Source organism: Prevotella dentasini JCM 15908 (assembly GCF_000614065.1).
In the GTDB taxonomy this organism is placed as follows: domain Bacteria; phylum Bacteroidota; class Bacteroidia; order Bacteroidales; family Bacteroidaceae; genus Prevotella; species Prevotella dentasini.
Genome location: NZ_BAKG01000005.1, coordinates 1 through 115,343, shown reverse-complemented (window position 1 = coordinate 115,343; position 115,343 = coordinate 1). Strand labels below are relative to the sequence as shown.

76 protein-coding genes and 16 pseudogenes (1 of these 92 running past the window's edge) are annotated in these 115,343 nt (G+C 51.4%); 46 read left to right on the top strand and 46 right to left on the bottom strand.

Going from position 1 to position 115,343, the window contains the following annotated elements; translation table 11 throughout:
- Window positions 1-216, top strand: partial view of a nitroreductase family protein gene (locus JCM15908_RS03950; RefSeq protein WP_025002347.1) — the end only. 300 nt of this gene lie to the left of the window's left edge; the window shows 216 of its 516 coding nt (coding positions 301-516); the start codon falls outside the window, past its left edge; its stop codon occupies window positions 214-216.
- Between the two features lie 228 nt (window positions 217-444).
- On the opposite strand, the gene JCM15908_RS03945 is transcribed toward JCM15908_RS03950, so the two are convergent.
- Both JCM15908_RS03945 and pepT read right to left on the bottom strand, forming a co-directional pair.
- Window positions 445-2,712, bottom strand: a complete 2,268-nt coding sequence (locus JCM15908_RS03945) for a cation:proton antiporter (RefSeq protein ID WP_025002346.1) — start codon at window positions 2,710-2,712, stop codon at window positions 445-447.
- A gap of 200 nt (window positions 2,713-2,912) precedes the next feature.
- A pseudogene (pepT, locus tag JCM15908_RS12195) lies at window positions 2,913-4,135 on the bottom strand (peptidase T).
- Between the two features lie 1,378 nt (window positions 4,136-5,513).
- Between pepT and JCM15908_RS12190 the strand changes: the two are divergent.
- The 3 genes and pseudogenes from JCM15908_RS12190 (at window position 5,514) to JCM15908_RS03920 (ending at window position 8,602) form a co-directional block, all read left to right on the top strand.
- Window positions 5,514-6,586 (top strand): annotated as a pseudogene (locus JCM15908_RS12190) (agmatine deiminase family protein).
- Window positions 6,587-6,660: 74 nt separating this feature from the next.
- Window positions 6,661-7,543 (top strand): annotated as a pseudogene (locus JCM15908_RS12185) (carbon-nitrogen hydrolase).
- Window positions 7,544-8,044: 501 nt separating this feature from the next.
- Window positions 8,045-8,602, top strand: a complete 558-nt coding sequence (locus JCM15908_RS03920; protein WP_025002343.1) for a sugar O-acetyltransferase — start codon at window positions 8,045-8,047, stop codon at window positions 8,600-8,602.
- 24 nt (window positions 8,603-8,626) lie between these two features.
- Here JCM15908_RS03920 and JCM15908_RS15040 read toward each other — a convergent pair whose 3' ends face one another.
- The 5 genes and pseudogenes from JCM15908_RS15040 to JCM15908_RS15570 form a co-directional block, all read right to left on the bottom strand.
- Entirely contained in the window at window positions 8,627-9,403 is a 777-nt protein-coding gene (locus tag JCM15908_RS15040; protein ID WP_234396372.1) for a hypothetical protein, read from the bottom strand.
- The gene (locus tag JCM15908_RS14035) at window positions 9,369-10,952 is read right to left on the bottom strand and encodes a patatin-like phospholipase family protein (RefSeq protein ID WP_084607813.1); all 1,584 of its coding nucleotides are present in this window, start codon (window positions 10,950-10,952) and stop codon (window positions 9,369-9,371) included. Before JCM15908_RS14035 ends, JCM15908_RS15040 begins: the two co-directional genes overlap by 35 nt.
- A 1,054-nt stretch (window positions 10,953-12,006) precedes the next feature.
- A complete protein-coding gene (locus tag JCM15908_RS15035) occupies window positions 12,007-13,188 on the bottom strand; it encodes a hypothetical protein (RefSeq protein WP_234396370.1) in 1,182 nt (393 codons plus the stop codon).
- Entirely contained in the window at window positions 13,079-15,052 is a 1,974-nt protein-coding gene (locus JCM15908_RS15030) for a hypothetical protein (RefSeq protein ID WP_234396369.1), read from the bottom strand. Before JCM15908_RS15030 ends, JCM15908_RS15035 begins: the two co-directional genes overlap by 110 nt.
- 332 nt (window positions 15,053-15,384) lie before the next feature.
- Window positions 15,385-17,637, bottom strand: a pseudogene (locus JCM15908_RS15570) (outer membrane beta-barrel protein).
- A gap of 555 nt (window positions 17,638-18,192) precedes the next feature.
- On the opposite strand from JCM15908_RS15570, the gene JCM15908_RS03890 reads away from it, so the two are divergent.
- From JCM15908_RS03890 to JCM15908_RS03880, 3 genes are all read left to right on the top strand, one after another.
- Window positions 18,193-18,816 carry a TetR/AcrR family transcriptional regulator gene (locus JCM15908_RS03890; protein ID WP_025002340.1) on the top strand — a complete coding sequence of 208 codons (624 nt, stop codon included), beginning with the start codon at window positions 18,193-18,195 and terminating at the stop codon, window positions 18,814-18,816.
- A gap of 227 nt (window positions 18,817-19,043) precedes the next feature.
- Complete coding sequence (locus tag JCM15908_RS03885; protein ID WP_025002339.1) at window positions 19,044-20,507, top strand: leucine-rich repeat domain-containing protein; 1,464 nt, start codon at window positions 19,044-19,046, stop codon at window positions 20,505-20,507.
- 80 nt (window positions 20,508-20,587) lie between these two features.
- Window positions 20,588-22,021 carry a leucine-rich repeat domain-containing protein gene (locus JCM15908_RS03880; RefSeq protein WP_025002338.1) on the top strand — a complete coding sequence of 478 codons (1,434 nt, stop codon included), beginning with the start codon at window positions 20,588-20,590 and terminating at the stop codon, window positions 22,019-22,021.
- Between the two features lie 6 nt (window positions 22,022-22,027).
- On the opposite strand, the gene mfd is transcribed toward JCM15908_RS03880, so the two are convergent.
- Window positions 22,028-25,051, bottom strand: coding sequence for a transcription-repair coupling factor (mfd, locus tag JCM15908_RS12165; RefSeq protein WP_373277407.1), 3,024 nt, complete (start codon window positions 25,049-25,051; stop codon window positions 22,028-22,030).
- 203 nt (window positions 25,052-25,254) lie between these two features.
- On the bottom strand, window positions 25,255-25,647 hold the full coding sequence (locus JCM15908_RS15565; protein WP_373277406.1) for a hypothetical protein: 393 nt from the start codon (window positions 25,645-25,647) through the stop codon (window positions 25,255-25,257).
- Between the two features lie 787 nt (window positions 25,648-26,434).
- On the opposite strand from JCM15908_RS15565, the gene JCM15908_RS15020 reads away from it, so the two are divergent.
- From JCM15908_RS15020 to mnmA, 12 genes and pseudogenes are all read left to right on the top strand, one after another.
- Window positions 26,435-27,355, top strand: coding sequence for an immune inhibitor A domain-containing protein (locus tag JCM15908_RS15020; protein WP_234396368.1), 921 nt, complete (start codon window positions 26,435-26,437; stop codon window positions 27,353-27,355).
- The gene (locus tag JCM15908_RS15015) at window positions 27,280-28,167 is read left to right on the top strand and encodes a M6 family metalloprotease domain-containing protein (protein WP_306303704.1); all 888 of its coding nucleotides are present in this window, start codon (window positions 27,280-27,282) and stop codon (window positions 28,165-28,167) included. The genes JCM15908_RS15020 and JCM15908_RS15015 overlap by 76 nt, the downstream gene beginning before the upstream one ends.
- Entirely contained in the window at window positions 28,116-29,225 is a 1,110-nt protein-coding gene (locus tag JCM15908_RS15010) for a leucine-rich repeat protein (protein ID WP_036892718.1), read from the top strand. Before JCM15908_RS15015 ends, JCM15908_RS15010 begins: the two co-directional genes overlap by 52 nt.
- A gap of 230 nt (window positions 29,226-29,455) precedes the next feature.
- Window positions 29,456-29,892, top strand: a pseudogene (locus tag JCM15908_RS12150) (PaaI family thioesterase).
- Complete coding sequence (locus JCM15908_RS03860; RefSeq protein ID WP_025002337.1) at window positions 29,892-30,932, top strand: isochorismate synthase; 1,041 nt, start codon at window positions 29,892-29,894, stop codon at window positions 30,930-30,932. The pseudogene JCM15908_RS12150 and the gene JCM15908_RS03860 overlap by 1 nt, the downstream one beginning before the upstream one ends.
- Before the next feature lie 90 nt (window positions 30,933-31,022).
- Window positions 31,023-32,696 carry a 2-succinyl-5-enolpyruvyl-6-hydroxy-3-cyclohexene-1-carboxylic-acid synthase gene (menD, locus tag JCM15908_RS03855; RefSeq protein WP_025002336.1) on the top strand — a complete coding sequence of 558 codons (1,674 nt, stop codon included), beginning with the start codon at window positions 31,023-31,025 and terminating at the stop codon, window positions 32,694-32,696.
- Between the two features lie 86 nt (window positions 32,697-32,782).
- Window positions 32,783-33,610: a 1,4-dihydroxy-2-naphthoyl-CoA synthase gene (gene menB / locus JCM15908_RS03850; protein WP_025002335.1), complete on the top strand. Its 828-nt coding sequence runs from the start codon at window positions 32,783-32,785 to the stop codon at window positions 33,608-33,610.
- 100 nt (window positions 33,611-33,710) lie between these two features.
- A pseudogene (gene menC, locus JCM15908_RS12145) lies at window positions 33,711-34,768 on the top strand (o-succinylbenzoate synthase).
- A 49-nt stretch (window positions 34,769-34,817) separates the two neighbouring features.
- Window positions 34,818-35,819 carry an AMP-binding protein gene (locus JCM15908_RS03840; RefSeq protein ID WP_025002334.1) on the top strand — a complete coding sequence of 334 codons (1,002 nt, stop codon included), beginning with the start codon at window positions 34,818-34,820 and terminating at the stop codon, window positions 35,817-35,819.
- A 1,135-nt stretch (window positions 35,820-36,954) separates the two neighbouring features.
- Window positions 36,955-37,923 carry a YitT family protein gene (locus JCM15908_RS03835; protein ID WP_025002333.1) on the top strand — a complete coding sequence of 323 codons (969 nt, stop codon included), beginning with the start codon at window positions 36,955-36,957 and terminating at the stop codon, window positions 37,921-37,923.
- A gap of 110 nt (window positions 37,924-38,033) precedes the next feature.
- Window positions 38,034-39,041: a porin gene (locus JCM15908_RS03830; protein WP_025002332.1), complete on the top strand. Its 1,008-nt coding sequence runs from the start codon at window positions 38,034-38,036 to the stop codon at window positions 39,039-39,041.
- 417 nt (window positions 39,042-39,458) lie between these two features.
- A pseudogene (gene mnmA, locus JCM15908_RS12140) lies at window positions 39,459-40,539 on the top strand (tRNA 2-thiouridine(34) synthase MnmA).
- A gap of 64 nt (window positions 40,540-40,603) precedes the next feature.
- Here mnmA and JCM15908_RS03820 read toward each other — a convergent pair.
- From JCM15908_RS03820 to JCM15908_RS03810, 3 genes and pseudogenes are all read right to left on the bottom strand, one after another.
- Window positions 40,604-40,933 (bottom strand): heavy-metal-associated domain-containing protein, encoded by a 330-nt coding sequence (locus JCM15908_RS03820; RefSeq protein ID WP_025002331.1) that lies wholly within the window; start codon window positions 40,931-40,933, stop codon window positions 40,604-40,606.
- Between the two features lie 135 nt (window positions 40,934-41,068).
- Window positions 41,069-43,130: pseudogene (locus tag JCM15908_RS12135) on the bottom strand (TonB-dependent receptor plug domain-containing protein).
- A 288-nt stretch (window positions 43,131-43,418) separates the two neighbouring features.
- On the bottom strand, window positions 43,419-43,802 hold the full coding sequence (locus JCM15908_RS03810; RefSeq protein ID WP_025002330.1) for a hypothetical protein: 384 nt from the start codon (window positions 43,800-43,802) through the stop codon (window positions 43,419-43,421).
- A gap of 1,332 nt (window positions 43,803-45,134) precedes the next feature.
- Between JCM15908_RS03810 and JCM15908_RS15455 the strand changes: the two genes are divergently transcribed.
- The 5 genes from JCM15908_RS15455 to JCM15908_RS03790 all read left to right on the top strand — a co-directional run bounded on the left by JCM15908_RS15455 (window position 45,135) and on the right by JCM15908_RS03790 (window position 48,132).
- Window positions 45,135-45,587, top strand: coding sequence for a glycoside hydrolase family 25 protein (locus tag JCM15908_RS15455; RefSeq protein ID WP_306303703.1), 453 nt, complete (start codon window positions 45,135-45,137; stop codon window positions 45,585-45,587).
- Window positions 45,588-45,824: 237 nt separating this feature from the next.
- Window positions 45,825-46,328 carry a GFO_1088 family ECF-type sigma factor gene (locus tag JCM15908_RS03800; RefSeq protein ID WP_025002329.1) on the top strand — a complete coding sequence of 168 codons (504 nt, stop codon included), beginning with the start codon at window positions 45,825-45,827 and terminating at the stop codon, window positions 46,326-46,328.
- Complete coding sequence (locus tag JCM15908_RS15710; RefSeq protein ID WP_506256109.1) at window positions 46,325-46,597, top strand: PG0215 family putative anti-sigma factor; 273 nt, start codon at window positions 46,325-46,327, stop codon at window positions 46,595-46,597. Before JCM15908_RS03800 ends, JCM15908_RS15710 begins: the two co-directional genes overlap by 4 nt.
- Window positions 46,598-47,122: 525 nt before the next feature.
- Window positions 47,123-47,551 (top strand): hypothetical protein, encoded by a 429-nt coding sequence (locus tag JCM15908_RS14785; RefSeq protein ID WP_159101297.1) that lies wholly within the window; start codon window positions 47,123-47,125, stop codon window positions 47,549-47,551.
- Window positions 47,461-48,132 (top strand): hypothetical protein, encoded by a 672-nt coding sequence (locus tag JCM15908_RS03790; protein ID WP_025002327.1) that lies wholly within the window; start codon window positions 47,461-47,463, stop codon window positions 48,130-48,132. The genes JCM15908_RS14785 and JCM15908_RS03790 overlap by 91 nt, the downstream gene beginning before the upstream one ends.
- Window positions 48,133-48,549: 417 nt before the next feature.
- On the opposite strand, the gene JCM15908_RS03785 is transcribed toward JCM15908_RS03790, so the two are convergent.
- Window positions 48,550-48,957, bottom strand: a complete 408-nt coding sequence (locus tag JCM15908_RS03785; protein ID WP_025002326.1) for an Hsp20/alpha crystallin family protein — start codon at window positions 48,955-48,957, stop codon at window positions 48,550-48,552.
- Window positions 48,958-49,185: 228 nt separating this feature from the next.
- Window positions 49,186-49,536 (bottom strand): DUF488 domain-containing protein, encoded by a 351-nt coding sequence (locus JCM15908_RS03780; protein WP_025002325.1) that lies wholly within the window; start codon window positions 49,534-49,536, stop codon window positions 49,186-49,188.
- Window positions 49,537-49,803: 267 nt separating this feature from the next.
- Between JCM15908_RS03780 and JCM15908_RS03775 the strand changes: the two genes are divergently transcribed.
- On the top strand, window positions 49,804-50,475 hold the full coding sequence (locus JCM15908_RS03775) for a Crp/Fnr family transcriptional regulator (protein ID WP_025002324.1): 672 nt from the start codon (window positions 49,804-49,806) through the stop codon (window positions 50,473-50,475).
- Window positions 50,476-50,601: 126 nt separating this feature from the next.
- Here JCM15908_RS03775 and JCM15908_RS03770 read toward each other — a convergent pair whose 3' ends face one another.
- The 5 genes from JCM15908_RS03770 to nusB are packed head-to-tail and all read right to left on the bottom strand — an operon-like array spanning window position 50,602 to window position 54,123.
- Entirely contained in the window at window positions 50,602-51,069 is a 468-nt protein-coding gene (locus JCM15908_RS03770) for a DUF5606 family protein (RefSeq protein ID WP_025002323.1), read from the bottom strand.
- Window positions 51,070-51,101: 32 nt separating this feature from the next.
- A complete protein-coding gene (coaE, locus tag JCM15908_RS03765; RefSeq protein ID WP_025002322.1) occupies window positions 51,102-51,671 on the bottom strand; it encodes a dephospho-CoA kinase in 570 nt (189 codons plus the stop codon).
- On the bottom strand, window positions 51,668-52,678 hold the full coding sequence (locus tag JCM15908_RS03760; RefSeq protein ID WP_025002321.1) for a CdaR family protein: 1,011 nt from the start codon (window positions 52,676-52,678) through the stop codon (window positions 51,668-51,670). The genes coaE and JCM15908_RS03760 overlap by 4 nt, the downstream gene beginning before the upstream one ends.
- 27 nt (window positions 52,679-52,705) lie before the next feature.
- Window positions 52,706-53,035: a preprotein translocase subunit YajC gene (yajC, locus tag JCM15908_RS03755; RefSeq protein WP_025002320.1), complete on the bottom strand. Its 330-nt coding sequence runs from the start codon at window positions 53,033-53,035 to the stop codon at window positions 52,706-52,708.
- Window positions 53,035-54,123, bottom strand: a complete 1,089-nt coding sequence (gene nusB, locus JCM15908_RS03750; RefSeq protein ID WP_025002319.1) for a transcription antitermination factor NusB — start codon at window positions 54,121-54,123, stop codon at window positions 53,035-53,037. The genes yajC and nusB overlap by 1 nt, the downstream gene beginning before the upstream one ends.
- A gap of 257 nt (window positions 54,124-54,380) precedes the next feature.
- On the opposite strand from nusB, the gene JCM15908_RS03740 reads away from it, so the two are divergent.
- The 4 genes and pseudogenes from JCM15908_RS03740 to purN all read left to right on the top strand — a co-directional run bounded on the left by JCM15908_RS03740 (window position 54,381) and on the right by purN (window position 56,823).
- Entirely contained in the window at window positions 54,381-54,977 is a 597-nt protein-coding gene (locus tag JCM15908_RS03740; RefSeq protein ID WP_025002318.1) for a 50S ribosomal protein L25/general stress protein Ctc, read from the top strand.
- Window positions 54,978-55,015: 38 nt separating this feature from the next.
- Window positions 55,016-55,587, top strand: a pseudogene (pth, locus tag JCM15908_RS12125) (aminoacyl-tRNA hydrolase).
- 2 nt (window positions 55,588-55,589) lie between these two features.
- Window positions 55,590-56,033 carry an RNA-binding S4 domain-containing protein gene (locus tag JCM15908_RS03730; RefSeq protein WP_025002317.1) on the top strand — a complete coding sequence of 148 codons (444 nt, stop codon included), beginning with the start codon at window positions 55,590-55,592 and terminating at the stop codon, window positions 56,031-56,033.
- Between the two features lie 220 nt (window positions 56,034-56,253).
- A complete protein-coding gene (gene purN / locus JCM15908_RS03725; RefSeq protein WP_025002316.1) occupies window positions 56,254-56,823 on the top strand; it encodes a phosphoribosylglycinamide formyltransferase in 570 nt (189 codons plus the stop codon).
- A gap of 179 nt (window positions 56,824-57,002) precedes the next feature.
- Here purN and JCM15908_RS03720 read toward each other — a convergent pair whose 3' ends face one another.
- Window positions 57,003-59,975: a TonB-dependent receptor gene (locus JCM15908_RS03720; protein WP_025002315.1), complete on the bottom strand. Its 2,973-nt coding sequence runs from the start codon at window positions 59,973-59,975 to the stop codon at window positions 57,003-57,005.
- 503 nt (window positions 59,976-60,478) lie between these two features.
- Window positions 60,479-61,384 (bottom strand): helix-turn-helix domain-containing protein, encoded by a 906-nt coding sequence (locus JCM15908_RS03715; RefSeq protein WP_025002314.1) that lies wholly within the window; start codon window positions 61,382-61,384, stop codon window positions 60,479-60,481.
- A gap of 166 nt (window positions 61,385-61,550) precedes the next feature.
- Between JCM15908_RS03715 and JCM15908_RS12120 the strand changes: the two genes are divergently transcribed.
- The 5 genes and pseudogenes from JCM15908_RS12120 (at window position 61,551) to JCM15908_RS03690 (ending at window position 65,759) form a co-directional block, all read left to right on the top strand.
- Window positions 61,551-62,270, top strand: coding sequence for a flavodoxin (locus tag JCM15908_RS12120; protein WP_025002313.1), 720 nt, complete (start codon window positions 61,551-61,553; stop codon window positions 62,268-62,270).
- 5 nt (window positions 62,271-62,275) lie between these two features.
- Window positions 62,276-63,344, top strand: a pseudogene (locus tag JCM15908_RS12115) (alpha/beta hydrolase).
- A gap of 160 nt (window positions 63,345-63,504) precedes the next feature.
- Window positions 63,505-64,041: a cyclophilin-like fold protein gene (locus JCM15908_RS14780; protein ID WP_199897203.1), complete on the top strand. Its 537-nt coding sequence runs from the start codon at window positions 63,505-63,507 to the stop codon at window positions 64,039-64,041.
- A gap of 66 nt (window positions 64,042-64,107) precedes the next feature.
- Window positions 64,108-65,196: a carboxymuconolactone decarboxylase family protein gene (locus tag JCM15908_RS03695; RefSeq protein ID WP_036892714.1), complete on the top strand. Its 1,089-nt coding sequence runs from the start codon at window positions 64,108-64,110 to the stop codon at window positions 65,194-65,196.
- A gap of 92 nt (window positions 65,197-65,288) precedes the next feature.
- On the top strand, window positions 65,289-65,759 hold the full coding sequence (locus JCM15908_RS03690) for a flavodoxin (protein ID WP_051530754.1): 471 nt from the start codon (window positions 65,289-65,291) through the stop codon (window positions 65,757-65,759).
- A 184-nt stretch (window positions 65,760-65,943) separates the two neighbouring features.
- Here JCM15908_RS03690 and JCM15908_RS03685 read toward each other — a convergent pair whose 3' ends face one another.
- Window positions 65,944-66,315, bottom strand: coding sequence for a DMT family protein (locus JCM15908_RS03685; protein ID WP_025002309.1), 372 nt, complete (start codon window positions 66,313-66,315; stop codon window positions 65,944-65,946).
- 481 nt (window positions 66,316-66,796) lie between these two features.
- On the opposite strand from JCM15908_RS03685, the gene aroB reads away from it, so the two are divergent.
- Window positions 66,797-67,843: a 3-dehydroquinate synthase gene (gene aroB / locus JCM15908_RS03680; protein WP_025002308.1), complete on the top strand. Its 1,047-nt coding sequence runs from the start codon at window positions 66,797-66,799 to the stop codon at window positions 67,841-67,843.
- Window positions 67,844-67,976: 133 nt separating this feature from the next.
- Here the strand turns inward: aroB and JCM15908_RS03675 are convergent, their stop codons facing one another.
- The 15 genes and pseudogenes from JCM15908_RS03675 to JCM15908_RS03600 form a co-directional block, all read right to left on the bottom strand.
- A complete protein-coding gene (locus tag JCM15908_RS03675; protein WP_025002307.1) occupies window positions 67,977-68,402 on the bottom strand; it encodes a DoxX family protein in 426 nt (141 codons plus the stop codon).
- A gap of 174 nt (window positions 68,403-68,576) precedes the next feature.
- Window positions 68,577-69,980, bottom strand: coding sequence for a C1 family peptidase (locus JCM15908_RS03670; protein ID WP_025002306.1), 1,404 nt, complete (start codon window positions 69,978-69,980; stop codon window positions 68,577-68,579).
- A gap of 60 nt (window positions 69,981-70,040) precedes the next feature.
- Window positions 70,041-70,757 (bottom strand): inorganic diphosphatase, encoded by a 717-nt coding sequence (locus JCM15908_RS03665; RefSeq protein WP_025002305.1) that lies wholly within the window; start codon window positions 70,755-70,757, stop codon window positions 70,041-70,043.
- Between the two features lie 265 nt (window positions 70,758-71,022).
- Window positions 71,023-72,380 (bottom strand): annotated as a pseudogene (locus JCM15908_RS12105) (glucose-6-phosphate isomerase).
- A gap of 4 nt (window positions 72,381-72,384) precedes the next feature.
- Window positions 72,385-73,380 (bottom strand): NAD(P)H-dependent glycerol-3-phosphate dehydrogenase, encoded by a 996-nt coding sequence (locus JCM15908_RS03655; RefSeq protein ID WP_025002304.1) that lies wholly within the window; start codon window positions 73,378-73,380, stop codon window positions 72,385-72,387.
- A gap of 148 nt (window positions 73,381-73,528) precedes the next feature.
- Window positions 73,529-75,265 carry a lysine--tRNA ligase gene (gene lysS / locus JCM15908_RS03650; protein WP_025002303.1) on the bottom strand — a complete coding sequence of 579 codons (1,737 nt, stop codon included), beginning with the start codon at window positions 75,263-75,265 and terminating at the stop codon, window positions 73,529-73,531.
- Window positions 75,266-75,597: 332 nt separating this feature from the next.
- The gene (locus JCM15908_RS03645) at window positions 75,598-76,938 is read right to left on the bottom strand and encodes a putative porin (protein ID WP_025002302.1); all 1,341 of its coding nucleotides are present in this window, start codon (window positions 76,936-76,938) and stop codon (window positions 75,598-75,600) included.
- Window positions 76,939-76,980: 42 nt separating this feature from the next.
- A pseudogene (locus JCM15908_RS12100) lies at window positions 76,981-78,689 on the bottom strand (glycerophosphodiester phosphodiesterase family protein).
- A gap of 169 nt (window positions 78,690-78,858) precedes the next feature.
- A pseudogene (gene pgtP, locus JCM15908_RS12095) lies at window positions 78,859-80,249 on the bottom strand (phosphoglycerate transporter protein PgtP).
- 1,026 nt (window positions 80,250-81,275) lie between these two features.
- Window positions 81,276-83,006, bottom strand: a complete 1,731-nt coding sequence (locus tag JCM15908_RS03625) for a hypothetical protein (RefSeq protein WP_148295504.1) — start codon at window positions 83,004-83,006, stop codon at window positions 81,276-81,278.
- A gap of 156 nt (window positions 83,007-83,162) precedes the next feature.
- Window positions 83,163-83,285 (bottom strand): hypothetical protein, encoded by a 123-nt coding sequence (locus JCM15908_RS15360; protein ID WP_262498838.1) that lies wholly within the window; start codon window positions 83,283-83,285, stop codon window positions 83,163-83,165.
- 877 nt (window positions 83,286-84,162) lie between these two features.
- Window positions 84,163-86,040 (bottom strand): DUF349 domain-containing protein, encoded by a 1,878-nt coding sequence (locus tag JCM15908_RS03615; RefSeq protein ID WP_025002299.1) that lies wholly within the window; start codon window positions 86,038-86,040, stop codon window positions 84,163-84,165.
- Window positions 86,041-86,204: 164 nt separating this feature from the next.
- Window positions 86,205-87,131 carry a magnesium transporter CorA family protein gene (locus tag JCM15908_RS03610; protein ID WP_025002298.1) on the bottom strand — a complete coding sequence of 309 codons (927 nt, stop codon included), beginning with the start codon at window positions 87,129-87,131 and terminating at the stop codon, window positions 86,205-86,207.
- A 395-nt stretch (window positions 87,132-87,526) separates the two neighbouring features.
- Window positions 87,527-88,981 (bottom strand): aminoacyl-histidine dipeptidase, encoded by a 1,455-nt coding sequence (locus JCM15908_RS03605; protein WP_025002297.1) that lies wholly within the window; start codon window positions 88,979-88,981, stop codon window positions 87,527-87,529.
- A 12-nt stretch (window positions 88,982-88,993) separates the two neighbouring features.
- A complete protein-coding gene (locus JCM15908_RS03600) occupies window positions 88,994-90,055 on the bottom strand; it encodes a lysylphosphatidylglycerol synthase transmembrane domain-containing protein (RefSeq protein WP_025002296.1) in 1,062 nt (353 codons plus the stop codon).
- A gap of 77 nt (window positions 90,056-90,132) precedes the next feature.
- Here JCM15908_RS03600 and rsmA point away from each other — a divergent pair, with 77 nt between their 5' ends.
- The 4 genes from rsmA to rsgA all read left to right on the top strand — a co-directional run bounded on the left by rsmA (window position 90,133) and on the right by rsgA (window position 93,326).
- On the top strand, window positions 90,133-90,951 hold the full coding sequence (gene rsmA / locus JCM15908_RS03595; protein WP_025002295.1) for a 16S rRNA (adenine(1518)-N(6)/adenine(1519)-N(6))-dimethyltransferase RsmA: 819 nt from the start codon (window positions 90,133-90,135) through the stop codon (window positions 90,949-90,951).
- Window positions 90,948-91,427 (top strand): free L-methionine (R)-S-oxide reductase MsrC, encoded by a 480-nt coding sequence (gene msrC / locus JCM15908_RS03590; protein WP_025002294.1) that lies wholly within the window; start codon window positions 90,948-90,950, stop codon window positions 91,425-91,427. The genes rsmA and msrC overlap by 4 nt, the downstream gene beginning before the upstream one ends.
- Window positions 91,428-91,669: 242 nt before the next feature.
- Window positions 91,670-92,230, top strand: coding sequence for a ribosome recycling factor (gene frr, locus JCM15908_RS03585; protein WP_025002293.1), 561 nt, complete (start codon window positions 91,670-91,672; stop codon window positions 92,228-92,230).
- Between the two features lie 151 nt (window positions 92,231-92,381).
- The gene (gene rsgA, locus JCM15908_RS03580; protein ID WP_025002292.1) at window positions 92,382-93,326 is read left to right on the top strand and encodes a ribosome small subunit-dependent GTPase A; all 945 of its coding nucleotides are present in this window, start codon (window positions 92,382-92,384) and stop codon (window positions 93,324-93,326) included.
- A 253-nt stretch (window positions 93,327-93,579) separates the two neighbouring features.
- On the opposite strand, the gene JCM15908_RS03575 is transcribed toward rsgA, so the two are convergent.
- From JCM15908_RS03575 to JCM15908_RS03550, 6 genes are all read right to left on the bottom strand, one after another.
- Window positions 93,580-94,245 (bottom strand): DUF4276 family protein, encoded by a 666-nt coding sequence (locus JCM15908_RS03575; protein WP_025002291.1) that lies wholly within the window; start codon window positions 94,243-94,245, stop codon window positions 93,580-93,582.
- Window positions 94,242-95,303 (bottom strand): AAA family ATPase, encoded by a 1,062-nt coding sequence (locus JCM15908_RS03570; protein ID WP_025002290.1) that lies wholly within the window; start codon window positions 95,301-95,303, stop codon window positions 94,242-94,244. Before JCM15908_RS03570 ends, JCM15908_RS03575 begins: the two co-directional genes overlap by 4 nt.
- A gap of 205 nt (window positions 95,304-95,508) precedes the next feature.
- A complete protein-coding gene (locus JCM15908_RS03565; protein WP_025002289.1) occupies window positions 95,509-97,242 on the bottom strand; it encodes an acyl-CoA dehydrogenase family protein in 1,734 nt (577 codons plus the stop codon).
- Between the two features lie 160 nt (window positions 97,243-97,402).
- Window positions 97,403-98,425: an electron transfer flavoprotein subunit alpha/FixB family protein gene (locus JCM15908_RS03560; RefSeq protein ID WP_025002288.1), complete on the bottom strand. Its 1,023-nt coding sequence runs from the start codon at window positions 98,423-98,425 to the stop codon at window positions 97,403-97,405.
- Window positions 98,426-98,622: 197 nt separating this feature from the next.
- A complete protein-coding gene (locus tag JCM15908_RS03555) occupies window positions 98,623-99,492 on the bottom strand; it encodes an electron transfer flavoprotein subunit beta/FixA family protein (protein WP_025002287.1) in 870 nt (289 codons plus the stop codon).
- 501 nt (window positions 99,493-99,993) lie between these two features.
- Window positions 99,994-101,043, bottom strand: a complete 1,050-nt coding sequence (locus JCM15908_RS03550; RefSeq protein WP_025002286.1) for an OmpA family protein — start codon at window positions 101,041-101,043, stop codon at window positions 99,994-99,996.
- A 640-nt stretch (window positions 101,044-101,683) separates the two neighbouring features.
- On the opposite strand from JCM15908_RS03550, the pseudogene dnaG reads away from it, so the two are divergent.
- The 3 genes and pseudogenes from dnaG (at window position 101,684) to cls (ending at window position 106,852) form a co-directional block, all read left to right on the top strand.
- Window positions 101,684-103,611 (top strand): annotated as a pseudogene (gene dnaG / locus JCM15908_RS12090) (DNA primase).
- A complete protein-coding gene (locus JCM15908_RS03535) occupies window positions 103,608-105,272 on the top strand; it encodes a hypothetical protein (RefSeq protein WP_025002285.1) in 1,665 nt (554 codons plus the stop codon). The pseudogene dnaG and the gene JCM15908_RS03535 overlap by 4 nt, the downstream one beginning before the upstream one ends.
- 158 nt (window positions 105,273-105,430) lie before the next feature.
- Complete coding sequence (gene cls, locus JCM15908_RS03530) at window positions 105,431-106,852, top strand: cardiolipin synthase (protein WP_025002284.1); 1,422 nt, start codon at window positions 105,431-105,433, stop codon at window positions 106,850-106,852.
- A 141-nt stretch (window positions 106,853-106,993) separates the two neighbouring features.
- Here the strand turns inward: cls and JCM15908_RS12085 are convergent.
- From JCM15908_RS12085 to nadB, 3 genes and pseudogenes are all read right to left on the bottom strand, one after another.
- Window positions 106,994-107,523: pseudogene (locus tag JCM15908_RS12085) on the bottom strand (RsmD family RNA methyltransferase).
- Window positions 107,524-107,541: 18 nt separating this feature from the next.
- Window positions 107,542-108,357 (bottom strand): DUF3822 family protein, encoded by an 816-nt coding sequence (locus tag JCM15908_RS03520; protein WP_025002283.1) that lies wholly within the window; start codon window positions 108,355-108,357, stop codon window positions 107,542-107,544.
- Between the two features lie 465 nt (window positions 108,358-108,822).
- Window positions 108,823-110,421, bottom strand: coding sequence for an L-aspartate oxidase (nadB, locus tag JCM15908_RS03510; RefSeq protein WP_025002281.1), 1,599 nt, complete (start codon window positions 110,419-110,421; stop codon window positions 108,823-108,825).
- Between the two features lie 225 nt (window positions 110,422-110,646).
- Between nadB and JCM15908_RS03505 the strand changes: the two genes are divergently transcribed.
- The 4 genes and pseudogenes from JCM15908_RS03505 (at window position 110,647) to JCM15908_RS12075 (ending at window position 115,004) form a co-directional block, all read left to right on the top strand.
- Entirely contained in the window at window positions 110,647-111,051 is a 405-nt protein-coding gene (locus JCM15908_RS03505) for a hypothetical protein (protein ID WP_025002280.1), read from the top strand.
- Between the two features lie 25 nt (window positions 111,052-111,076).
- Window positions 111,077-112,374: pseudogene (dacB, locus tag JCM15908_RS12080) on the top strand (D-alanyl-D-alanine carboxypeptidase/D-alanyl-D-alanine endopeptidase).
- A gap of 99 nt (window positions 112,375-112,473) precedes the next feature.
- The gene (locus JCM15908_RS03495; RefSeq protein WP_025002279.1) at window positions 112,474-113,640 is read left to right on the top strand and encodes a mechanosensitive ion channel family protein; all 1,167 of its coding nucleotides are present in this window, start codon (window positions 112,474-112,476) and stop codon (window positions 113,638-113,640) included.
- A 221-nt stretch (window positions 113,641-113,861) separates the two neighbouring features.
- Complete coding sequence (locus JCM15908_RS12075) at window positions 113,862-115,004, top strand: metallophosphoesterase (protein ID WP_234396366.1); 1,143 nt, start codon at window positions 113,862-113,864, stop codon at window positions 115,002-115,004.
- Window positions 115,005-115,343: the final 339 nt, after the last annotated feature.

The following is a 115,343-nucleotide window of genomic DNA, read 5'->3' as shown; positions in this document are numbered from 1 at the left end:
GGCAATCTGCTGAACGCCGCCCATGCCGTGGGACTGGGCAGCTGCTGGATTAACCGTGCGCGGGAAACCTTCGAGCGCGAGGACGGCAAGAAGATGCTTGCCGAATGGGGAGTCGGCGGCGACTACGAGGGCATTGGCTTCTGTATCCTCGGCTATGCACAGCGCGAGGGAAAGACGGCACCGCGCAAGGACGGGCGCGTGTTCTACGTCGGATAGGACAAGCCGCAGAACGACTGCAGGGAAACAGGCAAGCACATTGTCCTGTTTCCCTGTTGTCGTACCATGACGGCATGCCACCGACAATCTGCCTACAGCCGTAGCACTTTACGGAATACCGGCAGAACATCACCGAGGACAGAAGAAAGGAAGTATGAAAAAGACGGCATAGAACGATAAGGGCACGACGCCAACGGCCCGGAGCCGTCGGCATTGCCGTCTCCCGGTCTAATGGAGGGCAAGAATCCTGTCCAAGTCGGTCTGCTCTCCCACTACCCACAGCACGTCGCCTGCCTCGAGACAACGCGACGGGGTGATGAGGGTAAGGTTCTGCTGCCCCTCGTCCACACCTACAACCATGCAGTTGTACTTATCGCGGATGCCGCTCTCCTTCAACGTCTTGCCTATAAAGGGACTCCGGGCGGTGAGTACAATCTGCCGGAGCTTCATCTCGCGCTTCTCTATCTCCGTGTCTTCCTCCTGCAATTCGTCGCGGACGGCAGCCGAGAAGACCGAAAGCTGTTCGTCGTTTCCGATAACCTGTATCTTGTCGCCCGGAAACAAAATGGTGCTGCCGTTGGGGATGTTCATTCGGAGCGCGCCACGGAGGATGCTGCTCACATGGACACCGAAACGGTTGCGCAGCTGCAGCTGACGGAGCGTCTGGCCTGCCCACAACGAACTTTCGGGCACGTCGAAACAGCCGATGTGGATGTCCCTGTCGAGCAGATGTCCGGCAAAGAGCGGTTTCTTCCTGCCGCTTACCTGCGCCTGAATATCGCGCCCCCGCAGGTTCTGAACGAAGAGACGCTCAAGCGTGATGCTCCGTTTCTTCAGGCTGCGCGAAAGAATCATCAGCACAAGTACGCCTACCGCAATGGCGATGATAAGTGCATTTTTGAACCGGGTGAGGTAGTTGCAGACATAAAAGATAAAACCTATCGCCACGAGGACACGGGCAAGAACCGTGAAAACAAGCGGAAGGCGATTCAGCCGGCGCACGGTCCAGAGATACTTGAACTCCTCCGAGTGGTTCTTCTTCATCACTATGGAGCGCAGGAAAGGCGAGATAATAAGGATGGTAAGCAATCCGCACACAGCATTTCCCATCCAATGGGAACCTGTCAGCTCAACGGAAATCCTGCGGAAAAGCGGCAATGCCAGCGAGAACATAAGGGCTATGACTGCCGTAGAAAGGATACTGTATATCAAGGTATTCAGCATCATGGCCTTAATGAGCGACTTCCACTGGTTGTCCGAAGCCGTATTGTCGGGTGCACCCGTCTGAATGTGGCTGAGACGGCGCACCCACCGCTTCGGCAAACGGTTGAGGAGGATATTGTAGCATGGCTCTGCAGCCCGTATCATATAGGGTGTCAGGAAAGTCGTTATCACCGACACGGCCACCACGACGGGGTAGAGAAACTCGCCGATAACCCCCAACGACAGGCCGAGCGAGGCGATAATGAAAGCGAACTCGCCTACCTGAGCCATCGAAAAGCCGCAGCGCATGGCGTTCTTAAGCGACTGTCCGCCCAGAAGGTAGCCCAATGTGCCGAAGAAAGCCTGCCCTACGAGGATGGTAAGGACGAGAATGAGGATGGGAACAGCGTAGCCGACAAGGATGTTCGGGTCGACCAACATACCCACAGAGACAAAGAAAACTGCCCCGAAAAGGTTCTTGACAGGTTCGACAAGCCGTATAATCTTGTCAGCCTCAATCGTTTCAGCAAGAATACTGCCCATGACGAACGAGCCAAAGGCAGCACTGAAACCTACCTCCGTGGAGATTACAGCCATCAGGCAACAGAAACCGAGGGCGACAATGAGCAGTGTCTCGCTGTTGAGAATCTTCCTTACTGAACGCAAAAAGAGCGGTATGGCAAAGAGACCGATAACGAACCACAGCACGAGGAAGAACCCTATCTTCAGCAGGCTTCCCACAATCTGTCCGCCGTCAGGGCTTGAACCGCTCGCAATGGCACTCAGCATGACCATCATCACAATGGCGAGGATGTCCTCAAGTATCAGAACGCTCATCACGGTAGAGGCAAATCCCTGCTGGGAAAGGCTCATATCGTTGAACGCCTTATAGATAATGGTGGTCGAACTCATTGCCAGCATGCCTCCAAGGAAGATGCAGTCCATCTGTTTCCACCCGAATCCGTGCCCGACAACGACACCCAAGCCCATCATACAAAAGATAATGGTACTGGCAGCAATAATCGGCGATGCCCCCATCTTGAGGATTTTCTTGATGGAGAAGTCGAGTCCCAACGAGAAAAGCAGGAAGATGACGCCAATGTCGGCCCACGTCTGTATGTCGGATTTGTCTACTACGCTCATCAGATAGGGCATGTGGGGCGACACGAGGAAGCCTGCCACGATGTAGCCCAGTACCAATGGTTGCCGCAGCTTCTTGAACAGCAGCGTTACGAAGCCTGCCACGACAAGTATGAGAGCAAGGTCTTGGACGAGGGGAGGAAGTTCGGACATACTTATTAAAGGAGTTAGAGTAGTTAGGAAAGTTACGGAAATAAAGGGAATTAAAGAAGCCGGCGCATGGAAAAAACCAAGGAAGCCGAGAAAAGAAAACACATTAAGGAGCGAAAAGGAGTTAAGACAACTATCCGGCTCCTTGCTGCAGGGCTATTGTCCTAACTCCTTTTTAGTTCTAAACTTCCTTAGCTTCTCACTCAATCGTTAAACTCCGCCGTCAGCTGACAAATGTTTATGATGACCTGCATGGCCTTTTCCATCACCTGAATGGACACAAACTCATACGGGCCGTGGAAGTTGACACCACCGGCAAAGATGTTCGGACAGGGCAGACCCTTGAAAGAGAGCTGCGCGCCGTCCGTACCGCCGCGGATAGGCTGTACCTTCGGGGCAATGGCACACTGCTGCATGGCCTTCAGCACAAGCTCTATGACGTGCATGTTCGGGTCTATCTTCTCCTTCATGTTGTAGTACTGGTCGTTCATCTTCAGTTCTACGGTACCCTCGCCATACTTCTCGTTCATCTGGCTGACGCAGTTCTGCATGAACCGCTTGCGGTCTTCGAAGCGGTCGCGGTCGTGGTCGCGGATGATATAGCTCAGCTTGGCCTCCTCGCAGCGGCTGTCTATCCCGAGCAGATGGTAGAAGCCTGATATCCTTCGGTAGCTTCGGGAATCTCGGTATCGGGAATCATGGCATTGAACTCACATGCCAGACGGCTTGCGTTGACCATCTTGCCCTTTGCGTAGCCCGTATGGACGCTGACGCCATGAATGAACACCTTTGCCCCTGCGGCATTGAAGTTCTCGTATTCCAGTTCGCCGAGGTCGCCGCCGTCAATGGTGTAGCCCCAGTCGCAGCCAAACTTCTCTACGTCGAAGTGGTGGGCACCCATTCCAATCTCCTCATCGGGATTGAAACCTACGCGTATATCGCCGTGCTCTATTTCGGGATGGTCGCGCAGATAGCACATAGCCTGCACTATTTCGGCAATGCCTGCCTTGTCGTCTGCGCCCAACAGGGTCGTACCGTCGGTAACGATGAGGTCTTCGCCCTTATGCTCCAGCAGTTCGGGGAACATCGCCGGAGACGATACCATATTGGGATTGAGCTGTATGTCTCCCCCGTCATAGTTCCTTACAATGCGTGCCTTGATGTTAGCTCCGCTCGCATCAAGTGCCGTATCGTAATGAGAAATGAATCCGATAGTAGGAATTTTCTTCTTTGAATTGGACGGCAGAGTGGCGTAAATGTAGCCCATCTCGTCCATTTCTACATCTTTCAGCTCCTCGCGCTCGAGTTCTTCCTTCAGGTATTTTGCGAAGATGAGCTGCTTGGGGGTACTTGGCACAGTCTGCGAATCTTCAGCCGACTGTGTGTCAAACTTAGTATAGTTAATAAATCTCTCTGCTATTTCCATATTGCTATTGGAATTTAGATATTTGTTTTTGGTTTTCTGTCATGCCGCTGATGGTTGTCCCGGCGGGGCAAGCCGCCGCCAGAACCGCCACACATGTACTATCAATGGCAAAGATACGATTATTCTCCGAAATAAACACAGGTTTCCCTACAATATTTAACAAACAAACAGGATTACCGCTCCTGCCACAGACACAATACTGCCTGCCGTCTGCCGCTGCACAGGCAACTATGGATGCCACCCCCGGGCACACACTCTCATACCGCTGCATAGGAACCGGGTCTGTCTGCCCATGCCTGTCCGGCCGGCCGTCCTACCCAGCCCGTACTCCTGAAGTGTAAATCTTTTTCATCAACTCCGACACCGCCTACAGGCCAAAGTGCCACCTTCACCCTGCCAACAAGCCACTTTGAGCATGCGAAAGCGGCTTTTCCAGACACTGAAAGCGGCACTTTAGCAACATCAAAGCAACTATTTCAAAACATAAAGCATAACTACCTGAATAACAGCAATATAGTTTCCTCACACTGATTATAAGGCAACAGGCTGCCCATCCGCCTACAGGCAATGGTCTTGTAAACTTATTTCATCATAATAAAATCCTCCTCCTGCAACCTCAGGACAATCTAACGAAAATCGGACCAAAGCCCAGAAGCTATGGTCCGATACCTTTTTTATTCTCTCTAAATTCTATACTTTTCCTGTCTGAATGTCGCCCGAAGCACCGTTGCTTGCTTCCGGACGGCTGTCCCGGACTATGCCGGACAATTCATGCGACCTTCATTATACATCCGAAGAACATTGACCAGATAGCGGAGGATGTTCTTGGTTGTCTCCTTTCTTGTCATTCTCGTCTTCATAATAGTGTTCCTTTCTTGTTCTTTTGTTATACAATCTTCTTACCTAAACTCGTGTGTCCTATTGAGACTGGTGCCCTGACTATCCGACCCTGCCTTTATTGAGCCTTATTCCTACCCTGCTGAACGGGGCGTGCCCTTGTCGCGACGGCTTGTTATCCTGAAAATTTCCTCTTCGTTTTACGCTTGCAAAGTTAGCATCTTTTCCTATTCGCCACAAAATTCAATCACCGATATAAGCCGAAAATCCGCCTATTTTTGACTCCCATCAAGCATTTTGACCTGCGTCAACACTCCGGATTGACACAAGTCAAGCCTTCCCTGACGCCTGTACGTCCCCCGGATTGACCTGCATCAAGCCCCACGGAACCTGCTGCCACCCTATTCTGGAGTCTTCTCTGTAAAAAGACCACCGTTCATTGCCAATAACAATCTTTTTTCATAACTTTGCAGACACACCGGCCATCCGCCTCCGAAAACCGGCGAATGGACGGCTATCATCTTATTATACGGAAAAGAAAGTGAACAGAAACAATCCATACACATTCAGAATGTCTGCCGAATGGGAGGAGCAGAGTGGCGTAATGATAATATGGCCACACGAGGAGACCGACTGGAAACCCTATCTGGAAGAGATTACCGAGACCTACCTGCAGATGGCAGACGCCATTACGCGATACGAGAAGCTCCTGATTGCAGCAAGAAATCCCGGGCATGTACGGTCGCTGATGGCACGGCGGCTCGACGCCGGCCAGATGGACAGGATACGGATTTACGCCTGCGACAACAACGACACTTGGCACGGGACGTCGCGCCCGTTGCCGTCGTGGCGGAAAACGATGCGGCAGGCGTCTTCGCCCCAATCCACCTGATGGACTTCTGCTTCAACGGCTGGGGCAAGAAGTTCGCTGCCGACAAGGACAATGCCGTCAACCGACAGCTCTACAGGGCAGGAGCCTTCAACGCTCCTTTGGAGAATCACAAGGACTTTGTGCTCGAAGGAGGGTCCATAGAGAGCGACGGGGCAAGGTCGCTCTTCACCACCACCGCCTGCCTGACGGCTCCCCACCGCAACCAACCCCTCGGAAAGGACGAACTGGAAAAGCGTCTGCTGCTGCTGTTCCCCCATCTCGAACGCGTCGTATGGATAGACCACGGCGAACTGCAGGGCGACGACACCGACGGACACATAGATACCATCATGCGGTGCGCGCCCAACGACACCTTATTATATATAAGCTGCGACGACCCTTCCGACCCACACTACGACGACCTGTGCGCCCTCGACAAGCAGGCACACGGCCTGCGCACCCTCGACGGGAAGCCCTACCGCTGCCTGAAGCTCCCAATCCCGTCGCCCATCTACGACGACGGCGACCGGCTTCCGGCTACCTATGCCAACTATCTCGTCATCAACGGGGCCGTCATCGTGCCGACCTACGGGCAACCCGGGCACGACCAACGCGCCATGGACACCATCGCGCAGGCCTTCCCCGACCGGGACATCATCGGAATAGACGCTACAACCGTCGTCAGGCAGCACGGCTCGCTCCACTGCCTGACCATGCAGCTGCCGAAAGGCTGTCTCGCCTGACCGACGAGACGACGGCACCGGCCCGCCGTCCACCCATTCATCCACACCCATCATCCAACAACCATCACCCAACAATGAAAGAACTGAAAATAGGATTCCTGCAACTGCACAATACGGCAGACGTTGCCAATAACATCAAGCGGCTCACCGAGGGCATCACCGACCTTGCACAGCGGGGCGCAGAACTCATCGTACTGCAAGAGCTTCACAACTCTCTCTACTTCTGTCAGGTAGAGGAGGTCGGCAACTTCGACCTTGCCGAACCCGTACCCGGGCCGTCTACCGACACTATGGGGCACTGGCACGCGAGCTGAAGGTTGTCATCGTCGCCTCGCTGTTTGAGCGTCGCGCTCCGGGACTCTACCATAACACGGCCGTCGTATTCGAGAAAGACGGCAGCATAGCCGGAAAGTACCGCAAGATGCACATTCCCGACGACCCGGCCTACTACGAGAAATTCTACTTTACGCCCGGCGACCTCGGCTTCCATCCCATCGACACGAGCGTGGGACGGCTCGGCGTGCTTGTCTGCTGGGACCAGTGGTATCCCGAGGCTGCCCGGCTGATGGCCCTGCAGGGGGCAGAAATTCTCATCTATCCTACTGCCATCGGTACGAGAGCAGCGACAGCAGCGACGAACAGCAGCGGCAGCGCGAAGCGTGGACGACCGTCATGCGCGGTCATGCCGTCGCCAACGGACTGCCGGTCGTGGCCGTCAACCGCATCGGACACGAGCCAGACCCGAGCGGCCAGACCAACGGCATACAGTTCTGGGGAAGCAGTTTCGTTGCCGGGCCGCAGGGCGAGCTGCTCTACCGCGCCTGCGACGACGACGAGGAAAGCACCATCGTCAGCATAGACCTGCACCACAGCGAACAGGTACGCCGATGGTGGCCGTTCCTGCGCGACCGCCGCATAGACAAGTACACCGACATCACACGCCGGTTTATAGACTAAGGACTTATGAAAGTACGCAAGGCAACAGCCGCTGACCTTGACACCGTTCTGCGGCTGATAGAAAACGGCAGGAAGAAGATGAAGGCTTCGGGCAACCTTCATCAGTGGACGGACGGACATCCCGGCCGTGAATGTATAGAGAACGACATCAGGAGGGGCAATTCCTACCTCCTGCTGCCGGAGACCGACGACCCGGCTCCCGTCGCCACCTTTGCCTTCATTCTCGGCAAAGAGCCTACCTACGCCCACATAGAGCAGGGCGACTGGCTCAATACCGAGCCATACGGAGTCGTTCACCGGGTGGCCTCGGCAGACGGAACACGCGGCGTCGTGGCAGAGATAACGCGGTTCTGCGCACGCCATACCGACAATATCCGCATCGACACACATGCCGACAACCTTCCCATGCAAAAGGCCCTGTCGCGTCTGGGCTATATTCTCTGCGGCGTCATCCATCTTGACGATGGCGCGCCGAGGCTCGCCTATCAGCTGATAACCAGTATGACGGAACGCGAGAAACAGGCTGCGGGACTGCCCTACTTAGCCTGCGACCCGGAGGTACTGGCCGACCTGAAGCCCTGCGAGGAAGAGTGCTTCCAGCTGAACAGGCTCTCTCCGCTGCTCACGGAAGAGCGCACGAAACGCCTGCGACGCCTGTTGGGCAAGACTGGAAGCAACTTCAAGATTATCGCACCCTTCTTCTGCGACTACGGATATAACATAGAGGTGGGCGAAGACTTCTTTGCCAACACCAACATGGTGATTCTCGACGAGGCAAAGGTAACGTTCGGAGACAACGTCTACATTGCTCCCAACTGCAGTTTCTACACTGCCGGCCATCCGCTGAATGTCGTCCAGCGCAACGCCGACATCGGCTACGCGCTGCCTATCCGCATAGGCAACAATGTGTGGATAGGCGGAAACGTGGTCGTGCTGCCCGGCGTAACGATAGGAGACAACACCACCATCGGTGCCGGCTCGGTCGTTACGCACGACATTCCCGGCAATGTGGTCGCAGCCGGAAACCCGTGCCGCGTCATCAGGGAGATAAAGCCCTGACGGCAGGCGGACGGGACGGCCATCTCAGAACTCGTAGCCGATGTTTACGAAGGCATAGGGCGAGTGTGTCCTCGACGAGTAGCCGATACTTGCACCGACCGGGCCGAGGAAGCTGACGTTATAATACCATGCCGCCTGCACACCAATCTTCGGGCCGTGATCCAGCAGATTGCTGAAGTCGTGGCCGTCCTCGTAGGTGGCGAACTTAAGCAGCAGATAGTTGTTTTGTGTTATCCGCTGCTGCAGGCGGAGCTGTACGGCTACGAACTTGTCGCTCACCGCCTCTATGAATCCTATTCCGGCAAAAGGCAGCTGCTGATTCTCAAAATAATGATTGAACCAGTCTCCTCCCACGAAATTGCGGAGGGCAGACGGGGTGAGATAGCCTGTGGCAGGAGCATCAGGCGAAGATGCTGCCTCCGCCTGCTCGCCGCGGTGTCCCATTATCAGCCTTCCGTACACCATGGGCTGGAAGGTCAGCCGCTTGTTCAGGGGGAAGTTCATCCGCCACGAAGCCCCTACGACAGAGAATCCTATATGTCCGTTATAGCTGACGTAGTTGCTCGTAACGTACCGGTACGAAGCATTGAAGCACGCGCCCGACGAGGGAAAGTACCATTTGTCCTCGGAGTTATAGTCGGTTTCGGCGTGATAGTCGAAGTAGTGGCGGTCGCTTGGCGGCGTGCTGCTGTATTCGGAATGTACCCCGACCAAGAGGGCGTTGTAGTTGTAGTAATCGAATCGCGTACCAATCTTGAAGTTGAAGTTACGCAGATTGAAGTCGAAGAGGTTGAGGTTCAGCGTGTGCTGATTGTAGGTAACGTTGGACTGGCGGCTCGCCCGTTCGTAGATGTTGATGTCGTTGTGGCGGAAAACATACGAGAACGACATACGGCCGAACGTCCACGGGGTCATGTTCAGGTCGCCGCGTGCCATGATGCGCTTTCCGAGGCGCAGCGTCAGCTCCGCGTTCATCGGCATCCGGCTGTGGAACTGGATGCCCCCGTTGGCCTGCAACGTAACTATCTCCTCGCTGTCGAACCGTACTCCGAGGTTTATCTGACTGCGCTTCTTCTCCTTGGCGACGATGCGGACGTCGTAAAGTCCGGCAGAGTCGGGTACGGGGAGGTAGTAGCTGTCGGCATCGGAATAGAAGAGGCTGACCCTCATCGCCGCCGCTATCTGCCCCACCTCGTCTGCCGTTATCGTCTTCTTGGACGGCAGGCGGAACTTTCTCTGCAAGAACCGCCGGTCTCCCGGCTCCACATTCTCGAAGACGAGCTTCCGCAGCCGCATCACCCCGGGCAGACCGGCGACCGGCGGGCTGCCGCACGACGGGAGAATAGTCGTCGGGCAGACCGAGCAGACGCTTCAGCGCCATCAGCTTGTCCCAGTGCTTCATCGCCTCCTGCTCGCCGCGCACCATGAGGGTGTCTATCGCCCTCGGAAAGAAGCTCGCCGCACTGTAGCCCTCGGTATTGCACTGTATCAGAATGTCCGTCGCGGCTATGTTCTCGTCGTATTTGTTCTTGCAGTTGACGTCTATTATCTGCCCCAGCACCGAAGCTCCGTTGCTCAGTTCGTCGGCCGTGCGTCCGCGGCCCGACAGGGTTACGCCTATCACGTAGTCGGCCCCCATCTGCCGGGCGACGTCGACGGGGAAGTTGTTCCGCAGTCCGCCGTCGACGAGCACCCTGTCGCCGACGCGCACCGGGGCGAAGGCGGCAGGGATGGACATCGACGACCTCATGGCCTGCGCGAGGATGCCGCTGTGCCAGACCACCTCCGAATTGTCCACAATGTCCGTCGCCACGCAGGCAAAGGGAATGGGCAGCCGGTTGAAATCCACGGAGTCGCGGTAGCCTGCCGTCAGCTTGTCGAAGAGGAGCGACAGATTCTTCCCCTGAATGATTCCGCCCGTCTCGGCAAGGGAATTGCCGCGGAACGACAGCTCGCGCGAGATGATGTAGGTATTCTGCTTCCTCCGGTCGTCGATGCTCTGATGGGTGAGGTCCGCCTTGTCCGACAGCAGCATCCCCCAGTCCTGCATCTGCACGATGGAGTCGAGCTGTCCGGCATCGTATCCGATGGCATAGAGTCCGCCTACGAGGCTGCCCATCGACGTGCCCGTAATCATGTCGATGGGTATTCCGGCCTTTTCCAAAACCTTCAGGACACCGATGTGCGCCACTCCCTTGGCTCCGCCGCCACAGAGGACGACGGCCACCTTCTTCCTCTCCGGCGTCTGCGCAGACAGGTTCAAAGAGTACGACGACAGAAAAAACAAGGCAACAAGCATCTGTTGCAGCAGCCCCCGTCCGGGACGCGTCCTAAATGTGCTTACTTTCATGTTAGTGGTGTATGGTAATGAGATGATTCGGGCAGCTTCCCCGTGCGCAGCCTTCCGCGCCGGCCTATCCGCCTCCTGCCTGCAAAGATATAAATAAAAAAGGAGAAAAGGACGGAAAAGCAAAGGGAATATCCCCGGAACGCCACGGGCCGCGGCCATCCGGCTGCCGCAATCCCTCAGCCCTGCAGCGCAATTCTGCCGCAGGAAGAGGAAAGAGGATGCCGCACATTCATACAAGACCATGCTGCCTTTATCCTGACCCGGCAATCGCTTTTCAGAAGAACAATGGTGTCTTTTTCAGAAGAATATTATATCCTTCAGAAAAAAGACATATACCTTTCATCAAAAAGCCATATACCTTTTTAGAGATTTATAATTATAGATTTGAAATTTGTAATTATAAGTTATAGAAATTGTAATTATAGATTTCAGAAAACATCCGTACTTTTTCGTAAAAACATAATTATAAATTTCAAATCTATAATTATAATTTCTATAAAAGCAAGGTACTTTTCAGAAAAAAGTATATAAGTTTCACCAAAAAGCTATATACCTTTTTGGAAATTTATAATTATAGATTTGAAATTTGTAATTACAAGTCATGGGAATTATAATTATAGATTTTCAGAAAATATCCGTACTTTTTCATAAAACTATAATTATAAATTTCAAATCTATAATTATAGTTTCTATAAAAACAAGGTACTTTTTCTGAAAAAAGTACCTTCGTTTCAGATAAAAAGTAGCTTCGTTTTTTTGAAAAGATATAATCTGCCGGACACTAACCTATCACGGCTTCTCCTGAAAACAGGCTTCCGGGCCTGCGGAACGGCACGATTCCGACGGACTCCCGCACAGCCGTCCCGGCCGGAAAGCCCCCCGAAAGAGGGTTTTACAGCCTGCCGGAATCAGACGAATATGCGGACAATCATACACTGCGCCCCCTGCCGGCGAAGCCTTACGGGGGCAGAAAAAAAAGAGATGACGCCAAGGCCCTGCCCGGCATCATCTCTTGTATCGTGGTTGGTCAGCCAGTGCACCGGCTGCCCTGCCGTCAGCGTCTGACGGCTATCTTCATGCTGTAGTTCTGATGGCCGCACTCTGCCGATACGATATAGATACCGGCAGGCAGGCCTGCAAGCGGAAGACGCCCTGCGGCACTCCGGGCCACCACGCGCCCGTCAGCGGAAAGGACGGTCAGCGTGCCCTTTTCCCTGAGGCTGACCGACGTGCCGTCCCAGTGCAGGAGAGAGCTGTCGAAGGCCGGTGCGGATATGCCGTCAGCCAGCTCCACGACGACTGCCTCCGAGGGTTCTGACTCCTTCCCGTCGGCATAGTAGGCTATGACATGGTAGGTAGCCTTGGGTAGCGGCTGCTTGTCGAGATAGCGCGTTCCCTCCTCGGGTATGCAGGCACCGTTGAGCTGCAGGCCGTCGCGGAAGACGTTGTAGCCGATGATGCCGGTCTGGTCCTGTCCCGTGGCGTCGTCGGGGCGGTCGGTGATGTTGGCCGTGATGTCCCAGCAGCATGCGGCCGTGTACGGGTCGCCGGCATAGAAGTCCCAGACGGTCTGCCACGTAGCACCGTTGTCCTCTGAGAAGAGGTCGCTCTTGCCCGGTACGCACGCCTTTGAAAGCTCATAGGTCAGCGGCATCTGCTCAGCGTCGTAGTCGTGTATCCTGATGCCGACGATGAGTTCCTTGCTGCTGTCGATAAGCACGGGCTGGCTCAGCCTCTGGGTAGTGTTCTCGTTGTAGCTCAGGTTCTCTATCTCCTGCTCGCGGATGAGCTTCCCGTCCTCGAAGATGACGACTGCGGCATGTACTTCCTCCCCGGTTATTTCCTCTTCTTCCTCGTCTTCGGCGAAGTTGATGTAGGTCGTTACCGACGTGAGGTACTTGCCGTGATACATGTCCAGCTCCTCCGCAGTGAACTTGTTTGCACCGATAAGCTCCTTGCCCTCGTTGCCCAAGGTGAGTCCCGCACCGGGCCTTTCGGCAAGATAGCTGAGCGGATAGCTCTTCCGGCAGTTCTTCCAAGCCAGTGCCACCTCATGGTTCTGCGTGGCCTTGGCCATGAATCCCTCCGGCGCGCCGGCTCCGCCGCCGGAGCCTACCGTGATGTTGTCAATGTAGAAATAGAACTTCGCCGCACCCTCGCCGTGCTTGTGGAGTCTGATTTGGAACAGATGCCCGGCCACGGCCTCGGTCAGGTCTACGGCCATGACGCCTTCCATCGGAGGCATCTGCCGATGGTCCAGTCCTTTGCCGACGTCCATGTCTCTCCCTGATCCAGCGAATACTCAAGGCTGAGCGTGTCTTGGAGAGGTCCTGAGGCTTGCCGTCGTCCGACATTTCCTGCAGCCCGAGGAAGATGAACGAGCACTTCACCTTGTCCAGCTTGGCAGCGTCGAACGGACGGCTGACCAAGCTCGCCGAGTACGGCTTGAGCGAAATGGCGCCGCTGACGGCACCGATGCTCCCTCCATATCCGAGATAGGGGCCTACCGCCCACTGCGAGTCGGCGTCCTCGCCGTAGTCCTTCTCCATTGTCCAGTAGTTGGCCGTCAGCGATGCCTGCTCGAAATCCTCGAAGAGCGGCAGCGAATAGTTCTCGGGAATCGCAATCACCGCCGGGGCGGAACGGGGCGAGAGCATCGGCTTGCCCTGTGCGTCCTGATAGATTCCCTCCACGGAGAAGTGGAGATAGCCGGCAGGCAGGTCCTTGCAGGCCAGCGACATCTCGTCGGTAACGGTGTTGAGCGTGGCAATCTTCTTGCCGTCCTGATATACGTTGTAGCCCGTCAGGCGCAGAGACTCGTAGGAAGTCTTGTCGGCCTTCCACGAGATAGCTGCCTGCCGGAATCCGGTAGACTTGCCCGTAACGCGGCCCGGCGTGGCAGGGATGAACACGTCTTTCCTGTTCACGTTCAGCATCCATGCCTTCGGTATCTCTCCCAAGATGGTCATGACGTCCTTGTTGCCTGCCACCACGTTGCCGTCGCCCGATACCGCGCAGGGGAAAGCCTGCGTCTTGTCCTCATAGCTGAGGGAGAACGGCATGCCCAGCGATGGATTGAAAAGCTGGAGATAGTAGGTGAAGTCGAAGATGCGGCCCGAAGAATACTGGTACCAATAGTTCTTGTAGAAGGTTTTTTCCTCGTTGCCGACGGAGTTGCACTTCTCTGCGCCGAACACGTCCCCGTCGTTCGTAATGGACGGCAGCTGCGACATGCCGCTGTCATCGAATGAAGGCAGCGGGCGGTAAGAGCCTTTCTGAATGTCGAAGATGCGGTAGCCGTAGTAGCTGCTGATGGAGAAGATGAAGAATCTGCCGTTGGGACTCATGTCTATCACGCGCATCTGCCCCGAATAGGCCAATATCGGAGCATCCTCCGCCGTACATGCTACCAGATGGCAGGTTCCGTCTATCCAATAGCAGGCTGTGGATTCCATTCCCTTGATGGCCAGTCCCACGATGGTGCGCCCGTCTGCCGACACGTTGATGGCCACGCCGTTGTCGTATCCTTCAGGCAGTGCCAGCCTGCTGAAAGTCCACTGGCCGCTTCCGTCCCTTGTCCACAGACAGGGATAGTTGTAGGCCGAGTGGGAACAGGTGCAATATCCCACGACCACCTTGCCGTCATTCGAGATAGAACGTGCGAAGGTTCCGTCCTCATGCTGCTTTATCTTGCCGAGGTCCAAGTCGCCGTACGGGAGTTTGAAGACTTTTCCCTTTTCAAACACAGCGGCAATGTTGGTGGGCGCGTCCACTCCTTCGAAGGTAACGACATGGTCCATGTCCTTGACAGAACCGCAGATGGTCCCTGCGTCGTTCACGTCCTTGAAATAACCAGCCTTGCTCCAGTCTTCCCCGGTGAAACTTGTCATCCATGTGAAAGATGCAGTTTCGGCATCATAGAGGAAACTTTCCGTCCCGACGCCCGATACGGCCGTGGAGGGATTGTAGCCCACAAGATACCGCCCATTGGGCGAAACAGCCATGGCATAGGAATAATCCGGCATGACTTCTACTTCGTCTGCTTTCATCGTACAGACGAAGAACAATGCTGCAAAGATTAATAATAATTTTTTCATCATAAATAAATTAAGTTTCTGCAGCACTAATCTTTCGTTTCATCAATAGTGGTGTGCCGATGGTGGAGGCACTCCCTGTGCCGTAAGTTTTGCTTTTATATCGTGCTGCAAATAAAAAACAAGCAAAATTGTACAACAGATGCGCCAAATGTACAAATTTAATCTTAACGAACCAAATCTTTTTAAGATATTTTTCGAGTTCAGCCGGTAAATAGCAAAAGAACCCGAAAAACTATTATGTAGTTGCAAGATAGAATGTAGAAAAATAAGAAAAGTCCCAACAAGCTACCAAATGGGTAAATTGTCAGAACTCCCCTTTTTCTCAGACCGTTATATTATAAACGGTTTATTTCTTCACTTGCTGCTGAATTTCCCTTATATTTCTTTTTATTATTAAAGACATAGCGTAGCATCAGGCTAATATTCCTGTTATCCTTAAATCTTTCCTTTTCAAAAAAATAATTACTGCCATAACGTGTTTCTATTTCTTTTATCCCCAAGACATTATTTACGTTCAGGCGCAAATAAAGTGAGTTTTTAAGGAAATGTTTGCCAATGCCAAAACTCAAAAGAAACTTTTCTTTTACATTATATTCTCGCAAATCGCCTGTTGTATTATAAGCCATGAAGACATAGGGCATAAAATCATTCTTTAAGTTGAAATAATTGTTGACTGAAACCTCAACGTATGGTTTTTGCCCATTCACCCTCATGCCATTCATATCGTGAATATCTAAAAATGTTTGCATGATACTCGCATAGCAGTAAGGCTCCCAAAAACCTATCGTGGCATTATAAGACACGTTGGCACCAAAGGCAGAATAATGTGGTTTATTAAATGGTTGCGACTTGACTATGAGTGGATTGCCTTGCAATACAAGGTTATTGCTCATTACATAATCTTTAATCCATTGGTAATTCATGCCGAAACGGAATCGTTTGTATTGCAGCGAATAAGATAAATCAGTCGTATATTGTGGCAATAACAGCGGATTGCCTGCCTCAATTTCATAACGATTAAAATATTCTTCACTATTTCTAAGTTCATAGTAAGACGGACGCCGCACTTTTGTAGATAGACTTATACCCATTTTTACTACGCTGACAGGGAATGTGCAAAAGACAAACGGCTAAAGGCGGTGATAGCTCCGGTCTTCAAGTATCGCATTTGCGAGTGGATTTTCATATAACATTTTAAATATTTCGTAGCGTAAACCTATTTGCGCGTTTAGCTTGTTGATGCTAAAATTGCACTCCGTAAAGACAGCATACTTGTTTTCTTTTGATGAAAGCAAAGAGCGATAAGTTTGATTCTCATTGTCGAAACCGTTATTATCTTTATTGTCTTTCACATAGCTGAAGTTTGTTCCAAAGATTAACGATAGTCTATCTTTTACTGCATAATTCAGCGTAAGTAACCCAGCATAAATGCTATGCGTCATCGAGTTATCAGTTCTCACTGTATGCAATGCTGTCAAACTGCCGCTTTCACCATTCATTCTGTTGCCAGAAGCCTTGCGGTGCAAATAGTCGCCGTTGAAGTTTAATTGCAGCTTCTTGCCTATTTTGGTTTCATAGTAAATATTTGCAAGCCATTGGTCGTAATTAGAACGTGAATGAATATCGGATGAAAGCCATTCAAACATCACGTTGTCTCTCATCATTTGGCTCATACTATAGCCTCCGTTTTGGCCAGTTTCTTTCGATAAAGAAAGCTGACCACCAAAAATACCGCCATTAGAAAAATACAAACTGGAACCAGCTGAGAGGTTAAAGTTATAATAATTAGATTTCCAATGTGGCATATTACTCTTGAAAAGCCATTCGCTTGTATCGGTTGAGAAACGTTCTAAGTTTGTTTGGTCAGCAGAATATCGCGACGAAGAATTGCTGAATGTAAGGAAAGAGTTGGCGATACTGGTGTTATATGTAAGCTGCACCTGCTCAGAATCTAAAACTCGTCTGCCCTGCGCGTTCATTACACTTGCCATTCCGCCCAACCCAATATCGGTATTTCGCTTTAAATTAATTTTTATGACAGCGTCTATATCAGCATCGTAGCCTGCTCCCGGATTGCTTATCACTTCGATTGTTGCAATATCTTTTGATTGCAAGCGACTTAATTCCGAGGCATCTGTAATACGTCGACGATTTACATAGACCGCAGTGTTAACCTTCGCAAAAACAGAATACTGACCATTACTTCCCGAAACCATTGGCAACTTGCCGAGTATGTCGTCAGCCATCCCAAAATCTTTCAGCAACGAATGTTGAATATCAACAATTACATCAGTACCACGCGACTTAAACATTTGACGATGTGCCACAACAGTCACTCCATTCATCTCTATACTATTGGGCAGCAAGACTATCTTCTCATTGTTTTCAAATGCTTTTATATATGTGATTTGGTAGCCGATATAAGATACTCGCAAGAATGTCTTGTCGGGAATAAAAATGTTTTCCAAACGGAATTTTCCTTGCTCATTAGTTGTTGTTCCACAAACAAAAGTGCTATCCGGCAAAACAAACATTACAACGTTGGCATACCCAATAGGTTTCCCTGTGTTATCAACAACCTGCCTGATATTTGTGCAGACAAATTTGAAGGGAATAAAAGAAAATAGAAAAACAATGAAAAGATGTTGCCACAGACATCTTTTATAGTAAAGCTTAAGCTCTTTCTTCGCAAAACTTTATATGTTCTTAAAGTAATTCTACTAAAGATTCTCATTGATAATCAAATTTTAGTTGAACGATACCTTGATTTAATACTTGCAGAACGGAGTGCCATATTCTCCTTTATTTAGTTTTCCATTTTTCCTGTCAGTCTGTCAACCTTTGCAATGTATTGATTTACAATAGCTGGAATGTTAAAATCGATGACAGGCTGACACCAACTTTCCGTTAACACTCTGTTGCTAACAGCTAGTTAGTGCCATTCTCCGTACAAAGGTAATCAAACTCTAAATAAAAAAGAAATACAAAGACAGATTTTGAGGCCGCAAACTGTCAGTTGATAGGAATAATACAGATTTCTTTGGAAAAGGTCGCAAAATATTTGGTATTATGCTTTTTAATTCTTAGCTTTGCAGACAAACAGAACAAGCGTTCCGTTTAATAGTAACAACCTAATAAACACAATGAATAATAAGACCAAAATAGAAAAACCCAGCAGAAAGGAAATCGTGTTGCAGGAGGCTTTCAAGCTGTTTCTTGCAAAAGGGTATTCCGCAGTTACATTTGCAGACTTGGTAGCAGCGACCAACGTTTCCCGTGGCGACATGTTCCACCATTTCAAGAATAAGGAGGACATCTTTATAAAGGTTGCAGACAGGTTCGTTTTTGAATTTTTGAAGGATAAGGAGGATTTCCGTTCGGATGAGTCCGAGACTCCATTGAAAGAATTTCTTGATAGTTGGCTGACGCGGGTAGAAATTCGCATGAGATCTTTCTTTCGTGAAACCGCCGGTAAGGTTACTGCCGCCAATTTCATGGGATTCATTCTTTATCTAAAAGACAATTATCCCTCATGGGACGAAAAGTTTGCGATATATATGAGACAGGAGAAGGAAGTATGGAAAAGACACATTGAGCAGGCCAAGAAATGCGGGGAAATTTCCCCTGAGGCTGACAGCGAGAAAGTATTTTCCGCCTTCTACAACTCTTATGTAGGATTATCATATAAAACCTCTTTATTAGGTGCTCTTTCCATTGCCGAATTGAGAGATTCTGTTGCTTTCATCTATAACTTAATAAAGAGATAGATTGTGGAAAAGGCAGTATCTGTTAATCAGGTGGCTCCGTATCTTTCCAACATGTCCGCAGGGAATGAGGAAATCAAGGATTATATAGGAAGAATCAGCAGTAACTGTTCAGCAGATGGTCAAATCGTTGACAACAAGAAGTTTAATAAGACATGATTATTTTGAGCAATTGGGAAACTCTTTTCCTGCTACCACTTTTTATTATAAAGTAAAACTTTGGAACGATGATGGGAAGAACTTTTCTTTTGTTTATGTTTTGGATTCTTGTTTCCACTTTTCCCCAAAAAGCGTGGGGGCAAGTCAGTTTCTATGATGCGAGGGTAAGCGAGTACGGACAGTTGGAGCAAGTGCTGGGCGACAAGTGGAACACGATAGACTCACTGGTGGTGCATGGTCCTGTCAACGAAGCCGATTTTACAACCATGTGGAAATGCAGTTTCGAGGGAAAACTCACCGTGCTGAACTTGGAATATGCACAAGTGAAGAACGGGAAGATACCTGAATATGCACTTTGGAAAAAAGACAAACAGATAATCGATGATCCGAGAGCGTATCAAGGGGTGGTCTATCTCCCTATTCGTCATCTTATTCTTCCTGATGGTATCCGGGAAATAGGTGATTATGCTTTTTCACGAATGAGGTTAGAACAGGTGAATCTACCCAAGAGTCTAAGGAAGCTGGGGCGTTCATGTTTTTCAAATTGCCATTGGTTGAGTACCGAGCCTTTGATTATCCCAGAAGGGATTACGGACATTCCCACCCAATGCTTTGGTAATTGTCAATGCTTTGGTAAGCTGGTTCTTCCCTCTACACTTAAAAGCATTGGCATATCTGCTTTCTACAACACAAGAGTGGTAGAAGTAAACTTTCCAGAGGGGTTAGAACAAATCAAACTTGCAGCTTTTTGTGGAAGCGACCTCATAGAAGCAATACTTCCTAACACAGTCAAAGAATTGGGGGAGAGCATTTTTTCTATGTGCCCAGCATTAAAGAAAATCCAGTTACCAGAGAATATTGATACGATACCTGCTTCTCTTGCGTCTTGGTGTCCTTTATTGGAGACTGTGAATATTCCAAAGAGCGTAACAATAATAGATGAGTATGCCTTTGAAGGTGATGTGATGCTCAATCCGATAAACTTGCCCAACGGATTAAAACGTATAGAAAGGGATGCTCTTTGGTATATTGCGGTTGATTCTATCGTATTCCCAAATTCACTTGAGTACTTGGGAGCAGGGAGTTGTGCGAATTGGGTAAATGTAAAAAAAATATATTCCCTCTCTCCTAATCCTCCTTGTTGTGATGCTGACGAAGAAGGAAAACATGAAACTTTCCACGGCTTCATCCTCAACGATATACCTGTCTATGTCCCCATCGGCTCGGGCGAGAAGTACCGTCAGGCTTTCGGCTGGAACTACTTCACCAATATCATCGAGACGGACAAGTTCCCATCCGGGATAGAAACACCTCAGGCGGATGATGCAGAAGAATATAAAATATATGGAAGAGAGGACATGCTTATCATTGAGGTGGCAAAAAGCCTTTCATCTCCTGTCCGCTATTCTGTTTATTCCATAGCCGGGGAGATGATAGATCATGGAAGCCTAACTTCCTCCCATTCTATCCAAATACCATCAAGAGGCATCTATATTGTCCGTGTCGGCAACACCCTGCACAAGATTCACCTGTAAGTCCTCACCAACTTGATGGGAAACCAACGATATATAAACTTCTTAAGCACAAGATACTAACAATTATATGTGAAATCATGATGAGAAAAATAACACTTCTATTACTGTCTCTTATATTCTTCTGTTCCCAAAAGACGTGGGGACAAGTCAGTTTCTATGATGCGAGGGTGAGCGAGTACGGGCAGCTGGAGCAAGTTCTTGGCGACAAATGGAACACCATAGATTCATTGGTCGTGCATGGACCTATCAATGCCACTGATTTCAAGACAATCGTTCGATGTGCAAAAGACGGTTCTATGCGGATTGTCAATTTGCAATATGCACAGGTTGAGAACAATAAAATTCCAGATTACGGTTTTGTTGATGGGGATTTGTACACTTCCGGGCACTTTTTGGATATTCGCCGCATTATTCTTCCCGATGATATTACGGAGTTCGGTTTTTGTGCATTTTTAGGATTGACATTGAGAACCATCAATATACCCTCTTCACTGAGAAAACTGGGAGAGAGCAGTTTTGAGGACAACAGATGGCTTCAAGTAAATCCTTTGATAATCCCAGAGGGGATTACGGAAATCCCAGTCCGATGTTTTCAATGGTGTGACAGCCTTAAAAAGATTGTTCTGCCGTCCACTCTCAAAACCATAGACATGCTCGCATTTTTCTATACCAGAGTAGAGGAGATGAATTTTCCCGAAGGCTTGGACAGTATCGGATTTTCTGCCATATATGGTACGCATCTTACTGAGATAGTAGTACCCAATACGGTAAAAAAGATAGGAAATGCGGCTTTTGCTGACAATAGGAGATTAAAGAAAGTTGTCTTGCCAGAAGGACTTACAGGGATTCCTCAAAGACTATGTTGTTTATGTCATAACTTAAACGAAATAGATATTCCTACATCTGTAACAAAAATAGGCAGGAATGCTTTTCAATTATGCTATAAACTTAAAACCGAACTTCCACAGAATTTGAGTTGGATAGGATGGGACTCTTTTGATTATTGCGCTCTTGATTCGATAGTTTTCCCCTCTACTGTGGAATATATTGAAGGTGGGGCTTTTAGAGATTTGCGTTATCTGCAAAAGATATACTCCCTTGCTCAAACACCTCCTATTTGCACAGAAGACCATGCGAATCCCGGTCTTGGACCATTCCACGGCTTTACCCCCAACGATATACCTGTCTATGTCCCCATCGGCTCGGGCGAGAAGTACCGTCAGGCTTTCGGCTGGAACTACTTCACCAATATCATTGAGACGGACAAGTTCCCATCCGGGATAGAAACACCTCAGGCGGATGATGTTGGGAAATACAAAGTATATGGAAAAGACGGCATGCTTGTCATTGAGGTGGCAGAAAGCCTTTCTTCTCCTGTCCCCTATTCTGTTTATGCCATAGACGGGACGACAATAGAACAAGGAAGCCTCATCTCTTCCTATTCCATCCAAATGCCGTCAAGAGGTATCTACGTTGTCCGTATCGGCAACACCATTCGTAAAATACGGGTATAAACCGGCTTACTCCCCTTTCTCAATCTCCCTCAATATCATTACGGCACTACCAACACTTTTCACTTCGCTGACCACCATCGAACGCTTGCCGTTCTTCTCCCTGATATTGCAGCGGCGAGGATGCCTGCCTATATAGCCGAGCAGCTTGTCGAAGGCACGGCTCTTGTAGTAGGCACTATTGGGATTGGAGACGAACTGCATCTGCATCTGCCCCTGCTTGAGCATTATCTTCTCGCAGCCGAGCCGCTTTCCGACACGCCGTAAGGCAACGACCTGCATCAGCTCCTCACCCTGCCGCGGTACGGGGCCGAAGCGGTCTTCGAGGCGCAGCTTGTAAGCATCGAGTTCCTCGTCGCGCTCTATGTTGTCCAGCTCACGGTAGAGGAGCATGCGCTCACTGCTTCCGGGTACGTAATTGTCGGGGAAATACATTTCCAAATCGCTCTCAATGGCGCAATCGTCCACGAAATCGTCGCCCGTCAGTTCCTTACCCCCGGCTATTTCATCGGCATAGAAATCCTGAAACTCGTCGTTTTTCAGCTCCGTTACCGCCTGCGAGAGGATTTTCTGATAGGTTTCATACCCCAAGTCTTCCATAAAACCACTCTGTTCCGCCCCGAGTAAATTGCCCGCACCACGAATGTCAAGGTCCTGCATGGCGAGGCTGAAACCACTTCCGAGGTCGGAGAAGGTTTCCAAGGCCTCCAGTCTCCGTCGCGCCTCGGGGTTGAGAGCTGCCAAAGGCGGAGCGAGGAGATAGCAGAACGCCTTCTTGTTCGACCGCCCCACACGTCCCCGCATCTGGTGCAAGTCCGACAGACCGAAGCGGTGGGCATCGTTGACGATGATGGTATTGGCATTGGAAATGTCTATGCCGTTCTCCACGATGGTCGTAGACAACAACACGTCGTAGTCGTAGTTCATGAATCCCATCACTATTTCCTCCAAGTCCTCGGGCTTCATCTGTCCGTGGCCGATGGCCACCCGGCAGTCGGGTACATATTTCCTTATCATATTTCCGATTTCCGTCAGGTTAGAGATACGGTCGTTGACAAAATAGACTTGTCCGTTGCGGCTCATCTCAAAGTTAATGGCATCGGTGATGACCTCGGGCGAAAAAGTATGTATCTCCGTCTGTATGGGATAGCGGTTGGGTGGCGGCGTGCGCATGATGCTCATGTCGCGCGCGCCCATCAGCGAAAACTGGAGCGTCCGGGGTATCGGAGTCGCCGACATGGTGAGCGTGTCGACGTTCGACTTCAGCTGCCGCAGCTTCTCCTTGGTAGAGACACCGAACTTCTGCTCCTCGTCAATGATAAGCAGGCCAAGGTCCTTCCACTTCACGCTCTTGCCTATCAGCTTGTGCGTACCTACGAGAATGTCTATTCTTCCCTCCTCCAAGTCTGTCAGAACCTGCCGCGTCTGCTTTGCCGAACGGGCACGCGAGAGATAGTCCACCCTGACGGGCATCCCCTTCAGACGCTTGGAAAAGGTCTTGAAATGCTGAAAGGCGAGTACCGTCGTGGGCACGAGCACTGCTACCTGCTTGCTGTCGGCAGCAGCCTTGAAGGCGGCCCGCACTGCCACCTCGGTCTTTCCGAAGCCCACGTCGCCACAGACGAGGCGGTCCATCGGACGCGCACTCTCCATGTCGCGCTTCAGTTCTTGCGTAGCCTTCAGCTGGTCGGGCGTATCCTCGTAGAGGAACGAAGCCTCCAGTTCGTGCTGCATGAACGAGTCGGGCGAGAAGGCGAAGCCCTTTTCATGCCTGCGCTTGGCATAGAGCTTGATGAGGTCGCGTGCTATGTCCTTGATGCGCTTCTTGGTTTTCTCCTTCAGCCGGTCCCACGCCCCGGAGCCGAGAACAGACAGCCGGGGCTGCTCGCCGCTGCCGGCACGGCGGTACTTGCTGATTTTATAGAGCGAATGGATAGAGACGTCCACAATGTCGTTGTGCTGATAGACCAGCCGTATCATCTCCTGATAGGAGTCTCCTGCCGGTACACGGACAAGTCCGGCAAACTTGCCGATGCCAAAGTCTACATGAACAAGGAAGTCGCCCGGCTCCATCTCCTGCAACTCCTTCATCGTCAGAGCCATCTTGCCCTGACGGGCCTTGTCCGACTTGAGGCTGTATTTGTGGAAACGGTCGAATATCTGGTGGTCGGTGAAGAAGCAGGCTTTCAGGTTATGGTCCACGAATCCCTCGTGAATGGTGCGGTTGACGGGAGTGAAGGCAACGGACAACGGACGATGAACAGCGGAAAAATCCTCCCCGCCGCGTCCTTCATTGTCCGTTGTCAGCCGGCCATTGTCAACCGTCCATTGTCCATTGTCAAAGATGTCTCTCAGCCGGGCGGTCTGTTTCTCGCTGTCGGCAAGGATATACAGCTTGTAGCCTTGTACGAGATAGTCGGCGAGAGTCTGCATGAGCAGGTCGAAATTCTTGTGGAAGAGGGGCTGCGCCACGGTATGGAAATGGATAGCGGCACGCCCTTCCGTCTTGCCTATCCCGGCAGCTTCGGGCGTGCGGCCTGCACCGAACTCTATCCGGCGAAAGCGGAGGGCATCATCGGTAAATTGCCTTTCGGACACCAGTTGCAGGTCGCGCTGCAGCCCGAGCCGAAGCTCCTGCTGCTCCACTTCGGTTTTCCCTTCGAGCTGCTCGGTCAGAGCCTGTTTCAAGAAACCCTCCTTATATATTCTCTCTATGGCATCATGGACAAACAGGAAATCCTTTGTCGCCAGCAGGGCGTCGTCGGGCAGGAACTGGAGGAAGGGGATTTTCTCTTCCGACACCGTTGCCAGCTCGGGTACAACCTCCACCCTCTCCCGTTTTTCGTGCGAGAGCTGCGTCTCCACCTCAAAGGTTCGGATGGTGTCTATCTCGTCGCCGAAGAAGTCTATGCGGAACGGCAGCTCGCTCGAAAAGGAATACACGTCGAGAATACTGCCACGGACAGCAAACTGCCCCGGCTCGTAGACATAGTCCATCTGCTTGAACCCGAAGGCTATGAGGGTCTTCTCCACGTCGGTGATGTCAATTTTCTGACCCGTCTGCAGGGAGAGCGTGCGCTCGTCGAGCCTCTTTTTAGACACGACGAGTTCCGAAAGGGCTGCCGGCTCGGTAACGATAAGCAGCGGCAGACGCGCCTTCCTCTTATGGGCGACAGACAACCGCGACAAGACTTCCGTCCGCAGAATCTCGTTTCCGGCATCGCGCTGGGCGTATTTCACCGCACGGCGGTAGGAAGAAGGAAGAACAGCACCTCTGCCGCCGCGTCCTCGCCGTCTGCTGAAGCGGCAAGGGTCTTCAGATCGTTATAGAAATAGCCTGCTTCATCGTTGTCGTTGAGCACGAAGAGGATGGTTCTGCCCCACCTCCCGGCTATCGAGGCGAAAAGCATCGGGGCAGACGACGCCACGAGTCCTTGCAGGAAAACCGTCTTCACCGACTTGTCTTCCAGCATTTTCAGCAACGCTCCTGCCTGCGGCAAGGCAGCGTAGATTTTTTGAATATCCTGTATGTTCATCGCATTGATTTGCGTTGAGAATGGCATAGAGCCTATTGCGAAGGACGGCAGAGGCTCATCGCCCCATTGCCCTGTGCGGTCTTGCCTCTGCAAAGGTACAACTTTTATGCGACACGGCAAGGCATCGGGAGCGGGAAACCCTCCTGTACCGATGAATCAAGGCGACGGCTCATGACCTGAACGAGTGGGGAAACAGGCTTCGATTTCATACATTCGCACCAGAGGCAGCCCTCCATCGTCGGTCAGGAGACCCGCAATTTCTGTAAAACTATTTCGTAATCGCTCATCCGCCACGGCTTCCCCATGCAACGAAAGCGGCACTTTCGCTGCACCGGGAAGCCTTTCCGGCATCGTCAGAACGGCTGTTTCGGAACACCGCAGGGGACGTTTCATCAATACATTCGTTAAATTTCTGATTGTCAACCCATTGAGACTAACGACCGGAAACCATAACACACGACGGTCATCTATCTTTTTTGTAAACATTTATAACTTCAAGACACATACCCAAAGCAGCTTATTGTGCCCCTCCCGTCCCCGTTCGTCCATAGCCCGATACCATCATCCGCCATCCTTCTACCAAAGCATCTTTGCATAGAAATATGCCTTCATGTCATTCTTTCCCAAAAGCTGCATGCCCCTTGGCCGATATTCCACCTCGCACAATTAGGAGAAATTTATCATTCTGCCCACCCGACCCATGCCACAGACATGGCAGAACCGCCTCTTACATGTTAAAAAACAATATTTACACCTCTATTATTTGAGTATTATAGCGAAAAATATTAAATTTGTGAGCTTCTTTTGGCAAAAACAAAAATAGATACAAATCAATAATTAAAAGCAAACATTCTAATGAAAAAAAGTTCTTACACTGGCGATGCTGTCTCTTGCCATATCGCTGCAAGTACAGGCCATCCGCCCCATCCCGAAGGCTTGGGAGTTCAAGCAGAGTGACGGGACAACCATGATGTGCTACAAGAACGGTGATGGGCACTTTGCCTTCTACACCTCTCTTGACGGGAAAATCTTAGTACTGAATCAGGCAGGCGACCTCTGCTACGCACAAATGGAAAACGGCCGGCTTGTTGCCTCAAAGTTCGTTGCCCACGAAGCCAACCTGCGCTCGGAGGCCGAAAAGGAATTCATCACCGCCAACGACATAGAGTCGCGCATTGACGAACTGGCCGCCATGGAGGCTCCCCAGCACAAGGCACGCAAGGCCATCATAGCCTCAACCGAAGACGGTCTGGGCAAATATGGCACGCCAAGCAAGGGCGCAGTGAAGAGCATCGGCGATCGGAAGATTCCCGTTATCATGGTGCAGTTCTCCGACCTGAAGTTCAAGGCTACCACGACGCAGGAGAAGATGAACCGCTTCTACAACGAGAAGGGCTATAAGGACGAGCAGCATTGTGTAGGCTCGGCACGCGACTACTTCATCTCGCAGAGCCGGGGAATGTTCCGGCCCGACTTTCACGTTGTAGGCATAGTTACGCTCGACAAGAGCTACAAGGCCTACGGAGCCAACGACTATTACGGAAACGACAAGGACGTAACGGGATTGGTTACCGATGCCATAAAGGCTGCCAAGGAACAGGGCGTGGACTTCGCCCAGTTCAAGGACGAAGAGGGTAACATCGAGCTGGTCAGCGTTCTCTATGCAGCCGCGGTGAGGCTACCGAGCGAAACGGTGCCGACTATGTATGGCCCTGCGAATACGACATCGACAGCGATATTGCAGGCTTCCACTTCAACTCCTTCTTTGTCGGCAACGAGCTGGGCAACGACGGTAGCCTGATGGGCATGGGCGTATTCTGCCACGAGTTCGGACACGCACTCGGCCTGCCCGACTTCTACTGCACGAATTACAACTATGGCAATGACGACGCTTTCAGCTACTGGTCCATCATGGATGCCGGTGCCTACGTCAACAACAGCCGTGCTCCTATCGGCTACACTGCCTACGAGCGTTCCTACATGGGCTGGCTCGACATCAAGGAGATAACTGAAGCACAGACGGTAACGCTGAATCCTGCCGACTCCGTCAACGGAACCTACGCGGTCATGGTACGCAAGCCAGGTACGAATAAAGAGTATTTCCTCTTCGAGAACCGCCAGCCGGGCACATGGTATCCCAACACCGACTCTGAAGGACACCATTTCGGAAGCGGCCTGATGATGACCCACGTTACCTACGATGCCAATGCGTGGAGCTCGAACAACCTCAACAACGTACAGACAAGGAAACGTGCATTGATTATTACTGCCAACAAGAAGAAACTGAGCTACACTGCTTCACAGGACAACCTCTATGGAAACGGCGTGGATGAGATTACCTCGCTGCCACTCTACAGCGGCGGAGGACTCACAACAGCCCCTATCTACAAGATAGAGAAGCACGACGACGCAACCATCACCTTCAACTTCATCTCAGAGGACGGCAAGTCAGTTCCTTACACCGTGGGAGACAAGGAGACCATCAACGGCATTACCTATCAGTACAACAACAAGCGCACATGGATAGTCATCCCGAAGGCAGAAGGAAAATATGAAGCGAAGTGGTCGTACCGGAGACATTCACCAAGGACGACGTTACCTATACCGTCGTAGGTGTTGCAGACGACGCCTTTGCCAACTGCGACAACCTGATCTCCGTGTCTCTCCCTGCCACCGTTACTGCCATTGCTGCCAACTCTTTCCGCGGAAGCAAGGCAATAGAGAAAATTCAGGTAGCAGGAGAGAACAACACCTATCAGTCGCTTGACGAGGCTCTCTATACCCGCAGCAACGACTACGGACAGAGTGGAGGCCCCATCTTGAGGAATATGGAAGAAAACTTCAACTTCAACAAAAACTCATGGGATCTTCCTACTTCACGCAACGGAAATGTCAACGGAGGGCATATCACTGCCCCCATCGAGATGGGAGAAGTTACTCTTACCACGACCGATGGGTCTACCATCACCCGTCTCTGGGATTCTGGTGCAAAGGTTTCATTCCGCTGCTACACCGGGGCAACGCTCACATTCAGTGTTCCTGAAGGCTCTACTATTACCAATGTCATCTTAGGCATGGGTGCTACCCCGAAACTGACAGCCGGTGAAGGCACTCTCAAAGAAAAGGAATGGACTGGAAACACCAACAGCATCAAGTTCACGGCAACAGGTGCCAACCTCATAGACTCTATCGTTGTCAAGTTCATCTCTTCCGGAGAGAACGAGGCTGCACTGCTCTATTATCCTGCTGCAAAGAAGGGTAGCTATACCCTGCCCGTCAAGGTTACGCGCATTGGCGATTATGCCTTCGAGGGAACATCGCTCAACGAGATTGTGCTCTCCGACTCCCTGAAGGCCCTCGGTGCAAACTCTATCAGCTCTTCCAGCCTGACCAGTCTTGTTGCCAAGACCAAGATTCCTGCCACCGCAACCTCCGACCCATTCACAGAGACCAATTCGGAGACTTGCAAACTGTTTGTTCCAGAAGGCAGCAAGGAGGCTTATGCAGCCGACCAGTACTGGAAGAAGTTCGTAAATGTAGCATTGGGAATCAGCGAACTGAAGACAGTCGAGACCGAAGACGACGTGTACTACGACTTGCAAGGCCGCAGGGTGGTTCGTCCTGTACACGGCATATACATCAAGAACGGCAAGAAGGTCGTACTTAAATAAAAGGTTTCGGAACCCGGTTCTGAACCAACCATAACCCAAGACTCCCCTTTCGGAATTATCCGAAAGGGGAGTTTTAGGCATAATAAAGAGGGGATAACCACACGAAAGACTTGGATTTGAGTTTGTTTTTTAGTATCTTTGCAAAGTGCTTCGCATAGGCCGGAGAGACACGCAGAGACTTCCTGCGGCTTGTCCATCGGGTAGCGGCACACCTATTTATATATAATATTATGGACATAGAAATACAGAAGCAACTTCTGGAGAATGAGGACGGACTGAGCCGGACGCTCGGCATGGAGTTCATTTCGACCCCGGAACCTGACACGCTGATGGCAAAGATGGCAGTAGACGACCGCAACAAGCAGCCGTTCGGCTTCTTGTCGGGCGGTGCATCGCTGGCATTGGCAGAAAATCTGGCCGGTGTCGGTTCGATGGCAGCCTGTCCCGGAAAAATGGCTTTGGGCATCAGCGTCAGCGGAGACCACGTTAAGGCTATGCCCTACGGAGGTACCGTTACGGCCTACGGGCGGTTGGTGCACAAGGGAAAGACATTGCACGTATGGCATATAGAGATAAAAACGACGAGGGCGAACTGATTTCAATGGTGCAGGTTACCAACTACGTGATTGAACCACAGAAGAGTCCTGTTCTGAAAATGGACGAATGATGAAGCCGTTTGCCGTCTATCGCTTTCCCGACGAGAAGAGCTACCACGTCGTTTCCCTGCCGGTTGCACCCCGCATCCTTGCTTCGATGGCTGAAATCAACGAAAGTGAAGGGTTCGTCATAGCTCCCTTTGCTCCTTCCGATGATAGTCCTATCCTGTTATTGGGCAGCAAAAAGGCAGAGGGGGGAGATTTTTCCATGAACGACGAAGAGGGTCTCAGCCTGTTGCCAGACGAGAGCGACACGACCGATTTCAAGTCCCGGGTTACCGAAGAGCGTGAGGCATATCGGCAGGACTTCCTCCGTTTCCAGCAGGAACTGGGAAACGGCATGTTCGGCAAACTCGTTCTGGCCCGCTCTTTCGTAGAGATGAAGACGGGACGGCTGTCGCCCCGGGAGATTTTCGTACGTGCCTGCCATTGCTATCCACACCAGTACATAGCCCTGTTCTATACTCCGCAGACGGGGATGTGGCTGATGGCAAGCCCTGAAATACTCTTGGAGGGCAGACAGGGACGGTACAGAACAATGGCGTTGGCAGGAACCATGCCATATAGAGAGGGAAGCCTTGACTGGTCGGAGAAGAACAGGGAGGAACAAAAGTGGGTGGCCGACTACGTAAGGGAACGCCTGCAGCCCATTGCCGACCGCATAGAAGAGCAAGGACCCTACACGGTACAGGCAGCCGGACTGGCACATTTGCGGACCGATTTCCGCTTCTGTCTCAACGACAACATCCATCTCGGACATTTCCTTGATACCTTCCACCCCACCCCTGCCGTCTGCGGCATGCCGAAAGAGGCTGCACGGAAATTTATCCTCGCCCATGAGCATACGCGGAGAAGATATTACAGCGGATTCACTGGCCCGGTTTCCAAAGATGGTTCCTGCCGGCTCTATGTTACATTGCGCTGTATGCAGATGGGCAGATGTTCGTACCGGCTATTTGCCGGTGGCGGACTACTGAAAGAAAGCACGGAAGATAACGAGTGGAAAGAGACAGAGGCCAAGCTCCAGACCATGAGGCGGCTATTATTGTAACATCGTTCCTGTCTGCCCGAAAGGCCCAATCAGCCTCATCATCTCTCCTTATTCTCATCATCAGACAACACCCATCAGACAACATCCACAATGTACAGCAATAAAGAAAACGTAAACATTCTCACGGCACTACTTCTGAAATTCAGAATCAGCAAGGCAGTAGTATGTCCCGGTTCCCGCAATTCTTCCATCGTACATAACCTCTGTGCCTGTCCCGGCATAGAGTGTTTCCCCGTTACCGACGAGCGTTCGGCAGGCTTTACTGCCCTCGGCATGATAGCCGCCGACGACGAACCGGTGGTTGTCTGTGTTACTTCAGGCTCGGCATTGCTCAATGTTGCCCCTGCCACTGCCGAAGCCTACTATCAGAATCGTCCGCTAATCATTGTCTCCGCAGACCGCCCGGAACAGTGGATAGGTCAGTCTGACGGGCAGACCATCTTGCAACAGGGAGCACTTTCCCCCAATGTGCGCAAGAGCGTCAGCCTTCCTGAACCCCACAACGACGAGGAACGATGGTATTGCAACCGCTTGGTCAACGAAGCACTGAACGCTGCCATCAGCGGAGGAGGAGGCCCCGTCCACATCAACGTGCCCATTTCAGAACCGCTGTTCGACTATTCCGTCCTGTCATTGCCCGACGAACGAAAAATAGAACTATTGGAATCCTTCATCGATGATATTGCCATGCAAGACGTGGCAACACAATTCTTCCAAGCTAAAAAGCCCATGTTGGTACTCGGACAGATGAAGCCGGAGATAGCAGGAGACGTACTGGGGCAACTGGATCAAATCAAAGGCAAGGCTGCTGTCTTGCAGGAGAAACTTGCCGACGACGATATCTGCCCGTCGCAACACATTGACGAGATTCTTTCTGTAGTAGAATCTGACGACCGCTACCGCCCGGACTACATCATATATATGGGAGGAAGCATTGTCAGCAAGCAGCTGAAGAACTTTCTGCGCGGCTGCAAGGACATCCCATCCGTACTCATAGACGAATGGGGAGAGGTTCACGATACATTCAAAAACATGACCTGCCTTTTCCATGGCTGCCCTGTCGATGCCTTGGACATTCTTTCCGAGGAAGCCAAAGAGGCGAAACCGTCAGCCTACAGCAAACTCTGGCAACACGCAATGGACAAGGCGGAGAAACACGCACGGGCTTTCCAACCTGCCTACTCGCAGCTTCTGGCCGTGAAAATGTTCCACCAAATGATGCGGAAAGACAATATGGACGGCGAACTGGTCTATGGCAACAGCACCGCCGTGCGCTTAGGAAACATCTATTCCGACCAGTACATCTACGTAAACCGTGGAGTCAACGGCATTGAAGGAACACTCTCGACAGCTGTCGGCTACTCCGTGGCAAGCCGGGAAACCGAAGATGTCTACTGCGTCATAGGAGACCTGAGCTTCTTCTACGACCAAAACGCCCTGTGGAACCAAAACCTTGACAGCAACCTATCCATCCTTTTGCTCAACAACGGAGGCGGCGGCATCTTCCGGCAATTGTCCGGTCTGGAGAAGAGTCCGTTCAGAAACAAGATGGTGGCAGCCGCTCACGAAACCTCTGCAAAGGGAATCTGCGAGGCGAACGACGTAGTCTACCTCTCCGCCCACGATGCCGAGGAACTGCAAAAAGGGCTGCACGAGATGTTCAACTCCGAAGAGGGACCAGTTCTCTTGGAGGTTTTCACCAACCCGGAGGAAGACGCACGCATACTGAAAGAATATTATCAGAGCTGCAAATCACAATTTTAATCAATGAGAAAATAGGCGTTCATAAGCACATGCAGTTGCTTATGAACGCCTATTATCGTTTAATAAATTCCCAAAAACAAAAGATTATGACCAATAGAGAATGGAAAACGATTGAGGGTTTCGACTTTCAGGAAATCCTCTTTGAAGAGTTTAACCATATCGCAAAGATTACCATCAACCGCCCACGTTACCGAAACGCCTTCACACCCCGTACCGTCTGGGAGATGTCGCAGGCGTTCAGCTATTGCCGCGAAGCCCTCGACATACGCGTGGTTCTTCTCACAGGTGCCGGTGACAAGGCTTTCTGCTCCGGCGGAGACATGCACGTGAAAGGGCGCGGAGGCTATGTCGGCGGCGACGGAGTGCCCCGCCTGAATGTCCTTGACGTACAGATGCAGATTCGGAGACTGCCGAAACCCGTCATCGCCATGGTCAACGGATATGCCATCGGAGGCGGACACGTGCTCCATGTCATGTGCGATCTCTCCATCGCCTCAGACAATGCCATCTTCGGGCAGACGGGGCCAAAGGTCGGTTCGTTCGATGCCGGCTTTGGAGCCTCCTATCTCGCCCGTATCGTAGGGCAGAAAAAAGCGCGCGAAATATGGTTTCTGTGCCGCCAGTATTCCGCTGCCGAGGCCGAACGGATGGGACTTGTCAACAAGGTTGTGCCGTTTGAACGGCTCGAAGATGAGTGCGTGGAATGGGCGGAAACCATGATGGAGCGTTCGCCCCTTGCGCTAAGAATGATGAAAGCCGGCTTTAATGCCGAACTAGACGGGCAGGCAGGTATTCAGGAACTGGCCGGAGATGCTACCCTGCTCTACTATACGATGGACGAAGCGCAGGAAGGCGGAAAGGCCTTCCTCGAAAAACGGAAGCCCGACTTCGACAAATATCCGCAGTTCCCATAAGATTTCAAAAGGCTGATAGGGCTTCAAGGCTCTATCAGTCTTGCTTGTCTCTGCCCACCACCCGGAAAAGAACAGAAAAACCAAACTTCCACCCAGCCCAATGAACAAGAATAATATAAAGCTCAGCATCACCTCCCGACTCCTCCACTTCAAGCAACCGGCTGGAACATCAAGGGGAGTCTACACGACGCGGAAGAGCTTCTACGTCAGCATTTCCGACCTGCTGCATCCCGAAAGGAAAGGCACCGGCGAGTGTGCCGCCCTGCCAGACCTCTCCTGCGACGCCCTGCCGGACGATGAATACGAACAACTGCTGAGACGTTTCTGCGACGACGTAGAGCTGACCGGGAAAATTGACCTTGAGGCAATGCGTCCCTATCCCTCCATGCTCTTCGGTCTGGAGACGGCAATGGCACAATACGAAGCCGGCGGAAGCTCAATCTCTTCGCTACCCCGTTCGGACGGGGCGAGGAGGGCATCACCATCAACGGACTGGTATGGATGGGAAGTTTCGAGGAAATGTACGACCGGCTGGAGGAGAAACTACAGTCAGGCTTCCGATGCGTGAAGCTGAAGATAGGGGCTATAGACTTCGACAAGGAGATGGAGCTGATACGGCACATCCGGCAGGCCTTCCCAAGCGGACAAGTCGAGCTGCGCGTAGATGCCAACGGAGGATTCTCACCCGACAATGCCATGGCGCGCTTGGAGGCATTGGCACAATACGACATCCACTCCATCGAACAGCCCATCCGCCAACGCCAGTGGGCAGCAATGGCCAACCTCTGCCGCCACACGCCCCTGCCGATAGCCTTGGACGAGGAACTCATCGGCACCAACGAGCGCGACCGCAAGGCAGAGCTTCTCGATACCGTCCGTCCGCAATTCATCATCCTCAAGCCAAGCCTCCACGGAGGCATGGCCGGGACACGGGAGTGGATAGCCTTGGCACGTGAGCGCGGCATCGGCTCGTGGATAACCTCCGCATTGGAGAGTAACATCGGGCTGAACGCCATAGCACAACTGGCCGCCGACATCTACGGCCCGCGCATCACGATGGCTCAAGGTCTGGGAACAGGGCAGCTCTTCACCGACAATGTGCCGATGCCCTTGGAGATACGGGGCGACCAGCTCTGGATGGCAACAGACCAGAAATAGAAATCCGGGCAACCAGTCCAAACCGAACATCATAATTTCCCGACAGAATATGACACTAAAAGAATTTCTTTCTGACTGGCACAACGCCTCTCCCCGGCTTCTGGTACATACCAGCGGCTCTACGGGAAAGCCCAAGCCGCTATGGGTGGAGAAACGGCGGATGCTGAACTCTGCCCGTATCACCTGCGACTTTCTCAACCTCAAGCCGGACGATACGGCCCTGCTCTGCATGCCCCTCGACTATATCGCAGGGAAAATGGTCGTTGTGCGGAGCATAGAACGGCAGCTGCAACTACTCCCCGTCCCTCCCTCGGGGCATCCGCTGTCCGACGACTCGCTCTCGGCACTGCCCAGCCGGCCCGACGAAATCAGCTTTGCAGCCATGGTTCCCCTACAGGTCTACAATTCGCTGCAAGTACCGCAAGAGCACGACCGGCTCAGAAACATCCGCCACCTCATCATTGGCGGTGGTGCCATAGACGACGCCTTGGCTGCCGCGCTCAAAGACTTCCCCCATGCGGTATGGAGCACTTACGGCATGACGGAGACCCTGTCGCACATTGCCCTACGACGTCTGAACGGCGGCGAGGCCAGTCTGTGGTACCGGCCTTTTGAAAGCGTCGGTGTCAGCCTTTCGCCCGACGGCTGTCTGACGATAGACGCACCCTTGGTATGCAACCATACGCTGACCACCAACGACCGTGCCGAAATAGTCAGAGACGCAGACGGCATCACCCGTTTCCGCATACTGGGACGGAAAGACAACGTGATAGACTCGGGCGGCATCAAGATTCAGGCAGAGGAAGTAGAAGCCATGCTGAAGCCGCACCTATCCCGTCCCTTCGCCATCACAAGCCGTCCCGACCCCAAATTTGGCGAGACGGTCGTATTGGTTACCGAAGACGAGAACATCAGCGAAACTGGCAGGCTCTGCCGGAATGTCCTGCCCAAATACTGGCAGCCGCAGGAAATCCTGCACACCGGCCATATTCCGATGACCGAAACCGGCAAAATAGCCCGAAGCCTGCTGCGGAAACAGATGTCTCAATAGACCTTCTAACTAAACAGATCATAAGCAGCCTACAATGCGCGACAACCGAACGGCACCACAATATCCTCCATATCAGCCGGTAACGTAAGCCGCCAAGCATACGAAAAATAATGACAAACAAAGCCTTCGCCCTCCTCCAACGGAAGGGGAAGGCTTTTTCTTCAACACATCCCTACAGCACTGACAATCAGACGATTAAAAGCCTGCAATCCCAACCAACCTTACCTGCATACCGAAAATACCATTCCGACGGTATCAAAACGGCACTTTCACCATGCGGACAAGCCCCTTTCGACCACCGAACCGGGCACTCTCATCATACGGACAAGAAAAAACACGACATTTCCGAACCTAAGAAGACAAGCCTGCAACGGCCTCGCCCTCCCACCCAAGCTCCTCCTTGCCGTCAAAGTTCCCCAATACATGGTAACCAAAACTCCCCCTCGAAATAGTCTGAACCACGGCGTATTAGTTTGCGGTTTATTCCATTTTTCAGACAACAAGTTATAGATTGATACTAAAATTACTTAATTTCCGTTTCCCGATAGCATTTCTTCTGCCCGACACCAAAGTCAGGAACACACTACCACTATAGGAAAGAGACCAAAGAAAAAGGCAACAGGCACACATTTATCAATAAGGACCGGCAATTTCACTGGCAGAAATCCGTCTCGCAGCCCTATCGGCAGCCCCTCCCGAGACAACGGCACTGACACTTCCGGCCAGCCTTCCCCGTTCCACTTTCTGCCAGTTACAAATTGTAAGTCTGCTACCACAATCTGTCCAAAGAGACAGCCCAAACGGGCAAATTACACCCTATAAAAAGGTAAAATAGAGGGTAATGGAATAAAAATCGTAATTTCTTTTGCAGCGTATAAAATCTTTTACTAACTTTGCCCCACTAAAAGCCCAATACAGAGAATACTCGCCCAAACAGCAGGACATCCGTCATGCACACAAACACAAATGAGGCGACACCGCTCTCCTGCCATTCAAGCTGCCGAAAAACCTCGGAAAAGCCCACGGGTGAACAGGTTCGGAAGGCTGCCGGCGAAAACATGCGGTGGCAACGGGCGGACAGGCATTAAATTAATAATCAATTTCAGAAATACAACAAACAAAAAATTGTAAAGCCATGAGTAATAGTCTCATCAACCGTGATCTGTTTACGGCAGAGCGTATGAAAAGCACGCTCGAAATGGTAATGCACCTTTTGACTACCAAGAAGTTCTGGGTGGAGTTGATAATCATGACCGTCGGAATGTTCGTCGCAGCCCTCGGTGTCTACTTCTTCCTCATCCCGAGTAAGCTGATAGTCGGTTCTATTACGGGTCTGTCGCTCGTTTTGGCAAAGCTGCTGCCATTCATCTCCGTCGGTACCATCATCTTCGTCATCAACGCTGTTTTGCTGGTGCTCTCGTTCCTGCTTATCGGCAATGAGTTCGGTGCCAAGACAGTTTACACTGCCCTTATTCTCGGCCCTATGATTGACTTCCTCGGCTCCTTGTTCCCGATGGAAGAATCTATCTTTGCCGTGCATGTGGCGGGACAAGTCATAGCCAACCCATGGTTCGACCTGCTATGTTTCGTCATCATCCTAAGTGCCTCGCAGAGTATTCTCTTCAGCATCAACGCCTCGACGGGCGGTCTTGACATCCTTGCCAAGATTATCAACAAGTACACCAGCATCAATCTCGGAACGGCAGTATCGGTTGCCGGATGGTTAATCTGCTGTACGGCATTTGCCATCAACGACGTAAACCTCGTTGTAATCGGTCTGATTGGAACATGGCTTAACGGTATGATACTGAGCCACTTTATGACAAGCCTCAGCCAAAAGACCCGGGTTGTCATCACCACACAGCACTACGAGAAAATACGCGACTTCGTCGTAGAAGAGCTGAAACGCGGCATCACCCTGACCGAAATGGTCGGCGGATACAGCCACGAGAAGGGTATGAGACTCGAAATCATACTGACACGCGACGAGTTCTCCAAACTGCTGAACTTCCTCAACAAGGAAGATTTGCATCCGTTCATCTCCATCGATACCGTCAGCGAGGTGTACGGAATATGGAACAAGAAAACAAAGAAATTCCTATAATAACATAAAGAAATTCTTATAACGAGGAGGTCTTCTCCACACTGGTATGTGGAGAAGGCCTTTCCGAATTAAAACAACCTTTGAAAACAAATCATACAAGACTACCATACATGAAGACTACATGCACCCTCCTGCTACTGCTTGCACTCGGATGGACTACTGCCAAGGCACAGGAAAAGCTGCCTGTCGACCTGAAAGTAGAGGCACGCGGCGACTATCAGCGGACAAGTATTGACGGAGAAGACATCAAGGACGAGTGCGGATTCAAGGGCAACATCGTCGACGTGGTACTGAAAGGCGAGCTGTCGCCCAAGTTCTCATACGCCTACCGACAGCGTCTGAACGGCATCAACAAAGACTACAAGTTCTTCGATGCCACAGACTGGCTCTTCCTCAAGTACAAAGCTACGGACCAGTTGGCCGTTTCGGCAGGAAAATACGTGGTACTCGTAGCAGGATGGGAACTTGACCCAGCCCCTATCGACTGCTATTACCTCTCAGAATTCTGCTATAACTTCGCCTGCTACCAGTGGGGAGTCAGTGCCGAATACCAGACCAAGAGCGGTAACGATGCCTTCACCCTACAGGCTTGCCAGAGTCCTTTCTCCAAGCAACATCCCGATACATACGCCTACAACCTGATGTGGCACGGCCGCCACGGCTTCTACGAGCCATTGTGGTCGGTCAACGCGATTGAATACGAAAAGGGAAAGTTCTTCAGCTACATATCCTTAGGCAACCGTTTCCACATCGGCGAAAAGGTACAGGTCGACTTCGACTTCATGAACCGCGCTGCCAAGGGACAGACCTTCTTCGGACGCGACTGCACTATATCGGGACAGATTTCCTATCGCCCCACACAGAAGTTCCATCTCTTCACGAAGATGAGCTACGACGTGAACAATACAGGGTCGGCTGCGGATAAGGCCGTTCAGGACGGTACTGAAATCACACGCGTAGGAGCCGGCTTTGAATACTTTCCGCTGAAAGACAACCGTGTGCGCATACACGGCAACTACAGTTATTCTTTCGGAAAGAACAGTAATCCGAACGGTGTCGTACAGGACAAGCTGTCGGCACTGAACGTCGGAGTTACGTGGCGAGTAAAGGTTCTCTAAGTTTTTACGAGTCTGAATGGACGGACAGCAAGTGGAGAAATCCTCTTTCTGTCCGTTCATTTGTTTCTCTCCCCTGCCCGCGACACGCTTACACACGGAATGAACAACCGACGACGCCACTTCTGCCAACCATTTCCTGCTGACCGGACGCTGCGGGGCAGACGTCTTTTCGCACAGAAACGGCAGGCGGCGGCAGACAGCACATTGTTTATTGTTCCCTTGCCCATTTCAAAATTCTATTATACCTTTGCAGCAAGATACTCACAGCAAATAGGCTTCAGGAGGCAGGAAAGGACATCGGGACGCCATCCGGCAATTATCCCCAAGCCCCATAGAGCACATAATGACAGCTCCGTCCGTCAGTGACCATACACCCGGCTATAGACGAAAGTGAACCAAAGAAAGAATGATAAGACAATGAACACCAACGAAATAAAAGACAAGCGAATAGCCGTTCTGCTTTCGGGCGGAGTAGACAGCTCGGTAGCAGTATATGAGTTTGACAGACTCGGACTGCATCCCGACTGTTTCTACATCAAGATTGGGCCGGAAGAAAAGGAAGACTGGGACTGCAACTCGGAGGAAGACCTCGAGATGGCAACATCGGTGCACGGAAATACGGTTGCAGACTGCAGGTTGTCGACTGCCACCAAGAGTATTGGAGTCAGGTTACGGGCTACACCATGGAGAAGGTAAAGGCAGGTTTTACCCCCAATCCTGACGTGATGTGCAACCGGCTTGTTAAGTTTGGTGCTTTCGATGCAAAGATGGGACACGACTACGACCTCATAGCCACGGGTCATTACGCCCAGACAGAGTGGATAGAGGGGCGGAAATGGCTCTGCACCAGCCCTGACCCAGTGAAGGATCAGACCGATTTCCTCGCTCAAATATACGACTGGCAGCTGAAGAAGGCCATCTTCCTATAGGGCACTATGAGAAGAATGAAGTACGGGAAATAGCCGAACGCGAGCACCTTATCAATGCACGGCGAAAGGATTCGCAGGGAATCTGCTTTCTCGGCAATATAGACTACAACGAGTATGTGCGACGCTATTTGGGCGAACAGGCAGGAGACGTGATAGAACTGGAGTCTGGAAAGAGAATCGGCACGCACAGGGGGCTGTGGTTTCATACCATCGGGCAGCGCAAGGGACTCGGTTTCGGTGGCGGTCCGTGGTTTGTCGTCAAGAAGGATGTGGCGCAGAACATCCTCTATGTCAGCCACGGCTACGACCCGGCAACTGCCTACAAGAAGGAGTTTCCGCTGCACGACTTTCATTTCCTCACCGAGGGAATCACCTCACTGCCTCAGCACGTAACCTTCAAGATACGGCACACGCCGGAATATCACCCTGCTACCATTGAGCCGCTTTCCGACGGCAGGTACATGGTCCATTCGGAGAAGAGCATACACGGCGTCGCCCCGGGGCAGTTCTGCGTCGTCTACGATGAGCGGCATCACCGCTGCTACGGGTCGGGAGAGATTGCGCTATAACCCCAATCTACAAAAATGCCGGTGCTTCCACATGGAAACACCGGCATTTGCATTGTTCTTTGAATTACATATTCGAACATTCCTCGCCCTCGTGAACGGGGACTTTGGCATCTTTAGTCGTCTTTTCCGCCTTATAGCCGAACTTCTCGAACGACTGACGGAGCTTTTCCTCGGTAGTCTTGTCCGCATCGTAGGTTACGTAAACTTTCTGCTCTTCGACATCGGTCTTTATTTCTTTCACGCCCTTTTCAAAGCGCAGGTTGCCTTTAATCTTGTTTTCGCAACTCTCGCAGTGCATCTGCGGTGTGGTTGTAAAGACTACGGTTTTGATGTCTTTGGCTGATACGGCAATGGCAGCCATTGCCAGCAGCATGGTCAGGATACTTTTCTTCATTGTTTGTTTTTGTTTGTTATTGTTGCTATGGAGGAGGAGTTGCAACGGTGTCGCAACCCACAGGACCATTGATTATTTGTTTTCCAGACAAACAACTGGTCAACCAGTCAACCCGTATGCTTGTCAACCCATCAGCTAAATCCGCTTCCCGAAATTCAGCCGAATACCAGCGTAGACCATGGCACCTTGCACCGGTCCGTAAACATGGTAGGTTCAAAAGTCTGCGACCAAGGGTCATGGTATCCCATGATAGGATTCTTCTGCTTATAGTTCGTCAGATTTTCGCCACCAAGGTAGACCGAGAAGTGGCGGAAGTAGCGCGTAACTTGTCCGCTCAGCTGACCGTAGGCACGATAGTGTCCTGCCCATGAGGGCGTACCGTCGGTAGAAACATACGGGGTCGGCATCCGGCCACTGCCATTGAGGGCAAAAGTGGCATCGAACTGCCAGAGACCGAGCGGTGTCTTATAGCTTGCGGTAAGCAGACCTTTGTACCGGCTCTGCAACGGCTTGGCGAGCAGGCGGCCGCCGAAAGTCTCTTTCACAAGATTATAGCGATAGGCAGCTGTCAGCTCAAAGCCGCGGAAGAAAGGATAGGAAGCGTCAATCTGAAACGTATGAGAATAGCTCTTTCCGTCAAGATTGCCGATGCGGAGCGTCAACGGGTCGGTATCATAGTCAACAACCGTCTGATTGACAAAGTGGGTATAGTAATACTCCGCGTTCAGCTTCAGTGCCTTATTCTGCAAAGGTATCAGGAAAGAAAGACTCGCACCGTAGTTCCATGCCTTCTCCTGCTTGAGTTCATCTATCACGAGCCGCCTGCCCGATGCCATCAGGAAGTTATTCTCAGCCAAAGCGTGCGGACTCCGATAACCCTTTCCGGCAGAAAGGCGGAGCGTAAGGAAGTCGGCAGGCATCCACTTCACATGAAACCGTGGTGTTACGAACGTACCATAGACACTGCTGCGGTCTATGCGCAGCCCTGTCATCGCCACAAAGCGGTGCCCAAGGCTATACGTATACTGCATGTAAGCTCCCGGTGTAGTCTCTCGCTCCACGTTTCCCAAGAGAGGATAGCGGTTGCCGTAACCTGTTGGGGCGGCAGTACCCTCGGCAAGCGTAAGATTCTGACGCAGATAATCGTGGCTCAGGCCCAGTCCGGCAGAAAGGTTATGCCCAGTGGCAAAGTTTGTTTCAAAAATCAACGAGGCATAGGCGTTCTTCTCGTGCACGTCGTAGTGCTTAAGACCATAGTCTGCCGACTGTTTGTGCATGGACAAATTGCCTATCAGAGCGATATTCGTACCACGCGACGGGTCAAGAATGAGGGCATGCTTCATGTATCCTTCATAGCGGTCAGTACCGATACGGATGCGGTAAGGAGCAGTTTCAGCAGCAAGATGATGCGAGCCGGCTACCTGTCCGCTCGTCCGTTCTTCGTTCAGGAAGCCGATACCGGCATGCAGCATGTAGTTACCTGACTTGTAGAACCATCGGTTTTGCAGATTGTACTGACGTACCTGAGGGTCGTCCTGAAACCCGTCGCCATTGCCATCGTGATGGCTCCAGCTGTTCTCGAAGTGGGTAAGAATCTCCGTACTGAAGTTCTTGCTGCCGCCAATGTGGATGTTTCCATCAGCGTTTATTTCCAACTTGCTCATCGAATTGCCATAGATGTTGAGAGCAGCACCCTGTTCATCGTCAGGCTTAAGGTACTCTACGTTTATCTGTCCCGTCATGGCTTCATAGCCGTTCTTTACCGACGAGTTCCCCTTGCTCACTTGCAGGCTCTTCATCCAGCTTCCCGGCACATAGCCAAGACCGTAAGGCAGGCTGCGCCACGGAAGTTCGGCAGATTCTCCGTGAGCATCTGCACGTATGTTCCACTCAGTCCGAGCAGCTTTATCTGCCGTGCTCCCGTAGTGGCATCAGAATAATTGACGTCTACGGACGGATTATTGACAAAGCTCTCTCCCAAGTTGCAGCAGGCCGCCTTGAAAAGTTCGCCGCGCAAAATATCCTGTCCATTGACAGCTCCGCCCATACGACGCACACCGACGCGCCGTGCAGTAACGGTTACATTGTTGAGTTCTTGGTCTCTAAGGGTTGCCATAGTGTCGACGGACACCTGCTGCGCAAGGGCAGACGAGGCAAAAAGCAGGGCAAAGCCTGCAAGAATTATCTTATCAGTCATTTGTTTTTATTTTGTGAATACGTTAATCGGGGATAACCATTCAGCTGTCCCAAACAGGCCGGCATGCACTTCACTCTCCCTTGCATGACCAGACAGATTCAGCGAACAGCCACCTACAAGAGACTTCCGCATGGTAACCGGCAGACGGCCGGAATATCCATGAAACCTGAACAAATCGAACAAAAGCAGCGAAGGCGACCCATTCACTGAACAGTTACAACAATCTGACCCGACAGGCCGGACAAAACCAGCCCATCAGGCAAAAGCAGCGATGACGCTATCACAAAATCAAATCTGAAGAACCGTGAGGCTTTGCAGGTACTGCCGCGGCGGACTATGCCAGCAATAGGGCATCAACCGTATCGGCGATGCTATAAAAAACAATATCGGTAAAGCCAGAAGAATCGTTACGAGAGGTGCAAGAAGTAAAAACAGCATAGGCTGAAAATCTTGCTGAACGGTCTGTGCCTGACTCACTTCGGAGAGCTTCAGCACCATCACCTTGAGGCAATCCTTGTCCGACTCCGTCCCACAGCCTTCGTCAGCTTTCGGCATCTTGCCAATGGCAACGTTTCCCGTATGTGCACACTGCATCAACACAACACCCGTTGCCGCCCAAACAATCATTACGGACAGCAACAACGACAGCAATATGTTGATGTATTTTCTCATCTTGAACGACAAAGTTACGATATTTATATTTACCTTTGCAAGGATTAAAGACTTTTTTGCATAAATGTTTCATCCACATATCAGCAAGCGGACAGGATACATCGCAGGAAGCATCGCCCTTGCCCTATTCGCCGCCTACGCCCTTTTCAGGCTCCTTCCCCCTTCTTCCCGGCAGATAGAAGAGGCTGCGGCACGCATTGAGCAGCAGTCATACTATCAGCTCGAAGTCAATGGCAGACCGGCAGTCTACTTTGCCAACCATGCAGGCTCCGTTTTCTCGGGAGGTGCAACCAACAAGGATTCCATCCGAACACGGCAGACCGACCTTGCGGGCTACTGGATTAACCGCTACCGCCTCGTCCCGTCAAGTTTCGGACGTATCGTGGCCCAATGGAAAAACCGCCCCTCCACCGTCGTCAACATGAACAACCGCCAGCTTCACCAGCTTGTACTCCGCGAGTTTATCCGCACCGACCATCAGCTCGCAGGCCTACAGACGCAGTACAACGAGCTCTCCTACTACCTCCGGGTGCACAGCATCCAAGACTACGGATACATCAAAATAGCCGACCGCCATGCCGCCATCAGCCACCAGATGGACTCGCTCCGAAAGATAATGCACGCCCTTCACGACATTCCCCACGATGCCCGGCTGCGCGTAAGACAGATGAACCGCTACACCGTCGTGCTGCACAAATCTGGCAAACGCATTGCCTGCAACCGTCTGGAAACCGACAGTCATGGTTTCATCCTCTTACAGACGGCCAGCAGAATTACCCCCCTCAATGTCCACACACGGCTCGTGCGCAGCGACGCAGAACAGTCCTTAATCAAGGCCAAGATTATAAAGCCCAAACCCGTCTTCCTTCCCAAGAACGCCATCATCGACTCCACGGGCTACTACACCGGCGAGACCCGGAACGGAAAACCTCACGGCTACGGGCAACACTACGGATACAACGGCAGCTACTACGACGGACACTGGGCCGACGGACAACGCGACGGCTTCGGATTCTTCATAGCCCCGTATGCCTATCTACAGGTGGGCGAATGGAGAAAAGGCGTCTACAAGGGCGAGAGGCTGACCTACAATGCCGACCGCATTTACGGCATCGACCTCTCGAAGCATCAGCACGAAATCAAGAAAAAAATCTATCCCATCCACTGGAACCGCCTGCGCATCACCGATTTGGGCAGCCAAAGCCCGAAGAAGACAAAGGGGCGGGTAGACTATCCCATCTCTTTCGCCTACATCAAGTCGACCGAAGGCTGCACGGTTCTGAACAGCTACTATTCCGACGACTACCGGGCCGCACGCGCCCACGCATCAGGGTGGGCACATACCACTTCTTTTCCACCACCTCGCCGGGAGCTGCGCAGGCAGCCTACTTCCTCAAATGCAGCCATTTCGGCAAGGGCGACCTGCCACCGGTACTCGACGTCGAGCCTTCCGACGCACAGATAGTCAAGATGGGCGGTGCGGAGGTCATGTTCCGCCACATACGCGACTGGCTGAAAGTAGTGCAGAAACACACCGGCAAGCGTCCCATCCTCTACATCAGTCAAATGTTCACCAAACAATACATGCCCCTTGCCCCCGATTTGGGCGACAACTACCCCGTCTGGATAGCCCGATATGGTGAGTACAAGCCCGACATGAAGCTCGTCTACTGGCAGCTCTGCCCCGACGGACGGGTCAGGGGAATACACGGTGAGGTGGACATCAACATATTCAACGGCTACAGAAACCAGTACGAAGAGTTTCTGAAGCGGCATTGTTTCTAACCTTCCGTCATCGCACAAAAGAGAGAAAAACGGGACAGAACAGCCCGAAGTGCCAACAACAACCCAAATATAAGTACCTGACTACAGGCCATACTTCGACAGAGCATGGGAACACAGCCCCTGCCCTGCAGAAGTACGGCTTTGCCTGCATAATGCTTTTCTTCTTAAATAACGTTAATACCGATTGAACATTTGCCCTCTTACTTGTCTTAATAGCGAAACAGTCCACCACCGAGCATGGAAGAAAACGAATTTGCCCAACTTGCCCCCGTCCTACGGCAGACCTCACTAAGCGTCTGCTTCAGGATGGGAGCGTCAGCCGAAGAGGCCGAAGACATCGCACAGGATGTGATGCTGCGGCTATGGCAGCTACGCGGCAGCCTCGGCAGATTCCACTCCCTGAAGGCCGTTACCGCCAGAATGGCCCACAACATGCTCCTGAACGCACACCGGCGGCAGCGCAGCATACCATTGGACAAAGCCATGCAGAAACAACAGACGGCCGCATACGGAAACCCCGAAAGCCTGCTCGAAGAGCGCGAAGACGAGCAATGGCTCGCAGAAAGGCTCGGCCGACTGCCGACAACGGAGCACGCCATACTCTACATGCGGCAGACGGAGCACCGCCCGATACAGGAGATAGCCCACATACTCGGCATCACCATCCCGTCGGTCAGCACCCTGCTCTCCAAGGCGCGACGACAACTACTGGAAGAAATAAAAAGGAGGAACCGAAAATGACAACCTACCCACGCAACACCATACAGACGCTGCTCGACCGATTCATGGACGGGCAGACAACACTCGACGAAGAACGCTTGCTGGCAGACTTTTTCAGTCTTCCGACGACATTCCCGAAGAATGGGAGGACTATCGCGAGATGTTCGCTTACTTCGACCGGGGCATGGACGACGCTGCCCCCCGGCCATCGGCACGCACAACCGCCGGCACGGGAACGAAAAGCCGGCGACGCTATTGGGCTGCGGCAGCCGTCGCCCTACTTGCCATAGGATTATCAGCTCTCCTGCTGCACGACAGCCTGATGGAGACTGCCGTCCTGTCCGACAATTCGATTCCCACCACCACAAAGCCGGAGACAAACGGACAGGACACCCCGGAGAACACACTGCGATGTGAAAGCAGTCAAGCGGCATGTCCGCCTCCATCCCCCGACAGCACGACAGCCATACGCACCACCCTTCCCACCGTCCATACCGAAACGAGGCAGCAGACAAGCCGAACGGCACCACCGTCCACGGCAGCCACCGCCCACGCCACGGCAAAGGCAGACAAGACACAGCCGGGCACGGCCTCCCCATCGGCCGACATACAGCCATCGCAGCCCACACGCCGCAAAACAGAGAATTCGACACTCCTGTTCATCGAACGCCAATACCGCGAAGCCGCCAGAGAGATAGCCATGGCACAGACCGAGACTGCCATATCCGCCATTCAGGCACACGGCTATCAGATAGTTTACTACGAAGACGGAAGCATCGGATACACAACACAGAATACAGAACTCACAAACATCATTGAACTATGAAAAAAAATTCAGCAACCGCACTGGCCTGCCTGATGATGGCAGCCATGCCGACGGCCTCCTCCGCACAGACCCAGCTGGAGAAAGCTTCAAGCAGTTTATCAAGGAAAACAAGGTCAGCACCAACGAAATCAAGGCGAAGCTGCCGGGAAAAGGAAGTTCGACAACTACCTGTCTACCTACACCTTCACCCTCAAAGGGAAGGACACGCAGCGCATACAGCCCATTCTGGATGCCTTCAGCAAAGACGAGAACGAGGCATACAACGTCATCCGCCAGACCGACGGCGACCACAAGGGCATTGCCAGCCTCACTCTCACCAACTATCCTATGGTCATCGTGGGCGAGAAATACGACAACAGCACCCTCATGTGCTTTGCCGACCCTGCCGACTCCACTTACCGATACGCCTACGCCATAGAATGGGACAACGACCACGGCTCTTCCGACAATTATGTGAAGGGACGTCTGACCACCTCCTACTCCGTGCGGCCGACCGGCAGACGGGAAACAAGGAACGAGACCTTCGGGCACTTCTCTTTCCCTTCCCTATACTTCGACAAGAAACACAGGGGAACCGTATACCAGAACATCGGGAAATTAGGCTCGCTGGAAGACATCAACAAGGCGAAGAAAGAGTTTGAGAAGAGCACCGGATGGCAGTTGGAACAGATAGACAGCCTTGTCAGGAACGGACAAACGCTCTACAACATCGACGGCCGCTTCGTCTCGCCCGACGAAATGTACGGCCCGACGTGGCTGTCGCAGTTCAACTCCATGCGGCGGCTGATAGAGAAACATCCCAACAACAACAGTACGTCGTACTACGTCTCCACCATCTACGACCTCTGCAAGCATGCCGGCCGGCTCGATGCCGACGAACGCAAACTCGTCGTAGACGAAATCAACCGCTTGTCGCAGCTCGTCAGCGACAGCTTCCTGAAGAAAATGCTCGCCCAATCGGCCGAGAACGTGAGGAAGGCAAAGGATGAAAAAGAATAGAACAGGAAGCAAGGGCGAGCCTCCTGCACCGCTCCGAAGAATGGACGAGAGGCGGAAGTGAACTCACGACAATGCCTTCCCGACGACGACCATAACATATTGTCTCCCAACACATTACAAACGACACAACGAAACGGGCACTTTCGCGATGCGAAAGTGCCCGTTTCATCGTGTCAAAGGGGCTTTGCGGCAAGGCCGGAACAGTTCTATGACCCTCCGCAACGGACGGCAGGCACTTCCCGCCTCTGTCTCCCGAATCTCCGAACGGCATCGTCCCTCCTGACAGAAGAAAAGAGAAAGTCCCCGGACATTCGCATATCCGAGGACTCAACAATTCTAACTATTACACTAAACTACATCATTAAAACGTCTATTACGTTGCTTTCGCTCTCTGACAGCTCCGTCAACGGACGGGGGTTATCCCACCTCAATCTGCCGGGCTATCTTCTGCACATTCTGCTGTACCTTCGGCAGCGAGACCGTCAGTACGCCATCGCTCATGCGTGCACCAATCTTCTCCTTGTCGACATCGTCCGGCAAGATGAGCGTCTGCTCATATTTGCTATACGAGAACTCGCGGCGGAGATAGTGTGCAGCCTGATCTTTGGTCTCCTCCTTCTTTTCCATCTTGATGGTCAGGTCGCCATCGTTGTCGATGTTTACCACAAAATCTTCCTTGCTAAGTCCCGGTGCAGCCAACTCTACGGTGTATTCGGTAGCCGTCTCCAGTACGTTGATGGCAGGAGCGGTTGCATTTGCCCGGGGCATATTGTTGTTATAGAAGAAGTCGTTGAACACTTCCGGTAACCAAGAATTTCTGTACATAGTCTTAATCTCCTATATTTAATTGGTTCTTAATGTTTACACCAAGAGTAGTGCAAGTTGCATACCAAGGGTAAAAATAAGACAATTTGACATCAACATCTGCCAATTTGACACTCCCGGGCATCCAACTCCACTTACGGCAAGGGTGCACAGACCCGCTGAGGAAAAGAGCCGGAGCACCTGCAAGGAGAGATGCACCCATAAGGTTGCACCCCACTTGCCAAAGGGTTATTCCGCAGTAGCAGACAGGAGACTATCCCGAAGCACCACTGCATTGTTGTGCTCCTCGTCGTGGGCAGCGTAGACGAGCGTAACCACTTCGTGCCGACAGACCTGCGCAAGAAAGTCCGGGTAAGCGGCATTGGCTGCCAGCTCCGCCCGATAGCGTTCGGCAAACTTCGGAAACCGCCCGGGAGCATGCCCGAACCATTTTCTCAATTCTCTACTCGGGGCGACCCGTTTCTCCCAGAGGTCTATCCTCGCCTTTTCCTTACCGAGTCCCCGTGGCCAGAGACGGTCAACGAGAACACGGAATCCGTCGCCGGCATCGGCCGGGGCGTAGGCTCTTTTTATCCTAATGGTCATCATCATTGTGCGCAATAGGCCTCCCTAATTGCCCCGAAACACAGAATGTGCAGACAGACAGGCGAAAACGGGCGGCAGCAGGAACAGCTGAAGGTAAGACGGACAGCCGCCCTCTCTGATTGTTCCGGTTTTCCTTGAATGTTTTTATTTTGGTGCAAAGCTACCCTTTTCTGCTCATTCGCAAGGCAACATTTGTGCCTTCGACGGCTTAAATATCGTTAATGCCTTGATTTGTACGAGATTTTCAGTACATTTGCATACATGGAAGAGAAGATTATCAGGGCCTTGGGAGCCTGTCCGCTATTTGCCGGAATGAGTTCGATGGAAATAGCCATGAGCCTCGGCAACACAAGATGCAAGGTTGTCAGTCTGCCTTCGCACGAGGTCTATGCCCTTGCCGGGATGCCCTGCCGATATGTCGACATCGTGGTGAAGGGTTCGCTGATTTGCCGCATGGCCTCCCTGTCGGGCAAACAGGTGGAGGTGAGCCGGCTGCGCGAGGGAAACATCGTTGCACCGGCATTTATCTTTGCCAAGGACACGAGCCTGCCCGTGAGCGTGGAGACCGACGGGGAGGTGGAGCTGCTGCGGATGATGCCGCCGGAACTGAAGACGCTGATAGACAACGATGAGCATCTGCGCATGAATTTTATCCGTACTCTGTCGGACATAGACGTCTTCCTGACGCATAAGATGAAGGTCTTGAGTCTCTTCACGGTCCGGGAGAAGGTGGCATACATGCTCATGAAGCTGGCAGGCGAACAGGGCAGCAACGAGATTCACCTGAAACGGTCGAGACAGGAGATAGCCGACTCGTTCGGCATACAGAAGTTCTCGCTGCTGCGCGTGCTTTCTGAGTTTGAGAAAGAGGGCGCACTGAAGATTGAGGGCAAGAAGATTACGATTGTAGACGGAAAGAAAATGAGACCATAGACAAAACAAACTCTCCCCAAGACTTGCAGGAAGTCTTGGGAGAGTAGTTTACCAAATAAACGGCACAGGCGAAAGAAGGGGATGGAATGTAACTGCTGCAACGCCTGCTGACCGCCTCTTACGGAACTATGCTTCCTCTTCGGCAGTGTCGGCAGCCTCTATTCTGTCGTCGATATTGTCGCCCTCGGTCGGCTTCAAAGCCTCCTCGAAGTTGGTTATGCCTGATGCGATGAGAATATTGTACCACTGAAGGAGCTTCTTAATGTCGCTGTTGTGGACGCGGTCGCGGTCGAAGTTGGGGAGAACTTCGCCAAAGTATTCCTGCAACTCATTGGCCGAAGCCTTGCGCCAGTTGATGGAAGCCGCCTTGTAGTCCTCTTTCTTGCCGACGTTCTCAAGTACCTGCCAGAGAGGTACGTCTTCCGTATCGGTAAACATTGCTATGTCGGCAAGACTGGTAACGCGGTCTGATGCAAAGGCAGGCTGACGCTTGTGTGTTTCGTCCAGTGCCTCTACGATGAGACTCATTTTAGCCCGGCTTACAAGTTTATACAGTCCGGGCTTGCCTGCAATAGAAAGAATTGTCTGTAACATGGTTTCTTGTTTGTTATTTTGTTTGTTCGTTATTATTTCCTGTTCTGTATTTCACTGAGAAGACGGGCTACCTGCCTGTCTACATCGCGTTGCCCGTCGTTTACAATCTCGTAGTCGCTCAGGGCGAGAACCTCGTCTTGAGGCAGTTGCTTGGCTATCCAGCCCATCGCCTGCTGACGGGTAATGTGGTCGCGCTCCATGATTCGGCTAATGCGCACCTCGATGGGGGCAGACACACATACCACCTTATCTATATATATACGACGGTGGAAGCCGCTGTCGAAGAGGATGGCAGTCTCTATCCAGTCAAGTCCGCTCTGCTCAAAGTCGCGTGCCACAGCAGGATGGACGATGCTGTTGACGGCCTGCACGTGGGCATCGCTGGCGAGAAGGAACTTTGCCAGAACGGCTTTTTGGAGTATTCCGTCCCGACAGACCGCCTCCCCGACCAGTTCCTTCAGCTGTTGCTGCAGCTCGGCCGACGAGCGCATCAGCCGCTTGGCAGCCGTATCGCAATCGTAGACTTCTATACCGTGTCTGTGAAGACATTGGCACACAAACGACTTGCCGCTGCCGATGCCTCCCGTAATGGCTATTTTCATTTCTGCTCTATCAGATAGTCGACGTGCTCGACGGATGGACGGGCGTTGCGGACTCCCAACGGAGTTCCCGTTACATAGAGGTGGCATTTCTCCGACTTGTGTTCTGCCACTTCGTTATAGTTGACTATCACCCGGAAGCCCGTGGGAAGAAGTTCCCGCGTCGTAATGTTTTTCGGCATGGATTTCATTCTTCTTGCCCCGACAACGAACTTCACACTGACCTTCCCGGGAAACGTTCTGAGAATCTTGTCTTTCGGTACGTTGATGGCCTCGATGGGGACTTCTACCTCTTCCTCGGTAAGGACGTCGGGAAACAATCTCATCTTCACCTGCCCCGGAGTACACTTGGCATTCCTGATTTTGCGCAGTTGGGCCGGCAGGTCCTTTACTTCAGAGAAATTACGGATGTCCTGCCGCACCGTGTAGGCCTGCTGTATGCTGTCCAAGACCTTCCTCGAGGCATAGACATCTACGCTGTCGGGCGTGAACTGAACGTGTGCCAGATAGTAGCCGTCTTCTGGAACGACCCTTCCCAACAGGCGTACCGGGACACGCTTGTGAAGTCCGTAGTTGAATTCAAAGGTCAGATTCTCCGACTTGACCGCCGTTACCTTAGAACTCTTGTAGGTTTGCTGATTAATCATCTTGAGCACCTCAGCAGAGGAAATCACTCCTGTCCCCTTGCCGTCGCTATATGCCTGAAAGTCGAAGAAGAGGGGATGGAACTGCTCGCGGAACATATACAGCCCGATAATGTAGCCCTTGTCGCGCACAACGAATCGCACCATGGAGTCCATCTCGCTGGTTACGACCACGTTCTTGGGTACGCCTGCCAGCCGGACATCCACGGTAAACTCTTTCTCGTAGGTATCGTCAAGGGCCATCGTGAGCCAGAAAAGTCCGCTCAAGCCGAGAAAGAACAAAAAAATCAGAAACTCCTTGTTGACAATCTGCGACAAGAAGTTCCTGAATAGACTGAAAACGTTCAGCGACTTGCCAACCATTATCCGTTTGCTCTCAAATCGTTTTCTGATTTATTTAGCCTGCGCCTGCTGCGAAGACTCTGCATCTGCAAAGACAGCACCCTTGTTGACGGTGATGACAACGCCACGGGCTATCTCCACTTCCACTTTGTTGGCAGCAAGGTCAATGCGCTTCACGGTACCATAAATGCCACCGCTGACTACAACGGAGCTACCCTCGGTCAGCGAGTTTTGGAAAGCGCGTATTTCTTTCTGCTTCTTCTGCTGTGGACGAATCATAAACAACCACATGATAGCGAAGACGGCAACCATCATCAGTATCATGGGCAATGGGCTTCCGCCCTGTGCTGCCTGTGCAGCGAGGAAAATTGATGTATTCATTATTCTTTATCTGTATTATCTTCTACTTTAAATTCGGTTCTTTCTATGTCTTGGCCATCATAGCCACGCATTGGCTGACGGTTGTAAGAACGGTTGTAAGGACGATTGCCATACCGTGGCGAACCTTGCATGACCTCCCTCGGACGACGCTGGCGAGGCTCTGGCATCTGCTTCATCATGGCTCCCGTCTCAATGAGATAGCGAGCAATGGTGTCGAGCATACCGTTGATGTATCCTCCACTACGCGGAGTGCTGTAAACCTTCGCAAGGTCTACATACTCGTTGATGGTTACCGTCGCAGGGATATTCGGGAAAGTAAGCATCTCTGCAATGGCTATCTGCATGATGACAACATCCATATAGGCGAGACGGGAGAAATCCCAGTTGCGGCTGGTCTCGCTCATATAACGCTGATAAGTGTCGGCATTGAGGATTGTGGCACGGAACAGCTTCACGGCAAATTCGCGGTCTTCCTCGTCCTTGTACTCGGGCAGCAGCTCCTGATTGCTCTTATTGGCAGGGTCGAAACGCTTAATGGTTTTGATGACAAACGTATCGACAATTTCCTTATCGTCGTTCCAATAGAGACTCTTCTCCTCCAACAATGCGTCAAGGTCTTCGTTCTCCTGAATGAGAGTACGGTAAATCTTGCGCCAGACCTCACGGTCTACGTCGTAGGAATCCTCCTCACTCTGCATGTATTCCTGATAGATAGTACTCTGCTCTATTTGGTCACAGAGCCTGCGCACCGTCTCGATGTCGTCTTCCCAACGCTGCTGCTGTGTGCTGATGTAGGAAACAAGCTGTTTGTTTTCCTCCAACTGCACGGCAAACTTGTTGTAGGCGAACCGCTGTGAGGGTTCTTCTGTGCCTTCACGCTTTGCACGCGTGGTCAGAACTTCTACGCGGTGGCGCTCCTCCTGCGTGATGGCAACGATAAGGGCCAAGAGATGGTTATACAGCCCGTATGCTTTTGAAAGACTATACAGCAGTTCCTTCTCTGCATTGTCCATGTTGCGGTTACCGTTCTGATAGTATGCGTAGGTTAACTGGACGATTTTAATTCGAATTAAATCTCTATTAATCATGCTCGTATAATGTGCTTCTTTGTAATTCTTTATTTTGCAAATGTAGGAAAATTCCATGAAACACGCAAGGGGGACGGGGCTTTTTCAGTTTTTTTTAGTTTATAACTTGGTCAATCGGTTGGAAATCCTTATCTTTGCACCGCTTTTTGCAAATTGGGAAAAGGATGGCAGCTGTACCGTCTGCTGCTTCTCTCTATATTCTCAGTGTGTGATGGCGAATTAAAGTTTATATTAATTTAGAGTAACACAAAAGAAAAATGAAAGAAATCAAAATTTCAGGACAGAAGCGCGAAGCCGTTGGTAAGAAAGCATCCAAGCTAATTCGCAAGGAGGGTTTGGTACCCTGTAACCTCTATGGCGAGGCACACAAGGACGGAAAGCCCGTTGCCATCTCCTTCACAGTACCCATGTCGGAGCTTCGCAAGCTCGTATACACTCCGCACATCTACGTTGTAGAGCTGGCTATTGACGGAGAAAGCCATACCGCAGTACTGAAAGAACTCCAGTTCCACCCAGTAACAGACGCACTGCTGCACGTAGATTTCTACGAGGTTAACGAGCAGAAGCCAATTGTCATGGGCGTTCCCGTTAAGCTCACAGGCCTTGCTCAGGGTGTACGCGACGGTGGCCGCATGAACATGTCTATCCGCAAGATTAACGTAAAGGCTGCCTACAAGCAGATTCCCGAGCAGCTTGATATTGACGTTACAGCCTTGCAGCTCGGCAAGAGCATCAAGGTGGGCGACCTGAACTTCGAGGGTCTCGAACTGGTAACTCCGAAAGAAGTTGTCGTTTGCTCTATCAAGGCAACACGTAACTCCATTGCCACAGCCGCAGCTGCTGCTGAAGAATAACGAGAGCCGATTCTTTCAGTATCTAATCTTAAAGAAAATTGGACAAGTATTTGATATGTGGACTGGGCAACCCCGGACGAGAGTACGAGGGAACCCGTCACAACACAGGATTTATGGTATTGGACGCTTTTGCAAAGCGTCCAATATTGTTTTTGAGGACAAGCGTTACGGATACATTGCCGAGACAAGCATCAAGGGCCGCAAGGTGATTCTCCTCAAGCCGACCACCTTCATGAACCTCTCGGGCAATGCCGTCCGCTACTGGCTCAACAGCGAGAAGATAGACGAAAGCCGCCTGCTTGTTGTCTCAGACGACGTTGCCCTGCCCCTCGGTGCCTTCCGCCTGAAAGGGAACGGGTCCAACGGAGGACACAACGGACTCGGCCACATCCAGCAACTCATCGGACAGAACTATGCCCGACTGCGAATGGGAGTAGGCAACGACTATCCCCGTGGCGGACAGGTTGACTGGGTACTCGGGCATTATTCCGAGGACGAGATGAGGACGCTGCAACCCTCGATAGACCTGTCCGTTGACATCATCCGCAGCTTTGTGCTTGCCGGAATAGACATCACGATGAACCAATACAACAAATTAGGCAAAAAGTAATCATGGCAGACGTAGCAAGAATAGACAAATGGCTTTGGGCGGCACGCATATTCAAGACACGCAGCATCGCCGCCGACGCCTGCAAAAACGGGCGCGTTACCATCAAGGGAGTGAACGTGAAGCCGTCGCATACCATCAAGGCAGGGGAAGTGGTCAGCGTGAAGAAGCCTCCCATCGTCTATTCGTTCGAGGTTCTCAAGACCATTGAGCAGCGCGTCGGGGCCAAACTTATCCCAGAAATATACAAGAACGTAACCGAAGCCAAGCAGTACGAGCTGTTGGAAATGAGCCGCATCAGCGGATTCATAGACCGTGCCCGGGGAACAGGCCGCCCCACCAAGAAAGACCGCCGCGCAATGGACGCCTTCGTTGACCCTGCCCTGCTCGGACTCAACGACGAGGCGGACGACGATTTCGACGACGATTTCATGTGGGAACAACACTAACAAATCTCTTTCAACGCTGAAAGTCCCGACGACAGCAAAAGCAGATGTCCAATCCTATCAAGCCCCATACCCGTGGGCACAGGCAGAGGACTTGCCGACGATGCCATACAACGCACTTGCCGACAGGACTAAAAGCACAGAACCCCTACACCCCTCCGTCCCTGTCTCCTGTCAGGAAAAGCGGTACGGACAAATCATCATTTCTTAAAATAAACAGAATATGAACGTTGCAATATTTGTATCAGGCAGTGGCAGCAACTGCGAGAACATCATCCGACACTTCGAGAATGACCCGAATGTCAACATATCCCTCGTGCTCAGCAACCGTGCCGACGCATACGCGCTGACGAGAGCGAAGAACCTCGAAGTAGAAACCGCCGTACTGCCCAAGGCCATATTCAACGAGCCTGTCATCCTGATGGGACTGCTGGAGAGCTATCACATCGACTTCATCGTCCTTGCAGGCTTTCTGCTGATGATTCCCGACTTCCTCGTCAAGGCCTACGAGGGCAGGATGATTAACCTCCACCCTGCTCTCCTGCCGAAATTCGGGGGCAAGGGTATGTTCGGGCATCACGTCCACGAGGCGGTGAAGGCTGCCGGAGAAACCGAGACGGGAATGACCGTACACTGGGTGAGCAACGTCTGCGACGGAGGAGAAATCATCGCGCAGTTCAAGACCGCCCTGTCGCCTGACGACACACCCGACGACATTGCCGAAAAGGAGCACCAACTGGAGATGCAACACTTTCCACAAGTTATAGAACAGGTACTGAAAGAGACCTTTTAACCTTTATCCAATCCACTGGCTTACACTATAAAGAAAGGAGCGAAAGGCCAGACTGCCCTCCGTCCCTATACCGGCTCGTCCCCAAAAACACGGATAAAGAACCCTTCACACCCCACAGCAGAGAACCATTATAAGACAACGGCTCCCCTGTCATCGCAAGATGGCAGGGGAGCTGTCGTTTAGTAACCCATCGGGCCACCGAATCCGCCTCCATGAGGTGGCCGACCTCCGCCCCACGGCCGGCCTCCACCCATCGGCGGACGCCTTCCGCCATGTCCTCCGGGACCGAATCCCGGGCCACCCGGATGGGCATCCTTTCCGCCGAAGAGGTTGAGCCGGTAGATAGCCCTCAGCATCACGTAGCTGTTGATGCTGTTATATTCCGTATCCGTCCGGCCCATGGCGTTGATGGCACGCGAGAGATTGCTCTGCTGATGCAGTATGTCATAGAACTGGAGCGAGAATGTCAGTGCATTGTTTCGGAGGAAACTCTGCGAGAGCTGGGCGTTCCATATCAGCTCGTTCGTATTGAGCGAGGCGTCGCTGTAGCCCCGTCGGCTCTGCTCGTTCAGGTCGGTCGAGAGGCTCATGTTCCACGGTAGCGAGAGCGATATGCTCGTTCCGTAGGAAAACTGCCACGTACTGAGATTGCCGGATGCCTGCAGGTTGTTCTTCGTATTCTCATAATTGACCGTCCCGTTCAGCTCCACCTCCAGCCAAGAGTTCCGATAGCTTGCGGAGAGACGCTCGCTCAGGTTCAGCGACTTCGTGATATTCTTTGCCAGCTGACTCGCTGCGGTCATCTGAAGATAGCTTGCATAACGGTTGAAACCTCCTGTCGTGAAAGTATTCACGTTCCATACGCCTGCCGAGTCGATGCTCGTATTGAACATGACCGCCGCATTGGCGTTCCAGTTGCCGTTCACGTTGACGGGCCGGACGGTTCTCGCGCCAGTCGCAGCGTCGTAGGTAACGCTGTTGCCAATGGCATTGCGCGTATTGGAGAAGTTGACGAAGGTCATTACCGACCGGGCATGATTGGCCCGGTACGTGTTGTAGAACAGCCGGAAACGATTCTCAAAGGCCGGCTTCAGTCCCGGATTTCCCACTGAAACGTTCTGTGGATCGGTATTGTCCACGATGTCGAGCAACTGGCTCATGGTAGGCTGTACGGCCGTACCGCGATAATAGATGCGGAGACGGGTCTGGTCGTCGAACTTATATCGGAAGTCGAATGTCGGACTCCAGTTCACCACGTTGCGCATAGTGTCGACATGAACGCCGAGATAGTCCTGCATGTAGGTCGTATGCTGCGGCTGGAACATCACGCCCACATTCATCCGCCACTTCTCATGGTTCAATCTCAGCATCACCTGTGCGTTGTGCGTGTAGGCGCGATACTCCGAATAGCGGCTTAGCCCAGTGGCACGATAGTCTTCCAACGGAGCGGAAAGGAGCGAAAGATAGCTGTCCCACGAGCGGTAGGCAGGCCGTACGGAGCCGAAGAAGTCCGTTCCGAGGCCGGAGAAGTCGTAGGTAGAGCGGTCGCTCTTAGAAAAATCATACTTGAACTGGTAGCTGAATTGCAGGTAAGTCTTCGGTGCTATAGGCTCGCTGTAGGTAGCCTCGGCAGCGTAACCGAGGCTTTTGGCCGGCATGAGGTTATAGCGGTAGGCCTGAAAGGTGGAGTCCATCCCGAGGCTGTTCCTGAGCAGGAAGTATTCCAAGTCTTGGGTGGAGAACGTTTTCGAGTCGCTGTCCTTGTAGCTGCCGTCGAGCCGCAGCGTCGCATTGCGTCCTGCCTTTCCCAGCTTGCGGTTCACCTGCAGCATACCGCCCAAGGAAGTGTTGTCGCCATAGCTGATGGTGGCGTTCTGCTGACGGTTCACGGCCAGTCCGAGCTGCTTCATCCTTTCGACAGATTCGCCATCCAACGGGTCGTCGGTGTATCCGTAGGGGTCCTCATTGAAGGCGGAGGAGGTGCTGACCGTCTGCCCGTCGCTCTTGCTTAGCTGTATGTTGGGGCGGAACATGATGTTCCACGCAGAATCGGGAGTCCATTCCAGCCGGAAGCGTCCGTCCCATGAGTTGCTCCGGGTGAACTGCTGCGAGAGACGGTTGGAGAACGATTCCTGCCGGGCAACGTAGTTCTCTGCCGACACGCGGCTGTTGAGGTCGCCATTGGCATGGTTCCACCGCACGCTTGCATCCCATTGCAGCGTCTTCCCATCATTGTAGTTCACGTTCAGCCCGACCATCTTCGCGGCGTTAAGCCCCTGTCTCACGCCCCTGAAGCCGCCGCGCCGCCCGCCGCCGAAGCCCATGTCGTTGGTATTGTTGGCAGAGGCAAAGCCCATCAGGCGGATTTTATCGTTGAAGTAGGCTGCCATTCCGCGCTCGGAGTAGCGGCTCTTGGTACCGATGCCCAAGTTGATGTTGGAGAACATGCCCTTGTTCATTCCCTTCTTGATGCCGAAGTCGAGCACGGTCGACTCTTCTCCGTCGTCAATGCCCGTAACGCGGGCGAGGTCGCTCTGCTGGTCGTATGCCTTCACCTTTTCTATAATAGAGGTAGGCAGATTCTTCAGGGCCGTCTTCGTGTCGCCCACCATGAACTCCTTTCCGTCTACGAGAATCTTCTTCACTTCCTTTCCGTTTATCTTTATGCTCCCGTCGTCGCCCACCTCGGCTCCCGGCAGCACCTTGACGAGGGCTTCAATCGTAGACCCCTCGGGTACGCGGTAGGCCGAGGCATTATACTGAAAGGTGTCTGCCTTCAGCACCACCTTGGGAGCACTGGCCGTTACGGTAATCTCCTTGAGTGCATGTGCATTGCTCTGAAAGGTCAGCTGTCCCAAGTCCACATCGCTGCCGTTGGTAATGGTGGCGTTCCGGCAGACGTTCCTGAAGCCTACGTAGGAGGCCTTGACAATATACCGCCCGTCTCCGGGTGCCGTTATTCTGAACGCTCCATTCTCGTCTGTCGTCGTGCCCGAGATGTAGGTGCTGTCCGGCTTGAGCAGCTGCACCACCGCGTAGGGCAGCGCGGCTTTTTCCGTTTCGTCGTAGAGAGAGCCTGAGATGGTTTTATTCTGTGCTGTTGCCAGCAGTGCCACAAGCAGTAGCAGCAGCGATAATCCTGTTCTTTTCATTCTTCTTTTTATGTTTGGGGGCGTCGCATCCCCATTTTAATTCTGTGAATTATAAGATGCCGTTTGCGTCGGTTCGTTTAACCGCCATCACGTTATTTCTGCCAAACGGTACATATCTTCAGCCATCAGACCAATTTTTCCAGTGTACGTACCGAACATACCGGAGACGCCTGCATGCCGGAAAGAACAGGCAGCGGCTCCATCTCCCGGCAGGGCGGTACCGGGCAGTCAGGACGGGCAAATCCACCCTGTGTAGCCGGCAAGCCGTTTCCGCGAAACGAAAATGCCCGTTTGACCATGCGAAAGTGGCACTTTGACATTGCCAAAGTGCCACTTTCACCATATAGCCATGTAAGTTCTTGATAATGAGAGCAGAACATTCTCCGTCTGCCATGCCTTCAGGCGTAGGCAGCCCTTGCGTCCGCAGGGCTGCTCTCCATCAGTCGGTAATCTGCCTTCCGGTTGTGCCAGCGGTGAAACATAGCCGCTTTTCGGAGCAGGCCTTATCCTTTTGCTGCTTTCAGCATTTCGATATACCGGGAAGGGGGCACGCCCACTTCTTTCTTAAAGATACGGGTAAGGTGCTGCGGATATTCAAAGCCCATGTCGTATGCTGTTTCGGCAATGGTCTTGCCCGATGCCAACAGCATCTTTGAACGCTCAACCATAAACCTGCGAATATACAGGATGGGACTTTCGCCCAACGATTTGCGGATGACGTCGCCAAAGTAGCTGGGCGACATGTATAATGCTTCGGCACAGTGCTTCACGCTGGGTATGCCGTGCTCGTACTGCTTTCCCTGCTCGTAGTACCGCAGCAATACGTTCTGAAAGCGGGCAAGAATGTTGGTTTTGTTCTCGGTAACGCTCTGAAACTGGCGGTCGTAGAAGCGATTGCAGAAGTCGGCAAGCAGCAAGATATAGTCTTGCACAATGCGGTCGGTATGGGGCAAGCCGGCCTTCAGCTCACGTCTTATAGCCTCCATGATGCGGTTCGTGATGGTTATTTCATCTTGGGTCAGCCTCAACGCCTCGTTGCTGTTATACGAAAAGAAATGATAGCGGGCGAGATTGCGCTCAAACTCGGTGTTGTAAACAAACTCCGGGTCGAACATCAATACCCATCCATGATATTGCGCCGTAGTGCCGTCGTCTTCCTTTCCGCCTATCTGCCCCGGAGCACAGGCCAGCAGGGAGTTTTCATCAGCCGCATATTTCCCCACGCCATAGGCAAGGTCGGCAGGGAAATTGCGCTGCACGAAGAATGCATACACATTATAACGGTTAAGGGAGTGGCGTATTTTGCCCACCTCGTCGTAGTGGATGACAGACGCATGGGCATGATAGGTGGGGGCGCCGATATGGTGGGCATAGTCGTTGGCATTGTTGATAGTAAGCATTTCTTTCATATTCAATCATCCTTTATCGGTTGTAAATTTACCATTTTTACTTGAAAAAACAATGCAACGGGACAAAAACAATAAATTTGGTAGGTTTAGCGATAATATGGCTACGTTCAGAAAGACAGATTACAGTAACTTTGCTACCGGCTTTAATCAATAAAATTAATGGTGTATGAAGAAATTTTTATTTTCCTTTCTCATGGCTATGACGACAGTGTCGTCCTTAGCACAAGACAGAATATTGGTGTTATATTACAGCTACACGAACAACGTACATCAGGTGGTGCAGCAAGTCCAGAGTCAGCTTGACATTCCTGATACAGACGTAGCACGTATTCAGCCAGCCGACAAGACGCAAAAATACGAGGCAAACAATTACGCAATAGGTACAGCACTGCTCAATGCCATCAAGGCCAACCCCAACGACACAGACTCCTATCCTGCTATTGATGCGCTTGATATAGATTTCTCAAAATATAAATACATCATCATAGGCACCCCGCTTTGGTGGAGTCAGATGGCAGCCATTACCCAGTCGTTCCTTTTCCGCAATGCCGCAAAAATGTCTGGCAAAGATGTCTATCTGATAGTTAGCAGCGCATCAAGCAGCATCGGCGGCGTAGAGGAAGATGCCAGACGGCTTCTTCCCAACAGCCGTATCGTCGCCCCGAGCCTCTGGATAAGGTCGTCGCAGATTGGTTCCGCCTCATCACGTGTCTCCGAGTGGATAAAAAGCACTGGAATTGATAAGATTACAGCAGGTATCAGCAATGCAACGACATCTGCAAAGAGCAACAGTTCGTTGTATAACCTTGCAGGACAGAAAGTGGATGCCTCCTACCAAGGAGTCATAATCCAAAACGGACACAAGATAATCAAAGACAGAAAATAGATAAAATGAAGAAATTAATTTTAGCAACATTACTAATAGGGACAGCTATGACAACCAATGCACAGAATACAAAGCAAACAACGATGCCCCAACCCGCAAAGCTGGAATTGACAAGCGAGTGGGACAAAGTGTTTCCACAGAGCAAGAAGGTAGACCATAAGAAGGTTACGTTCGTGAACCGGTACGGCATTACGCTTGCCGCCGATATGTACACACCGAGAAATGCCAATGGCAAGCTGGCGGCAATAGCTGTGAGCGGCCCCTTCGGAGCAGTGAAAGAGCAAAGTTCGGGACTATATGCACAAAGCTTGGCAGAACGGGGATTCCTTACCATTGCCTTTGACCCCTCATTTACCGGGGAGAGCTCGGGCGAGCCTCGCAACGTTGCCTCACCTGACATCAACACGGAGGACTTCTCGGCAGCTGTTGATTTCCTTTCAATACAGGACAATGTAGACACAGACAGAATAGGTATCCTCGGTATATGCGGCTGGGGCGGCATTGCCCTGAACGCGGCAGCAATGGACACACGCATCAAGCAACGGTAGCCTCGACCATGTACGACATGACGCGCGTTACGGCCAATGGCTATTTTGATGCAGACGACAACACGACGCGCGCCACAAACTGCTTGAGACACTGAACCGTCAGCGTACCAAAGATTACCGCCAAGGCTACTACGACCGTGCAGGCGGCTGCCTGAAGGAAACCGAACTGACTGATGCCACCCCACAATTCGTAAAAGACTATACGATGTATTACGAAACCAAACGGGGCTTCCATCCCCGCTCGCTCAACTCTGTCGGCGGTTGGAACGCTACATCGGCCCTCTCGTTTATCAACCTCCCGTTCATGCAGCGCATTGACGAAATACGGTCTGCGGTGCTCATCATTCACGGAGAAAAGGCACACAGCCTTTACTTTAGCAAGACCGCCTATAGCAGGCTCACGGGCAACAACAAGGACTTGCTCATTATCCCGGGTGCCAACCACACCGACTTATACGATGGCGGAGCCAACAATTACATACCATTTGATAAACTTGAGAAGTTTTATCATGACAACCTAAGATAACGAAATGTATCTTATTGCCGGCTAAGAGAAATTCACGTGCAACTGAAAGAGAACATCACGGCACGGGCCTTTGCCAACATCCTGCTGCTGACACTTGGTACATGGAGAAAGCCAAAGGCAATGCGAAAGCAACATACGGACAACAGCAAACATACAGAAAATGAGAATCAACATAAAAACAGCCCTGACGGCACTATTCATGAGCGGACTCGCAATATCAACCACCGGCTGCAGCAAAGACGGCAGCGACGAAACCGTGTCCCCGACGCCAATACAACCCCCGGTACCCAACGACGAAACAGACACTGGTACGGGCACTACGCCATCGGCCGAGGGGCGGAAAATCACCCTGAAAGCTGCCAACCATACACTCGGCATGACGCTGACAGACAATGCTGCCACCCGGCAACTGGTTGCTCTGTGCAGCAACGGAGACATAACGGTAGAGATGCACGAATACGGAGGATTTGAAATGGTTGGAAGCCTGCCCCAAGCACTTCCTGCAAGCGACACACAGACCACAACCACCGCAGGCGACGTCGTATTATACAACGGCAACCAACTGGTAATCTTCTTCGGTTCAAACTCATGGAGCTACACCCGTCTTGGCAAAATAGACAATGCAGGCAGCACCACCATAAGGAACTTCTTCGGCGGAGACACTGCCACCGTGGTTCTGAGCCTGCAAGGACAATAGATATTCGGGTGGCACAAAACAGCAGTCTATAATATTATCAGACAGCATTTATAGTATCAATAAAAGATGAAGAAGACATTAACATTTTTGTTTTTTATATCGGCAATGATTTCTACAATGGCACACAACACATTAACCAACCGCCAGTTGCATCTTGCAACCTTGGCAAGTCTGGAGGCTCAGGGCGACCTCGGCCGCCTTGAATCTGCAATAACCGCAGCATTAGACGGAGGAGTAACCATCAACGAAATGAAAGAAGTCTTCTCGCAACTTTATGCCTACACGGGATTCCCGCGCTCGCTCAATGCCTTGGGAGTATTGGGCAAAGTGATTGACAAGCGCAAGGCCGCAGGGAAAAACGACAGCGAGGGCAAGCCATGGCAGCACCCCAAGGAGTGGGACAACGCGCAGGCAGCCTATAAACTGGGCACAGAGAACCAAACAAAACTGAACGGAAAGCCGTTCAACTATGATTTTTGTCCGCAAAGCGATTACTATCTCAAAGCCCATCTCTTCGGAGACATTTTTGCAAGCAATCAGCTTTCAGCTGCCGACCGCGAGATTGTAACCGTTGCAGCATTGGCATCCGTAAAGGGGGTAGAGCCGCAACTGGCAGCCCACAGGGCCGGGGCCGTGAATATGGGAAACACACCGCAGCAGATAGACGAGCTGACGGCTTTTCTCTGCCAGAGCGGACTGTCGCAATACGACCATGCTGCCGATGCCAACGCGGGAGCGTGGCCGAAGGGTAATCCTAACACGGCGTACGCCAGATACTTCACCGGCAACAGCCATTTGGCTACCATCCAACCAAAAAACATACGTACCGGCGAGGAGACCATCCTGCCTTTGGCAAACGTAACCTTCGAACCGGGATGCCGCAACAACTGGCATATTCATCACGGTGCCCGACAAATTCTCATCTGCGTATCGGGCAAGGGATGGTATCAGGAATGGGGCAAACCTGCCATTCCCTTACAGGCCGGCGACGTAATTGACATTCCCGAGGGGATAAAGCATTGGCATGGTGCACAGAAAGACTGCTGGTTCCAGCACGTAGTAACCCACGTGGCAGTAGAAAACTCCCAACCGGGTTCTGAGCCTAACGAATGGCTGGAAGCCGTGAGCGACGAAGAATATGACAAACTAAGATAGAATGTATGAAAAGTGTAACCAACCTACTGCTGGCTATGAGTCTTTTTGCACTCACGGCATGTGCGCAGACCAATAAAAAGAATAGCGAAAGAATGAATAACAAGACATTGGTAGCCTATTTCAGTGCTACGGGTACTACACGACAGGAGGCCACGATACTTGCCAAGGCAATTCAGGCAGACCTCTACGAAATTAAACCAGAGGCAGAATATACGGATGCCGACTTGGACTGGCAGAACGACAAAAGCCGCTCATCCGCAGAGATGAAAGACAAGAACAGCCGGCCCGCCATGAAGAAAGACCTGAAAGATGCAGATAAATACGATATCGTCTTCATCGGATTTCCTATTTGGTGGTACACTGCCCCGACCATCATCAACACTTTCATGGATACTTACGACATGAGCGGAAAGACGGTCTACCTCTTTGCGACATCGGGCGGAAGTACTCCCGACAAGGCACTTGAGCAATTAAGGAAACAATACCCGAAAGTAAACTTCAAGACTGCCAAGCTTGTCAACGGAGCAAGCGAGGAGGAACTTAGGGAATGGGCAGCTCGCTGATGGAAAAATAAATATAAGATATAATATTAAGGAGATGGCATGCCAGTCGGCATGCCATCTCTTTTTTGACAGGGTTATCTTCTTTTTGCCCCCATGCAATCAAGGCATCATCCGACGGCCGGGAATCCCTGCACCCGGCATGGCATCGCTGACATGGGGCACAGCAGCACGGACGCAGGCCAACCTACTCCATAAAGGCAAAATACACGGCAAGGATGAGGCACAGAAAGGCAGCCAGATGGTTCCAATGGAGCGACTCGCCACTGAAGAAAACAACCGTAAAGGCCGTAAATACCATCAGCGAGATGACCTCCTGAATCACCTTCAGCTGCATCAGCGAGAAACTGCCTCCGTTGCCCTCGAACCCGATGCGGTTGGCCGGGACCTGACAAAAGTATTCGGCCAACGCAAGTACCCAGCTGAAGAGAACGACGACATAGAGCGGCGTATGGTCGGTAATGACCTTCATCTGCTGCAGTTTCAGATGCCCGTACCATGCAAAGGTCATGAATATATTCGAGACGACGAGTAGTCCGATGGTGTATAATCCATTCATCATAATGCTTCCTGCTTAGAGCGTTCCAACTAAATGTCCGCAAAAGTACATATTTTATGCCAAAGCGGCAAACACTTCGGTAAGGTTTCTGCACCGCATAGGGGATGCGGCTGCCGCTTCGGACATTCCGCCGCACAGCCCGCAGCGTTCCGGCAATAGCTTTTATCGGCACATCACATCCGTCTCACAATAGTGAGACGATTGTCTCATAATAGTGAGACGATTGTCTCATAACAGTGAGACGGTTGTCTCATAATAGTGAGACACTTATTGTTCCACCGCACAAAGCAGACAAAAAGCCCCTCTGCCGACGTTATCCCTTCCCCCTGCCTGACATCCGCCGGCACACAAAACGATGCACAGACGCGGAAGCAGATGTGCAGATTGGCAGGGGCGATAGTGAAAGAGTGTGAAATTATCCGATTGAAAAGAAGAAACTAAGAACAAAATTAGCTATATTTGTGAAAATATTACATAGAAGATGGAGCAGAGGATTATCATTTCAGATTATTTCAAGAGCGATTTGGCCTTGGCCATTGCCGAGTGCGAACACGACAGGACGTTTGTGCTCGTCGATGAAAACACGAGGGAAAGCTGCTGGCAACTGGCGAAAGGCCTTTTAAGCCTGAAAAACGCACAGCTCATTACCGTCGGTGCGTCCGACCTGTGCAAGAACCTCGACTCGCTTGCCCACGTGTGGACGGCACTGCAGGAGGGAGGAGCAACGCGCCACTCGCTGCTCATCAACCTCGGGGGGGGAATGGTAACCGACCTCGGAGGCTTCGCTGCCTCGACCTTCAAGCGCGGCATCAATTTCATCAACGTGCCGACGACGCTCCTCGCCATGGCAGACGCAAGCGTCGGCGGAAAGACGGGCATCAACTTCGGAGGACTGAAGAACGAGGTGGGCGTGTTCAGCGACCCACGATATGTCATCCTCGACACCAGCTGGCTGAAGACGCTCAACGACGAAAACATACGCAGCGGCTATGCCGAAATGCTCAAGCACGGACTGATTTCCGGCGAGGCGGCATGGGCGCAGCTACTCTCCTTCGACCTTGCTCAGCCCGACCTGCAGCAGCTCTCCCACCTGCTCAGGGACAACGTGGCGGTGAAGGAACGCATCGTAGCCCAAGACCCACACGAGAGGGGCATACGGAAAGCACTCAACCTCGGGCACACTTTCGGCCACGCCATCGAGTCGCTGTCCATGAGCCGGCAGCCCCTCCTCCACGGCTATGCCGTCGCCTACGGCCTGATAGCCGAGCTTTACCTGTCGGTGGTCAAGACAGGATTCCCCGTAGAGACAATGCGCCAAACCATCAGCTTCATCCGCCGGTACTACGGCACATTGCCCATCACCTGCAACGACTACGACGGGCTGATAGAACTGATGCGCCACGACAAGAAAAACACCGGCCGGGCCATCAACTGCACGCTGCTGGGCGGCATCGGCGACATACTCATCGACCAGACCATCGGCGAAGAGGAGATAAAGGAAGCCCTTGACTTCCTGCGTGAGGGATAGTCCGCTGTCTTCCAAAGACAGCCCATGAAAGCAAACTCAGACATAGATACCGTTCCAACCCACTATAATTAAAAGAAAACTCCCCCGGACGATACGTCTGAGGGAGTTTTCTGATTATTGACTTCTATATATTCTATCTGAAGAGCCTGCGGCCTATCAGTCCGTCCACTGAACAGCTGCCCGGGCCGGCCAGCCATGAGAGGACAAAGATAACGAGATAAAGGAACGCCAGCTCGCCATCGTGAATACTGCCGCCATGAACGGTGATGAAGGCCACTATCATTGTGAATATCATCGGGAGAAGTGCCAGACGGGTAAGGAATCCCAAGGCGAAGGCGATACCACAGGCCAGTTCGCCAAAGATACTCAGTGCAAGGGCTACGTCGCTGCCGAAGCCAATCGGGTCAGGGAAGTGGGGAGCCGTAGCACTGAAGTTCAGCAGTTTTTCCAAACCGTGGGAAGCGAAAAGCAATCCGAACACGACACGGGATAATAACAACAACACAGCAAACTTGGCTGACTCTTTCTCCGTTGGGAACAAGTATTTCAATACATTCATTTTTTTACCTTTCTTTTGTTTATTAATCTCCGATGCAAAGGTAAGAAGAAAGTCTGTAATAATTTCAAACAATCATGCAAACTTCCCCATAACGAAACAAAATACCCGCAATGCGGCAGAAAGTCTGCCATCATCGCGGGCTTAATCACCGTGGACTTCCGTCCGGCTGTTATATTAGTTATCCTCTTGGAACAAAGGATCTTCAGGCATGACCATAACAGGCTTCTGCTGCTCTGCCTTCAGTATCTCGGCAGGCACATACTTCTTGTCTACCACCATACGGAACATAAAGTCGTTGAACCAGCGGTCGGACATTATCAGACAGCCGTTCTGACCATAAGAGGCACCCCAAGTGTTCTCAACCTTCCACTTCAGAGGCTTTCCATTCTCGTCAAGGTCGACGGCTGTCAGCGTCATGGCGTGGGTAGAACCACTGTCGAACGTTGCGATGCGGTCGGCCTTGTTCATTGGGAAGTCAATCCCATAGAGCGTGCCATAGTCGTAGTTCTCCGTATCCAGATAGCCGCGCTTACGGTCAAGCTGCTTGCCTACATCGTAACTGGTATACATCTTCGTAGAATCTTTCAGAGAAGCAATGGCAATGCGAGCAATATCCTCCATGGGCAGATTGATGTACTTCCAGTTATGTCCGTCGTAGGTATGGCGGTCCAGTTCCACTTCGTAGGTCTTGTAGTATTCACGGCGTGGGTCGTTCATGGCCATGATAAACGTACCGTTGAGCGGTGCACCGACCGTCTCTCTGTAAAATTCCTGCGGAGTATAGGTCTTAGGCTTGCCCACCTGCTTTCCGTTCTTGTCCTTGAAAGCATAGCTGAACGACTTGACTGGCTCTCCCAAAGAGAGAGACAGAATATGGTAGATGCTGGTCAGCATCTCTGTCTTGCGCCCCTTCACAGCTGCCTTTGTCTTCTTTGCTGCAATCATCCGGCGAAGCTCCAAGCCATATTCGCGCAGCTTCGACGAGATAATGCGGGCCATACGCGAGGTGTTCTCAGCCGAATAAGTTTCGGGCATAGCTTCCATTGGCACAACTCCGTATTTTTCTGCCAAATCGGCAACACCGCAGAAAGTTCCGCCATCACCGATTGGATTCTTGAAGAAGAACTGCACCCGTGGGTCGTCCATGGGCTTGTCGGCACAGTCAATGACTCCCTGCAACATCAGGTTCGACTTCTCCAGCTGGTCGTAGAAAGACAGATAGACCTGAGAATACTCGACTCTCAATGTGTCTTTGTGCGCACGGGCAAACTTGGAGCGGAGCACGTTCAGCCCGGAGAAGAGCCAACAACGGCCCGAGCTTTTCTGGTCGTGGATGCTCTGCTTAGGTGTCTCAACACTGAAATAGGTATCTATCGGACCGGCGTTGCGGGTATTCTTCACCAAGTCGTCGATAGAATTTGAGGCGATGGCATTGGAGAGAGCACGGTCGGCAGCAGTCAGTCCGGCAGACTGAATTTGCTGCAACATCTGTCTGTCGATGCCACCATCTTTTGTTTGTGCCTGAAGAGTGAGCGCGCAGCTCAATAAGCCACAGGCAATCCAGATTGTCTGTTTCATAGATTCTTGTTTTTATTGTTTGTAATATGTAATTGTCTTTTTATCACGGCTTGTCTGACATCATGACGTTTTCATCCCATAATGCCTCATCAGAGCTTCCCAATCGTCGGCAAACGCCCTGATTGTGGGATAGAGGAGATGTGCTCCCTCACTGACCAATGTATTATCAGGAAGCGGACCGCTGTTGATGGCAACCGTGAAGCAGCCGGCACTTGCCCCGGCATGGACTCCGAGCGGAGCATTCTCTACAACGATGCCTTCATGGGGCTGAAAACAGCCTGCCTTCCGCAGTCCTGTCAGGTAAGGGTCGGGATGGGGCTTGCCACGCTTTACGTCGAAGGCGGTCGTTATCTGGTCTTCGGTAATGAACTCGCCAAAGTCGGAAGTGAGCCGCCTGATAAGCGGAAGCTGTGCGCTACCCGTTACGATGCCAATTTTCAATCCGTCTGCCTTTATTTTACGCATCAGGTCTTCAACGCCGTCGAAGATGGGAGCTTCGCCCATCTCGTGGAAATAGCGCGCCTTGACGTCATACATTCTCTGTGCTTCTGCTTCAGTCAGTTCTTTGCCCAATTGTTTTTTGGCATACATGCGGATGGTGTCTACCCCCCGTGCCCCTTCCGTGGCATAGGCGTCTTCGACAGTAAACTCTATTCCAAACTCTGCCATAGAACGCACCCAAGCCTTGGCATGGTTGCGCATGGAGTCGTAGAGGACACCGTCCATATCGAAGAGAACGACTTTCGGGTTAAAGGGATTTGGATAGTCTCGAAGCATAAAAAGGCCTTGGCTTAAACCTCCCCGGAAAAACAAACACGCGCCTGAAAGAACAGCTATTGCGAACAAATCTGCCGATGCTTTCCACACAACTTAGGCTTTCCTTAATACTATAACGCTTAAGAATCCTTATACTATTGCTTAGGCGATGCCTGTAGGATGATTCCGCGTAGACAGGCAAGGGAATGGTTGGGAAGTATATTTATTCTGAATATATAGCTATTAGCTTCACCCCTCCCCACTATAGGAAAAGGGGTGAGACTTTTTAGTTTTCCTTGTTCAGCCTCTCGGTTATGGCCTTGCTTTCGGACTCATAACCCGGCTTGTTGAGGAGAGCGAACATATTCTTCTTGTAAGCCTCAACACCCGGCTGGTTAAACGGATTGACCTCCTGAATGAGACCACTGATACCGCAGGCCTTCTCGAAGAAATAAATCAACTGACCAAGATAATACTCGTTGAGGGCCGGAACACTGATACGGATATTAGGAACACCGCCATCGACATGGGCCAGACGCGTACCCAACTCTGCCATCTTGTTCACTTCGTCAATACGCTTTCCTTCAAGGAAGTTCAGACCGTCGAGATTCTCATCGTCGTGTGGGAAAAGGAGTCTGCGGTTAGGCTCTTCCACCGAAATGACGGTCTCGAAGATAGAACGCTCGCCCTCCTGAATCCACTGTCCCATAGAGTGCAGGTCGGTAGTAAAGTCGCAGGCAGCCGGGAAGATACCTTTCAAGTCCTTTCCTTCGCTTTCTCCGTAGAGCTGCTTCCACCATTCGGCCATAAAATGGAGCTTCGGCTGGAAGTTTGCCACGATTTCTATTCGTTTGCCTGCCTGTGCGTAAAGAGCCTGACGGACGGCGGCATAGCGTGCGGCAATATTATTGGAGAAAGGAACGTCTTGCGAAGTCTGCTTCTCCATGTCGCGTGCACCCTCCACAAGCCTTACAATATCAAGACCGGCAACGGTAATGGGCAACAGACCTACGGGCGTGAGGACAGAGAAGCGGCCGCCCACATCGTCGGGAATGACGAAAGTTCTGTAGCCTTCCTTCGTAGCGGCTGCACGCGCAGCACCTTTCTCGCATCGGTGATGGCCACAATAACGTCTTTGGCAGCCTCCTTGCCCAACTGCGTTTCGCACTGCTTCTTCAGCAGACGGAAAGCAAGGGCGGTTTCTGTAGTCGTACCCGACTTGGATATATTGATGACACCAAACTTCTTGTCAGCCAGATATTCGGTCAGTTCGGACAGATAGTCCTCGCCGATGTTGTTGCCTGCAAAGAGGATGGTTGGATTTTTCTTATCGTTGACAAGCCAAGCGAAGCTGTTGCTCAACGCCTCAATAACGGCACGTGCACCAAGATAAGACCCTCCGATACCTGCAACGACCACCACCTCACACTTCTCGCGCAAGGTATTGGCCACCTCCTGAATCTCTGTGAGAAATTCCGACGTGGTGCCCGACGGCAGATGCAGCCATCCGAGGAAATCGCTGCCGGGGCAGGTAGCCTTTTCCAAGGCCTGCTGTGCAGCAGCAACCTGTGGGGCGTAAGCCTCAACTGTGCCCGGATTCAAGAACTGGGCAGCTTTCGTAATATCTAACTTTATACTTTCCATTTGCTTATCTAAATGAATCTGTTAATAGTTTTATTTCTATCTGTGGGTTAATGCCTTCGTAAAGAATATTGTACATCGCATCAAGAATAGGCATATTGACGTGCAGATGACGGTTGATTTCCTTCATGCACTTCGTACCGAAGTAGCCTTCGGCAATCATTTCCATTTCGAGCTGTGCTGCCTTTACGCTGTATCCTTTTCCAATCATTGCACCAAACGTGTTGTTCCGGCTGAATTTACTGTATCCTGTAACAAGCTGGTCGCCCAAGTAAACACTGTCTATCATTGACCGCTGTATGGGGTTGATAGTGGTCAGGGCGCGCTCCATCTCCTGCATGGCGTTCGACATTAATACGGCCTGAAAATTGTCTCCGTATTTCAGCCCCGAGCAGATGCCGGCAGCGATGGCGTAGACGTTCTTCAGAACCGATGCGTATTCTATTCCGATAACGTCGGGTGAAATCTTCGTCTTCACATAGTGAGAGGCCAACACTTCGGTAACGGCCTGCGCCTTCTCCTTGTCGGTGCAGCCGACCGTGAGGTAGGTGAGCCGCTCCATTGCCACTTCCTCTGCATGGGACGGGCCGCCAATGACGGCAAGATGGTCGTCGGGCACTCCCAACACCTTGTTGAAATATTCCGAGCAGACCAAGTTCTCGTCGGGAACAATGCCCTTGATGGCGGTTACAACGACCTTGTTGGTCATCCGCACCTTTATCTTCTTCAGCAGAGCTTTCAAATAGGGCGACGGGGTTACGAAGATGAGCGTGTCGTAGTCCTGTACCAAGCGGTTGATGTCTGACGAGAATGTGAGCTCGTCAAGATTGAAGCGAATACTCGTCAGGTAGGACGGATTGTGCCCGATACGCCGAAAATCCTCTATTCTGTCGTCGCGTCGGAAATACCATCCTATATGGTGGGTATGTTCCACCACTATCTTTGCGATAGCCGTTGCCCAGCTGCCACTTCCGATGATTGCTATTTTACCGATGTTGAACATTGCCTTGAAAGGTGAAAGAATGAAAGGATAAAGAGTGAAAGAACGAAAGGATAAAGAGTGAAAGAACGAAAGGATAAAAGGATGAAAAGTCTCTGAACTATTTCGTGCTTTCGTCGTCTTACTATTCTTCCTTTTACTTTTTGCCCTTTTACTTTTCCTGTGCTCCCTCAATCCACTTCTGAATCTCATCAAGCGACGGCTTCTCGTAGCCGAGCTTGTACTTCTTGTTGATTTCGCCGAGTTTCTGCTGCAAGCCCTGCGCCTTCTCGTCCCTGATGTTCTGAATGAGGTTGAAACCTGCCTTACGCAGCACATACACCCACTCTTCAGGCACACCGAGAGCCGACCATTCTGCCATGCTGCTTTGCGGTATCTTTGCCTCTGGCTTCATCTGCGGGAAAAGCATGACTTCCTGAATGAACTCCTTGCCCGTCATCAGCATGACGAGACGGTCGATGCCGATACCGATGCCCGACGTAGGTGGCATGCCGTACTGCAAGGCACGGAGGAAGTCCTGATCAATAATCATAGCTTCGTCATCGCCCTTGTCTACCAAGCTCATCTGGTCCTTGAAACGCTCTTCCTGATCTATCGGGTCGTTCAGCTCGGAATAGGCGTTTGCCAGTTCCTTGCCATTCACCATCAGCTCGAAACGCTCGGTCAGTCCCGGCTTGGAGCGGTGCATCTTCGTCAGCGGAGACATCTCTACAGGATAGTCGGTGATAAAGGTCGGCTGAATATATGTGCCCTCGCAGAACTCACCAAAGATTTCGTCAATGAGCTTGCCTTTTCCGAAGGTTTCGTCTATGGCTTCCATCTTCAGTTCGTCTACGGCAATGTGTCGGATTTCCTCCTCGCTCTTTCCTTCGAGGTCAAAGCCCGTCTTCTCCTTAATGGCATCAAGAATGGGCAGGCGGCGGAAGGGAGCTTTGAAGCTGATGGCATGGTCGCCCATCTGCACTTCGGTCGTACCGTTTACTGCCACGCAGATTTTCTCCAGAAGCCGTTCGGTAAAGCTCATCATCCAGTTGTAGTCCTTGTACTGCACATACAACTCCATACAGGTAAACTCCGGGTTGTGAAACTTGTCCATTCCCTCGTTGCGGAAGTTCTTCCCAATCTCGTAGACCCCCTCAAATCCGCCTACAATCAGACGCTTCAGGTAAAGCTCCGTGGCAATGCGCATGTACATATCGATGTTGAGCGCATTGAAGTGGCTGATGAACGGGCGCGCGCTCGCGCCTCCGGGGATGCTTTGCAATGTCGGTGTCTCCACTTCGGTATAGCCGGCCTCGTCGAAGAACTGACGCATCGTGCGCAGTATGGTGGCACGCTTGAGGAACGTGTCCTTTACGCCGTCGTTGACTATGAGGTCGACATACCTCTGACGGTAACGCTGCTCGGGGTCGTCAAACCTGTCATAGGCCACACCGTCCTTGTACTTCACGATGGGGAGCGGCTTGAGGCTCTTTGAGAGGAGGGTTATCTCCTTGGCATGAACAGAGATTTCACCCATCTGGGTCTTGAAGACAAAGCCCTTGATGCCGATGAAGTCGCCAATGTCGAGCAACTTCTTGAAAACGGTATTATACATTTCCTTATCTTCGCCCTGACAAATATCATCACGGGTAATGTAGACCTGTATTCTGCCCTTGCTATCCTGAATCTCTGCGAAAGAGGCCTTGCCCATGACACGGCGTCCCATCATTCGTCCGGCGATGACAACCTCGCGCTGCTCGTCTTCCCTGAACTGCTCCTTAATGTCAGTAGAGAAAGCATTGGTGGGAAACTCTGCTGCCGGGTACGGGTTGATTCCTATCTTACGCAATTCCTGCAGGCTTTGGCGGCGACCAATCTCCTGCTCCGATAATTCTAAAACATTCATATTATAATATTCGAATATATTCTATAGTTTGTGCAAATTTACTAAATTATTCGCAAAGTCCGTCTGTTTTTATCTTTTTTATAGATGAGCCCCGGGTAAACGATTGCCGGAACAGCATTGCGTCTCCGGGTGGCAGGCACACACCCAAATTCTGTCCAAGGACAATGCCCCGGAAGAGCCTCGACGGAGAAAACCTTGCACAAAGCGGAAAGACAACGCCATAAATCAGAAAATTGCCTTACAGGAGGAAGCGAAACCTCCTGTAAGGCAATATCAGAGAGACGGGGAAAGGAGATGCAGAGCAAATGTCTGCAATTCTCCCGTCCTGCGTCTTAGAATACGAACTGCAAGCGTGCCTGCACCTGATGGAAGTCCTTGTCGTAAGGCAGGAAATCCTTACTGAGGTGGTGGTAGGTATAGTCCAACATCACCTGTGCGAACTTGTTGAAGCTGTAGTTCAGGCCGAGCGTGTAGGAACGCACAGCACCGCCGCCGACACTGGTAGAGGAGTATGGCCAGTCTTCCATATATCCGTTAGGATAGTACTGGTTGCGGCCGGCAGAGAAATATTCGCCCTCCACCTTGTCGTTCAGGCCCGTGTAGTTGAAACGGCCCACTACTTCGAGCGAGCGTCCGCTCAGTCCGCGGAGCACACCCTCATTCTTGTCGTAGCTGTAGGGATTGCCGAAAATCATGTAGCCTGCCTCAATGTATCCGCCATGGAAGTTGTTGGAGCGGAGCGGATTGGCTGCCGTCCACGCGTCAAGCGTTCCCCACGTGTCAATATTGTTGTTGCTTGCGTCGAAAAGCGTCTTGGAATCGCGCTTCTTCGTAACGTGCTTGTACATGTATTCACCACGCGCAAAGAACTTCTCGTTGTGGTAGAGCACTTCCGCGCCAGCGTCGAGCACGTTCTCGGCCCATGGAAGGCTGCACGAAACAAACTGCTCGTCCTCGTCTACGAAGGTTTCCATCGTCTGTCCGAGGTTGAGGGTCTTCTTCAGTACGTTCTTCTCCCTAACGCCGCCACCCACGTGCTGATAACGGATGTTACCGCCGATGGCCAGAGTCTGGTGTTCGTCGGAGATAGGACGGTAGAGATAGCGGCCTGCAAGGACGATGCCGTTGAATCCGGCCTCCTCCTTATTATACTGGTTCTCGGTGAACACACCCTGATAAGCCATGAACTTGTCGTTGGTGTATTTGTAGGTCAGACCCAGCTCACGGCCTTCGCCCAGTGCGTTGGAAGCACCGGCACGCGAGATGAAGTGATAACTGCCGAGCGACGTGTTACGGGCCATCGAACCTGCCGGGTCATTGTAGTAACCACCCTTCACGGCGTGGCGTCCGCCCTTGCCGTCTTCCTTAGCATACTGGAGGAAAATATTCTTCTGGCTAAACTTGCCCCCACCGAAACCGAAGTCGGCATAGAAGTACCAATCCTGATAGGTCAGCGACGTGCGGATGCGTGCGTCGGTGATGGCTGCACCACTCTGCATAGGGGTGAAGTCGTTGTGATAGTAGGCAGCATCTGCCATGAAGCGTGCCCCTACGGTGAAGTGGAGGTCTTCCTTCTCGTTGTCGATGGTTACGGCCGGCTTGGAGTCGAAGTCCTGTGCGGTTGCCGACAATGCGCAAAGTGCCAAAACAGGCATCAATATATATTTTTTCATATCAGTTTCTTTAATTTGATTGTTTTGATGGTTTATACCTGATTAGTAGCCTAAGGCATCGAGTACGGCATCGGCGTTCGGAACGGTGGAAGGAGCCTGCGAGTTGTCGTAGGTCTGACCGGGACGGAACGGATTGGCCAGCTTGGCATTGCAGCGGAAGCCGTTCTCAATCATGTAGTGGAGGGAAATCTCCGAACGGTTGGTGAAGAAGCCGTCCATGTATACCGGGTGGGAGCTGCTCTCCTTGAAGGTAGTATAGGGAGTAGCGAGCACGTTCACGTTGAGCAGGTCGTCGAACTCAGTCGGGTTCTCGCCCCAGAAGTTGACGAAGTAGCCCATATACTTCTTCATCTGTGCGTCAGAATCGAAGGAGTAAGGATGGTTGAGCATGCCAGCCTTACGAATCATGTAAGCCTGCCACGGGTTGTTCATCTCAGGATAATTGTTGGGCGCACCGGAGATGGCAGGGCCGATAATGTGGGCACCATTGTCCTGTGCATACTTGATGAAGTCGGCATAGCCTGTCGGTGTGTCGTAGGCAATGTCAGTAGCGTAGGCCGGAGTGCTAATCCAGAGCAGGTAGCACATCGGAACCTGACCCTTGAAGACACCGTAGGCGCGGTGGAGAGCGTCGAACGAGAAGGTCTGGAGAATCACCTTGCCGTTGGTATTGCCCACGTTCACCTTGCCTGCCACGTAGAACGGGTTGTTAGCAGTCTCGGGCTTGGTGATGATGTTCCATCCCCACTCGTCGAGAATGTTGTAGACGCGTATTTCGATGTCCTTCGGGTTGAGCCACGACTCCTTGAACTCGGGATAAATGCCCGGACGGTTGCCATTGTCGGCCTCGTCATTCACGTATGCCGTCGAGCCATTCTTGTCGCCGAAGCTGTATTCAACGAAGTCCATATACTTGGCGGCCTTGCTCCCTACCACCGACGGGTCGTCGCACTTTACGGCTGCCTTGGCTGCCTTGTATATTTCAGCCAGCGTCATGTCCTTGTACTCGTCCTTAATCTTGTAGGTCAGCACACGGCGGCCCTCTGAGTCGCGGTTAAGCTTCTTGCCCATGGCGTAGTTAATCTGGTCTTGCAGTGCAGAGACATAGAGACCGTCGGAATACTGAATGGAGGGAACACCATTATTATATACAACCTTGCCATTGTGCTTGGCAGCAAACGAGGTGCGACCCTGCTCCGGAGTTCCGTCGTTGAACCACTTTCCGGCATCAAGCATCAACAGCTCTGCATAGTAGTAGGAAAGAGTGTAGTTGGAGCGGAAGTCCTGCTTGTCGCGGGCATACTGTGCATCGATGTCCTCCTCGCTGAAGTGCTGGCTGCCGTCAGCGTTGCGGAAGCTGCGGTAGAAATCCTTGCGGATGGTGGGCACCTCGTCAGAGAACACGTCCTCTATGTTGGTCGTGCGCTTCAGGTTCTCATCATGATTGGCAAGCACACGCCGTCCTTGGTAGCCTGAAGGTCGCTCTCCAAGTAGTCGGCACCCATGTTTCTTGCCCAACGCCATGCGGCCTCGGTTTCTTCCGGTGCCCAGTAGGTAGAACCGCGGTGTGCCACACAGGCATAGAGAGGCACATAGTCGCGTACTTTTGCCATCTCGTCAGAAATCTTCTGAACCTCGATGCGCTTCGCGTCGGTGTTCTCATTGGTAAACTCTTGTTCGTCGGAGCAAGAGGTCAGGACTGATACGGCAGCTACGCCCAAAAGCCCTAATCTGTAAAGACTCTTAATCATTGTTTTTGCTTTTAATTGTTATTTATGGTTTCTATTGTTTTTGGGGAGTTAAATCTGGGAGTTAGGAGAGTTAAATAAGTTAGGGAAATTAAAGGACAACACCTAAGGGCTGTATCCCTGCCTGCTCTCTCGCAATCAACTCGTCAACTTGCCAACCCGTCCCACTCGTCTACTTGTTCACCTGACTCTTCGCCAGATACTGCTCTTCCTTATAGGTAAGTCCCATGAAGAGAATTGACAACAGGCAGGCGATGACAAGAAGAATAAACGTCCAATTCCATCCCACGGTTTCTGCCACATAACCAATGACGATATTCGCCAACAGTGCCGTACCGAGCACATAGCCCATGAATCCCGTCAGACCTGCCGCCGTACCTGCCGCATTCTTCGGGGCAAGGTCGAGAGCCTGCACGCCGATAAGCATCACTGGGCCATAGATAAGGAAGCCGATGGCTATCAGGCAGCCGATAACGACGTTCACGTTGTCAAGATTCTGCCAGTAGACCACAATGGCCACAGCTACGAGGGCCATGAAGATAATCGTTGGCAGGGCGCGACGACCGTGGAAGACTTTGTCTGACAGCCATCCGCAGATAATCGTACCCGGTATGGCAGCCATCTCATAGGCGAAATAGGCCCAGCCGGCACTCTTTATGTCGATGCCTTTCTCGGTCAGGATGGTCGGTGCCCAGTCCAGACAGCCGTAGCGTACCATATACACAAAGGCATTGGCAAAGGCGATATACCAGAGGAACTTGTTGCTGAGCACTATCTTGAAAATCTCCTTCGTAGAGAGCACCTCCTCCGCCTTCGCGCTGTAGCTCTTCGATGCAGAGCCGCTCCACTTCTCAATAGACGGAAGACCGCACGACTGTGGCGTATCGCGTATCATGCTATACGCCATCAGGCTATCAGAATAGCCGCCGCGGCAGGAAAGGCATAGGTACCGATAAGGAAGTAACGTTGCTCGTCCGTACCGTAGAACCACGACCCAAACCACATCGCGCCATACACCGACATCGGCCCTACGAGTGCACCGCCGACATTGTGGGCGCAGTTCCAGAACGACATCCACGTGCCCCGCTCCTTGATGGAGAACCAGTGAGTCATCACACGTCCGCACGGAGGCCAGCCCATACCGTTGAACCATCCTACGAGGAAATTCAGCGCAGCCATCAGCAGAATTGCCAACGACTTATGCTCCGAGCCTATCCATTGTACAGGCACTATCATAAAGAGCATAGCGATGGCAGCCAGCACCAGTCCCAATGGCAGGAAAGTACGGGCGTTGCTGCGGTCGGAGATGCTCGCCATGATAAACTTGGAGAATCCGTACGCAATGGCATTCATCGAAAGGACAATGCCCAGTTCACCTTTTTCGAACCCGAAAGGTGCGAGCATGGGTATCGCCATCGAAAAGTTCTTGCGCACGATGTAAAAGCCGGCATATCCGATGAATATGCCCAAAAACACTTGCCAGCGCAGCTGTTTGTACCTGACGTCGGCTTCAGGGCCAGTCTGTTCAGCCTTGTAGGCTGGCGGAGTTAGTAATTTCCACATAATCTTTAGCTATTATATTGGTAAATGTATGCTTTGTAAGGTTCTTATAGAGCCGACACGACAGGAATACAGCTTCTTCACCGGGCACGTTCAAACCGTGCAGGCTGTCCTGCCACGATTGTCTTGTGCAGTGTCTATTACGCCGGCCGGCATATTTCATTATTATTACAAAAATATTTCATTACGAAAAATTTGCAGCCTTTTAGGTTTACATTAATAAGGCTTACGCTTTATAATGAAACAAAGGTACATTTATTTCATAAATATCATGTAATTCGTTAACAACTTTTATAACTTTCATTTCTCATCGCAAGCATTTCGCTCCGAGCCGCCACCGACTTTCGGAGAAGGTTTCCAGATACCGCTCCCTGCTCTACAAAAAGCACAACAAGAGCGACTGCTGTCTCCACAAAATGAAATACGGTATCACCGGCCACAGAGATTTACCGAAAGCAAACAGGAAGACAAACATCACAGACGACTTTACCATACGTCTGGTACAGGCGAATACGACGTCGCTGTACCCTGAGCCGATAAGAGCAGTTGTTACTATGATGGACTGATGAAGAGACTCTGATACTTTAAGCACACCCATCTCTGAGAACTCGTTACTCAGCCAAACAACTCTTTCAGTCTCAATCATAATATCACGGAATTAACTCTACTTGATGATATGTAAAAATTAATGCGATTTTATCGCACCAGCACTAGTCTATGACAATAATTATGCGGACGAGATGCCTCGCTACCCTATCCTCATCATTTGCGGTTTCATGGTCCTTTTCTCTCCTTCTTTGGGTGTGCGGTCTCATCTTGGAAGTGATGCTGGCGCGCCATCGGCAAATGATGGAGATGTTAGACAAAAAGGAAATCCATAGAAACAAAGTCAAAATTCACCCATCAGAATTAAGATAAGCCGGTTAATGTGAGAAAAGTCTTGTGATGAACCGGCTTAACAAAAGACGCCACGTTGACTCTCTTGTCAACGTGGCGTTTTTCATTGTTCATTCATTTCCATTTTCAAAATCAGCGACCTAAATACTTGGTTATCTTTTGTGAACCGTCCGAATAGGTGATGCGGCGGATGCTAATTCCCTTTGATGGATGAGACAGGCGTCTGCCCGCAAGGTCGTAATAAGTAACGGAAGCGATGGAATCGGAAGTGGTGGAGGTTATGCCGGATGATGTATTTTCACACCATACTATCTCTGATCGATGGATCTCATTGCCACCTTTGTAAACCATCTGAATGCCTACACGCCTACAGTTTTCCACATAGGCATAGCACATGCGCTTGTCTTCTTCGGCGAAGAAATAATCACCATCCGAGAAATCAACGGGCACGTCGGTAATCTCTTCTTCCAATCCCGAATAAGTTTCCTTGTCAAAGGTGTAGGGAACCTCGTCGGTATCGAAATACAAATTGTAATACAGGTGTTCGGAAAGGATTTGATGGCTATTGACATCTTCTTTCTTTACGGTGAAGGTGATGGGCAGTCCGTCGTCCTCGCTGTATTCTCCCAGCTCTATTTCAGAGGCGTTTGCCGGTGTGTATGGTTTATCGGCGAAGGGGTTGAACACGGGGTCGGCATAGGCGGCCCATGGATTTACCACCTCTGCGCCCTCGTTGATGAGCATGAGTCCTTTTTCCCGACAGGTCAGTTGACGGGAGGTTTCGTCATAGTCGAAAACCAATTTGTCCACTGATTCCACGGTCATTTTTTTTCCTCCGTCCTCAGTTTCTCTCCAGCCATAAGTGGCCGGTTTCATGAAAACATAGTTGTGCTCGCTCTCGTTCAGCCCGATGTACTGGGGCATGAACACCACTTTTCCGTTCTCTTTCGTTCCTTTTATCCACATGTCGGGAACGTCCTCGCTGTCGAATTCGAACGGATTCTTGAAATAGAAGTCGTCCCCATAAAAGGCAGCCTGCACAACCGCGTTTTCCATGGTGTTCTTGTAGCTGAGGTACGAAAGCGTATAGATGGATGTTTCCAAATCTTCCGGAAGTTCCGTTTCTTTTTCGTTGAAAGGCTGGATAACGATGTCGGTCGTGGAAAATCCCGTCCATTCGCCTTCAGCGTTGGTGAGGGCGATGAGCGTGAGCGGAAGTCCCGTTTCGGAATCGTAGCCGCCCGGTTCCTGAGCGAGCACACCGTCCTTGAACGAGAATTTCACATCCCCTACAAAAGTTCCGTCTTCTCTCATTTCGGGTACATATACGAATCCGTCTTCCGCCTCTTGCAGTGTGAGACGTGTGGCGTACAACGTGGTTTTGTTTCCTTCCGAATCATAATCGGTGTCTATGGCCTGCGGAGTGCGTAGGACGAACGAGCCGTCGCCCGCCGGTTCAAGTTTCAGATAAGAGAATGTGTAGCATTTTCCCAATGCATCGTAAATATAGAGGTTTCCGTCCGTACCTTTCAGGTAGTTGCCTACGGAGCAGGTTTGCGGAACATACTTCATTCCGTTCCAGTCGGGAATTGTGCAGAAGGCCGAGCGTTGCAGGCTTTCAACCTCCTCACCTTCAGGTTGGTTCCTGATGATTTCGTCGTAAACGATGGGAAGGGCTGTTTTCCGGGGTGCCGCTTTGGAAATTCCCGATAGCATTTCTTGTTGCGTCCTGATGTTTTCGGATAACGTTTCCTGTTGCGTCTGGTGGTTTTGCACCGTGAGCGGCGCAAGGCGCGCGCCGGTCTGTGCCATCGCTGAAATAGCGGTTAACACGACGATGAGTGTAATGGTAATCTTTTTCATAAGCATATTACTTTGGTAAAAAAATGTATCGTTATTCGTCCAATGGTAATACCGGATGTTTCAGGATTGTGTTAAAGTACTTTACAAAAATACGAAAAATATTTATAATATCACATTAGTGGTGCGATAAATTTTAATTAATTGATATAAATCCCTTTATTGATAAGGCTCGGTCAGTTCACAAGTTGTGATTCCCTGCGTAACATCTGCCTTTTCCTTAAGGCATACGAGGACAGCCTTTACAATCTTGAATTTCTCAAAACAATGGAACTTTCCCATCTTTTCCGTGCAAACAAAAAGTGAGATAGTCGTATCTATGGGGAGTTGGACATGTACTCATCAGTATCGTAAGGCCGTTGTATGCAAACAGACAAACGACAAGAAAAACAAGGCAAAACGGACAAGGAAGACCCGAAAAATGAAACTGCCGTTTTCGCCTACCGAAAGTGCCGATTTGACAGGGTGAAAGTGTCGCTTTCGTCGTCCCGGAATAGCATCCTTATCCGGCAACCGCCGAACCGCTGTCCCACAGAGACGCTTTCGGATGTTTTCCTCTCCCAACCGCTCGCCACGGCACGGAATACAGGCTGTTATCCGTCCTCGGGCATATCTTCTCCCTTTACGATTTGCATCGTCCGGGAAAAGGACAGCGTATGGTCACCGGGGCGGCCGTTTGCCTGCCGGCATATACATGGTAAGCGGCAAAAAGGTAATGAAGAAGTAACAACGTGCAGGAACAGCTCCATGCCTGTCTGAATACAAAAAACAAACATCCAGAGGATGGAAACATGGGGACGATGCAGACAAACGGGCGGAACGGACAGGCACGGGGCCTGTCCCTACAGAGAGCTTGCAACATTGAAAGAACGTACGGAACAAACAGACTTCAAATGCAAATTACCTTTTATTAGCAATCAAAATGTAGGGACAGGCCTCCGTGCCTGTCCGAAAAAACGCCCACTGCATGGAGTCATACCCAACACCGGCAGGCACGCGGCCTGTTCCTACAGGCAAAAAACACCCAACGTGCAGGGACAAACGCTTGAAATCTATAAAGAAAAGGTCGCCTTGGCATTTTTGCCAAGGCGACCTTTTTATTTCCACGGAGCACTATGCTATTTTCTTCAAACTCACATTACAACGGGGAGAAAGCTCCCTACTTGTTTTCGGCATCAATAGCCTTAATCTTCTGTTTGGTCTCTTCCAAATCGTCCTTCAGCTTCTGAATACGACGGTTCATCTCATCAATGAGACTATTTCCCTTTTTGCTGCTGACGTTCAGGAAGCCGAGGTTATTCTCGTAAGTATTAATCTCCTGCTTCAGCTGCTCAAGCCGGTGCATCAGCCTGCCACGCTCGTTGTCGAGAACATCAGCACCACGGTCTGCCATCTTCTTCAGGTTGTTACGGAAGTTATCTACCCGGCGGCGCGCTGCGCTGACATGGAGTTCCTTGTAGAGCTTGTCGAGAATATCGTGATATTCCTTGTAGACCTTGTCCTTCTCCCTGAAAGGAACGTGTCCTATCTTGTTGAACTCGTCGGTCAGGCTCTGTACCTCTTCCTGAATGTTCTCAGCGGCATCCTCAGCCAATGCCTTCAGACGTTCAATGACGCTGTACTTCTTTTTCAGATTCTCGTGCTCCTCGTTGCGCGTACCGGCATGCACGGCATTGCGGGCCTCGAAGAAATGATTGCAGGCAGCCAAGAAATCGTTCCAAAGCTGGTCGCCCAACTTCTTGGGCACCATGCCGATGGTCTTCCACTCTTTCTGCAAGGCAATGAGCTTGTCGGAAGTAGCCTTCCAGTCGGTAGAGTCGGTCAGTTCCTGTGCCTTTGCCAGAAGTGCCTTCTTCTTCTCCGCATTTTCAGCAAACTGCGCCTTGAGATTCTTGAAGAACTCGCCCTTACGGGTAAAGAAGTCGTCGCAGGCAGCACGGAAACGCTCGAATATCTTGACATTCATCTTCTGCGGAGCAAAGCCGATGGTCTTCCACTCCTGCTGTATGGCGATAATCTCCTGCGTATGCTTCTCCCAGTCGGCAGAACCTTTGTTTTCCTGCTTTGCTATCTCTTCCACCTTCTCGCAGAGGGCGGTTTTCTTCGCAAGGTTTTCTTCCTCGCGCGAACGAATTTCCTCAAAATGCTGCTGATGCCGCTTGTTGACAACGGTACTTGCAGCCTTGAACCTTGCCCACACCTGCTCGCGCAAATCCTTTTCGACAGGGCCAGTCTCGCGATATTCCTGATGCAGTTCCTGCAACTGGTGGAACGCGCTGATAACATCTTCCTCCCCAGCCAGCTTCTCGGCAGCCTCGCAGAGCTTGGTCTTCTTCTCCAAATTCTTTTTGAAATCGTATTCGCGTGCCTCGCGGTTGAGGTTGAGAAGGTCGTAGAATTGTTCTACGTAGAGCTGATAGCTGCGCCATAATTCGTTGGCCTTCTCGGCAGGAACGGCCTTAATCTCCTTCCACTCCTGCTGCAGGGCTTTGAAGGCCTGAAAGTTCTTATTGACTTCCTCGGGCGTCGTGGCCATTGCCTTTATCTTTTCGATGATGGCTTCTTTCTTCTTCAGGTTTTCACGCTTCAGCTCCTCCTGTGCAAGGAAAGCCTTCTGACGTTTTTCCTTAACGACAGACATCTCGGCCTTGAAGGTCTCTTCGTCTTCATCGGGCAGCACCTGATACTTGCCGGGGTCTCCGCCAGCTTCGATGTACGCTTTCTGCTGTTCGTCCCGTTCAGCAAAATGAATCTTGTAAAAGGCAGTCTTCAAATGGTCAATTTCCGCCTTTTCAGGAGTCTCGCTGCTCTCGACAATTTCCTTCAGACGTTCTATAATCTCCTTCTTCGTGCCGTAGACCTTAGCTTCGGAAGCCACCGGCTCCGCTATAGGCTGCTGTTCTACATCCGCGTTAGGGCTTTCGGCAGCACTTTCGACTGGTGCAGCGTTGATATTTGCTTCCTGCCTACTTGCCTCTTCGGCCTGCCTTACTTCTTCTGTGCCCTGATTCAGAGCATTTTCTTGAGAGTCCATCATGTAACTTTTAGTTTATGATTCGGTTTTTCCTGTCTATGCCGGGCGGTGTCTGTGCTCTTTCGCTACGCTATGCACAGACCTTTCCTGCATACTATTTATGTTGCAAACTTAGTTAAAAAGTTTCAAAGTACCTAATATATAAGAATCTTTTTTTGATTTCACACTTAAATCAGTCTCTTATAGCGCAATATCCACCACGAAGCTCCCGAGACGACGACGGAGATGATAAGGGCAATAACGAAGCCCCATTTGTTTTGCTCCATGCCATTGATGAGATTCATGCCGAAAAGAGAGGATATGAGCGTGGGAAACATCATGATGATGGAGACGGAGGTAAGGGTACGCATCACGGTGTTCATATTGTTATTGATGATGCTTGAATAGGTTTCCATCGTCGACTCAAGAATGTCAGAATAGATGCTTGTCGTCTCCCGTGCCTGACTCATCTCGATATTGACGTCTTCAATCAGGTCAGCATCCAACTCGTCAACCTGCAACTTGAACTTCAGCTTTGCCAACAGGTTTTCATTGCCACGGATAGAGGTAATGAAGTAGGTAAGCGAGTCCTGAAGACGACTCAGGCCTATCAGGCTCTCGTTGTTAATACCCTTGTCAAGGTTTCTTTTAGCCTTTTCGATGAGGGTGTTGATTTGCTTCAACCGCTTCAGATACCATACGGCAGAGGAAAGAAAGAGACGGAAAATCATGTCTACATAGTCCGTAAATCCCACACCGCGCTTTTGCTGATAGCTGACAAAGTCTATCATCATGTTGGTTTCAAAGTTGCAAACGGTAATGGTAACATCGCGCTTGTGGATGATACCAAGGGGCACCGTGGTGTAGGGCGTACGCGAACGTATCTCCTTGACATAGGGGATACGGAGGATAATGAGCATCCATCCGTCGTCGTACTCGTATCGGGCACGCTCATCGGTATCGCTGATGTCGGAAAGAAAATAATCGGGGATATTGAACTTCTCTTCGAGTTCCTGCTGATCCTGCTCCGTCGGGCAGGTTACCTGAATCCAGCAATTGGGCTGCCATTCCTTGATGGCGTTCAGGCTTCCATTGATATTCCAGTATGTCTTCATTTGCTAATCTCCAAGTTAGAAAGAGAGTGGGGATTAGCAAACTTGTTGCTATCCTCACGCCTGCTGATTGAATTTTTCCGCGTGATAATCGTCCATTTATTTATTACATATTGGTTTTGCTGTGCAAAAGTAGGCAAAAAAATCGGTTATGGCAAACAAAAGGATAAGTTTTTGCCTGTTCCGACGCCACGAAAAAGCGTAGACCGGCAACAGGAAAGGGACGGAAGCCGCAGCCCGGCATGTCGCCTGTCTCTGTAGAAGCACATAAAAAAGCAGAGCCGACAATGGAGAAAAAGCTCGCATTGTATGGCTCTGCCGTAAGTGTGCCGAATGAATTAAACTATATTCTGTTTATACCTTTATTTTTGTTTTCTTTAATAATGTAGACAACTGGATCACTTTACTGGAACTTCCTCCAAAGCCCGGACGAGAAGATTCCAGAAAGGCTCTGCCGAAGCTATTTCGAAACGCTCTGTCGTGGTGTGCGGACTGCGGATAGTTGGACCGAAGCTGACAACGTCCATATTCGGATACTTGCCAAGGATAATGGAACATTCAAGTCCCGCATGGTCTACCTGAACAATGCCTTCCTCTCCCTGCTGCTCCTTGTAGATTCGCTTCAGGAGGTTCAGCACTTCGCTATCGGGATTAGGATCCCATCCGCCGTAGCTGCCGCTGAACACGGTCTTCATGCCTGCCATATTGAAGCAGCTTTCAATCTGACCACAGATATACTCTTTCATGTCTTCGCGGGCAGAACGTGCCAGAATCTTGACAGCAGCCTTGTTGGGCGTAATGTCGATGATGGCCAAGTTAGAAGAAGTCTCAACCACATTCGGATAGACGGGAATCATACGCAAAACACCATTGTGGCAGGCATAAATAGCGTTTATCAGCTTCTCCTGTACGTCTACAGGAACAAGGGTTGCAGGTTTCTCTACCTCTTCGGTAAAGAACTCTATGTTCTTCTCTATCGTCTTGTATTCGTCTTCGATGGCGGCCTTCTGCTTTGCTACAAGCTCTTTCAGAGCCTCAACTTTTGCCTTTGGCAAAGCCAAAACAGCCTCAGCCTTGAACGGGATGGCATTACGCATGTTGCCACCGAGCCAGCAAGCCAGACGGGCGTCAAGCTGCTTGATTGCCTTGCTGACGAGACGAACCATTTCCTTGTTGGCATTGGCTCTGCCCTCGCTGATTTCCAAACCAGAGTGTCCACCGCGCAGACCCTTCAGCGTTACCTTAACGGCAGCTTCCTGATTGTTTTCCACCTCTTTGTATTCAAGCGTAGAGGTGATGTCTATACCTCCCGCAGAACCAATGACAAACTTGCCCCATGTTTCAGAGTCAAGATTCATAAGAATATCGCCCTGCAATTCGCCTGTAGGAAGGTCGTTGGCTCCAAACATACCCGTCTCTTCATCGGCGGTAATCAGTCCCTCTATAGGACCATGTTTGAGGGTCTTGCTTTCCATGACAGCCAAAATGGCAGCCACACCGACGCCGTCGTCAGCACCAAGAGTGGTATTGTTTCCGTACACCCATCCGTCCGTGATGTGGGTTTCGATGGGGTCGGTCTCAAAGTTGTGCTTGCTGTCAGGACTCTTCTGTGGAACCATGTCCATGTGAGCCTGCATTGTTACAGTCTTGCGATTCTCATAGCCCGGAGTCGCCGGCTTGCGCATGACAATGTTGCCTGCCACATCGATGATAGCCTCAACACCTGCCTTCTTGGCAAAGTCAAGGAGATAGTTCTGAACTTTCTCCAAATGACCAGACGGCCGAGGAACTTGCGTCAGTGCATCAAAATTACGCCAGAGCTCTTCTGGTTTCAATTTGCTGATTTCGCTCATAATTTTGTGAATTTAAGGGTTATTAAAAAGTATTTGTTGATAAATATTTCGAGTATCAGTCTGTCCGGCATCGGGATTTCCCAACAAGACTCTTGTCTTGGTAAATCCAAGCGACATCCATGCATAAACTCCCAACAGGACTACCAACAGGGTCTGTATAGTGTGGACGATGAGCACAAAGTAGAGTGCCTGCACGTCGGCAACGCCATAAAGAATGAGCATCGTCTTGACAGCAAAATGCCAAGGACCTGCCCCATTGGGAGTAGGCACGATAACCGCAATTGACCCGACAACAAAGCTGACAAGCGCACAAGTCATCCCCAACTGGGCAGTAGCATCAAAACAATAGAATGTCAGGAAAAAATGCAGAAAGTAGCTCGCCCATATCGCCACGCTGTAGAACAGGAACAAAGGCACGTTCCGAAGTCCACGGAGAGAGAGGACGCCTTGCCAAATGCCCGTCAGCGTTTCCTTTACCTTATTATATATAGACAGTCGGCGCAGTACAAAATAGAACAATACTACCGAAGCTATGCCACAGACGACCGTAACCAACCACCCCGTTGCCGTGAACCGCCCAAGAATATCATCTATTCGGGTTCCTGTCCGGCTGAAGAAGTTGACGAAGACACGCAGCTGGGCCAAAAAGGCAACCGCTGTAATCAACAATACAATGATTGTATCAACAGCTCGCTCGGTTACTACGGTGCCAAGTGCCTTGGGGAACGACACCTTCTCATAACGGTTGAGTACCCCACAACGCGCAAACTCACCTGCCCGGGGGATAATGAGACTGACAGCATACGACAGATAGATAGAGTTGACGCAGACAAATGCGCGCGGTTTTTCGCCAAGTGGTTCAAGCGTCTGTTTCCATCGCCATCCACGGAAAGCCTGTGCCAATATCCCGAAAGGAAGGGAGAGCAGCATCCACGTCCAATTCATTTGATAAAGAAGTACTTCCCTTATCCTCGTAAAGTCGAAACCACGATACATCCAATAGAGAATACCGCCGCCAAGAGTAAGGGGCAGCACTATCTTCAGGACATTATTGAGTAGTTTCTTCGTTCTCATTTTTGCAAGCAAAGATACTTAAATTGCACATAAATACAAAATAAAATGTTATCTTTGTAGCCAAATAAATAAAATTTATGAAATCAGTAAAGCCCAAGAAGAACCTCGGTCAGCATTTTCTTACCGACCTGAGCATTGCCCGGCGCATTGCCGACACGGTGGATGCGCACCCCGACATACCTGTTTTGGAAATAGGACCGGGGATGGGAGTACTGACACAATATCTTGTAGAAAAGCCACGCGAGGTGAAAGCTGTAGAGATAGACTCCGAGAGCGTAGCTTACCTATACGAACGCTTTCCCCGCCTTCATGAGAACATATTGGGAGAGGATTTCCTGCGTATGGACTTGGCAACCGTCTTCGACAGCAAACAGTTTGTATTGACGGGCAATTACCCCTACGACATTTCGTCGCAGATTTTCTTCAAGATGCTCGACAACAAGGAATTGATACCCTGCTGTACGGGAATGATACAAAGAGAGGTGGCTCTCCGGATAGCATCACAACCCGGCAACAAGGCCTATGGTATTCTTTCGGTACTGATACAGGCTTGGTACGATGTAGAATATCTCTTCACCGTCGATGAGGATGTATTCAATCCACCTCCCAAGGTAAAAAGTGCGGTTATCCGGATGATGCGCAACAATGTTACCGACCTCGGGTGCGACGAACAACTTTTCAAGCGAGTGGTAAAGACCGTCTTCAATCAACGGCGGAAGATGCTGCGTGTCAGCCTGCGGCAGATTTTTTCAGGAACAAAGCCTTCCAACGTATTCTACGAACAGGATATAATGACCAAGCGACCCGAACAGCTTTCCATCCCGCAGTTTGTAGAATTGACCAATATGGTTGCCGAACAATTTGCATTCTTTGAGAAAAAAAATATAGAGAGATGACCAGAAAAGAACAATACAAGCAATTGATTCCGCAGATAGCGGAACTTATCAAGGACGAAACCAACACCATTGGCGTGTTGGCAAACGTGTCGGCAGCATTGCACGATGCCTTCCCAGACCGTTTCTTTTGGGTGGGATTCTACCTCGCCGAAAAAAGCAACACCCTCCGGTTAGGGCCTTTCCAAGGTTCGGTAGCTTGCTATAGTATCCCTTATGGCAAAGGAGTATGTGGAAAAGCATGGGAAGAAAAGCGCACAATTATTGTTCCTGATGTAGAGAATTTTTCCGGGCACATAGCCTGTAGCAGTCTTTCACGCAGCGAAATCGTTGTACCTATGTACGACAGCTCCCATCGGTTCCATGGTGTTCTTGATATTGACAGCACCTGTCTCAATGACTTCGATACAGACGACAAGGAGGGGTTGGAGCAGATTGTCGCCCTGTTAATGGAAGAAATAGAAGACCTTTTATCATAAGTCAAAAATACAAAACAGCAAGGAGCAACTTGAAAGTTGCTCCTTGCTGTTTATCTTGTCTCTGCACCATGAAATAAAACATCCGATAAGAATTGTCCAGCTTTAGTACCATTTCAAATATACATATTTAAATTGGATTATTGAGTGTTTAGAAGAAAGATAGTGAAAAAAGCAATGCAAATGTTGTGTGGTTGCAAAATTCTTCCTATTTTTGTAAACATAAAGATTTAATATTACGAAATATGTTAGACGTTAAAGCAACACTTAGCGAAGCTGAAGAGCGCATGGAAATGGCAGCCATGTACCTTGACGAACAGCTTCAGCGTATTCGTGCAGGACGCGCGAATGCTGCTATACTTGATGGCGTACGTGTCAATTCCTACGGCTCCATGGTTCCGCTGAATCAGGTAGCATCCGTTACGATTCCCGACCCACGCACCATCGCCATCCGCCCATGGGACAAGAAAGCCATCCGCGACATTGAAAAGGCCATCATGGACTCCGATGTCGGCATCACGCCCGAGAACAACGGCGAGGTGGTTCGCCTCAACCTGCCGCAGCCTACGGAAGAACGCCGCAAAGACCTTGTAAAGCAGTGCAACAAGATTGGCGAACGCACGAAGGTGGAGATACGCAATGCGCGTAGCGAAATCAAGGACAAGCTGAAGAAAGCCATCAAGGACGGACTTTCGGAAGACAACGAGAAGGATGCCGAAGAGCAGCTTCAAAAGATTCACGACAAATATATCAAGAAAATCGAAACACTGCTCGATGAGAAGCAGAAGGAGATTATGACGGTATAATATGATAAGGTAAAAGAGTAAAAAGAAAGAGAGGCAAGAGAAAAGACAGACGTTCTCGCATCCGCTCACAATAAGTCTTAAATGTTTTTTACTCTTTTACTTTTTAGTCTTTTAACTTCTACCTTTCCCTCCCCTTTCACCCTTCTTCAATATGCGTGGCTTAGTAATCAAGAATACGGGTAGCTGGTACACCGTCAAAACGGAAGACGGACGTACCATCGACAGCAAAATCAAAGGCAACTTCCGCCTCAAAGGCATCCGCTCCACCAATCCGGTTGCCGTGGGCGACCATGTCGTAGTCGTACCCAATCAGGAAGGAACGGCTTTTATTACCGAGATAGAAGACAGGCGAAACTACATCATCCGCAAGTCGCCCAACCTCTCTAAGCAGAGCCACATCATCGCAGCCAACCTTGACCAGGCCTTTCTTATCGTTACGGTCAACTATCCCGAAACGTCCACCACCTTCATAGACCGCTTCCTTGCCGGTGCCGAGGCTTACCGCGTACCCGTCGTGCTCATATTCAACAAGTACGACCTTCTTGACGATGACGAGCGACGCTACCAACATGCCGTAATGAACCTCTACGAGAGTATCGGCTACCAGTGCGTCGAACTTCAGGCTACTCCCCAAGCCCCGGAAGGCAAGGGAACAGAGCAGCTCCGCCCCCTGATGGAAGGCAAGACCACGCTGATGAGCGGCAATAGCGGCGTAGGGAAATCGACACTCATCAATGCTCTCCTACCCTACGCGAACCTCCGCACTGCCGACATATCCGATGCTCATAACACAGGCATGCACACGACGACATTCAGCGAAATGCTTGAGCTGCCCGAGGGAGGATATATCATAGACACACCGGGCATAAAGGGTTTCGGAACTTTCGACATAGAGCGCGAGGAGCTGACAAGCTATTTCCGCGAGATATTCAGATTCTCCGAGCAGTGCCGCTTCTCCAACTGCACCCATACGCACGAACCGGGATGCGCCGTGCTAAAGGCTCTGGAAAAACACTATATAGCCGAAAGCCGATACAACAGCTACCTTTCCATGCTGGAGGACAAGGAAGAGAACAAGTACCGCGAGGCTTTCTGACAAACGGAGAGACCTTGTATGCCTATCATAATTTTCTTTTTCATCCTGCTGCCCTGCACCATTGAGAGAACTAAGGCAAAGAAGCACATTCATACACCACAATCTAAAGATTCTCTGTATCCTCATCTGATGTCTATATATGGTTGGAAGAATTTTGCTATTGCACTATTATTCTATAGAAAGATTATCTGCAAGTTACAAAACAGCATGGACAGAAGTTCTTTGAAAAAAACAGGAGGAATGAATGAGTATTTTATGCCAATGCAGCCTTTATGATTTCTATCCACATACTGAATCTTGGACATGTCTTTAGAATTTCTGTCATGCCAACAGCCTTGATGATTTCAATTCCATAAACAACTTTATTATATCCGGGAATTAGTTTCTTCAGTCTCATGGATGGGGCGGTATTTGGATGATTGTTGATGTCTTCAGGGTTGGGAAAATCCTGAATGACCTCCACAATTCCTTGATAATCTATTTCGTTTCTTTCAAATAGAGAATCAAAGCCTTTGACAGAAGAGAATACTAACGCCTCAAATTCATGAAGCTGTATGTAAGGAATAAAATTGTCAAACTTCCTTTTTTGCATATTTTCAATATCTATCTTGATTTCTGCTTCAAGTATGGAAACTTGTTCTTGGTGTGTCTGTGATTCTTGAAGTTTGTTAAAGCCTGGGAAATCAGATGGCAGTCGATAGAAATCTATCATCGTGGAGACAATGACATCTTTTTCATATATCGTGTTCAAAATATCTTTCTTGATATAAGAGTATTTGGAGAGTCCCCCATTAGAATGTTTAGTCTTGAAACATTGTACGGAGTTGTATATTCCCATAGTGGAAAAGTAGGGACGGAGCACATCGTTGACGAAGTTTTCCTCTGTTTCTCCTTCTACTATTAATAGCAGTCTTTTCATAGCAATGTGGGTTGTCCGTTGATAACACTTTTTGCCCACAAATCTCCTAATGAATAGTCATTCAACCAACTCTTCAGTTTCTCGCTGTCTAAACGATTAAACGACGATTGTTTGTCTTTGCGGTCTACTGTGATAATATTGTCAGCCTCAAAATTATTTATAAGATTAACCGACTGTGTGGAAATTATAACTTGGCAGCCTCTGGCTGCAACTGATTTTATCATACCTGCCAATTTGACTATGGCAGCAGGGTGTAACCCTAATTCAGGTTCATCAACGATGATGACTTTGGGCAGAACTGGTTGTAACAATAGGGTGGCAAGAGCTATAAATCGTATACTTCCGTCTGAAAGGTCGTTGGCATCAAAATACTTCCCATTGCTTTCCATATCATTCCATTGCAGATTGATTTGACTTTTATCAAGTACTGATGGGGCTAAGGTGAAATTTCCAAAATAGGGCATAACGGAGCGGATAATCAACTCTATCCGTTTCAAAGTTTTAGGATATTTTTGCTGTAACATATAAAGAAATGACGGTAGATTACTTCCATCTGTCCTTAATAGACGATTATCATTGATGTTCGCATAGCCTCTCAGTGGAGCACTTTTGCTCGTGTCATGGAAATGATAAATCTTATAGCTCTGCAAATACTCTCTTAACCATTTATCCCTGAAAGTTGTAGAATCCTTTATTTGGCTTTCGTCCAAATTGCTTATATAGTAACGATTTGTCCGATAGTAGCTGCTTTCTTCTGCGATGAAAAGACTCCCATTATACCGTGGTTGTAGTATAACTTCATAGGCATTGTCGCTAAATTCCAAATACCCTTTTAACTCTTTGGTTTGCTTCAATCCATAATGAAATAGCCTTTCAACATTGTTCTGCATCGTATAGTTATACAAACGCTGCTCGTATATGATGTTTATCAGTTTAAAGAATGATATAAAGTTAGTTTTTCCAACACCATTTGAACCAATCAAAATATTAATCGGTTTTAGTTCCAAATCTATATGCCGGATAGATTTGTATCCATCTATAATAACTTTGTTCAGCATTGAAATATTCTCATAATGAAATAGTGGAACACATGAGAGTTCCAAAAGATTCCCATGCAAATATACGATAAATTTATAACCTTTGCAACAAATATTGCTCCGATATATATTTTTTATAACGTTGCTAATCAATTTTAATTCTTAAAAGCGGAAAGGAAGGCCCGCGCCTTACACTTTCCGCTTCTATTCTTTATTGCTTTGACGACTATGCCCCGGCAGCCTCTTCCTCGACAGCCTTGAAGTGGGCGAGGTCTTCAGGGTTGAAGGCCTTGATGTAGGCCGCACTTCCGATTACCTCTTCCTCCGTCATACGCACGAATACGTGGGCCGACTTCTTGAAGAGTCCGGGTGCCTTGGCGGCATCTTCGATGAGGAGGAGCGACTCGATAATGCCGGCTGTCATGTTATACAGACGACGGGCAAGGAAATCGTGGACATCCTGACTTTCGGCAGCGTTCACCTTCCCGACAGACTCCTCGTAGAGGGCCACGAGCTTGGCTACACGGTCGCGCAGGCCCTTCATGCAGTCGCAGGCAAGCTCCGTTTCGAGCATCTCCTTCATGATAGAGAGATAAGTGCCATTGGTGATATAGCGGACGGCTGCCACTACCTGCAGCTGTGTCGTTCCCTCATATATGGAGAAGATGCGGGCATCGCGGTAGAGACGCTGGCTCTTGTATTCCATGATGAAGCCCGAACCTCCATGAATGGAAATGGCATCGTAGGAGTTCTGGTTGGCATACTCGGAGTTGATACCTTTCGACAGGGGCGTGAAGGCATCGGCCAGACGGGTGTACTTCTTCATCTCCTGACGCTCCTCGAGCGAGAGCTTCTGGTCGCGCGCAATATCTTCCAGTGCCTTGTAGATGTCTACGTAGCGGGCAGTCTGATAGAGCAGCGAACGGCCGGCATCGAGCTTTGCCTTCATGCGGGAGAGCATATCGTAGACAGCCGGGAAGGTAATGATTTTCTTGCCGAACTGCGCGCGCTCCCTGGCATAGCTGAGACCCTCCATGTACGCCTCGCGAGCAACGCCGACACTCTGTGCGGCAATACCGAGACGGGCACCGTTCATCAGTGCCATCACATACTTGATAAGTCCCATACGGGTGCTTCCGCAAAGCTCTGCCTTGGCGTTCTTGTAGACCAGCTCGCAGGTAGGAGAGCCGTGAATACCGAGCTTGTTCTCAATGTGGCGGACATCGACACCGCCGTCGCGCTTGTCGTAGATAAACATAGACAGGCCACGGCCGTCGCGCGTGCCCTCTTCGGAACGGGCAAGGACGAGGTGCAGGTCGGAGTCGCCGTTGGTGATGAAACGCTTCACTCCGTTCAGCCGCCAGCAGTTCTCCTTCTCGTCGAAAGTAGCCTTCAGCATGACGTGCTGAAGGTCGGAGCCTGCATCCGGCTCGGTCAGGTCCATGGACATGGTCTCGCCGTTGCTGATACGCGGAATGTATTTCGCGCGCTGCTCGTCGCTGCCGAACTCGTAGAGCGTATCTATACACGACTGGAGCGACCAGATGTTCTGAAAGCCCGCATCAGCCGAGGAAATCATCTCGGAGAGCATGGAGAACACCACGTTCGGCAGGTTCAGGCCACCATACCGGCGCGGCATGCTTACGCCCCAAAGTCCTGCCTTGCGCGTAGCGTCAAGATTCTCGTAGGTCTTGCTTGCGTAGTGCATGCGGTTGTCTACAAGATGCGGCCCTTCCTGATCCACCGCTTCGGAGTTCGGCTCGATGATGTTGGCAGCGAGGTCGCCCGTAATGTCAAGAATCCGCTTGTAGTTCTCGATGGCATCCTCGTAGTTGACGGGAGCATCGTCGTATGTCGCAGCATCCTTATAGTTTCTTTCCTTCAGCTCAACGATGCGCTTCATCAAAGGATGATTGAGGTGAAACTCAATCTCTGGTTGGTCGCTATAATAATTTGCCATAATCTTATCTCTTTTCTTTTTTTGTTTCTTTATGAAGAATATACAAGGCACAGCCTGATAAAATAAAGGGAAGGATTCCTGTCAGTCAGGGAGTTTGTCTGACATCATTGCCATGACGCAGCCCATGCTTCCTGCAATAAGAGCCCTCATCTTTTTCATTTTACTTGCTGCTCTCCTTATAATATTTAATTAACTTCGGCACAACCTCCTCAACGGTACCATTGATAACATAGTCGGCAATGGCATTGATGGGAGCGTCGGGGTCGTTATTGACGGAGATGATAATACCGGCATCCTGCATACCTGCGATATGCTGAATCTGCCCGGAGATGCCACAGGCGATATAAACCTTCGGATGAACCGTTACGCCTGTCTGTCCTACCTGACGGTCGTGGTCTACCCAGCCAGCGTCAACGGCAGCACGGCTGGCTCCCACTTCGCCATGAAGTTCCTTTGCGAGCAGGAAGAGCTGGTCGAAACCTTCCTTCGAGCCTACGCCATAACCACCGGCAACGACGATGGGCGCAGCCTTCAGATTGTTCTTCGCAGCCTCAACGTGGCGTTCGAGCACCTTGACGACGAAAGCCTCGTCGGAAACATACTTCTTCACGTCCGGATAGACTACCTCGCCTTTCGCCTCACCCTCGTAGAAAGCCTTCTGCATCACGCCCGAACGGACGGTTGCCATCTGCGGACGGTGGTCGGGATTGACGATGGTCGCCACGATGTTGCCGCCGAAAGCAGGACGAATCTGATAGAGCAGGTTGTCGTAGTGCCTGCCTTCTTTCTTGTCGTCGTAGTCGCCGATTTCCAACTGCGTGCAGTCAGCGGTCAGACCACTCGTCAGCGATGAGGAGACGCGGGGGCCGAGGTCGCGCCCGATAACCGTCGCGCCCATCAGGCAAATCTGCGGCTTCTCCTCCGTAAAGAGATTCACGAGAATATCCGTATGCGGAGCAGACGTATAAGGGAAAAGTCCCTCACCGTCGAACACGAACAGCTTGTCTACACCATAAGGCAGAATCTGTTCCTCCACCTTACCCTTTATTCCTGTACCGGCAACCAAGGCATGAAGTTCCACACCCAGCTGATTGGCGAGCTTACGGCCCTTGGTCAACAGTTCCTGCGAGACTTCCTGTACGGTAGTCTCCTCTATTTCGCAATATACAAATACGTTGTTCATAATCTGATTTTTGAATGGTGAGTGTTGAATGAGTGTGCAATTATGAAGAATCATGACCGAAGATGGGGAAACGGACGGCCTCCTTATCTTTTATTCAATATCGCTTTGCGAGCCTGTCATAACCCTTCATTCATCTTTCCGATTCATTTGCCGACGTGCGACAAATGCCTACTCCCTCGTTCAACATTCCCAACTGCTTATCCTATAATCTTCTCGTTCAACAATTCTTCCACGAGTCCTTTCACATCCGCATCAGAACCTGTGAGCGTCTTGCTCTCCTTGGCCTGAAAGACGATGTTCTGAACAGCCTTCACCTTTGTTGGCGAGCCGGACAGACCACACTGGGCGTCGTCTCCGTCAACATCGGCTACCGACCACTGATTCAGCGTCAGATAAGGACGCTCCTCGTAGAGGGCCGCCCAAGGCTCATCGCCCTTGCGCTCCATCGGGCAGGTTGCGTACTTGTACTTCATCACGAGCTTGGCATTGCAGGGACGGGCCGGGGCAGCACTGCCATTGACGGTAATCAGGACAGGGAGCGGAGCCTCGACCGTCTCCACGCCGCCGTCGATATGACGACGGATAGTCGCCTTGCCATCCTCTATCTTCAGAATCTCCTCTGCATACGTAACTTGGTTCAGTCCCAGTTTCTGTGCTACCTGAGGACCAACCTGCGCCGTATCTCCGTCGATAGCCTGACGGCCGCCGAGAATAACGTCTACATCACCTATCTTCTTGATGGCAGTCGCCAGCGCGTATGAAGTAGCAAGCGTATCGGCACCCGCAAACTTGCGGTCGGTCAGCAGCCAACCCGTATCGGCACCACGGTAAAGTCCCTGCCGGATAATCTCTCCGGCACGCGGAGGCCCCATTGTCAGGACACCGACCGTGGAGCCGGGGTTCTGGTCTTTCAGCCGGAGAGCCTGCTCCAGTGCGTTCAAGTCTTCGGGGTTGAAGATGGCAGGGAGTGCAGCACGGTTGACTGTTCCTTCCGCCGTCATGGCATCCTTGCCCACATTTCTTGTGTCAGGTACTTGCTTGGCAAGCACTACAATTTTCAAACTCATATATTATCAATGTGTTATTAGAATTTTCAATCCTATAAAATACGGTGGCAAAAGTACGCTTTTTTTGCAAGTCTCACAAATAAATTGCACAAAAACGCTTCTTTCGCGCACATATCCAACAGATTGTGCAGACTGATAGTTACGCCATGACAAGGGAGAATGATTTTGCTAAAAAATGAATACGGCAGGGAACCGATGCCATATCCTGCCTGCCATATATACCGTCTTATTTCCTGTTATTTTATTTTTCCATTTTTACCGTCATTCTGTCAACCTCCGTAACATACTGATAGTCAAAGGCCGAAAAGTTAAAATCACTGACAGGCTGACAGCAACTTTCCTTCAGGAGCTTCGGAGGAAGTACATCGCCGGCACCATTTCAGACAGCATGCTCCTCCCATCTGCACCCCCTCATAGCATTGGAAATCAAAAGAATACAAAAACGGGGGCAGTCCGTCGAAGAACTGCCCCCGTCAAGGGAAGTATATCCTTAAGTTTGATTTACTTTACGTAAACAATTGCCAGACGGTTAGAGGTTGTACCCTGAACGCCTTTACCCGTAGCCTCGTCGATAACTACGCCACGGTTCTGGAGATAGTAGGCTACAACATTGGCACGAGCCTGAGAGAGACGGTCGTTAAGCTCCTTGGAACCTTCCGGAGAGCTGGTGCCTACAATCTGAACATGGCTGCCTGCCTTCACTTCGTCAAGTGCCTTCTTGGCATCGTTGGTCAGAAGAGACTTGCCCTGAGCAAAGGTAACGAATACAAGATTCTCTACACGAACCTCCTTGGTAGAAGTAGTCGGAACTTCCTTCACAACCTCCTTTATAACTTCCTTGACAACCTGCTTTGGCTTGGCAGCGAGCTGATTGCGCAGGGAGTTGATTTCATCGTTCAGTTCACCGACGTTCCAAACCTTGAAGTTGTGGATGCCGTTAGAAGTATTGAACTTGTAGTTGACGCCTACGAAGAGACCCAGCTGAGCACCTCCCTTATCGAAACGGACAGCATCTTCCGGGCCGGAAGTCAGGTTCCAGATGATTGCCGGCTCCGCATAAAGCTGCCATGCCTTGTCCGCACCGAGATTCCAAGCAAATATCAGGCCGGTCTTGGCAGTCAGTTCGGTATCGTCGCCGTGCTTCAGATAAGAATCGCCCAAAATCATCTCATAGCCGATACCTGCCTCGGCAATCACCTCGAATGTCTTCTGAGGATTGTAGCCCAAGAAGAGATTGGTCAGGTTTACCGTACCGTTCAGACCGAGGTCTACCACGCGGGCAAACGTGTGGCTGTTTGCCAGACCATTGTCGCCAAAGCTGACAAGGCCCTCCAAGTTTGCACCGAAGACCGGACTGAAGTTCTTACCGAGCTTCAAGCCTCCCCAACCGTTAAGCGGAGTAACCGACTTCAGGTTCATAGGTGTCGTAGCTCCTGCCTCTACACCGATATACGTATTGTCCAAAAACTTTGCCTTCTCATAAGCAACCTGTGCCTGCGTACCACCGATGCCAAGAACGAGCATCGAAAGAGCAACTAAAAACTTTCTCATATTTTTTGAATTGATTAAACTTCCTTTACATTCTTTTTCCTTAAAATGGAAGTGCAAAGGTAATTGTTTTTTTCCAATGACACTACTATTTGGGCCTGAAAATGCTCTCTACAGGCGTTTTCCCGCTTTCAACGGCCTTTTTGAAGGCGAACAGACAGCTTAGGAAGATTCTATGCTGCTTAATTTCTGTCTCTTTGCAGTGCATGTTCCTGAAAAGAGACGAAGGCAGACACGGGGAGAAAAAGAATATTTTTCATCTGACAACAGCATCAAAAAGCCTGCGGACGCGATAAGATGGCATTGATTTCTGAATATAATCACAACCCGGCTCCAACACGCAGAAATCCATAGCACAAGCTCCTGTTTATCAGGTATTTACTATCGGAGAAACGAAAGTGCCGTTTTCACATAGCCAAAACGGTACTTTCATGTAGTCAGAACGGCACTTTCGAAAGATGAAAGTGCCACAACGGCCGGGCGACCGGGAAAGTTCTCGCCCGAAAGGGGGTAGGTTACGCTCCGCTAACATCCATAGCCGACGACCGGCATGCGCCAATCCGGCACGTTGCTCGCCGTCCGGAGAAAAGTTCACCGCCTTGTTTTTGTTTATTTCGTCCGTTTGTGTTATCTTTGTAGCACAATGATAGACAGACCTACAGTAGACAAGATAATGGACGCGGCGAACATCGTCGATGTCGTTTCCGAATTTGTATCCCTGCGCAAGACGGGAGCAAGTTTCAAGGGCCTGTGCCCGTTTCACGACGACCGCACGCCCTCGTTCTCGGTCAGCCCCGTGCGCGGAGTGTACAAATGCTTCTCGTGCGGAGCGGCAGGCAACGTGGTGAAGTTCATCATGGAGCACGAACAGATGACCTACCCCGAGGCCCTACGATGGCTGGCCAACAAATACCACATAGAGGTAAGGGAGCGCGAGCTGTCGACAGAGGAGAGGCAGCAGGAAAGCGAGCGCGAATCGATGTTCCTTGTCAACGAATGGGCAGCTAAATACTTTGAAGACGTGCTGCACAACGACGTCGACGGTGTAGCCATCGGCATGCAGTATTTCCGCAGCCGTGGTTTCCGCGACGACATCATACGCAAGTTCCGTCTCGGCTTCTGCCTGACCTCGCGCCACGCCTTTGCCGACGCGGCACTGAAGGCAGGCTACCAGAAGGAGTTTCTCACGAAGACGGGACTCTGCTTCGAGCGCGACAACGGCGAACTGACAGACCGCTTCAACGGGCGCGTGCTCTTTCCGTGGATTGGCGTAAGCGGCAAGGTAACGGCCTTCGGCGGACGACTGCTCGACTCACGGACGAAAGGGGTCAGCCAGAAATACGTCAATTCGCCCGACAGCGACATCTATCACAAGGAACGGGAACTCTACGGCATCTATCAGCCAAGAAGGCTATTGCCAAGCACGACCTCGTCTACATGGTCGAAGGCTATACCGACGTAGTGTCGATGCACCAGTGCGGCATCGAGAATGTAGTGGCCAACAGCGGCACAGCCCTCTCAGTCTATCAGATAAAGCTGCTCCGCCGGTTTACGCCCAACATTGTCCTGCTCTACGACGGCGACGCTGCCGGACAGCATGCCGCCCTCCGAGGTACGGACATGCTGCTTTCCGAGGGGATGAACGTGAAGGTGCTGCTTCTCCCCGACGGCAAAGACCCCGACGAGTTTGCCCGCACCCATTCGGCACAGGACTTCAGGCAATATATCGAAGACAATCAGACTGACTTCATCGTCTTCAAAATCAACCTCCTGCTCAACGGAGTTACCGATCCCAAGAAGCGGTCGGATGCCATCAACTCCATTGTAGAGAGCATTGCGGTCATCAAGGACCCTATCCTGAGAGACACCTACCTGCGCGAGTGTGCCAACCGTACGGGAGTGCCGGAAACAACGCTGATGGCACAGATGAACCGGCTGATACACACCAGCCGAGAACAGGAGACGAAGAAGCAACAGCAGCAACAGGCGGAGCATCCGCAGGATGAGCCGTTCCGTCCGGCCACACCGATGCAGCAGGCATCAAGGGTAGAGACCATGCTAGTGCAGGCCATTGTGCGAGATGGCGAGAAGATTATCATCCGCGACGTGCAGAACGAGGCGACCGGCGAATCCATCAGCCTCAACGTCGCACAATATATCGCCTACGACCTCGGGCTGGATCAGCTCGGCTTCTCCAACCCTATCTACAATCAGATACTCACGGAGGCTGTCGAACACAGCAGCGACGAGAACTTCAAGGCAGAAGAATATTTCACCCATCATCCCGACATACAGGTTTCGACCGTTGCCGTGAAACTGAGTGTTGAGCAGTTTCAGCTTTCGGAAAGCCTTCAGGTGAAAGACAGCGAGATACGGCTGCACGACCGCATCATCCATCTCATCCTCGACTTCCGCCTCGACTATGTAGAGCACCACCTCAAAGAGCTGACCGCGCAGCTGAAACAGGAATCTGACCCTACGAGGATGCTGCAGCTGATGGGCGAAGTAAAAAAACTACAAGACGTGCGCAATGCGCTGGCACGAAAACTTGGCAATGACATTGTGGTATGATAGACAGACTGAAGCAGATATTCAGAAGCAAGATGCAGTTGGCTGACTTGGATGCCGCTGCCAACCAGAGGTTGGTAGCCAACGCCCTTAGTGCCCTGAACTGTCAGGGAGAATGGCACAAAGAGAAAGACAGCCATATCGTCAGATACGATTTTCAAGGCGGACACTTCAACATTCACATACAGCCTTCCACCCACTATGTCTTCCTCTCCTTCCTATACATAGCAGAGGCAAAGCTCGTCAATCTGAACGGGGTAAGGACATTGTGCAACCATTTTAACCTCAGCTCAGACGGACCGCGCTTCTGCTATTCCATCAACGAGGAGTCCGACGTCATTGATATTCACCTGATGATAAACCTGCTGCTCGACGAAGACAGGGCGCAGGAGATTTTGTCTTCCGCCATGTCCAGTCTCTTCGGGTGGCAAAACGTATTCGTCAGAAAACTGAAAGAGACCGAGGACGAACTGGAAAAGACCAACGGGAAGGACACGGAACAGCTCAACCGGCAACTGACGCGCGAACTATACCTTATCCGCGAGCAGGAACTTGCCCATCAGCTTGTCGCACCAAACTGGCGGTCCAACCAGACCCAGCCTGCCACACTGGCACAATGGATGGACACTGCCTTCGGTATGAAGGACTTCATTCCCTCCCAACTACAGACGATAACCGACGAAATATCTATTATAAAGGTACGAGAGGATATCCGGAACCTTGATTTTTCCTCCCTCCTGATAGCCGGACAGGATTTCGTGCGCAAGGAAGCGACGCTCAACCTGACCTTCTTTCTTCCGTCCGAACCCGATGTGCGGCGCTACATGACCTTCCATCTCCAGCAGGCACAAGGCGGAGAGGATGTCCTCTTCTATCGGGTGTCGGCATTGCTTCTGCCCCAGTCGGTTTCTCCAAACCATCAGATGACGTCCATGGAAACGCGTTCTTCGACCTGTTCGGCACTCATAGGCTACGACCTGCAACCCGAGAAACAGCGCAAGGACGAGTTCACTTACATCTGGAAGGAAGCAAGGGCAAAGCTGGCAGAGGGGAAGTTCAAGGACATGACCGAGGAGGAACGGCTCATCTCGAGCATTATAGTCCGCAACACGGCTTACGATGTTTTCTGGGGCAGAAGGCTCTATCAGACTGGACGATACTACGAGGCTCTGCTCTGGTTGGAGAACGCTTTCCGCTACTATCGTGCCGGCTTCACCTCGCTGAACAGCGACTCTCACGAGGACTTCTTCGAGGTTTGCTACATGATAGGGTTCTGTTACAACGAGTTGGGAGAGTACGTGCGTGCCCACTACTACCTGTCCCTGACAGTCGGACTCAACCGCATCACCTACGCCGAAGAATATATCAACTGCCTGTGCAACATGAGCGACTTCCGAGCCTTGGCCTACGTAGACAGCATTATCAATGAACTCGAACGGACAAAGGGAGAGAACGATGACGAAGAAGAGGACGTTCCATTAGAGCCGCACCTGCAATCCTTCCTATCGTTCGTTCGCCGCCGCAAGGCGTATATCCTGATAGACATGCACCGGTACAAGGAGGCAGAATCGCTGCTGAAGTCCCTGCTCAACGACCCGAACTCTAGCGGATTCGCCCAAAAGGAACTTGAATACCTTAAAGGACTGATGAAGGATAATTCATAATCAGGAATTCATCATTCATAATTGATGGTGCGGATAATTCGAGACACATCATTCCTAATCCAAAATTCACCATTGCGACAGCTCATAATTCAAAACTCGTAATTCAAAACTCAAAAACCCATAATTTCAAACCCCAACCTCCCCAACAAGAGACCCCTATGATTTACGTCCACTGGATATTCCTTCTCCTCTACACTGTGATAGCCGTACTGGCTATGATTACCGTACTGATGGAGCACCGGCAGCCTGCCAAGACCATGGCATGGGTACTCGTGTTGGCGTTTATGCCGTTGGTGGGCATTGTGCTCTACTTCTTCTTCGGACAGCGAACGCGGAAAGAGCGGCACATCTGGCAAAAAAGCCTCGACCAACTGACCAAGCGGTCTATGCTGGAGTTCGTAGAGCAGAAGGACTTACAGCTTCCCGGACAATACAAGGGACTGATAGACCTGTTCATCAACCAGAACTGGGCCCTCCCCTTCAAGAACAACGAGATGGAAATATATACTTCCGGCTACGAGCTGTTCCCTGCCCTGTTGCAGGAAATGGGCAAGGCGGAGCAGCACATCCACCTCACCTCTTACATCATAGACGACGACCCAGTGGGCAACCTCATTGCCGACACACTGATAGACAAGGCCCGTCAGGGTGTAGAAGTACGGGTAGTGTACGACGATGTAGGCTCATGGAAGACAAAAGGCCGATTCTTCGAGCGGATGCGAAAGGGGGGAGTAGAGGTCCAGCCCTTCATGCCCGTGCGCTTTCCGTCGTTTACAAGCAAGGTCAATTACCGAAACCACCGCAAGATATGCGTCGTAGACGGTGAGGTAGGATTCATAGGCGGCATGAACATTGCCCAACGCTACGTGAAGGGAAAGGACGGAACGGCATGGCGCGATACGCATGTCAAGATTGCCGGGCCGGCAGTCTACGGCCTTCAGCGTGCCTTCCTGATAGACTGGTTCTACGTAGACCGAACGCTCATCACGAACCGCAGGTATTATCCCGAGATTACTTCCGGGCAGAACGACGGCTTGGCGCAGATAGTAACGAGCAATCCCACCAACGACTGGCCGGAGATAGAGCAAGGCTATATGAAGATTCTCGCCGGCGCGAAGCGGTACATCTATATTGAGACGCCCTATTTCCTGCCTACCGACACCATTCTCTTCGCCCTGCGGACAGCAGCCGTGGCAGGCGTCGACGTGCGGCTGATGATTCCCCGGCACGGCGACTCGCGCATTGTGGAATGGGCTTCCCGCTCCTACGTATTGGAGACCGTGCGTGCCGGAGTGAAGGTCTTGCTCTACGACAAGGGCTTCAACCACTCCAAGCTCCTTGTCGCCGACGACAGCCTGTCTACCATCGGTTCGGTCAACGTAGACTTCCGCAGCTTCGAGAACAATTTCGAGGCCAATGCCTTCTTCTACGACCGCGAGATGGCACAGCGTGTCAAGGAAGTCTTCCTCCGCGATTCCGAAGACTGCATCCCCTTGGAACAGGTGCGCGACCTTGTCCACCGCCCGTTCCTCCGCCGCTTATGGGAATCCATAGTAAGGCTTCTCAGTCCGCTGCTATAGCCATTTCCCGACAACAAAAAAGAAAATATGATTTGGCAAGAGGGATAAGCCAACCGCCACCTTCAGCACGATAGGACATGCCTCCCTGCTATGACAAGCTCCCTGCCTGCCCTATCTTACTTATAATAAAGACCTTATCCCTTATCTGAAAATACTGAAATTCACACTCCCGTAGCTTCTGTGCTCAACGAAATGCGGATGAGCGGAGAAGTCGTTCTGCCTGCCATGCTCGAAGACAAAGACCCCGTCCTGCCCGAGCAGGCCGTACTCGAAAATCAAGTCGGGAATCTTGGCAAGGCCGGGCAGCGCGTAGGGAGGGTCGGCAAAGATAAAGTCGAACTGCTGATGACAGCTTTTCAGAAACCGAAACACGTCGCCACGGATGAGAATGTCGTTCTCCGCCCCTATCTTCTCCACGCACTGCGATATAAAACGGGCATGGTAGCGGTCCTTCTCCACGCTGACCACCTCGCGACAGCCACGCGACAGCAATTCGAGCGTGATGCTCCCCGTGCCGGAAAAGAGGTCGAGGGCCACCGCATCCCCGAAATCGGTATAGCCATTGAGCACGTTGAAAATATTCTCCTTGGCAAAGTCGGTGGTAGGACGCGCTTGAAAGTGCGCGGAATATCGAAGTGCCGTCCTTTATATGTTCCTGTTATGATTCGCATCTATTTGTTCCTTGAAGTTCAAATCTCAAAGTAACTCGCTTTCAGGTCGTAGGGAATGTCGTCCCTCTGCGCCATCGAAATATTGTTGAAGTCTGTATTCTGATTGATGATGAAGCTGCGCCGCACATAGCGCGGAAGCTGCTTGCGAAGCCAGTCGAGGTGGGTGATGTTGCCTGCGAGATAGACCTCGTCGCGCTCCTTGTCCATCCCGAGCTGCCGCCATGCGTAGAGAAGATAGTAGGCGGCATCGTGGGCGTATGTGGCATCGAAGGAATTGCTGAACTGGAAACGGTTCTGCTGAAAGAGGAATACCTCCATCCGCTTCTCGTGGAAGTAGGCAAAGAGCTTCCGGCGCGTCCCCGAGAACGACCGATGATAGAGCCTCGTCCACACAGGCTGCATGAGCGGCACAAAGGCGAAGTCGCCGAAATGGTCTTCAACTACCAGCTTCAGGTCCTTATTGACGGCAAACACGGCGACAGCGTTCAAGTCCGGCAGGGCGGCATGCAGTATCTCCTCGCCATGGTGCCCGTCGTAGATATGGTGATAGAGCGTCGCGCAGTCCTGTTCCTGCTCCTCATCGGCAGGCAGCAGCATCACCGGCGAGCCTGTCAGCACCAAGGCCTTCTTATATCCGCTTTGCAGCAGCTCCGACTTGGTGAAAGCCTCGCGCAGGTTGGCAGCCGTCGATATGCCGTTGTTCAGTCCGTATTCCTCGAAGACTATCTGCCCGTCTGCCTGCGGGTCGCCCACCGAGAACGACATTGTTCCCGTGGCAACACGTATGGTCAGCCGTAGTTTTCGGTCCGATATGTTGTTGTCTGTTTTCTCCATAAAAGCGGTTGTTTGCCATCCGTTCGCTGCCGGAGAGACCGACTCGCCGGCTCAACGTGATGACTTAGCCATGCAAACTTACATATTTTTTTCCGATTAGCACCCGTTTCACCTTAATAAATATCATCCGCACCTACTTTCAGAAGTGCCGGAATACCACAGCAGCCCCCGGCATGACACAGGACGGCATCCTGACTGCACCGTCCGCACCCAGTGCCCTGCACCCGGCTGACATGCTGGAATATCACCGCTGTTCCGGCTTTTCCACTATTCTGAACATGAAAGGAACCGCACTTGTTTCCGACCGTCCCACAACGACAAAACGGAAGTGCCACTTTGAGCATGCGAAACGGGCACTTTGACAACGCGAAAGTGCCCGTTTCGTTTTACCGCCGTGGCTGACTGAAAAAACGACAAGGGTTATCTTCCAAGACAATCCGCGCGTCAGGGCGCACGCCGGAGCACTTACTCCCCGTTCATGCCATCGTAGGCATGATGCGGATAGTCAGTGGTGAAATGCAGTCCGCGGCACTCCTTGCGCTCAATGGCCATACGGGTGATGAGGTAGCCCACGTTTATCATGTTGCGAAGCTCGCAGATGTCGCGCGTCGCCTTGACATGCTTGAAAAGTGCCTCGGTCTCTTCGTAGAGCAGGTCGAGGCGGTGCCACGCACGCTTCAGGCGCAGGTCGCTCCGCACAATACCCACATAGTTGCTCATAACCTCGCCCACCTCCTTTGCACTTTGGGTGATGAGGATACGCTCCTCGTTGGTCATCGTCCCGTTATCGTCCCATTCGGGCACGTCGGCATTAAAATCATAGCCGCCGGCACAGGCAAGGCTGTGGCGTGCGGCAGCGTCGGCATAGACAACGGCTTCGATGAGACTGTTCGAGGCAAGGCGGTTGCCGCCGTGCAATCCCGTACAGGAACATTCGCCAATGGCATAGAGCCGGCGGATGGAACTTTCGCCGTTGAGGTCTACCTTGATGCCTCCGCATATATAGTGGGCTGCCGGACGGACAGGAATCATCTCCTTCGTTATGTCTATGCCTATGGACAGGCACTTGTGGTAGATGTTCGGAAAGTGGCGTTTCGTCTCTTCGGGATCTTTGTGGGTAACGTCCAGACAAACGTGGTCGATACCGTTGATTTTCATTTCCTTGTCGATGGCGCGGGCAACGATGTCGCGCGGAGCCAGCGAGAGGCGGTCGTCGTATTTCTCCATGAAGGTTTCGCCCGTGGGCAGCTTCAGTATGCCGCCATAGCCGCGCATGGCCTCGGTGATGAGAAAGGCAGGATGGGTCTCGCCCGGATGGTAGAGCGAGGTGGGATGAAACTGCACGAACTCCATGTCCTTGATGGTTCCCTTGGCGCGGTAGACCATGGCCATGCCGTCGCCCGTGGAGATGATGGGGTTGGTCGTGGTCTGATAGACCGCACCGCAGCCTCCCGTACACATCAGGGTAACCCTGCTGAGATACGTGTCCACCTTCTGCGTGTCGGGATTGAGAATATACGCCCCGTAGCACTCTATGTTCTGCGTGCGCCTCGTAACCTCGACGCCCAAGTGGTGCTGGGTGATAATCTCTACGGCAAAATGGCCTTCCCTGACGTCAATGGCAGGATTCTCCCTGACGGCAGCCATCAGCGCGCGCTGTATCTCGGCACCCGTGTCGTCTGCATGGTGCAGAATACGGAACTCGGAGTGGCCGCCCTCGCGGTGGAGGTCGAACCGGCCGTCGGCCAGACGGTCGAAACTGGTACCCCACCCCACCAGTTCGCGTATCTGTCCCGGTGCTTCCCGTACCACCTGCCCGACAGCTTCGGGGTCGGAAATGTTGTCGCCGGCTATCATGGTGTCCCTGATGTGCTTTGCAAAGTCGTCTACTTCGGAATTGGTAACCGAGGCTATGCCCCCCTGTGCAAAGGCCGTATTGGCCTCGCCGAGGGTTGTCTTGCAGACGATGCAGACCTTTCCCCTCCGGGCTCGGGCTATCTTCAGGGCATAGCTCATACCGGCAATGCCTGCGCCGATGATGAGGAAATCGTATTTATAAACCATTATCGTTGTCTTTGACGGGAAAGGAAAGCACGTCGCCTGACAGGCCGGAGTGGCCGGAAAAGTCCGACAGACTCCCATCTATCCTCCGCAAAAGTAGCAATTTATTGAGATATAGCCACTAAGAAAGTATTTTTTTTGTACTTTTGCACTGAATTTCAATAGGATTCTATATTTACCGGGACGTGCATCTGCCTATCGGTGCATTTCCCAATCGTCATTATCGTTATGGAACGTACTTTCCAACATAGGGTCATGGTAACGGAATGGGCTGCCATCATCCTGTTCGCGGCCGTCGCCTTTTATTGGCTGTGGTTCCGCACAAACGCCGTTTATGTCGTCTTCGGGGCTGTCTTTGTCGTAATGACCATCATCGCGACAGACCGGGCCGTCAATTCCGAATACCGGCTGACCGACGACGGGCGGCTGATAGTAAGGCGCGGACGGTTCGGGCGCAGGAAAATCATACGCTTGGACGGCATATCGGACGTGCGGATTATGCCGCTCGCCTTCCGTCTGGGCAGCTTCGTGCTCATAGAATGTAAGGACGGCAAGGTGGTCAGCCTGCAACCCGGTAACATAGATTCTTTCGTCAAGGCCGTCCGAAAGCAGGGAGGGCTGAACAATGACTGAAGATTTTGAACTGCACGGAAAGAATATGAGAATAAAGAAAACAATAGCAGCAGCCCTCTTGGTACTGCTCTCCCTGCCTGCCCTGTCGCAGGTACGAATAGACAGCACCGAGGTAGCGAGGATATTATACGGCGTGCCTGCCGTGGCGACCACCGGGGAAGACAGCACCGAGACGGACAGCACCATTCTGGAATTTGCCACCGACCCGGGCCTGACATGGCAGCAGAACATCATCCAAAGACTCGACGGCATCATGCAGAGCAGCCTTCTGGAGACGGTGAACGTGGGACTGATGGTATGGGACCTGACCGACGGCACATGCCTTTACAAGTTCCGCGAACGCTCGCATCTCCGTCCTGCCTCGACGATGAAGTGCATTACGGCCATTGCCGCCCTTGACCGGCTCGGCGACAACCACCGCTTCACAACGCGGCTCTGCTATACGGGCGAGGTGGTAGACTCTACCCAGACCCTCAACGGAGACCTCTACTGCGTCGGGGGAATGGACCCGATGTTCGGCAACGGCGACATGGCGGCCTTTGCCAGTGCCGTCCGCCAACTGGGCATCACTACCCTGAACGGCAACATCTATGCCGACCTGTCCTTCAAGGACCGCGACCGGCTGGGCTACGGATGGTGCTGGGACGACGACAACCCGACGCTCAGTCCGCTGCTGGTCGGGCGCAAGGACAACTTTGCGGAACAGCTGCGACGCCATCTCCGCAATGCGGGCATCACGGTCAGCGGAGAGACCGGCGAACGGCAGCTGCCTTCCACCGCCCTCCACCTGACCTCGTGCAGCCATACCATCGGTGAAGTGATGCAGCGGATGATGAAAAAGAGCGACAATCTGTATGCCGAGGCCATGTTCTATCAAATAGCGGCGGCAGAAGGAACAAAGTGGCTTCCTACAAACAGGCACGCCAGTATATCCACACACTCGTCCGCAAGCTGGGGCTGTCGCCTGCCGACTGTATCGTAGCAGACGGATCAGGCCTCTCGCTCTACAACTACGTCAGCGCGGAACTCGAAGTGAAGCTGCTCAACTACGCCTACCATACCCCGAGCATATACTACACGTTCCTCCCCACCCTTCCCGTGGCGGGCGTAGACGGCACGCTCCGCAACCGCATGCGCCACACTCCGGCTGCCGGAAACGTGCGCGCGAAGACGGGAACGGTAGTCGGGGTCAGCTCACTGGCAGGCTATCTCACCGCCTCGAACGGACACCGGCTCAGCTTTTCCATCATCTGCAACGGCGGACTCAGCAATGCGCCGATGCGAAACCTTCAGAACAATATTTGCGTGGCTCTGTGCCAGTAGCCTTGCCCTGCCAAAGTACAGCGGTCCCTTCTGCTCCCTTGCTACTGCACGATGCGACAATGCCGCGTCCTCACCTTAACCCCACCCTCTCCTTTCACAATGGAAGAAATAAGAATATTCGTAGAAGACCTGCTCATGTCGATGGGCATGGAAGGTCATACCGTAGCCATACTGCGCCACGCTGTGCTCGTTGGCACAGCGATTGTCATAGCCCTGCTTTCCGACTATCTCTGCCGGAAGCTCTTGGTTCCCCTGATTCTAAAGCTGACAAAAAAGACGGAAGTGAAGTGGGACGACGTGGTCTTCGACCGCAAGGTGCTCAACACTGCCTGCCACATCGTACCGGCGGTAGTTATATGGGAGCTTCTGCCGATGGTGTTCTACCAGTATCCCGTCGTGAAAGAGCTGCTGACACGACTGACGGCCGTCTATATCACCTTGGCATCCACCCGGCTCGGTGTCGGCATCATCGACCGCCTGCGCTTTCTCAACACGCGCCCGGGCAGCTCAACGAGCCAATACCTGAAGTCGTTCTGCGGAGTCCTGAAGATAGTCTTTATCTTTGCAGCCGTCGTAGTGGTAGTGGCGTTGCTGCTCGGCCGCAACCCGATGACGCTCTTTGCCGGACTCGGCGCCACGTCTGCCATACTGATGCTTGTCTTCAAGGACACCATCGAGGGACTTGTGGCAGGAATACGGCTGACGAGCAACGAGATGGTACACATCGGTGACTGGATTACGGTGCCGGGAGGAACGGTAAACGGCATTGTTACCGACATTACACTGACGACGGTAAAGGTGCGCCAGTTCGACAATACGACCACGACGGTATCGCCGCTGACACTCGTCAACGGACCGTTTCAGAACTGGAAGACAATGAGCGAGGGCGAAGGCAGACGCGTGCAGAAGGCCGTCTACTTCGACGTCAGGTCTATCCGGATTGCCGACGACGAACTGAAGGCGCATCTGCTGGAGCGAGGATACATAAAGGAAGGGAACATTCCGGCAGACGCCATCAACATGGGGCTGTTCCGGCACTATATAGAGCACTATCTTGCCAAGCGCGAGGACGTCAACGAAAAGATGACGCTGATGGTACGGCAACTGGAAGCCACCCAGTGCGGCGTGCCCGTAGAGCTTTATTTTTTCCTCAGAAAGAAAGAGTGGACAGCCTACGAGCATGCACTTTCCGACATACTCGAACACGTCTATGCCTACGCCGGGGAATTCGGGCTCAAGGTCTACGAGCAGTATCCCGACCAGTAGCCGCCTGCCCGTACCGAGGAAACAGCCTGCGGAGAAGCCTGCAGCCGCAGGCCCATTTCCCCGGGAAGATATAAAAGTAACGGCCCGACGCTTGTGTATTCGGGCAAAAACCACTATCTTTGCATCAACGTAAAGACATTTTCTAATGGCAGACCACCGCAGGCGAACCTCCTTTCAGGAAAGGCCCTGCGAGGGCTACGGAACTCTTAATAATTACCGCTATGATAGTACCGATACTGTTGTTCTTCCTCCTGTTGGTCTGCCCCGACATCTACATTTGGGCAACCTACATCGCCCCCGGAAGCCGCTGGTGGGCCGACGTGGCATGGTTCGCTCCCTCGGCAGCGGCTCTCGTCTCGTTCGGCCTGTTCAACCGGGGAGTCTACCACAACACCTTCATGCGCTCCTTCATTGCCCTTGCCCTTTGCGTGGGCTTTCCCAAACTTACGTTCTTCCTGCTCCAGTTCGCCATTGCGTGGCAGTGGGCACTTGGCGTCGCCATCGCGGTGGTGGCAGCCCTCGTCTATGGCTTCTTCTTCGGATGGAGGCGGATTGTGGTCAAGACTGCCACGTGTGAGTCGGAGCTGTTGCCGCCCCTCTTCGACGGCTACAGAATTTTGCAGATGAGCGACCTCCACATTGGGACTTTCCGTCAGAACCCGGGATTTATAGACAAGCTCGTCAGGCTGGTCAACGAGCAGCAGGCCGACATGGTGGCATTTACGGGCGACCTCGTCAACCTGCACGCTGACGAGCTGCTCCCGTTCGTCGGGCGACTCAGCCAGATAAAAGCCCCCGACGGGGTCTACAGCATCATGGGAAACCACGACTACTGCGAATATGGGATGGAGACTACACGGTTACGCGGCAGACAGCAGAACGGCAACCGAAGGAAAGAGACTAAAGCCCACCGCAACCAAGCTGTACTGGAATATCTCGAAGAGAAGATGGGATGGAGGATGCTGATGAATGAGAATGTCGTCATCAGCCGCCCTTCCGCAGCAGATGGTGCAGAGAAAGCGGAAAGCATAGCGGTCATTGGAGTGGAAAACATCGGCAAGCCTCCCTTCAAAAGCATGGGAAACCTGCCGGAAGCCATGAACGGACTGACAGAAGGGACATTCAAGATACTCCTAAGCCACGACCCTACACACTGGCGGCACGGCGTGCTCCACCAGACCGACATTGCCCTGACGCTCTCCGGGCACACCCACGCCGGACAGCTGAAGCTCGGAAAGTTCTCGCCTGCCAAGTGGGCCTACAACGAATGGGGAGGCAAGTACACCGAGGGGGGAGCATGCTCTACGTCTCGCTGGGACTGGGCGGCACCGTCCCCTTCCGCTTCGGGGCATGGCCGGAAGTGAACGTGATAACGTTGAGGACGAAGAAACCCTGAAAGAGCAGAATCCCAAGGAGCACCGAAGCCCCTGTCCGGCAGCCCGGGCCCGGCTTCAGGACTATTCCCGGTGGGACGAGACGGCCGCAGGGCCACGGCAGGGCGTCTTGTCCGCACGGCAAAAAGGCTGAAAGGGGATTCGGCAAAAGGGCATCCGCATTGCGGAGGGACGGATACGCGCCTGTGGAAATACTGCCCGCGGGACGAAAAAACGGCAGTTTCGGGCAGTCGGAAAGCCGTTTGCGGCAAGCGGAAAAATTATATACGGTTAGCCGAAAATTTATATACGGTTAGCGGAAAATTTATA

Coding starts and splice junctions, on each gene's coding strand:
- JCM15908_RS03945 (WP_025002346.1), bottom strand. CDS start 2,712: ATGTCCGAACTTCCTCCCCTCGTCCAAGACCTTGCTCTCATACTTGTC.
- JCM15908_RS03920 (WP_025002343.1), top strand. CDS start 8,045: ATGACGGAACGCGAGAAACAGGCTGCGGGACTGCCCTACTTAGCCTGC.
- JCM15908_RS14035 (WP_084607813.1), bottom strand. CDS start 10,952: ATGAAAGTAAGCACATTTAGGACGCGTCCCGGACGGGGGCTGCTGCAA.
- JCM15908_RS15035 (WP_234396370.1), bottom strand. CDS start 13,188: ATGGAAGGCGTCATGGCCGTAGACCTGACCGAGGCCGTGGCCGGGCAT.
- JCM15908_RS15030 (WP_234396369.1), bottom strand. CDS start 15,052: ATGATGAAAAAATTATTATTAATCTTTGCAGCATTGTTCTTCGTCTGT.
- JCM15908_RS03890 (WP_025002340.1), top strand. CDS start 18,193: ATGAATAATAAGACCAAAATAGAAAAACCCAGCAGAAAGGAAATCGTG.
- JCM15908_RS03885 (WP_025002339.1), top strand. CDS start 19,044: ATGGGAAGAACTTTTCTTTTGTTTATGTTTTGGATTCTTGTTTCCACT.
- JCM15908_RS03880 (WP_025002338.1), top strand. CDS start 20,588: ATGAGAAAAATAACACTTCTATTACTGTCTCTTATATTCTTCTGTTCC.
- JCM15908_RS15020 (WP_234396368.1), top strand. CDS start 26,435: ATGCTGTCTCTTGCCATATCGCTGCAAGTACAGGCCATCCGCCCCATC.
- JCM15908_RS03860 (WP_025002337.1), top strand. CDS start 29,892: ATGAAGCCGTTTGCCGTCTATCGCTTTCCCGACGAGAAGAGCTACCAC.
- menD (WP_025002336.1), top strand. CDS start 31,023: ATGTACAGCAATAAAGAAAACGTAAACATTCTCACGGCACTACTTCTG.
- menB (WP_025002335.1), top strand. CDS start 32,783: ATGACCAATAGAGAATGGAAAACGATTGAGGGTTTCGACTTTCAGGAA.
- JCM15908_RS03840 (WP_025002334.1), top strand. CDS start 34,818: ATGACACTAAAAGAATTTCTTTCTGACTGGCACAACGCCTCTCCCCGG.
- JCM15908_RS03835 (WP_025002333.1), top strand. CDS start 36,955: ATGAGTAATAGTCTCATCAACCGTGATCTGTTTACGGCAGAGCGTATG.
- JCM15908_RS03830 (WP_025002332.1), top strand. CDS start 38,034: ATGAAGACTACATGCACCCTCCTGCTACTGCTTGCACTCGGATGGACT.
- JCM15908_RS03820 (WP_025002331.1), bottom strand. CDS start 40,933: ATGAAGAAAAGTATCCTGACCATGCTGCTGGCAATGGCTGCCATTGCC.
- JCM15908_RS03810 (WP_025002330.1), bottom strand. CDS start 43,802: ATGAGAAAATACATCAACATATTGCTGTCGTTGTTGCTGTCCGTAATG.
- JCM15908_RS03800 (WP_025002329.1), top strand. CDS start 45,825: ATGGAAGAAAACGAATTTGCCCAACTTGCCCCCGTCCTACGGCAGACC.
- JCM15908_RS15710 (WP_506256109.1), top strand. CDS start 46,325: ATGACAACCTACCCACGCAACACCATACAGACGCTGCTCGACCGATTC.
- JCM15908_RS03790 (WP_025002327.1), top strand. CDS start 47,461: ATGGTCATCGTGGGCGAGAAATACGACAACAGCACCCTCATGTGCTTT.
- JCM15908_RS03785 (WP_025002326.1), bottom strand. CDS start 48,957: ATGTACAGAAATTCTTGGTTACCGGAAGTGTTCAACGACTTCTTCTAT.
- JCM15908_RS03775 (WP_025002324.1), top strand. CDS start 49,804: ATGGAAGAGAAGATTATCAGGGCCTTGGGAGCCTGTCCGCTATTTGCC.
- JCM15908_RS03770 (WP_025002323.1), bottom strand. CDS start 51,069: ATGTTACAGACAATTCTTTCTATTGCAGGCAAGCCCGGACTGTATAAA.
- coaE (WP_025002322.1), bottom strand. CDS start 51,671: ATGAAAATAGCCATTACGGGAGGCATCGGCAGCGGCAAGTCGTTTGTG.
- yajC (WP_025002320.1), bottom strand. CDS start 53,035: ATGAATACATCAATTTTCCTCGCTGCACAGGCAGCACAGGGCGGAAGC.
- nusB (WP_025002319.1), bottom strand. CDS start 54,123: ATGATTAATAGAGATTTAATTCGAATTAAAATCGTCCAGTTAACCTAC.
- JCM15908_RS03740 (WP_025002318.1), top strand. CDS start 54,381: ATGAAAGAAATCAAAATTTCAGGACAGAAGCGCGAAGCCGTTGGTAAG.
- JCM15908_RS03730 (WP_025002317.1), top strand. CDS start 55,590: ATGGCAGACGTAGCAAGAATAGACAAATGGCTTTGGGCGGCACGCATA.
- purN (WP_025002316.1), top strand. CDS start 56,254: ATGAACGTTGCAATATTTGTATCAGGCAGTGGCAGCAACTGCGAGAAC.
- JCM15908_RS03720 (WP_025002315.1), bottom strand. CDS start 59,975: ATGAAAAGAACAGGATTATCGCTGCTGCTACTGCTTGTGGCACTGCTG.
- JCM15908_RS03715 (WP_025002314.1), bottom strand. CDS start 61,384: ATGAAAGAAATGCTTACTATCAACAATGCCAACGACTATGCCCACCAT.
- JCM15908_RS12120 (WP_025002313.1), top strand. CDS start 61,551: ATGAAGAAATTTTTATTTTCCTTTCTCATGGCTATGACGACAGTGTCG.
- JCM15908_RS14780 (WP_199897203.1), top strand. CDS start 63,505: ATGAGAATCAACATAAAAACAGCCCTGACGGCACTATTCATGAGCGGA.
- JCM15908_RS03695 (WP_036892714.1), top strand. CDS start 64,108: ATGAAGAAGACATTAACATTTTTGTTTTTTATATCGGCAATGATTTCT.
- JCM15908_RS03690 (WP_051530754.1), top strand. CDS start 65,289: ATGAATAACAAGACATTGGTAGCCTATTTCAGTGCTACGGGTACTACA.
- JCM15908_RS03685 (WP_025002309.1), bottom strand. CDS start 66,315: ATGAATGGATTATACACCATCGGACTACTCGTCGTCTCGAATATATTC.
- aroB (WP_025002308.1), top strand. CDS start 66,797: ATGGAGCAGAGGATTATCATTTCAGATTATTTCAAGAGCGATTTGGCC.
- JCM15908_RS03675 (WP_025002307.1), bottom strand. CDS start 68,402: ATGAATGTATTGAAATACTTGTTCCCAACGGAGAAAGAGTCAGCCAAG.
- JCM15908_RS03670 (WP_025002306.1), bottom strand. CDS start 69,980: ATGAAACAGACAATCTGGATTGCCTGTGGCTTATTGAGCTGCGCGCTC.
- JCM15908_RS03665 (WP_025002305.1), bottom strand. CDS start 70,757: ATGCTTCGAGACTATCCAAATCCCTTTAACCCGAAAGTCGTTCTCTTC.
- JCM15908_RS03655 (WP_025002304.1), bottom strand. CDS start 73,380: ATGTTCAACATCGGTAAAATAGCAATCATCGGAAGTGGCAGCTGGGCA.
- lysS (WP_025002303.1), bottom strand. CDS start 75,265: ATGAATGTTTTAGAATTATCGGAGCAGGAGATTGGTCGCCGCCAAAGC.
- JCM15908_RS03645 (WP_025002302.1), bottom strand. CDS start 76,938: ATGAAAAAATATATATTGATGCCTGTTTTGGCACTTTGCGCATTGTCG.
- JCM15908_RS03625 (WP_148295504.1), bottom strand. CDS start 83,006: ATGAAAAAGATTACCATTACACTCATCGTCGTGTTAACCGCTATTTCA.
- JCM15908_RS15360 (WP_262498838.1), bottom strand. CDS start 83,285: ATGGGAAAGTTCCATTGTTTTGAGAAATTCAAGATTGTAAAGGCTGTC.
- JCM15908_RS03615 (WP_025002299.1), bottom strand. CDS start 86,040: ATGATGGACTCTCAAGAAAATGCTCTGAATCAGGGCACAGAAGAAGTA.
- JCM15908_RS03610 (WP_025002298.1), bottom strand. CDS start 87,131: ATGAAGACATACTGGAATATCAATGGAAGCCTGAACGCCATCAAGGAA.
- JCM15908_RS03605 (WP_025002297.1), bottom strand. CDS start 88,981: ATGAGCGAAATCAGCAAATTGAAACCAGAAGAGCTCTGGCGTAATTTT.
- JCM15908_RS03600 (WP_025002296.1), bottom strand. CDS start 90,055: ATGAGAACGAAGAAACTACTCAATAATGTCCTGAAGATAGTGCTGCCC.
- rsmA (WP_025002295.1), top strand. CDS start 90,133: ATGAAATCAGTAAAGCCCAAGAAGAACCTCGGTCAGCATTTTCTTACC.
- msrC (WP_025002294.1), top strand. CDS start 90,948: ATGACCAGAAAAGAACAATACAAGCAATTGATTCCGCAGATAGCGGAA.
- frr (WP_025002293.1), top strand. CDS start 91,670: ATGTTAGACGTTAAAGCAACACTTAGCGAAGCTGAAGAGCGCATGGAA.
- rsgA (WP_025002292.1), top strand. CDS start 92,382: ATGCGTGGCTTAGTAATCAAGAATACGGGTAGCTGGTACACCGTCAAA.
- JCM15908_RS03575 (WP_025002291.1), bottom strand. CDS start 94,245: ATGAAAAGACTGCTATTAATAGTAGAAGGAGAAACAGAGGAAAACTTC.
- JCM15908_RS03570 (WP_025002290.1), bottom strand. CDS start 95,303: ATGCTGAACAAAGTTATTATAGATGGATACAAATCTATCCGGCATATA.
- JCM15908_RS03565 (WP_025002289.1), bottom strand. CDS start 97,242: ATGGCAAATTATTATAGCGACCAACCAGAGATTGAGTTTCACCTCAAT.
- JCM15908_RS03560 (WP_025002288.1), bottom strand. CDS start 98,425: ATGAACAACGTATTTGTATATTGCGAAATAGAGGAGACTACCGTACAG.
- JCM15908_RS03555 (WP_025002287.1), bottom strand. CDS start 99,492: ATGAGTTTGAAAATTGTAGTGCTTGCCAAGCAAGTACCTGACACAAGA.
- JCM15908_RS03550 (WP_025002286.1), bottom strand. CDS start 101,043: ATGAGAAAGTTTTTAGTTGCTCTTTCGATGCTCGTTCTTGGCATCGGT.
- JCM15908_RS03535 (WP_025002285.1), top strand. CDS start 103,608: ATGATAGACAGACTGAAGCAGATATTCAGAAGCAAGATGCAGTTGGCT.
- cls (WP_025002284.1), top strand. CDS start 105,431: ATGATTTACGTCCACTGGATATTCCTTCTCCTCTACACTGTGATAGCC.
- JCM15908_RS03520 (WP_025002283.1), bottom strand. CDS start 108,357: ATGGAGAAAACAGACAACAACATATCGGACCGAAAACTACGGCTGACC.
- nadB (WP_025002281.1), bottom strand. CDS start 110,421: ATGGTTTATAAATACGATTTCCTCATCATCGGCGCAGGCATTGCCGGT.
- JCM15908_RS03505 (WP_025002280.1), top strand. CDS start 110,647: ATGGAACGTACTTTCCAACATAGGGTCATGGTAACGGAATGGGCTGCC.
- JCM15908_RS03495 (WP_025002279.1), top strand. CDS start 112,474: ATGGAAGAAATAAGAATATTCGTAGAAGACCTGCTCATGTCGATGGGC.
- JCM15908_RS12075 (WP_234396366.1), top strand. CDS start 113,862: ATGATAGTACCGATACTGTTGTTCTTCCTCCTGTTGGTCTGCCCCGAC.